Annotated in this window: 115 protein-coding genes, 3 tRNA genes and 7 pseudogenes (2 of these 125 running past the window's edge); 49 read left to right on the forward strand and 76 right to left on the reverse strand. The window is 55.0% G+C overall.

Annotation, left to right across the window (positions count from 1 at the left end; translation table 11 throughout):
* The 3 genes from FEM41_RS20360 to znuA form a co-directional block, all read right to left on the reverse strand.
* Positions 1-265, reverse strand: the 5' end (the start) of a protein-coding gene (locus tag FEM41_RS20360; RefSeq protein ID WP_241666537.1) for a glycosyltransferase family protein. 929 nt of this gene lie to the left of the window's left edge; the window shows 265 of its 1,194 coding nt (coding positions 1-265); the start codon lies at positions 263-265; its stop codon lies off the left edge, out of view.
* A gap of 434 nt (positions 266-699) precedes the next feature.
* Positions 700-2,025, reverse strand: coding sequence for a murein DD-endopeptidase MepM (mepM, locus tag FEM41_RS20365; protein ID WP_138097995.1), 1,326 nt, complete (start codon positions 2,023-2,025; stop codon positions 700-702).
* Between the two features lie 15 nt (positions 2,026-2,040).
* The gene (znuA, locus tag FEM41_RS20370; RefSeq protein ID WP_138097996.1) at positions 2,041-2,985 is read right to left on the reverse strand and encodes a zinc ABC transporter substrate-binding protein ZnuA; all 945 of its coding nucleotides are present in this window, start codon (positions 2,983-2,985) and stop codon (positions 2,041-2,043) included.
* 78 nt (positions 2,986-3,063) lie between these two features.
* Here znuA and znuC point away from each other — a divergent pair, with 78 nt between their 5' ends.
* Positions 3,064-3,819: a zinc ABC transporter ATP-binding protein ZnuC gene (gene znuC / locus FEM41_RS20375; protein ID WP_138097997.1), complete on the forward strand. Its 756-nt coding sequence runs from the start codon at positions 3,064-3,066 to the stop codon at positions 3,817-3,819.
* The gene (znuB, locus tag FEM41_RS20380; protein ID WP_138097998.1) at positions 3,816-4,601 is read left to right on the forward strand and encodes a zinc ABC transporter permease subunit ZnuB; all 786 of its coding nucleotides are present in this window, start codon (positions 3,816-3,818) and stop codon (positions 4,599-4,601) included. The genes znuC and znuB overlap by 4 nt, the downstream gene beginning before the upstream one ends.
* A gap of 33 nt (positions 4,602-4,634) precedes the next feature.
* On the opposite strand, the gene ruvB is transcribed toward znuB, so the two are convergent.
* The 6 genes from ruvB to aspS all read right to left on the reverse strand — a co-directional run bounded on the left by ruvB (position 4,635) and on the right by aspS (position 9,927).
* Positions 4,635-5,648 carry a Holliday junction branch migration DNA helicase RuvB gene (ruvB, locus tag FEM41_RS20385; RefSeq protein WP_138097999.1) on the reverse strand — a complete coding sequence of 338 codons (1,014 nt, stop codon included), beginning with the start codon at positions 5,646-5,648 and terminating at the stop codon, positions 4,635-4,637.
* Between the two features lie 8 nt (positions 5,649-5,656).
* Positions 5,657-6,268 (reverse strand): Holliday junction branch migration protein RuvA, encoded by a 612-nt coding sequence (ruvA, locus tag FEM41_RS20390; protein ID WP_138098000.1) that lies wholly within the window; start codon positions 6,266-6,268, stop codon positions 5,657-5,659.
* 90 nt (positions 6,269-6,358) lie between these two features.
* On the reverse strand, positions 6,359-6,880 hold the full coding sequence (gene ruvC, locus FEM41_RS20395; protein WP_138098001.1) for a crossover junction endodeoxyribonuclease RuvC: 522 nt from the start codon (positions 6,878-6,880) through the stop codon (positions 6,359-6,361).
* Positions 6,881-6,937: 57 nt separating this feature from the next.
* Positions 6,938-7,687 (reverse strand): YebC/PmpR family DNA-binding transcriptional regulator, encoded by a 750-nt coding sequence (locus FEM41_RS20400; protein ID WP_138098002.1) that lies wholly within the window; start codon positions 7,685-7,687, stop codon positions 6,938-6,940.
* Positions 7,688-7,709: 22 nt separating this feature from the next.
* Complete coding sequence (gene nudB / locus FEM41_RS20405; protein WP_138098003.1) at positions 7,710-8,153, reverse strand: dihydroneopterin triphosphate diphosphatase; 444 nt, start codon at positions 8,151-8,153, stop codon at positions 7,710-7,712.
* A 1-nt stretch (position 8,154) separates the two neighbouring features.
* A complete protein-coding gene (gene aspS / locus FEM41_RS20410) occupies positions 8,155-9,927 on the reverse strand; it encodes an aspartate--tRNA ligase (RefSeq protein WP_138098004.1) in 1,773 nt (590 codons plus the stop codon).
* Between the two features lie 265 nt (positions 9,928-10,192).
* Between aspS and FEM41_RS20415 the strand changes: the two genes are divergently transcribed.
* The 6 genes from FEM41_RS20415 to FEM41_RS20440 all read left to right on the forward strand — a co-directional run bounded on the left by FEM41_RS20415 (position 10,193) and on the right by FEM41_RS20440 (position 14,646).
* The gene (locus FEM41_RS20415; RefSeq protein WP_138098005.1) at positions 10,193-10,759 is read left to right on the forward strand and encodes a hydrolase; all 567 of its coding nucleotides are present in this window, start codon (positions 10,193-10,195) and stop codon (positions 10,757-10,759) included.
* Between the two features lie 9 nt (positions 10,760-10,768).
* A complete protein-coding gene (locus tag FEM41_RS20420) occupies positions 10,769-11,587 on the forward strand; it encodes a DUF72 domain-containing protein (protein ID WP_138098006.1) in 819 nt (272 codons plus the stop codon).
* Between the two features lie 69 nt (positions 11,588-11,656).
* Entirely contained in the window at positions 11,657-12,052 is a 396-nt protein-coding gene (locus tag FEM41_RS20425; protein ID WP_138098007.1) for an MAPEG family protein, read from the forward strand.
* Positions 12,053-12,088: 36 nt separating this feature from the next.
* Positions 12,089-12,832, forward strand: a complete 744-nt coding sequence (gene cmoA, locus FEM41_RS20430) for a carboxy-S-adenosyl-L-methionine synthase CmoA (RefSeq protein WP_138098008.1) — start codon at positions 12,089-12,091, stop codon at positions 12,830-12,832.
* Positions 12,829-13,800 carry a tRNA 5-methoxyuridine(34)/uridine 5-oxyacetic acid(34) synthase CmoB gene (cmoB, locus tag FEM41_RS20435; protein WP_138098009.1) on the forward strand — a complete coding sequence of 324 codons (972 nt, stop codon included), beginning with the start codon at positions 12,829-12,831 and terminating at the stop codon, positions 13,798-13,800. The genes cmoA and cmoB overlap by 4 nt, the downstream gene beginning before the upstream one ends.
* 69 nt (positions 13,801-13,869) lie before the next feature.
* On the forward strand, positions 13,870-14,646 hold the full coding sequence (locus FEM41_RS20440) for a M14 family metallopeptidase (RefSeq protein WP_138098010.1): 777 nt from the start codon (positions 13,870-13,872) through the stop codon (positions 14,644-14,646).
* A 5-nt stretch (positions 14,647-14,651) separates the two neighbouring features.
* On the opposite strand, the gene FEM41_RS20445 is transcribed toward FEM41_RS20440, so the two are convergent.
* A complete protein-coding gene (locus FEM41_RS20445) occupies positions 14,652-15,236 on the reverse strand; it encodes a TetR/AcrR family transcriptional regulator (RefSeq protein WP_138098011.1) in 585 nt (194 codons plus the stop codon).
* A gap of 92 nt (positions 15,237-15,328) precedes the next feature.
* On the opposite strand from FEM41_RS20445, the gene FEM41_RS20450 reads away from it, so the two are divergent.
* Positions 15,329-15,934 carry an NAD(P)H-dependent oxidoreductase gene (locus FEM41_RS20450; protein WP_138098012.1) on the forward strand — a complete coding sequence of 202 codons (606 nt, stop codon included), beginning with the start codon at positions 15,329-15,331 and terminating at the stop codon, positions 15,932-15,934.
* A 195-nt stretch (positions 15,935-16,129) separates the two neighbouring features.
* Positions 16,130-16,453 carry a hypothetical protein gene (locus FEM41_RS20455; RefSeq protein ID WP_138098013.1) on the forward strand — a complete coding sequence of 108 codons (324 nt, stop codon included), beginning with the start codon at positions 16,130-16,132 and terminating at the stop codon, positions 16,451-16,453.
* Positions 16,454-16,762: 309 nt separating this feature from the next.
* On the opposite strand, the gene cutC (FEM41_RS20460) is transcribed toward FEM41_RS20455, so the two are convergent.
* Positions 16,763-17,503 carry a copper homeostasis protein CutC gene (gene cutC, locus FEM41_RS20460; RefSeq protein WP_138098014.1) on the reverse strand — a complete coding sequence of 247 codons (741 nt, stop codon included), beginning with the start codon at positions 17,501-17,503 and terminating at the stop codon, positions 16,763-16,765.
* Positions 17,504-17,563: 60 nt separating this feature from the next.
* On the opposite strand from cutC (FEM41_RS20460), the gene FEM41_RS20465 reads away from it, so the two are divergent.
* Positions 17,564-18,697 carry a MalY/PatB family protein gene (locus FEM41_RS20465; protein WP_138098015.1) on the forward strand — a complete coding sequence of 378 codons (1,134 nt, stop codon included), beginning with the start codon at positions 17,564-17,566 and terminating at the stop codon, positions 18,695-18,697.
* Here FEM41_RS20465 and FEM41_RS20470 read toward each other — a convergent pair.
* Positions 18,694-19,254 carry a VOC family protein gene (locus FEM41_RS20470; RefSeq protein ID WP_138098016.1) on the reverse strand — a complete coding sequence of 187 codons (561 nt, stop codon included), beginning with the start codon at positions 19,252-19,254 and terminating at the stop codon, positions 18,694-18,696. The two genes, FEM41_RS20465 and FEM41_RS20470, sit on opposite strands and share 4 nt — an antisense overlap.
* 188 nt (positions 19,255-19,442) lie before the next feature.
* On the opposite strand from FEM41_RS20470, the gene argS reads away from it, so the two are divergent.
* The 8 genes from argS (at position 19,443) to FEM41_RS20510 (ending at position 29,112) form a co-directional block, all read left to right on the forward strand.
* Positions 19,443-21,179, forward strand: coding sequence for an arginine--tRNA ligase (argS, locus tag FEM41_RS20475; RefSeq protein WP_138098017.1), 1,737 nt, complete (start codon positions 19,443-19,445; stop codon positions 21,177-21,179).
* Positions 21,180-21,299: 120 nt separating this feature from the next.
* On the forward strand, positions 21,300-22,349 hold the full coding sequence (locus tag FEM41_RS20480) for an ABC transporter substrate-binding protein (protein ID WP_138098018.1): 1,050 nt from the start codon (positions 21,300-21,302) through the stop codon (positions 22,347-22,349).
* Positions 22,346-23,344, forward strand: coding sequence for a FecCD family ABC transporter permease (locus tag FEM41_RS20485; protein WP_138098019.1), 999 nt, complete (start codon positions 22,346-22,348; stop codon positions 23,342-23,344). The genes FEM41_RS20480 and FEM41_RS20485 overlap by 4 nt, the downstream gene beginning before the upstream one ends.
* A complete protein-coding gene (locus FEM41_RS20490) occupies positions 23,337-24,113 on the forward strand; it encodes an ABC transporter ATP-binding protein (RefSeq protein ID WP_138098020.1) in 777 nt (258 codons plus the stop codon). The genes FEM41_RS20485 and FEM41_RS20490 overlap by 8 nt, the downstream gene beginning before the upstream one ends.
* Entirely contained in the window at positions 24,106-24,831 is a 726-nt protein-coding gene (locus FEM41_RS20495; RefSeq protein WP_138098021.1) for a substrate-binding domain-containing protein, read from the forward strand. Before FEM41_RS20490 ends, FEM41_RS20495 begins: the two co-directional genes overlap by 8 nt.
* Positions 24,832-25,046: 215 nt before the next feature.
* On the forward strand, positions 25,047-26,216 hold the full coding sequence (locus tag FEM41_RS20500) for a NapC/NirT family cytochrome c (protein ID WP_138098022.1): 1,170 nt from the start codon (positions 25,047-25,049) through the stop codon (positions 26,214-26,216).
* Positions 26,216-28,696, forward strand: coding sequence for a trimethylamine-N-oxide reductase TorA (gene torA, locus FEM41_RS20505; RefSeq protein ID WP_421804494.1), 2,481 nt, complete (start codon positions 26,216-26,218; stop codon positions 28,694-28,696). Before FEM41_RS20500 ends, torA begins: the two co-directional genes overlap by 1 nt.
* A gap of 152 nt (positions 28,697-28,848) precedes the next feature.
* Positions 28,849-29,112: a hypothetical protein gene (locus FEM41_RS20510; protein WP_138098023.1), complete on the forward strand. Its 264-nt coding sequence runs from the start codon at positions 28,849-28,851 to the stop codon at positions 29,110-29,112.
* A gap of 48 nt (positions 29,113-29,160) precedes the next feature.
* Here FEM41_RS20510 and bglB read toward each other — a convergent pair whose 3' ends face one another.
* From bglB to norV, 7 genes are all read right to left on the reverse strand, one after another.
* Complete coding sequence (bglB, locus tag FEM41_RS20515) at positions 29,161-30,300, reverse strand: beta-galactosidase BglB (protein ID WP_138098024.1); 1,140 nt, start codon at positions 30,298-30,300, stop codon at positions 29,161-29,163.
* Between the two features lie 4 nt (positions 30,301-30,304).
* A complete protein-coding gene (locus FEM41_RS20520) occupies positions 30,305-31,894 on the reverse strand; it encodes an MFS transporter (protein ID WP_138098025.1) in 1,590 nt (529 codons plus the stop codon).
* Positions 31,895-31,944: 50 nt separating this feature from the next.
* Positions 31,945-32,154, reverse strand: a complete 210-nt coding sequence (locus FEM41_RS20525; RefSeq protein ID WP_138098026.1) for a hypothetical protein — start codon at positions 32,152-32,154, stop codon at positions 31,945-31,947.
* A gap of 87 nt (positions 32,155-32,241) precedes the next feature.
* Positions 32,242-32,634 carry a hypothetical protein gene (locus tag FEM41_RS20530; RefSeq protein ID WP_138098027.1) on the reverse strand — a complete coding sequence of 131 codons (393 nt, stop codon included), beginning with the start codon at positions 32,632-32,634 and terminating at the stop codon, positions 32,242-32,244.
* Complete coding sequence (locus FEM41_RS20535) at positions 32,615-32,947, reverse strand: hypothetical protein (RefSeq protein WP_138098028.1); 333 nt, start codon at positions 32,945-32,947, stop codon at positions 32,615-32,617. The genes FEM41_RS20530 and FEM41_RS20535 overlap by 20 nt, the downstream gene beginning before the upstream one ends.
* A 240-nt stretch (positions 32,948-33,187) precedes the next feature.
* Entirely contained in the window at positions 33,188-34,315 is a 1,128-nt protein-coding gene (gene norW / locus FEM41_RS20540; protein ID WP_138098029.1) for an NADH:flavorubredoxin reductase NorW, read from the reverse strand.
* Positions 34,312-35,769: an anaerobic nitric oxide reductase flavorubredoxin gene (gene norV / locus FEM41_RS20545; protein ID WP_138098030.1), complete on the reverse strand. Its 1,458-nt coding sequence runs from the start codon at positions 35,767-35,769 to the stop codon at positions 34,312-34,314. Before norV ends, norW begins: the two co-directional genes overlap by 4 nt.
* A gap of 194 nt (positions 35,770-35,963) precedes the next feature.
* On the opposite strand from norV, the gene norR reads away from it, so the two are divergent.
* Positions 35,964-37,490 (forward strand): nitric oxide reductase transcriptional regulator NorR, encoded by a 1,527-nt coding sequence (norR, locus tag FEM41_RS20550; RefSeq protein ID WP_138098031.1) that lies wholly within the window; start codon positions 35,964-35,966, stop codon positions 37,488-37,490.
* Positions 37,491-37,589: 99 nt separating this feature from the next.
* A complete protein-coding gene (gene uspC / locus FEM41_RS20555) occupies positions 37,590-38,012 on the forward strand; it encodes a universal stress protein UspC (protein WP_138098032.1) in 423 nt (140 codons plus the stop codon).
* Here uspC and otsA read toward each other — a convergent pair.
* The 13 genes from otsA to FEM41_RS20620 all read right to left on the reverse strand — a co-directional run bounded on the left by otsA (position 38,009) and on the right by FEM41_RS20620 (position 54,809).
* Complete coding sequence (gene otsA / locus FEM41_RS20560; RefSeq protein ID WP_138098033.1) at positions 38,009-39,439, reverse strand: alpha,alpha-trehalose-phosphate synthase; 1,431 nt, start codon at positions 39,437-39,439, stop codon at positions 38,009-38,011. The genes uspC and otsA overlap by 4 nt on opposite strands.
* The gene (gene otsB, locus FEM41_RS20565) at positions 39,414-40,220 is read right to left on the reverse strand and encodes a trehalose-phosphatase (RefSeq protein ID WP_138098034.1); all 807 of its coding nucleotides are present in this window, start codon (positions 40,218-40,220) and stop codon (positions 39,414-39,416) included. Before otsB ends, otsA begins: the two co-directional genes overlap by 26 nt.
* Positions 40,221-40,494: 274 nt before the next feature.
* On the reverse strand, positions 40,495-41,577 hold the full coding sequence (locus FEM41_RS20570; RefSeq protein WP_138098035.1) for an alcohol dehydrogenase catalytic domain-containing protein: 1,083 nt from the start codon (positions 41,575-41,577) through the stop codon (positions 40,495-40,497).
* 71 nt (positions 41,578-41,648) lie between these two features.
* Positions 41,649-42,635, reverse strand: coding sequence for an ABC transporter permease (locus tag FEM41_RS20575; RefSeq protein ID WP_138098036.1), 987 nt, complete (start codon positions 42,633-42,635; stop codon positions 41,649-41,651).
* Positions 42,632-44,122, reverse strand: a complete 1,491-nt coding sequence (locus FEM41_RS20580; RefSeq protein ID WP_138098037.1) for a sugar ABC transporter ATP-binding protein — start codon at positions 44,120-44,122, stop codon at positions 42,632-42,634. Before FEM41_RS20580 ends, FEM41_RS20575 begins: the two co-directional genes overlap by 4 nt.
* 18 nt (positions 44,123-44,140) lie before the next feature.
* Positions 44,141-45,058 carry an ABC transporter substrate-binding protein gene (locus tag FEM41_RS20585; protein WP_138098038.1) on the reverse strand — a complete coding sequence of 306 codons (918 nt, stop codon included), beginning with the start codon at positions 45,056-45,058 and terminating at the stop codon, positions 44,141-44,143.
* A gap of 277 nt (positions 45,059-45,335) precedes the next feature.
* On the reverse strand, positions 45,336-46,325 hold the full coding sequence (locus FEM41_RS20590) for a LacI family DNA-binding transcriptional regulator (protein WP_138098039.1): 990 nt from the start codon (positions 46,323-46,325) through the stop codon (positions 45,336-45,338).
* Positions 46,326-46,413: 88 nt separating this feature from the next.
* Complete coding sequence (gene araH / locus FEM41_RS20595; RefSeq protein ID WP_138098040.1) at positions 46,414-47,394, reverse strand: L-arabinose ABC transporter permease AraH; 981 nt, start codon at positions 47,392-47,394, stop codon at positions 46,414-46,416.
* 13 nt (positions 47,395-47,407) lie between these two features.
* Positions 47,408-48,919 (reverse strand): L-arabinose ABC transporter ATP-binding protein AraG, encoded by a 1,512-nt coding sequence (araG, locus tag FEM41_RS20600; RefSeq protein WP_138099279.1) that lies wholly within the window; start codon positions 48,917-48,919, stop codon positions 47,408-47,410.
* Positions 48,920-48,935: 16 nt separating this feature from the next.
* Positions 48,936-49,928 (reverse strand): arabinose ABC transporter substrate-binding protein, encoded by a 993-nt coding sequence (locus FEM41_RS20605; protein ID WP_138098041.1) that lies wholly within the window; start codon positions 49,926-49,928, stop codon positions 48,936-48,938.
* Positions 49,929-50,499: 571 nt separating this feature from the next.
* Positions 50,500-51,690, reverse strand: a complete 1,191-nt coding sequence (locus tag FEM41_RS20610) for a glycoside hydrolase family 88 protein (RefSeq protein WP_138098042.1) — start codon at positions 51,688-51,690, stop codon at positions 50,500-50,502.
* Positions 51,691-51,699: 9 nt separating this feature from the next.
* Positions 51,700-52,974: an oligosaccharide MFS transporter gene (locus tag FEM41_RS20615; RefSeq protein ID WP_138098043.1), complete on the reverse strand. Its 1,275-nt coding sequence runs from the start codon at positions 52,972-52,974 to the stop codon at positions 51,700-51,702.
* A complete protein-coding gene (locus FEM41_RS20620) occupies positions 52,971-54,809 on the reverse strand; it encodes a DUF2264 domain-containing protein (protein WP_196240467.1) in 1,839 nt (612 codons plus the stop codon). Before FEM41_RS20620 ends, FEM41_RS20615 begins: the two co-directional genes overlap by 4 nt.
* A 229-nt stretch (positions 54,810-55,038) precedes the next feature.
* On the opposite strand from FEM41_RS20620, the gene FEM41_RS20625 reads away from it, so the two are divergent.
* The 19 genes and pseudogenes from FEM41_RS20625 (at position 55,039) to FEM41_RS20715 (ending at position 71,666) form a co-directional block, all read left to right on the forward strand.
* Positions 55,039-55,881, forward strand: a complete 843-nt coding sequence (locus FEM41_RS20625) for a helix-turn-helix domain-containing protein (protein ID WP_138098044.1) — start codon at positions 55,039-55,041, stop codon at positions 55,879-55,881.
* A gap of 415 nt (positions 55,882-56,296) precedes the next feature.
* Positions 56,297-56,770, forward strand: coding sequence for a ferritin-like domain-containing protein (locus FEM41_RS20630; RefSeq protein WP_168198837.1), 474 nt, complete (start codon positions 56,297-56,299; stop codon positions 56,768-56,770).
* A gap of 206 nt (positions 56,771-56,976) precedes the next feature.
* Positions 56,977-57,570, forward strand: a pseudogene (locus tag FEM41_RS20635) (TetR/AcrR family transcriptional regulator).
* Between the two features lie 12 nt (positions 57,571-57,582).
* Entirely contained in the window at positions 57,583-58,374 is a 792-nt protein-coding gene (locus FEM41_RS20640) for a winged helix-turn-helix domain-containing protein (RefSeq protein WP_138098046.1), read from the forward strand.
* The gene (locus FEM41_RS20645; RefSeq protein ID WP_138098047.1) at positions 58,374-58,892 is read left to right on the forward strand and encodes a FidL-like protein; all 519 of its coding nucleotides are present in this window, start codon (positions 58,374-58,376) and stop codon (positions 58,890-58,892) included. Before FEM41_RS20640 ends, FEM41_RS20645 begins: the two co-directional genes overlap by 1 nt.
* 388 nt (positions 58,893-59,280) lie before the next feature.
* Complete coding sequence (locus FEM41_RS20650; protein WP_001540796.1) at positions 59,281-59,559, forward strand: BMC domain-containing protein; 279 nt, start codon at positions 59,281-59,283, stop codon at positions 59,557-59,559.
* A 17-nt stretch (positions 59,560-59,576) separates the two neighbouring features.
* Entirely contained in the window at positions 59,577-59,861 is a 285-nt protein-coding gene (locus FEM41_RS20655; RefSeq protein ID WP_138098048.1) for a BMC domain-containing protein, read from the forward strand.
* 14 nt (positions 59,862-59,875) lie between these two features.
* Positions 59,876-60,154, forward strand: a complete 279-nt coding sequence (locus FEM41_RS20660; RefSeq protein WP_138098049.1) for a BMC domain-containing protein — start codon at positions 59,876-59,878, stop codon at positions 60,152-60,154.
* A gap of 53 nt (positions 60,155-60,207) precedes the next feature.
* A complete protein-coding gene (locus tag FEM41_RS20665; protein WP_138098050.1) occupies positions 60,208-61,806 on the forward strand; it encodes an acetaldehyde dehydrogenase (acetylating) in 1,599 nt (532 codons plus the stop codon).
* Positions 61,807-61,831: 25 nt separating this feature from the next.
* Complete coding sequence (locus tag FEM41_RS20670) at positions 61,832-62,089, forward strand: EutN/CcmL family microcompartment protein (protein ID WP_138098051.1); 258 nt, start codon at positions 61,832-61,834, stop codon at positions 62,087-62,089.
* 15 nt (positions 62,090-62,104) lie between these two features.
* Positions 62,105-63,259, forward strand: coding sequence for a 1-propanol dehydrogenase PduQ (locus FEM41_RS20675; RefSeq protein ID WP_138098052.1), 1,155 nt, complete (start codon positions 62,105-62,107; stop codon positions 63,257-63,259).
* A gap of 25 nt (positions 63,260-63,284) precedes the next feature.
* Positions 63,285-66,671, forward strand: a complete 3,387-nt coding sequence (gene cutC / locus FEM41_RS20680; protein WP_138098053.1) for a choline trimethylamine-lyase — start codon at positions 63,285-63,287, stop codon at positions 66,669-66,671.
* Between the two features lie 56 nt (positions 66,672-66,727).
* Positions 66,728-67,675 carry a choline TMA-lyase-activating enzyme gene (cutD, locus tag FEM41_RS20685; RefSeq protein ID WP_138098054.1) on the forward strand — a complete coding sequence of 316 codons (948 nt, stop codon included), beginning with the start codon at positions 66,728-66,730 and terminating at the stop codon, positions 67,673-67,675.
* 12 nt (positions 67,676-67,687) lie between these two features.
* Positions 67,688-68,089, forward strand: coding sequence for a BMC domain-containing protein (locus tag FEM41_RS20690; RefSeq protein WP_138098055.1), 402 nt, complete (start codon positions 67,688-67,690; stop codon positions 68,087-68,089).
* On the forward strand, positions 68,086-68,706 hold the full coding sequence (locus FEM41_RS20695; protein WP_138098056.1) for a phosphate propanoyltransferase: 621 nt from the start codon (positions 68,086-68,088) through the stop codon (positions 68,704-68,706). The genes FEM41_RS20690 and FEM41_RS20695 overlap by 4 nt, the downstream gene beginning before the upstream one ends.
* A 12-nt stretch (positions 68,707-68,718) precedes the next feature.
* Positions 68,719-69,387: a hypothetical protein gene (locus FEM41_RS20700; RefSeq protein WP_138098057.1), complete on the forward strand. Its 669-nt coding sequence runs from the start codon at positions 68,719-68,721 to the stop codon at positions 69,385-69,387.
* Positions 69,388-69,417: 30 nt separating this feature from the next.
* A complete protein-coding gene (locus FEM41_RS20705) occupies positions 69,418-69,828 on the forward strand; it encodes a DMT family transporter (protein WP_138098058.1) in 411 nt (136 codons plus the stop codon).
* Positions 69,829-69,845: 17 nt separating this feature from the next.
* Positions 69,846-70,175, forward strand: coding sequence for a DMT family transporter (locus tag FEM41_RS20710; RefSeq protein WP_138098059.1), 330 nt, complete (start codon positions 69,846-69,848; stop codon positions 70,173-70,175).
* A gap of 147 nt (positions 70,176-70,322) precedes the next feature.
* Positions 70,323-71,666, forward strand: a complete 1,344-nt coding sequence (locus FEM41_RS20715) for an anaerobic C4-dicarboxylate transporter (protein ID WP_138098060.1) — start codon at positions 70,323-70,325, stop codon at positions 71,664-71,666.
* 4 nt (positions 71,667-71,670) lie between these two features.
* Here the strand turns inward: FEM41_RS20715 and FEM41_RS20720 are convergent, their stop codons facing one another.
* The 3 genes from FEM41_RS20720 to azuC form a co-directional block, all read right to left on the reverse strand.
* A complete protein-coding gene (locus FEM41_RS20720) occupies positions 71,671-71,925 on the reverse strand; it encodes a DUF2766 family protein (protein WP_138098061.1) in 255 nt (84 codons plus the stop codon).
* A 61-nt stretch (positions 71,926-71,986) separates the two neighbouring features.
* Positions 71,987-72,844: a D-amino-acid transaminase gene (locus FEM41_RS20725; RefSeq protein ID WP_138098062.1), complete on the reverse strand. Its 858-nt coding sequence runs from the start codon at positions 72,842-72,844 to the stop codon at positions 71,987-71,989.
* A gap of 149 nt (positions 72,845-72,993) precedes the next feature.
* Positions 72,994-73,077, reverse strand: a complete 84-nt coding sequence (azuC, locus tag FEM41_RS20730) for a stress response protein AzuC (protein WP_014229869.1) — start codon at positions 73,075-73,077, stop codon at positions 72,994-72,996.
* A gap of 205 nt (positions 73,078-73,282) precedes the next feature.
* Between azuC and FEM41_RS20735 the strand changes: the two genes are divergently transcribed.
* Positions 73,283-74,707, forward strand: coding sequence for an MFS transporter (locus FEM41_RS20735; RefSeq protein ID WP_196240468.1), 1,425 nt, complete (start codon positions 73,283-73,285; stop codon positions 74,705-74,707).
* A gap of 43 nt (positions 74,708-74,750) precedes the next feature.
* Here the strand turns inward: FEM41_RS20735 and FEM41_RS20740 are convergent, their stop codons facing one another.
* Both FEM41_RS20740 and FEM41_RS20745 read right to left on the reverse strand, forming a co-directional pair.
* Positions 74,751-75,389, reverse strand: a complete 639-nt coding sequence (locus tag FEM41_RS20740; protein ID WP_138098063.1) for an RpiB/LacA/LacB family sugar-phosphate isomerase — start codon at positions 75,387-75,389, stop codon at positions 74,751-74,753.
* A 230-nt stretch (positions 75,390-75,619) separates the two neighbouring features.
* On the reverse strand, positions 75,620-75,859 hold the full coding sequence (locus FEM41_RS20745) for a YecH family metal-binding protein (protein ID WP_138098064.1): 240 nt from the start codon (positions 75,857-75,859) through the stop codon (positions 75,620-75,622).
* 207 nt (positions 75,860-76,066) lie between these two features.
* On the opposite strand from FEM41_RS20745, the gene tyrP reads away from it, so the two are divergent.
* The 3 genes from tyrP to FEM41_RS20765 all read left to right on the forward strand — a co-directional run bounded on the left by tyrP (position 76,067) and on the right by FEM41_RS20765 (position 79,550).
* Entirely contained in the window at positions 76,067-77,278 is a 1,212-nt protein-coding gene (gene tyrP, locus FEM41_RS20750; protein ID WP_138098065.1) for a tyrosine transporter TyrP, read from the forward strand.
* Between the two features lie 505 nt (positions 77,279-77,783).
* Positions 77,784-78,929 carry a porin gene (locus tag FEM41_RS20760; protein ID WP_138098067.1) on the forward strand — a complete coding sequence of 382 codons (1,146 nt, stop codon included), beginning with the start codon at positions 77,784-77,786 and terminating at the stop codon, positions 78,927-78,929.
* A 390-nt stretch (positions 78,930-79,319) separates the two neighbouring features.
* Entirely contained in the window at positions 79,320-79,550 is a 231-nt protein-coding gene (locus tag FEM41_RS20765) for a hypothetical protein (RefSeq protein ID WP_138098068.1), read from the forward strand.
* Between the two features lie 311 nt (positions 79,551-79,861).
* Here FEM41_RS20765 and FEM41_RS25090 read toward each other — a convergent pair whose 3' ends face one another.
* The 3 genes and pseudogenes from FEM41_RS25090 to FEM41_RS20780 all read right to left on the reverse strand — a co-directional run.
* Positions 79,862-80,071 (reverse strand): hypothetical protein, encoded by a 210-nt coding sequence (locus FEM41_RS25090; RefSeq protein ID WP_138098069.1) that lies wholly within the window; start codon positions 80,069-80,071, stop codon positions 79,862-79,864.
* 187 nt (positions 80,072-80,258) lie between these two features.
* Entirely contained in the window at positions 80,259-80,510 is a 252-nt protein-coding gene (locus tag FEM41_RS20775; RefSeq protein ID WP_138098070.1) for a hypothetical protein, read from the reverse strand.
* A gap of 430 nt (positions 80,511-80,940) precedes the next feature.
* A pseudogene (locus tag FEM41_RS20780) lies at positions 80,941-81,102 on the reverse strand (integrase core domain-containing protein); the annotation flags it as partial.
* Positions 81,103-81,177: 75 nt separating this feature from the next.
* Between FEM41_RS20780 and FEM41_RS20785 the strand changes: the two are divergent.
* Positions 81,178-82,355, forward strand: a protein-coding gene (locus FEM41_RS20785) for an IS3 family transposase (protein WP_138098071.1) whose coding sequence is annotated in 2 segments (ribosomal slippage) — positions 81,178-81,439 and positions 81,439-82,355 — 1,179 coding nt in all. Because the reading frame shifts where the segments join, the coding sequence is not laid out codon by codon here.
* Between the two features lie 227 nt (positions 82,356-82,582).
* Here the strand turns inward: FEM41_RS20785 and FEM41_RS20790 are convergent.
* Genes FEM41_RS20790 through FEM41_RS20815 form a run of 6 tightly spaced genes read right to left on the reverse strand, consistent with a single transcriptional unit; the run spans position 82,583 to position 88,532 of the window.
* Positions 82,583-83,872, reverse strand: a complete 1,290-nt coding sequence (locus FEM41_RS20790) for an anaerobic sulfatase maturase (RefSeq protein WP_138098072.1) — start codon at positions 83,870-83,872, stop codon at positions 82,583-82,585.
* 14 nt (positions 83,873-83,886) lie between these two features.
* Positions 83,887-84,213 (reverse strand): DUF202 domain-containing protein, encoded by a 327-nt coding sequence (locus FEM41_RS20795; RefSeq protein ID WP_138098073.1) that lies wholly within the window; start codon positions 84,211-84,213, stop codon positions 83,887-83,889.
* 2 nt (positions 84,214-84,215) lie between these two features.
* On the reverse strand, positions 84,216-84,560 hold the full coding sequence (locus FEM41_RS20800) for a YidH family protein (RefSeq protein WP_138098074.1): 345 nt from the start codon (positions 84,558-84,560) through the stop codon (positions 84,216-84,218).
* Positions 84,557-85,282 carry a GntR family transcriptional regulator gene (locus FEM41_RS20805; RefSeq protein WP_138098075.1) on the reverse strand — a complete coding sequence of 242 codons (726 nt, stop codon included), beginning with the start codon at positions 85,280-85,282 and terminating at the stop codon, positions 84,557-84,559. The genes FEM41_RS20800 and FEM41_RS20805 overlap by 4 nt, the downstream gene beginning before the upstream one ends.
* A 53-nt stretch (positions 85,283-85,335) precedes the next feature.
* Entirely contained in the window at positions 85,336-87,081 is a 1,746-nt protein-coding gene (locus FEM41_RS20810) for a sulfatase (protein ID WP_138098076.1), read from the reverse strand.
* Between the two features lie 32 nt (positions 87,082-87,113).
* Positions 87,114-88,532, reverse strand: coding sequence for a PTS transporter subunit EIIC (locus tag FEM41_RS20815; RefSeq protein WP_138098077.1), 1,419 nt, complete (start codon positions 88,530-88,532; stop codon positions 87,114-87,116).
* Positions 88,533-88,672: 140 nt separating this feature from the next.
* On the opposite strand from FEM41_RS20815, the pseudogene FEM41_RS20820 reads away from it, so the two are divergent.
* Positions 88,673-88,883: pseudogene (locus tag FEM41_RS20820) on the forward strand (IS3 family transposase); the annotation flags it as partial.
* A gap of 64 nt (positions 88,884-88,947) precedes the next feature.
* Here FEM41_RS20820 and FEM41_RS20825 read toward each other — a convergent pair.
* Complete coding sequence (locus tag FEM41_RS20825) at positions 88,948-89,700, reverse strand: DeoR/GlpR family DNA-binding transcription regulator (protein WP_138098078.1); 753 nt, start codon at positions 89,698-89,700, stop codon at positions 88,948-88,950.
* Positions 89,701-89,780: 80 nt separating this feature from the next.
* Here FEM41_RS20825 and FEM41_RS20830 point away from each other — a divergent pair, with 80 nt between their 5' ends.
* Together FEM41_RS20830 and FEM41_RS20835 are read left to right on the forward strand one after the other, a co-directional pair.
* Entirely contained in the window at positions 89,781-90,377 is a 597-nt protein-coding gene (locus FEM41_RS20830; protein ID WP_138098079.1) for an NUDIX domain-containing protein, read from the forward strand.
* Positions 90,374-90,751 carry an NUDIX hydrolase gene (locus FEM41_RS20835; protein ID WP_138098080.1) on the forward strand — a complete coding sequence of 126 codons (378 nt, stop codon included), beginning with the start codon at positions 90,374-90,376 and terminating at the stop codon, positions 90,749-90,751. Before FEM41_RS20830 ends, FEM41_RS20835 begins: the two co-directional genes overlap by 4 nt.
* Before the next feature lie 343 nt (positions 90,752-91,094).
* On the opposite strand, the gene brnQ is transcribed toward FEM41_RS20835, so the two are convergent.
* The 9 genes from brnQ to FEM41_RS20880 all read right to left on the reverse strand — a co-directional run bounded on the left by brnQ (position 91,095) and on the right by FEM41_RS20880 (position 104,467).
* Positions 91,095-92,393 (reverse strand): branched-chain amino acid transport system II carrier protein, encoded by a 1,299-nt coding sequence (gene brnQ / locus FEM41_RS20840; protein ID WP_168198838.1) that lies wholly within the window; start codon positions 92,391-92,393, stop codon positions 91,095-91,097.
* 515 nt (positions 92,394-92,908) lie between these two features.
* Positions 92,909-94,021 (reverse strand): fimbrial protein, encoded by a 1,113-nt coding sequence (locus tag FEM41_RS20845; RefSeq protein WP_138098082.1) that lies wholly within the window; start codon positions 94,019-94,021, stop codon positions 92,909-92,911.
* A gap of 21 nt (positions 94,022-94,042) precedes the next feature.
* Entirely contained in the window at positions 94,043-96,568 is a 2,526-nt protein-coding gene (locus FEM41_RS20850; RefSeq protein ID WP_241666539.1) for a fimbria/pilus outer membrane usher protein, read from the reverse strand.
* Between the two features lie 47 nt (positions 96,569-96,615).
* Positions 96,616-97,302, reverse strand: a complete 687-nt coding sequence (locus tag FEM41_RS20855; RefSeq protein ID WP_196240469.1) for a fimbrial biogenesis chaperone — start codon at positions 97,300-97,302, stop codon at positions 96,616-96,618.
* A 56-nt stretch (positions 97,303-97,358) separates the two neighbouring features.
* On the reverse strand, positions 97,359-97,949 hold the full coding sequence (locus FEM41_RS20860; RefSeq protein ID WP_138098083.1) for a fimbrial protein: 591 nt from the start codon (positions 97,947-97,949) through the stop codon (positions 97,359-97,361).
* A 1,512-nt stretch (positions 97,950-99,461) separates the two neighbouring features.
* The gene (locus FEM41_RS20865; RefSeq protein ID WP_138098084.1) at positions 99,462-100,229 is read right to left on the reverse strand and encodes an ABC transporter ATP-binding protein; all 768 of its coding nucleotides are present in this window, start codon (positions 100,227-100,229) and stop codon (positions 99,462-99,464) included.
* Entirely contained in the window at positions 100,226-101,284 is a 1,059-nt protein-coding gene (locus tag FEM41_RS20870; protein ID WP_138098085.1) for a FecCD family ABC transporter permease, read from the reverse strand. The genes FEM41_RS20865 and FEM41_RS20870 overlap by 4 nt, the downstream gene beginning before the upstream one ends.
* Positions 101,285-101,301: 17 nt before the next feature.
* Positions 101,302-102,291, reverse strand: coding sequence for an ABC transporter substrate-binding protein (locus FEM41_RS20875; RefSeq protein WP_138099284.1), 990 nt, complete (start codon positions 102,289-102,291; stop codon positions 101,302-101,304).
* Between the two features lie 10 nt (positions 102,292-102,301).
* Positions 102,302-104,467, reverse strand: a complete 2,166-nt coding sequence (locus FEM41_RS20880; RefSeq protein ID WP_138098086.1) for a TonB-dependent receptor — start codon at positions 104,465-104,467, stop codon at positions 102,302-102,304.
* Between the two features lie 212 nt (positions 104,468-104,679).
* Here FEM41_RS20880 and FEM41_RS20885 point away from each other — a divergent pair.
* Positions 104,680-104,895: pseudogene (locus FEM41_RS20885) on the forward strand (ISL3 family transposase); the annotation flags it as partial.
* Here FEM41_RS20885 and FEM41_RS20890 read toward each other — a convergent pair.
* From FEM41_RS20890 to pgsA, 20 genes and pseudogenes are all read right to left on the reverse strand, one after another.
* Positions 104,862-105,242: a TIGR03757 family integrating conjugative element protein gene (locus tag FEM41_RS20890; protein WP_138098087.1), complete on the reverse strand. Its 381-nt coding sequence runs from the start codon at positions 105,240-105,242 to the stop codon at positions 104,862-104,864. The pseudogene FEM41_RS20885 and the gene FEM41_RS20890 overlap by 34 nt on opposite strands.
* A 232-nt stretch (positions 105,243-105,474) precedes the next feature.
* Positions 105,475-106,059, reverse strand: a complete 585-nt coding sequence (locus tag FEM41_RS20895; RefSeq protein ID WP_138098088.1) for a hypothetical protein — start codon at positions 106,057-106,059, stop codon at positions 105,475-105,477.
* Positions 106,060-106,283: 224 nt separating this feature from the next.
* Positions 106,284-106,751, reverse strand: coding sequence for a hypothetical protein (locus FEM41_RS20900; RefSeq protein ID WP_138098089.1), 468 nt, complete (start codon positions 106,749-106,751; stop codon positions 106,284-106,286).
* On the reverse strand, positions 106,748-107,110 hold the full coding sequence (locus FEM41_RS20905; RefSeq protein WP_138098090.1) for a tlde1 domain-containing protein: 363 nt from the start codon (positions 107,108-107,110) through the stop codon (positions 106,748-106,750). The genes FEM41_RS20900 and FEM41_RS20905 overlap by 4 nt, the downstream gene beginning before the upstream one ends.
* Before the next feature lie 12 nt (positions 107,111-107,122).
* Entirely contained in the window at positions 107,123-107,614 is a 492-nt protein-coding gene (tssD, locus tag FEM41_RS20910) for a type VI secretion system tube protein TssD (protein ID WP_138098091.1), read from the reverse strand.
* Between the two features lie 158 nt (positions 107,615-107,772).
* Positions 107,773-108,162, reverse strand: a complete 390-nt coding sequence (locus FEM41_RS20915; protein WP_138098092.1) for an acetyltransferase — start codon at positions 108,160-108,162, stop codon at positions 107,773-107,775.
* Positions 108,159-108,926: pseudogene (locus tag FEM41_RS20920) on the reverse strand (conjugative transfer ATPase); the annotation flags it as partial. The gene FEM41_RS20915 and the pseudogene FEM41_RS20920, both read right to left, overlap by 4 nt.
* A 13-nt stretch (positions 108,927-108,939) precedes the next feature.
* Positions 108,940-109,173 (reverse strand): annotated as a pseudogene (locus tag FEM41_RS20925) (RAQPRD family integrative conjugative element protein); the annotation flags it as partial.
* A gap of 226 nt (positions 109,174-109,399) precedes the next feature.
* Positions 109,400-109,564: a hypothetical protein gene (locus FEM41_RS24655; protein ID WP_168198839.1), complete on the reverse strand. Its 165-nt coding sequence runs from the start codon at positions 109,562-109,564 to the stop codon at positions 109,400-109,402.
* Positions 109,565-109,598: 34 nt separating this feature from the next.
* Positions 109,599-109,754: a hypothetical protein gene (locus FEM41_RS24660; protein WP_168198840.1), complete on the reverse strand. Its 156-nt coding sequence runs from the start codon at positions 109,752-109,754 to the stop codon at positions 109,599-109,601.
* Positions 109,755-109,787: 33 nt separating this feature from the next.
* On the reverse strand, positions 109,788-109,952 hold the full coding sequence (locus tag FEM41_RS24665) for a hypothetical protein (protein ID WP_168198841.1): 165 nt from the start codon (positions 109,950-109,952) through the stop codon (positions 109,788-109,790).
* Positions 109,953-109,986: 34 nt separating this feature from the next.
* Positions 109,987-110,142 carry a hypothetical protein gene (locus FEM41_RS24670; RefSeq protein ID WP_168198842.1) on the reverse strand — a complete coding sequence of 52 codons (156 nt, stop codon included), beginning with the start codon at positions 110,140-110,142 and terminating at the stop codon, positions 109,987-109,989.
* A 13-nt stretch (positions 110,143-110,155) separates the two neighbouring features.
* Entirely contained in the window at positions 110,156-110,890 is a 735-nt protein-coding gene (locus tag FEM41_RS20930) for a hypothetical protein (RefSeq protein ID WP_138098094.1), read from the reverse strand.
* The gene (locus FEM41_RS20935) at positions 110,871-111,839 is read right to left on the reverse strand and encodes a radical SAM protein (RefSeq protein ID WP_168198843.1); all 969 of its coding nucleotides are present in this window, start codon (positions 111,837-111,839) and stop codon (positions 110,871-110,873) included. The genes FEM41_RS20930 and FEM41_RS20935 overlap by 20 nt, the downstream gene beginning before the upstream one ends.
* A 195-nt stretch (positions 111,840-112,034) precedes the next feature.
* The gene (locus tag FEM41_RS20940) at positions 112,035-112,799 is read right to left on the reverse strand and encodes a TIGR03747 family integrating conjugative element membrane protein (protein ID WP_138098096.1); all 765 of its coding nucleotides are present in this window, start codon (positions 112,797-112,799) and stop codon (positions 112,035-112,037) included.
* A gap of 24 nt (positions 112,800-112,823) precedes the next feature.
* A pseudogene (locus tag FEM41_RS20945) lies at positions 112,824-113,486 on the reverse strand (ParA family protein); the annotation flags it as partial.
* A gap of 119 nt (positions 113,487-113,605) precedes the next feature.
* Positions 113,606-113,691: transfer RNA gene (locus FEM41_RS20950), tRNA-Leu, on the reverse strand.
* Positions 113,692-113,703: 12 nt separating this feature from the next.
* Positions 113,704-113,777: transfer RNA gene (locus FEM41_RS20955), tRNA-Cys, on the reverse strand.
* Positions 113,778-113,817: 40 nt separating this feature from the next.
* Positions 113,818-113,893: transfer RNA gene (locus FEM41_RS20960), tRNA-Gly, on the reverse strand.
* A gap of 156 nt (positions 113,894-114,049) precedes the next feature.
* On the reverse strand, positions 114,050-114,492 hold the 3' portion of the coding sequence (gene pgsA, locus FEM41_RS20965) for a CDP-diacylglycerol--glycerol-3-phosphate 3-phosphatidyltransferase (protein ID WP_138098097.1). Its footprint extends 106 nt past the window's final position; 443 of the gene's 549 nt are visible here — the last part of the coding sequence; its start codon lies off the right edge, out of view — the gene reads right to left on this strand; the stop codon is at positions 114,050-114,052.

The raw sequence follows: 114,492 nt of genomic DNA on the forward strand, positions 1-114,492 counted from the left end.
CGACCAGACGATGGATATCGTGACCTAAAGAACTGGGCCGATATTTACCATCCTGCATTTTCCGGTAACCAGGCAACGTGACAGAATCCATCCCTTCCGGAAAATGAAAAATGCCGGACTCGCGGATGCCGTTAATCAACAAAATTTCTGTTGAAGGTCGACGTTTCAGTACTGCATTCGCCAGTAGCATATTACGTCTGATATGCCCCAGTCCCATCGTATCATGGGAATAAAAGGCAAGCCGCGCGGGACGATAGCCACACATAATAACTTAACTCCTTCCATGTCTTACATGCCTGGTCATGATTCATAGTACAGGCAACAATGAAGATAGCTCTGCCAGAGTCCTTTAACTATATTTTTTAACTAGCACTGAATTCTTAACTGATTATTAAGTGTTATCATAAATGTACTGATATCAGCTACTGTTTTTTCTAATTTAGTGCCTCATTGAAATGCAATAATAAGCAAATGCCGATCGAAAAAATAAAAATAAAGACTATATCCTGAGAAAATACCGAATTCAGTGTCCGCCGACAGCTTGTCTCTTTTTATCTGTAGTGAATAAGCAGATATTTTCTGACATAGAGGCTCTTCAGGCTATTGCTTTACAGGAACGCTCGCCACCTCCCCGGTAGGTGATTTAGGGGGCAATAAAAAGCCGGTCATGAAGACCGGCTTTCGGATAAACAGGATAAATCAGTCGAAGCGCAACTGCGGCGTGACCTCTTTGACCTGCGCCATAAAGGTGCTGCGATCTTTACCCACTAACCCTTCGGTACGCGGCAGTTTCGCCGTGAGCGGGTTAACGGCCTGGTTGTTGATCCACACTTCATAGTGCAGGTGCGGCCCGGTAGAGCGCCCGGTATTCCCGGACAGCGCGATACGATCGCCACGCTTCACCTTCTGGCCCGACTTCACCAGCAGTTTCTTAAGGTGCATATAGCGGGTGGTGTAAGAGCGGCCGTGACGCAGAGCGACATAATAGCCTGCCGCGCCGCTACGCTTAGCCACCACCACTTCACCGTCGCCAACGGCCATTACCGGCGTGCCCTGCGGCATGGCGAAATCCACCCCACGGTGCGGCGCGATCCGACCGGTAACCGGGTTCACACGACGCGGATTAAAGTTTGAGGAGACACGGAACTGACGTGTGGTCGGGAAGCGCAGGAAGCCTTTTGCCAGCCCGGAGCCGTTACGGTCATAGAATTTACCGTCCTCAGCGCGAATGCTGTAGTAATCCTTGCCGCCGCTGCGCAGGCGTACGCCCACCAGTTGGCTCTGCTCTCGCTTGCCGTCGAACATTTCGCGAGACATCAGCACGGCAAACTCATCACCTTTCTTGAGCTTACGGAAGTCAATCTGCCACTGCATTGATTTGATAATCGCATTGATCTCGCTGCTGGTAAGACCGGCGGAACGAGCGCTGGAGACGAAACTACCACCCACGGTGCCCTTCATCACGTTATTGACCCAATCCCCTTTCTGGGTTTCGCGCGACATTTTGAAGCCATTGCCGCTACGCTCATAGGTCCGGGTTTCGCGCCGCGAGACTTCCCAGGTCAGACTCTGGAGATTACCGTCGGCGGTCAGAGTCCAGGAGAGCTGTTGACCAATTTTCAGACCACGCAGCTCCCGGTCCACCTGGGCCAGGCGACTAATCTCGCCCATATCGATGCCGTACTGGTTCAGAATGCTGCTGAGGGTATCACCGGTGGAGACAACATATTCATGGAGTCCCTGATCGGAGGCAACCTTATCGTCCAGCTCATCCTGAGGAATCGCTTCTTCCTCTTGTGGCGTAGCGGTATCGATAGGTTCACTGGCTTCCGGAAGCAGAGAACGGATGTCATCCTTACCCAGCTCGATGCTTCTGACGATCGGCGAGGAGGACTCCTGGTGGTAAACATAGGGTCGCCATACGGCGACCGCTAATGTGACGACTGTCAGCGACCCCAGCATCACGCGGTGAGGTCGCGGTAGATTGTTAAATGCCAGGGCGACAGCGCGGGCTATCTGTTGCACGTATTCACTTCCTCGTTAATCCCCTTTCAGGCAGGCGGTGTACTGGCCCGCAAGCCCGGTAAGAAACTGCATGTAGCTCTCCTTACCGAGTTGTACGGCAGTGCCAAGAGGATCAAGCGTACCCATGCGCACCCGCGTTCCTCTGGCAACGGCTTCTATGACCGCCGGCCTGAATTGTGGCTCAGCAAAGACGCATTCCGCCTTGTGCTCAACCAACTGTGTTCTGATTTGATGTAAACGCTGCGCACCAGGTTGGATTTCAGGGTTGACGGTAAAATGCCCAAGCGGCGTTAACCCATAATGTTTTTCGAAGTAGCCGTAGGCATCATGAAAAACGTAATATCCCTTACCTTTAACTGGTGACAGCTCGTTTGCTACCTGCTTATCTGTCCGGGCTAAATTTGCCTCAAAACGCTGCAGGTTGGCATCAAGTTCGTCGCGTTTTTCCGGCATAAGTTCCACTAATTTTTTATGGATTGCAACCGCTGAAAGCCGCGCTATCTCTGGGGATAACCAGATATGCAGATTGTTCTCACCATGATGGTGATCTCCGTCACGTTTTTCCGCGTGGTGGTCATCACTGCCATGGTCATGATCGTGGTCGTGGTCGCCCTTCATGAGTAACGGTTTCACTTCAGAAAGCTGAGAGAGCGCCAGGCGATTTTGTTCCGCCCTACGCGCCACAGGCTTCTGCATAAAGGCTTCCATCTCCGGGCCGACCCATACCACTAAGTCCGCGTCTTGTATACGTTTTACATCGGATGGCCGCAGTGCGTAATCGTGTTCGGAAGCGCCATCAGGCAGTAGAACCTGGGTATCGGTGACGCCATCAGCAATAGCTGAAGCGATAAACCCGAGGGGTTTTATGGAGGTCACGACATCGGCTTTCGCCACGTTGACCGCACCGAACCACAGCGCCAGCGCGCCGCTGGCGCAAAGAAGCGTCTTTTTATGTAACATAATACGAATTCTCATCTTTGATAGCGCAGGAGGTGTGATATTATAACATTCGCGAACTTCTGCAATAGCTGAATTGTCATGACTAATCTTGTATCACTGGAAAACGTCTCCGTCTCCTTCGGCGCCCGCCAGGTGCTGGCGGGGATTTCACTCGATCTGCGCCCCGGGCGCATTTTGACGCTGCTTGGCCCAAACGGCGCCGGGAAATCGACTCTGGTGCGTATCGTACTCGGCCTGATAGCAGCAGATGAGGGTACTATCAAGCGCAGCCCGACGCTGCGTATTGGCTATGTCCCGCAAAAATTACACCTGGACGCTACCCTCCCCCTGACCGTCGGGCGTTTTATGCGGCTGCGTCCCGGCGTGAAAAAACGCGATATCCTGCCTGCGCTGATGCGCGTCAACGCCGCCCACCTGGCAGATGCGCCGATGCAAAAGCTCTCCGGCGGCGAAACCCAACGCGTTCTGCTGGCCCGCGCCCTGCTCAATGAGCCCCAGTTACTGGTGCTGGATGAACCCACCCAGGGGGTGGATGTCAACGGCCAACTGGCACTCTACGATCTGATTGACCAGATTCGCCACGAGCTGGATTGCGGCGTACTTATGGTCTCTCACGACCTGCATCTGGTGATGGCCAAAACCGACGAGGTACTGTGCCTGAATCACCATATCTGCTGTTCCGGCACGCCAGAGGTGGTATCAACCCATCCGGAGTTTATCTCGATGTTCGGGCCGCGCGGCGCCGAGCAGATTGGCATCTACCGCCACCATCACAACCATCGCCACGACCTCCGTGGGCACATTATCCTGCGCAAAGGCAACGATCGCTCATGATAGAACTGTTATTGCCCGGCTGGCTGGCCGGGATTCTGCTGGCCTGTGCCGCCGGTCCGCTCGGATCCTTTGTAGTATGGCGCCGAATGTCTTACTTCGGGGATACCCTCGCCCACGCCTCACTGTTAGGGGTGGCCTTTGGGCTGCTGCTCAATGTGAATCCGTTTTATGCGGTGATTGCCGTAACGCTTCTGCTGGCCCTGGGGCTGGTGTGGCTTGAAAAGCGTCCCCAACTGGCGGTGGACACGCTACTCGGCATTATGGCTCACAGCGCGCTGTCGCTTGGCCTGGTGGTGGTCAGCCTGATGTCCAACGTGCGGGTGGATCTGATGGCCTATCTGTTTGGGGATCTACTGGCGGTAACGCCTCAGGATCTGGTCGCCATCGCCATTGGCGTGGCGGTGGTGGTCGCGGTGCTGTGCTGGCAGTGGCGCAATCTGCTATCGATGACCATCAGCCAGGAGCTGGCTTTTGTGGATGGCGTGAAGCTGCAGCGCGTGAAACTGCTGTTGATGCTGGTCACCGCGCTGACCATCGGAGTGGCGATGAAGTTTGTCGGCGCGCTGATCATCACCTCACTGCTGATTATTCCCGCCGCCACGGCACGCCGCTTTGCTCGCACGCCGGAGCAAATGGCGGGGGTGGCGGTCGGCGTCGGTATGCTGGCAGTCACCATGGGAATGGCCTTCTCCGCCAGCTATGACACGCCAGCGGGGCCGTCAGTGGTGCTGGCTGCGGCGGCGCTGTTTATTCTCAGCATGCTGCGCCGCCAGCCCGTCTGAATCCCTGTCCCCCTCTCCCGAGCCGGGAGAGGGTTAATCTGAGGATGGCGGCGCAATGCCGAAGTGATTCCAGGCGCGGGGTGTGGCCATACGGCCACGCGGCGTACGCTGTAAAAAACCCTGCTGAATCAGGAATGGCTCCAGCACATCTTCAATGGTTTCCCGCTCTTCACCAATGGCCGCCGCCAGGTTATCCAGCCCCACCGGCCCGCCAAGAAACTTATCCAGCAGCGCCAGCAGCAGCTTTCGATCCATGTAGTCGAACCCTTCGGCATCAACGTTCAGCATATCCAGCGCCTGATTGGCCACCTCACCATTAATGGTGCCGTTATGGCGCACCTCGGCGAAATCACGCACCCGGCGCAGCAGCCGGTTGGCAATTCGCGGCGTACCGCGCGAGCGTCTGGCCACCTCCAGCGCCCCTTCTTCGCTCAGCTCCAGCCCCAGGCATTCGGCACTGCGCGCCACAATGTTTTGCAGATCCGCCACCTGGTAGAATTCCAGACGCTGCACAATGCCGAAGCGGTCGCGCAGCGGCGACGTCAGTGACCCTGCACGAGTGGTGGCCCCCACCAGAGTAAAGGGCGGCAAATCGATTTTGATTGAGCGCGCCGCAGGCCCTTCGCCGATCATAATATCGAGCTGGTAATCCTCCATCGCCGGATAGAGGACTTCCTCAACCACCGGCGACAAACGGTGGATCTCGTCGATAAACAGCACATCATGGGGCTCAAGATTGGTCAGCATCGCCGCCAGGTCACCGGCCTTTTCCAGCACCGGGCCAGAGGTGGTGCGCAGATTCACGCCCATCTCGTTGGCGACGATATTCGCAAGCGTCGTTTTACCCAGCCCCGGCGGCCCAAAAATCAGCAGATGATCGAGCGCGTCGCCGCGGAGCTTCGCCGCCTGGATGAAGATCTCCATCTGGGAACTGACCTGGGGTTGCCCCACATATTCGGCCAGCATTTTCGGGCGAATCGCCCGATCGGCGGCAACCTCTTCCACCGGCAATGGGCCCGGCGATACCAGGCGGTCTGCTTCAATCATCCTCTACCTCACAGCGCCGCGCGTAGCGCTTCGCGTATTAGCGTTTCAGTATCGGTGCCGCTGGCGGCTACTTTGCTCACCATCCGGCTCGCTTCCTGAGGCTTATAACCCAGTGCCACCAGCGCGGCAACGGCTTCCGCCTCATAGTCGTCCGTTACCGGTCCCGCAGGCGCCGTCAGTTCCAGATCGGCCGCTGGCGTAAAGAGATCGCCATGCAATCCCTTGAAGCGGTCCTTCATCTCGACCACCAGACGTTCGGCGGTCTTTTTGCCGATACCCGGCAGTTTCACCAGCGAAGCGGGCTCTTCACGCTCCACCGCATTGACGAACTGCTGGGCCGACATACCGGAAAGGATCGCCAGCGCCAGCTTGGGCCCCACGCCGTTCACCTTAATCAGTTCCCGAAACAGCGTGCGCTCCTGCTTATTATTAAAACCGAACAGCAACTGGGCGTCTTCACGCACCACAAAGTGGGTAAACACCACCGCTTCTTTGCCCGCCTCCGGCAGTTCATAGAAGCAGGTCATCGGCATATGCACTTCATAACCCACGCCGCCCGCTTCCAGTAATACCAGCGGTGGCTGTTTCTCCAGGACAATGCCTCTGAGTCTACCTATCACATTTCGCTCCTGCGTTAAGGGCCGTTACAGTGGGGTCTATCATATAAAAAAGGCTGGATAGGTATCCAGCCTTATCTGTGCTTGCATGCGCTAACGCAGCCTGCCCCGCGCCAGGGTCAGGCGCGAATTGCCGATCTGCTGCACGTTCTGGCTCATATGGCAGTGAGTAATGGCAATCGCCAGCGCATCCGCGGCATCCGCCTGAGGATTAGCCGGCAGCCGCAGCAGATTACGCACCATGTGCTGAACCTGACTCTTTTCCGCGCCGCCGTTACCCACCACGGTCTGCTTAACCTGACGGGCCGCATATTCGAACACCGGCAGATCCTGATTCACCGCCGCCACAATAGCCACGCCGCGCGCCTGACCCAGCTTAAGGGCCGAGTCGGCATTTTTCGCCATAAAGACCTGCTCAATGGCGAAGAAATCGGGCTGAAACTGGGTAATCAGCTCGCTGACGCCCGCATAGATCAGCTTCAGACGCGAGGGCAGATCCTCCACTCGGGTGCGGATACAACCGCTGCCCAGATAGCTGAGCTGGCGGCCGGTCTGGCGAATCACGCCATAGCCGGTGATGCGCGACCCCGGATCGATGCCGAGAATGATGGCCATCACGCCTCTCTGGTTAAAGCATAAGAAGTTCGGGCTGCCTGGCGGCAGCCCGAAACATTACAGCGTTGCCGCAACTTCGTCGGAGATTTCACCGTTGTGGTAAACCTCCTGAACGTCGTCGCAATCTTCCAGCATATCGATCAGGCGCAACAGTTTGGGCGCGGTTTCGGCATCCATATCCGCTTTGGTGGACGGAATCATCGACACTTCGGCCGCAGACGGCTTCAGGCCAGCGGCTTCCAGCGCGTCACGAACGGCACCCAGCTCTTCCCATGCGGTGTACACGTCGATGGCGCCATCGTCATAGCTCACCACGTCTTCCGCACCGGCTTCCAGAGCAGCTTCCATCACGGTGTCTTCGTCCATGGCCGCTTCGGCGTCAAACGAAATCACCCCTTTCTTGCTGAACAGATAGGCCACGGAGCCATCGGTGCCCAGGTTGCCGCCGCTCTTACTGAAGGCGTGACGCACTTCGGAAACGGTGCGGTTACGGTTGTCGCTCAGACACTCGACCATCACGGCGGTACCGCCGGGGCCGTAGCCTTCATAGATGATGGTTTCCATGTTAGCGTCGTCATCGCCGCCCACGCCGCGCTGGATGGCGCGATTCAGGGTGTCGCGCGTCATGTTGTTGGAGAGCGCTTTATCAATGGCCGCACGCAGACGCGGGTTAGAAGCCGGATCGCCGCCGCCCAGACGTGCCGCAGTGACCAGCTCGCGAATAATTTTAGTGAAAATCTTGCCGCGCTTGGCATCCTGCGCCGCTTTACGATGCTTCGTGTTGGCCCATTTACTATGACCTGCCATATCTATCTCCAGATTCGCCTGTTCAGGCGCAATTAATCACAAACTCTTCAATCGCCTGCCGGTTACTCCAGGAGCGGGTCAGTGCCGCGGCTTCTCTGGCGTCCACCCATTGATAGTCCAGGTGTTCGCTGATAACCACGTCCCGTTCATGGGGCAGCGCCAGCGAAAACCAGGACTCGGTGTTACGCAGGGTTCCCGGCGCATAGCGATGACGTAAATACTCAAAAATTTCAAATTCCACCCGGCGCTGATGGTCGACCAGGTTCAGGCGCTCGCCTTCGATATCGATGGCGACTTCTTCCTGGACTTCACGCAGCGCGGCCTGCCGCGCGCTCTCATCCGCCTCCAGGCTGCCGGTCACCGACTGCCAGAAGGCGGGATTATCGCGACGCTGCAACATCAGCACCCGCCCGGTGTCCTGCGCGTAAATCACTACCAGTACCGATACGGGACGCTTCCAAGCCATCTCAGTCGCTCTCTGCCTTTTTCGCAACCAGAATGCCCAACTCTTCCAGCGACGCCGGATTAGCGAAGCTCGGCGCTTCGGTCATCAGACAGGCCGCCGCAGTCGTTTTCGGGAAGGCGATGACATCACGAATATTATCGGTGCCGGTCAGCAGCATCACCAGGCGATCGAGGCCGAAGGCCAGACCGGCGTGCGGCGGCGTACCGAATTTCAGGGCGTCCAGCAGGAAGCCGAACTTGGCGCGCTGCTCGGTTTCGTCAATGCCCAGAATGCGGAATACCGTCTGCTGCATGGCGCCGCTGTGAATACGCACAGAGCCGCCGCCCACTTCATAGCCGTTGATTACCATGTCGTAAGCGTTAGCGATGGTCCCTTCCGGCTGAGCTTCCAGCTGTTCCGGCGTCACGTCGCGCGGTGAGGTGAACGGATGGTGCATCGCCGCCAGACCGCCTTCCCCATCTTCTTCGAACATCGGGAAGTCGATAACCCACAGCGGCGCCCAGGCGTTTTCGTCGGTCAGTTTCAGATCTTTACCGGTCTTCAGACGCAGTGCGCCCATGGCGTCGGCCACAACGCGAGACTTATCGGCACCGAAGAAGATGATGTCGCCATCACGAGCGCCGGTGCGCTCAAGAATCGCTTCAACGATCTCTGCACTCAGGAACTTGGCTACCGGGCTGGTCACCCCTTCCAGGCCCTGGCTGCGTTCGTTGACTTTCATCCAGGCCAGCCCTTTGGCGCCGTAGATCTCAACGAATTTCGCGTATTCATCAATCTGCTTACGGCTGAGCTGCGCCCCGCCAGGCACCCGCAGCGCGGCAACGCGCCCTTTCGGATCGTTGGCCGGGCCTGAGAAAACTTTAAATTCAACCGAAGTCATCAGATCGGCCACGTCCACCAGCTCCATCGGGTTACGCAGATCGGGCTTATCGGATCCGTAGCGGCGATCCGCTTCGGCAAAGGTCATGATCGGGAACTGGCCCAGATCCACGCCTTTCACCTCCAGCCACAGCTGGCGGATCATCTTTTCCATCAGCTCACGCACCTGAGGCGCGGTCAGAAAAGAGGTTTCGACATCGATCTGGGTAAATTCCGGCTGACGATCGGCGCGCAGGTCTTCATCACGGAAGCACTTAACGATCTGGTAGTAGCGATCGAAGCCGGACATCATCAGCAACTGCTTGAACAGCTGAGGGGACTGCGGCAGCGCATAAAACTTACCTTTATGCACGCGGCTCGGTACCAGGTAGTCACGGGCCCCTTCCGGCGTGGCCTTGGTCAGCATCGGGGTTTCGATATCCAGGAAGCCGTTATCGTCCATAAAGCGACGCACGAAGCTGGTGATACGAGCGCGGGTCTTCAGGCGCTGGGCCATCTCCGGACGGCGCAGATCGAGGTAGCGATACTTCAGACGCGCCTCTTCCGTGTTGGCCTGATTAGAGTCCAACGGCAGCGGCTCGGAGCGGTTGATAATGGTCAGTTCGGTCGCAAACACTTCGACTTCGCCGGTCGCCATATCGCGATTGAGGTTTTTCTCGTCGCGGGCACGTACGGTGCCGGTAATCTGGATGCAGAACTCATTACGCAGTTCGGAAGCCAGCTTGAACGCTTCATCGCGATCCGGATCGAAGAAGACCTGTACGATGCCTTCACGGTCGCGCATGTCAATAAAAATCAGACTACCGAGATCGCGACGGCGGTTAACCCAACCACAGAGCGTTACCTGCTGCCCCACATGGGACAACCGCAGCTGTCCACAATATTCTGTACGCATGAGATTTCCTTTAACTTCGCCGCAGGGGCTGATTGCCTGCCGGGCAGACATCACGGTGCGGCGCTTGTCGACTGTCACAACTGAATGAAAAAGGCGGCTATTATACTGGATATTGCGCGCCGAGATAAGCCCGATACCGTCCGGGCGAGCGTTTGCTGTGCGCCCGCCCCGTCATTCTCACAAAAATTAACAAAATTAGTATAAGACCAGAGCCCGGGTTATCGCTATGGTAAGCAACGCTATCAATCAGTTAACCGGAGTGACTATGTCCGAATTCAATCCGCAAACGACCGCCCTGGTCGTCATCGATCTTCAGCAGGGGATCCTGCCTTTCGCCGGCGGCCCATGGAGCGCCGATGAGGTGGTCAGTCGCGCCGGGCGCATGGCCCAGGCCTTCCGCGCCAAGGGAGCACCGGTGGTGCTGGTCCGCGTCGGCTGGTCAGCGGACGGAGCCGAAGCACTGAAGCAGCCGGTCGATATGCCCGCAGGCGCCGGGCCGTTACCGGATAACTGGTGGGACTATGCCCCGGCTCTCGGCAAGGCCGACGGCGATATTGAGGTGACCAAGCGCCAGTGGGGCGCTTTCTACGGCACCGATCTCGAACTGCAGTTGCGTCGGCGCGGTATCGATACCATTGTACTGTGCGGCATATCCACCAATATTGGCGTGGAATCCACCGCCCGCAATGCCTGGGAGCTGGGCTTTAATCTGATTCTGGTCGAAGACGCCTGCAGCGCGGCAAGCCAGGAACAGCATGAAGGCAGCTTTAGCCATATCTTCCCGCGTATCGGCCGGGTACGCCGCACTGCGGATATCCTGGCGGCGCTGTAGCCATAGCTTATGATTTACATCGGTCTGCCCCAGTGGTCGCACCCTAAATGGGTGCGGCTTGGCATCCAAAATCTTGAGGATTATGCCCGCCACTTTAACTGCGTGGAGGGTAACACCACGCTCTACGCCCTGCCCGGGGCGGAGATTGTGGCGCGCTGGCGGGCGATGACCGGCGATGATTTCCGCTTCTGTTTTAAATTTCCGGCCACCATTTCACACCAGGCGGGGCTACGTCAGTGCGACGCCCTGGTCAGTGAATTTTTCAACCGCATGGCGCCGCTGGAAGCGCGTATCGGCCAGTACTGGCTCCAGTTGCCCGCCGTTTTTGGCCCGGATAATCTGGCGACCCTGTGGCAATTTCTGGATGCCCTGCCGCAGGGTTTCAGTTATGGGGTAGAGGTGCGTCATCCGCAATTTTTCGCCAAAGGTCCACAGGAGCAGGCGTTGAATCGCGGGCTTCACCAGCGTGGCGTTAATCGGGCGATCCTCGACAGTCGTCCGGTACACGCCGCCATGCCCCACAGCGAAGCGGTGCGTAAAGCCCAGCGTAAAAAGCCGCGGGTGCCGGTCCATGCCCTGAGAACCGCTGACAAACCGCTGGTGCGCTTTATCGGCGGCGACAATCTGGAGCAAAACCAGCAACTGTTTCAGCCCTGGTTGGATAAGCTGGCCCACTGGCAGCAGGAGAGTACGCCATTCCTGTTTCTGCATACGCCGGATATCGCCCAGGCGCCGGAACTGGTGCACCGGTTGTGGCCCTTGCTACGCCAGCGTTTTCCGGCCATTGGCGAAGCCCCGGCCATCCCGCAACAGGAATCGCTATTCTGATGCTGGCGGCCTCAGCTCTCGGTCGGTATGATAGCCGGCGCCATCGATTAAGCCTTTCAGGGAGTTTTTATGGTATGCGCGCTCTATGCCGTGCTGGGTGCATTGCTGCTAATTAAATTTTCCTTCGACGTCGTGCGACTGCGTGGCCTGTACCATGTCTCCTACGGCGACGGCGGATTTACCGAATTACAAAGCGCCATCCGCATTCACGGCAACGCAGTGGAGTACATTCCTGTTGCCCTGCTACTGCTGCTGTTGATGGAGATGAACGGCGCCGAGGTCTGGATGATCCATATCTGCGGCCTGATGACCATCGCCGGACGTCTGATGCACTATTATGGTTTTCACCACCGCCTGGTGCGCTGGCGTCGTTCCGGTATGGGCGCCACCTGGTGCGCCCTGCTGCTGATGGTGGCCGCCAACCTCTGGTATATGCCGTGGGAGTTGGTTTTCAGCGTGCGTTAACGCACAATACGCCTTTGTTTTTCCCGGATTTAAACTATGCCTGACCGCGATACGCTGTTTTCCGCCCCCATCGACAAGCTCGGGGACTGGACTTTTGATGAACGCGTCGCTGAAGTATTCCCCGATATGATTCAGCGTTCCGTTCCCGGTTATTCCAATATTATTTCGATGATTGGCATGCTGGCGGAGCGTTTCGTTCAGCCCGGCACCCGCGTCTACGACCTGGGCTGTTCGCTGGGCGCCGCCACCCTGTCGATACGCCGCAATATCCAGCACGACGGCTGTGAAATCATCGCCGTGGATAACTCTCCAGCCATGGTGGAACGCTGTCGCCGCCATATCGATGCCTTCCGCGCCAGCACGCCGGTGGAGGTCAGGGAAGCGGACATCCGCGCTATCGACATCTCAAATGCCTCGCTGGTGGTACTCAACTTTACCCTGCAGTTTCTCAACCCGGAAGACAGGGAGAGCCTGCTGGCTAAAATCTGGCGCGGACTGCGCCCTGGCGGCGCGCTGGTGCTGTCGGAAAAGTTCAGTTTTGAAGACGCCAGCGTCGGCGAACTGCTGTTCAACATGCACCACGATTTTAAGCGCGCCAACGGCTACAGCGAGCTGGAGATCAGCCAGAAGCGCAGCATGCTGGAAAATGTAATGCTGACCGATTCGGTAGAGGCGCACAAAGCCCGCCTGAAGCGCGCTGGCTTCGAACACGCCGAACTCTGGTTTCAGTGCTTTAACTTCGGCTCGCTGGTGGCGCTAAAATCCCAGGAGGCCGCGTGATCGACTTCGGCCCCTTTTACAGCCAGATAGCCAGCGGCCCGCTGGCCCCATGGCTGGAAACTTTGCCCGCCCAAATCGGTGCCTGGCAGCGCGAATCGCTGCATGGCCAGTTCAGCCAGTGGCTGAAAGCGGTGGACGGGCTTCCCGCCCTGCGCCCCGATCGTCTGGATCTGTTGCACAGCGTCACCGCCCGAAGCGCACAGCCGCTTAGCGACGGCCAGAAGCTGGGCATTGAGCGCCTGCTGCGCAACCTGATGCCCTGGCGTAAAGGTCCCTTCTCGCTGTACGGCGTCGATATCGATACCGAATGGCGTTCCGACTGGAAGTGGCAGCGGGTTTTGCCCCACCTGAGCGATCTCAGCGGCCGTACCGTGCTCGACGTGGGCTGCGGTAGCGGCTACCACCTGTGGCGTATGATCGGCGCCGGGGCGCACCTGGCGGTGGGCATCGATCCCACCCAACTGTTTCTGTGTCAGTTCGAAGCGGTGCGTAAACTGCTGGGTAACGACCAGCGCGCTCACCTGCTGCCTCTGGGCATTGAGCAGATGCCGACCCTCAACGCCTTCGATACCGTATTCTCCATGGGCGTGCTCTACCACCGCCGTTCCCCCCTCGACCATCTGTGGCAGTTGAAAAATCAGCTAGTCAGCGAAGGCGAACTGGTGCTGGAAACCCTGGTGGTGGAAGGCGACGAAAATCAGGTACTGGTGCCCGGCGAACGCTATGCCGCCATGCGCAACGTCTGGTTTATTCCATCAGCGCGGGCGGTCAAACTGTGGCTGGAAAAATGCGGATTTGTGGATGTGCGCATCGCCGATCAAAGCATCACCACCACCGAAGAGCAACGCGCAACCGACTGGATGCGTACTGAATCGCTGGCCGATTTCCTCGATCCTCAGGACTCCACCAGAACCCGCGAAGGCTATCCGGCGCCGATGCGTGCCCTGCTTATCGCCCGTAAGCCCTGATTCGCTCAACCCCGTTCCCCATTCCAGGCTACGCTTGCATTCAGGCGTGATCTGGAATTGGGGGGGAAGATGGAAAGCATCTGTTACCGCTGGCCACTGGCGGCCATTCATGGCTATAGCAACGATATCGACCGGTTGGAAAGCCTGCTGGCGGTGCAATATCAGCGCTGGGGCATGGAAGAGCGAGAGCTCGGCAGCGTGGGAGACGGCATGATCGTCCTCTGGCAATCCATCGCCGCCGACAGCCACCTGCCGCATCTGCTGATTATGGCCGGGCTGCACGGCGATGCCCCCGCAGGTAGTTGGGCCATTCTTAACTTTCTGCAACACAACTCGCCGCTGCTGCTGGACAAGGTCCGACTCTCTTTTATGCCACTGGTGAATCTTTACGGCTTGCGTACCGGGATGAAGTCCAATCGCTACGGTTTCGATCCGGCCAGCGGATTCAGCGGCGACGCCCCTACGGCCGAAGGGGAGATCCTGCACGCTCATGCCCGCTTGTTGACCCAGGCGGCCCGGGATGGGGTGCTCTGGTGTACTGAAGACCCCCAGGCCCGGGTTGCCTGGCTGTGCGTCTCTGACCCTGAACGGACGCCGGCCCTGGCCCTGCGCGATGAACTGATCCAGACCTTCGAACCCTGCGACGGGCCCAGCCCGGAAGGGGATACCTGCCGCAACGGCCTGGCGCCGCTGCCTGATAACGGCGATATTCTTCACTGGCTGAGCCAGGAAACCCGCTGCTCCGCCGCCCGCGCCGTCACGCCCGGCCAGGCCGCGCTGGAACAGCGAATCTTTGCCCATCACGGTTTAATCGGGGCATTTATCGCCTCCACCCTGGCGCCCTGAGCGGGCTATTTCCGAAATCGTTCAACCTGGGACCGTATCAGGGTGGCCAGCTCGGCTTTGGCGTCAGCGGCCGTTATCTCTTCTCCTGTGGCCGCATATGACACTGCATCGGCGACGCCGACCAGCGCCCACATGGCGGCATCGGGCAGGGTTCCACTGCCGATAAAGGGCGCCAGCAGGCGTCGGCATTTATCGATAAAAATCCTGACATACTGGCGGCGTAGCTGCTCCAGCTCCGGCGAACCGGCTAGTGCCGCGATCACATCAGGGATTTCGCGCCCCTGGGTATCGACGCAATCGATATAACAGTCGGCAATCGCCCGGCTGATGGGCTCCAGCGCCTGTTCGCATTCAGCGATCGCCTTATCCATCAGCGCGGTCTGACGCTCATCAAAGGCCTTATATAATTCCGCCAGCAGACCGGTACGCGAACCGAAATGGTCGTAGACCACCGGTTTGGTTACGCCTGCCCGCTCCGCCAGCCTTCCCAGAGTTAATGCCTCCGTCCCCTCTTCCCGAATCAGACGCCACGCCTCTTCCATCAGTTGCTGGAAGCGGGCCTCCCGGGTCAGACGCTTTTTTTTATTCATACCAGTGCTTGACGCCTTTATATACTAAAAGTAAGTTACTAATGGTAAGTTAGCTCCATCCCGACAACTTCCCTCTCTCCAGGAGGCTTAAAATGCACGCACTGATTGTTACCGCACACCCGCATCCGGACTCATTGACCCACAGCATAGCAGCCGGGGTAGCCCGGGGCATCACCGAATCCGGCCCCCACCGAGCGGAGATCGCCAATCTGGCTCAGGAAGGCTTTCGCCCTGAATTCACCCGGGAAGATTTTGCCGCATTTAACGCCGCTGGCGCACTGCCGGAGGACGTACGGGCGGAGCAGACCAGAATTGACAGCGCAGACGCCCTGGTCCTGGTCTTTCCGGTTTACTGGTGGTCGATGCCTGCGCTGATGAAAGGTTGGATCGATCGCGTTTTTTCCGCCGGATGGGCTTATGAGGAGACAGCAGATGGCCGGTTGATTAAAAAACTCAGGCACCTGCCGGTTCACCTTGTGGCGATTGGCGCCGCCAATATGAAAACCTGGGAAAAACACCGCTACCAGGAGGCCATGAAAGTGCAGATAGAAGAAGGGATCTTTAACTACTGCGGTGCCCCGGTGATGAGCTCATCTCTGCTGCTGTCGCCCGAATACCCGGACACCAATGTGATGCTGCAGGATGCGCATCGGCTGGGTCAAAAAACGTTCAACACCCAACAGCCTGTCGCGGTCTAACCTGGTGTTCATCCTGGCGTCACGCAATATTGCGTGGCGTCTGTCTGACAGCCAAAAAATAAATATAAGAAAAACCTCATGCAATGACCAAGCCGGGAGAATTAGCGCCAAATATCACCTCTTTTTCTGGTTGACCTGTTCAGCACGAAAAATATAACATCCTGCCACTGACTGATTACCGGCAACCGGGGCAGAATGAATATACCCAAGGCTAAATTTTTACAACAGTCCTGGCTGAGAAACAAAGCAAGCGTTGAGAAACAGGCCCACAACGAGGCCATTCTGGTCAGAGGCGTACTGACCAATACTTTGCGCAACCCCCAAACCCACAAGCAGGGAACTTTTTCGCAATTCTTTGATGTTGCAGAATACCCTTTGTTGGGGCGAGGCGCTTATCCCGAACATATTTCGACATTACAAAAAGAGTTCGAAGCAGCCGGATACGAGATTATCCTTGAACAACGTAATAACGGGTTTACCATTTCTATAGACTGGCGTAACGCCGGTATCAGTGAGTAATTAAATAGCAGGCGTTAACATTCCGATAGCAATAATTCCCTGTGGCCAGAATATCCCCTTTTGCGAACGGTATAGTGCCGGGCAACATCGTCAACCCAGCATCCTCCCATCAGGCTGTGCACTGCAGACAGGCCAGAATGTGACGAAGGTTACAAAACAGACTATGGTTACCCTGTGGCGGCAGACAAGCGAAACCTGACCCCATAAAGAAAAAAAGCCCCGGGAAAAGGCCGGGGCGTGGTACATGCAAACATCACATTGGGCGACATGATGCGCGGTAAAAACCGGTTGTGCGCTATGGGCGACGTGCTACTCCACCGCGCAAAGCGCTGCTTTCATTGCCGCCACCGCATCGGCATCCACGCAGTAGCGACTGTACTCATCGGCCATTGCATCGGAAGACATCGAAACGCCCTCTTTGCGATAACGCATCGGGGAAGCCCCCCGACAACCTGCCGAACTATGCACCTCTTCAATCCCCGCGGATACAAAGTGCGGGAGGTTGCTCAGACGCACGCCGGAACCGGCCATAATGATTGGAGCACCGGATCGGTCTTTTAGTTCCCTGATTAATGAAAGTCCTTCTAATGCGCTCTGCTTCTGTCCCGAAGTCAGAATCCGCGCCACCCCCAAATCACGCAGTTGATCCTGCGCGATCCAGGGGTCGCGGCACATATCAAAAGCGCGGTGAAAGGTGACCGCCATACCCCGGGCCTGCGCCATCACCTTTTCCATTCGCGGCCGGTCCACTTCGCCATCCTCATTCAAAATGCCGACAACCAGCCCCGGGTAGCCCAGCTCCCGCAGATATGCGATATCGTCCAGCATGGTACTGAACTCCCCGGCGCTGTAGCAGAAATCGCCCCCCCGTGGCCGGATTATCGGATGCACCGGAATGGAAACCCGCTGGCGCACCCCAAGCAGGGTTCCGGCAGAGGGCGTCAGCCCCCCCTCTGCCGGCGCCGCGCACAACTCAATGCGGTCGGCCCCCGCCTGTTCGGCGATCACGGCGCAGTCCATTCCGTAGCAACATATCTCAAGCACAGCCATTCAATGATTCCTTCTGTTACGCTAGTCTGAAGCTTCATGTTCAGGGCACGGAAATTTATCATGACATTCAATTTCGACGAAGTGATCGACCGGCGTCACAGCGACAGCCTGAAGTGGAATAAATACGACCAGAACATCCTTCCCATGTGGGTCGCAGATACTGACTTTCGCTCCCCGCCCTGCATCACCGAAGCGCTACAGCGCCGTGTGGCCCATGGCGTCTTTGGCTACGGCGACTGGCCCCACGCCCTTGCGGATACTGCCATCGACCATTTCTGGCGCAGCTACGGCTGGCGGGTGGAAAAAGAGTGGCTGGTGTTTCTGCCCGGCATCGTCTGTGGGCTGAATCTGTGCGTGCGCAGTTTCGCAGGGGGCGGCTCCCTGGCGCCGGACCCCATCTATCCGCCGTTTCGCAAGGCGGCCATGCTTGCCGGTTGTTCACAGCTTAATGCGCCTGTCATCCAGCGCGATGGGCGCCCTTATCTTGACCTGGCATCGCTGGAACCCCAGCTCACCGGGCGCGAAAAACTGCTGATGCTATGCAATCCCCAGAATCCGGGCGGCACGGTATGGCGCAGGGAAGAGCTGGAACAGCACCTGGCCTTCGCGCAACGCCACGATATGATTGTCTGCTCCGATGAAATCCACTGCGAATTACTGCTGGAGCCCGGCGCGCGTCATATCCCTTTCGCGACGCTCGGCGAAGACGCCGCCCAGCGCAGCATCACCCTGGTTTCGCCTTCCAAGACCTACAACATCGCCGGACTGGGCGCTTCGCTGGCGATTATCCCCAACCCCGAACTGCGGCGCCGCTTCTGCGCCACCCGGGAAGGCATAGTCCCGTCGGTGGACGTACTGGCGCTGACGGCCGCCGAAGCGGCCTGGCGCGACGGTGAACCCTGGCGCGCGGAATTGCTGAACGTGCTAAGAGCCAATCGAGATGCTCTTTGCCGGGCCATCAACGCCCTGCCTGGCCTTAGCGTGACGCCGCCGGAAGCCACCTATCTGGCCTGGGTAGACGCCAGTGCGTTAGGTGAAGAATCCCCGGTCAACTTCTTTCGCCGTGCCGGACTGGGCTTTTCGCCCGGCGCCGACTTTGGCAATCCTGCGTTTGTACGCATCAACTTCGGCTGTACCCGCGCCACCCTGGATGAAGCCATTAACCGACTCAACCAGGCACTGAAAGAACGCTAGCCCTGTTCGCTGGCGACTACGATTTCCAGCGGCCAGGGATGGAATTTTAGCGTCACCTGGCCGTCGGTCACCGCCAGGGTAGGATTCGGCAGGCGTTCACCGTCGCCAGTTGGCGCGCTGGTCTTCAGCGAAATGTCCGGCTGGCTGAGGCCGTCGTCGGACATCAGAGCCAGCGCCCGAGCGTTGAGAGTGTCGGGAGAGCCCGGCAGCACAATTTCAATATGTTCCCACCCTTCATGCGGATAGCGCTTCTCGCCGGGCCAGGGCAGTTCGATAATCGTAAAACGCCAGTGGCCCACGCACAGCGGCTCCGCCAGCCGGAACAGACAGATGGGCCGCCCTTTAATGTGCTTTTCGCTAAACAGGGTTCCGCACTGCTCAAGCCCTGCCCGCCAGCGCTCCGCGGTGGTATTCTGATGGCAACGCAGTGAGATATGGTCGGCATCCAATGGCGCCAGTTCGAGCCCCATCCGCTGCGCCAGCGCCATTATCGCCTGTTCAAAACGCGGCAGATCGGCCACGATATCCTGTAATGCTTCAACCTGTTGCCAGTTCATCCGGCTCCTCCTGCCCGTGATAGAAAAGCCGCTAATCTACCCGCTTTCGTGTCTACAGACCAGCGCGCCGCAAGCCGCGCGGGTACTGACGCCCGCTGCGAAATGCAGTATACTTGCCCCCTTATTTTATCCATGCTTCATGCGCCGTCCCGCCCCGACCGGTCGGCGCTAAAATTTAAGGTAACCCGGTGAATATTCAGGCACTTCTCTCAGATAAAGTCAGTCAGGCTCTGATTGCCGCAGGCGCGGACGCAGCGTGCGAACCGCAGGTTCGTCAATCCGCTAAAGCCCAGTTCGGCGACTATCAGGCCAATGGCGTTATGGCGATCGCTAAAAAACTGGGCATGGCCCCGCGACAGTTAGCTGAGCTGGTGGTGAATCATCTGGATCTTTCCGGTATTGCTGCAAAGGTTGAGATCGCCGGTCCCGGCTTTATCAATATCTTCCTCGACCCCGCTTTTCTGGCGACTCAGATCGACAGCGCCGTTGCCAGCCCGCGCGCAGGCGTAGCGCAGGTGGAACAGCCCCAGACCATCGTGGTGGACTATTCCGCCCCGAACGTGGCCAAAGAGATGCACGTGGGCCACGTACGTTCCACCATCATCGGCGACGCTTCAGTACGCACCCTGGAATTCCTGGGCCATAAAGTGATTCGCGCCAACCACGTCGGCGACTGGGGCACCCAGTTCGGGATGCTGATCGCCTTCCTTGAGAAAAAGCAGAATGAAGCCAACGCCGATATGGCGCTTGCAGATCTGGAAGCTTTCTATCGCGAAGCCAAAAAAACCTACGACGAAGATGAAGCCTTCGCCGAACGCGCCCGCAGCTATGTAGTGAAACTGCAGGGCGGCGACGAGTACTGCCGCCAGATGTGGCGCAAGCTGGTCGATATCACTATGACCCAGAACCAGAAAACCTACCAACGTCTGAACGTGACTCTGACCCGGGACGACGTTATGGGCGAAAGTCTTTACAACCCAATGCTGTCCGGCATTGTGGCGGATCTGAAAGCCAAAGGGCTGGCGGTGGAAAGCGAAGGCGCTACCGTGGTCTTCCTGGATGAGTACAAGAATAAAGAAGGCGAACCGATGGGGGTCATCATCCAGAAGAAGGATGGCGGCTATCTCTACACCACTACCGATATCGCCTGCGCTAAATACCGCTACGAGACGCTGCACGCCGATCGCGTGCTCTACTATATTGATTCGCGCCAGCACCAGCACCTGATGCAGGCCTGGACCATCGTACGCAAAGCAGGCTACGTGCCGGAATCCGTGCCGCTGGAGCACCATATGTTCGGCATGATGCTGGGCAAAGACGGCAAGCCGTTCAAAACCCGTACCGGTGGCACCATTAAACTTTCCGATCTGCTGGACGAAGCGCTGGAACGCGCCCGTCGCCTGGTAGCGGAAAAGAACCCGGATATGCCAGCGGACGAGCTGGAAAAACTGGCCAACGCGGTGGGTATCGGCGCTGTAAAATATGCCGACCTTTCCAAGAGCCGCACCACCGACTACATCTTCGACTGGGACAATATGCTGGCCTTCGAAGGTAACACCGCGCCTTATATGCAGTACGCGTATACCCGCGTGCTGTCGGTATTCCGCAAGGGCAACGTGGATGAAAGCAGCCTGGTCGCCACGCCGGTGAGCATCACCGATCCGCGTGAAGCCGCGCTGGCCGCGCGTCTGCTGCAGTTCGAAGAGACCCTGGCCGTGGTGGCCCGCGACGGCACGCCGCACGTGATGTGCGCATACCTCTATGACGTAGCAGGCCTGTTCTCTGGCTTCTATGAGCACTGCCCAATTCTCAGCGCCGAAAGCGACAGCCTGCGTCAGAGCCGCCTGAAACTGGCGCTGTTGACCTCCAGAGTGCTGAAACTGGGTCTGGACACCCTGGGCATCGAAACCGTCGAACGCATGTAATCCCGTCAGGGGGCGCAATGCCCCCTGATTCCTTTCTTCCCCCTCCTTGATCTGAATAATGGTTTCTTGCCAGCCATCGTTATATCATTTTATATATAGCGACTTTTTTTCGGATCTCCCATGTTCAAACGACTCTCCAGCCTGCTGCTGGCTTTGCTCTTTATTTCCGGCCCGGCGCTGGCCCAACGCCAGGTTATCGATCAGCTTAACCGAACCGTCACTCTGCCGGACCGCATCGATCGCGCCGTGGTGCTACAGCATCAGACCCTGAATTTGCTGGTGCAGCTTAACGCCCTGCCCCAGGTGGTGGGCGTGCTCAGCAGCTGGCAGAAACAGCTCGGCCCCCGTTATCTGCGGCTGGCGCCGCAACTGGCAAAGATGCCAATGCCCGGCGATCTGACCTCGGTCAATATCGAAAGCCTGCTCGCCCTACGGCCTCAGGTGGTATTTGTCGCCAACTACGCGCCGCCCGCCATGATTAGCCAGATTGAGCGTGCCGGTATTCCGGTGGTCGCCGTCTCGTTACGCCACGAGGATGCCGCCCAGGCCAGGAAGATAAATCCGCAATTAAAGGATGAAGAACGCGCCTACAACCTGGGGCTGCAGGAAGGGATTCGCCTGATCGGTAAAGTGATGAACCGCCAGGCCGGGGCGGAAAGCCTGATTCACGACACTTTTGACCAGCGCGCGCTGGTGGCCACACGGCTGCGCGACCTGCCGCAAAGCGAGCGCCAGCGAGTCTATATCGCCAACCCTAATCTGACTACCTACGGCGCCGGAAAATATACCGGCCTGATGATTCAACACGCCGGTGCCGTTAACGTGACCGCCCGGGAGGTCACCGGCTATCGGCAGGTCTCCATTGAGGATGTAATGCGCTGGAATCCTCAGGTCATCTTCGTTCAGGAGCGCTACCCGCAGGTCGTGGCGCAGATCCTGCACTCTCCTCAGTGGCAGTCCATCGATGCGGTAAAACAGCACCGCGTCTGGCTAATGCCCGAATACGCCAAAGCCTGGGGCTACCCGATGCCGGAAGCAATGGCGCTGGGCGAGCTGTGGATGGCGAGCAAGCTCTATCCTCAGCGCTTTAAGGATATCGACATCAATCAGCGAGTTGACGCCTGGTATCACCGCTACTACCGTACCGCCTGGTCGCAGGAAGCCGAGTGAAACAGGGCGCGCTCATCCTCATTCTGGCCGCGTGCGCCCTGCTCTCGCTCGGCATTGGCCGCTATCCGGTGTCGCCTGAACATTGCCTGCTGATTCTGCTGGAGCCCCTGACCGGGTACCACCCGGCCATCAGCGTTCCGGAACGTCAGGTGATAATGGTGGTAAGAGTGCCACGTATTCTGCTGGCCATGGGCGCGGGGGCCGCCCTGGCGCTATGCGGCGCGGCGCTTCAGGGGGTTTTTCGCAACCCACTGGTCGATCCCCATATTATCGGCGTTTCTTCCGGCGCGGCCTTTGGCGGCACCCTGGCGATTCTGCTTAGCCTGCCGGTAGCCGGCCTTCTGCTCTCCTCGTTTCTGTTCGGCATGCTGGCGCTGCTGCTGATCTTTATACTGACCAGCACCATCGCCAGACGCAATGTCCTGTCGCTGGTGCTGGCGGGGGTGATCCTGAGCGGCTTCTTTTCGGCCTGCATCAGCCTGCTGCAGTATCTGGCCGATACCGAAGAGAAGCTACCCGACATTATCTTCTGGCTGATGGGCAGCTTTGCCACGGCGGACAGCCAGAAGCTATGGACTCTGCTGGTGCCGCTGTTGCTGGCAGGCTCGACGCTGCTGGCCCTGCGCTGGCGCATTAATCTGCTGTCGCTGGGCGAGGAAGACGCCGCCTCCCTGGGGATTAACGTCGAAGCCACCCGCTGGTGGGTGTTGACCCTGTGCGCGCTGATTGTCGCGGCCCAGGTGGCGGTCAGCGGCAGCATCGGCTGGGTCGGACTGGTGATCCCCCATATTGCTCGCCTGCTGGTGGGCCCGGACCACCGTAGACTGCTTCCCGCCTCCGCCACCCTGGGCGCGCTCTATATGATCGGCATTGACACGCTGGCTCGCACCCTCAGCGCCAGTGAAATCCCACTGGGGATTCTGACCGCCCTTATCGGCGCGCCGCTGTTCGCCATACTGTTGCGCCGTGCGCAGCTAAGGGGCTGGCATGGCTGAATCTTTACTGCTGGCCCGGGGGTTAAGTTACCGCTGGCCGGGGCAGGCGCCGCTATTTCAGGCGCTCAATCTGCAACTGAAACGCGGCGAAGTGCTGGCGCTGCTCGGCCCTAACGGCTGCGGTAAAAGTACCCTGATGCGGCTATTGCTAGGTACCCTGGGGCTACAGCAGGGTACAGTGGAGCGGCACGCTGAAACAGGCTTTGTGCCCCAGACCTTCACTCCCCCCTTCGACTACCAGGCTCGTGATATTGTGCTGATGGGCCGGGCGCGCCATATCAGTCTGTTCCGCGCGCCGTCGCGCCGCGACCAGCAGCTGGCAGAGGAAGCCATGACGGCGCTGGAGATCCAGGATCTCGCCGCACGCACCTTCGGCACCCTTTCCGGCGGCCAGCGCCAGCGGGTGCTGATCGCCCGGGCTCTGGCCAGCGCCAGTGACATCATTATTCTGGATGAACCGACATCCGCACTGGATCTGCACCATCAGGATCGGGTTCTGACCCTAATCCGTCGGCTGGCGGAGCAACGCAATATGGCAGTGATGTTCTCCACCCATCAACCGGCGCACGCCTGCGCGGTGGCCGACAACACGTTATTGCTGGGTCACGAAGGGCAACACCGGCTGGGGGCCTGCGACGAGGTATTAACCTCCGGGCGCCTGTCTGCGCTGTTTCAGCTACCTATAGAAAGGATCAACCTGGAGATAAACGGCCAGCGGCACAGTACCCTGGTCCCCCTCTACCACCGCCAGCGAAAAGAACATGACTGAACTGACTATTTACGCCGCCGGTAGCCTGCGCCACGCCTTTAATGCCCTACTGCCACTGGCCCGTCGTGCGACTGGCTGTGCCGTTAAGGTCGAGTTCGGCCCGGCCGGTCTGCTGCGTCGCCGCATCGAGCTGGGGGAACGCCCTGCGCTTTTCGCCTCTGCCAACCTTGATCACCCTCGTTATCTCCAGAATGTGGGCCTGGTCCGGGAAGTCTATCCCTTCGCCACCAACCGGCTGTGCGTCACGGTGCGCAATACTCCGGAACTGACCGAACCGCCGCTGCTGGAGGTGCTGTGCGATCCCCGCTGGCGGGTAGCCACGTCCACCCCAGGCGACGATCCCGGCGGCGATTATGCCCTGCAACTATTTGACCGGGTAGAGCAGCAGCGCCCCGGCAAGGGCGCTGCGCTGGCTCAACGCGCCCGGGCACTGGTGGGCGGCGCCCGCTGTCAGCCGCTACCGCCGGGCCGTATGGCGGCAGAGTATCTGCTGAATGAAGGGCTGGCAGATCTCTTTCCTGGCTACGCCAGCCACGCCGCGGCACTCTCTGCCTTCACGAATTTAGCGGTCAGAATGCTGCCCCCGGCGCTGACTGTAACCGCCCGCTATGGCTGCGGCCTGCTCAGCGGGCATCCGGATGCCCGCGCGCTGTTGCAGGTCATACTGAGTGCCGAAGGGCAAACCTGCCTGCGGGCCCACGGCTTCGGCGGCCTGTAACCTCCCTGACGCCACGCCCTCGCCCCGTAAACGGCATCAAAACGTTCTGTCTGCCCCCCGCCACTTTTGCGCGATATCAACGAAGTAGCAATTATTTTACTCCCTTCGGGTTAATAGCTCGGGAATTACTTATAATTCATGCGGTAATACTATCGCCATTGATAAAAAGTGAAATTTTACCTTGTTATTTCTTTTATTCTTTTAAGGGATCTTCTATGAGCAAATCATCCCCCCGCTCCCGGCGGCGCCTGGCCTGGCTCTGGTTAGTGCTGGTCGGCGTAGTGCTGGGCGCAGTCCTGCTGGCCGGTGGCGCCACGGTTATGCATAAAACCAGCGACACCGAATTCTGCGTCTCCTGCCACTCAATGCAGCAGCCGCTGGCCGAGTATCAGGGCAGCGTTCACTTCCAGAACCCGAAAGGCATTCGTGCCGAATGTGCCGACTGCCACGTACCTCACAAACCGATGGACTATCTGACTACCAAAGTGATGGCCCTGAAGGACGTCTGGGGCGAGATGACCGGCAAGATCGATACGCCAGAGAAATACGAAGCCCACAAACTGGCGATGGCCCAGAGCGTTTGGGATACCCTGAAGAAAAACGACTCCGCCACCTGCCGTTCGTGCCACAGCTATGAGGCCATGGACGTGCTGGCCCAGCGCCCTGAAGCGCGTCAGGAACATCCGGTCGCCATTAAGAAAGGCGAAACCTGCATCGACTGCCATAAGGGCGTCGCCCATATTCTGCCGGATATGAGCCAGCTTTCCGCCGCCGGCGCCAGCGAACTTTCCGCCGCCGCTGCCAAAACGCCGGATAACGCTCGCGAGCTGTGGTCCATCGCCACCCAGCCCTTCTGGTTGAGCGCCGACAGCAAACAGCACAATGCCGGGAACCTGATGCCGGGAACCAAAATTAAAGTGATCAAGCGTGAAAATGCGATGATCCTGGCCGAAGTGAGCGGCTGGCAGCAGGATGGCGTTAACGAAGTATTCTACGAAGCCGCCGGTAAACGCATTCTGAGCGTGCTGCTGGGTGAAGAGGCCCGCACCAAAGTGAAACGCCTGAGCGAAATGACCGATCCGGAAACTCATCTGCTGTGGCATCGCACCGCACTTGAGGTCTGGCTGCCCGCCAGCCAGCTGATTGATAACCAGCAGAAGATCTGGGATTACGCTGCATCCATGATGTCCGCTAACTGCACCGGCTGTCACGGTCTGACCGCCCTCGATCGCTTTAACGCCAATCAGTGGATTGGGGTGATCAAAGGGATGGCGCCGCGTACCTCCCTGAATCAGGAGCAGCTGCGGGTGCTGACCCGCTACGTTCAGCAACATGCCAGCGATATGCCGTCAACCGCTCAGGGCGAAGTCAAGGAGGCTCAATAATGAAAACTCAACCTGAAGCTATGCAGATAACCCGTCGTCGCTTTCTGACCGGCGCCGCTGCCCTGGGGGGCGTTTCACTGCTGGGTAGCCTGTGGCCGCGATCGGCGCTGGCCGAAGCTATCAGCCAGGCGCTGCCGCAGTTTGTGGCGTTGCGTCAGGCGCAGAAAGGCATTCTGACCGGCGCCCACTGGGGCGCTTTTGAGGCCATCGTTCGGGATGGCAAAATGGTGGAAACCCGCCCGGTACAGGACGATCCCTTCCCTAACGAGCTGATTAGCATGGCCCCCCACCAGGTCCATGCCCCCAACCGGGTAAAATACCCGATGGTGCGTAAAAGCTGGCTTGAAGGCGGCGCCCAGAACTGTCGCCCGGAACTTCGCGGCTGCGACGAGTGGGTGCGGGTGAGCTGGGATAAGGCGCTGACCCTGGTCAGCAACGAAATTCGCCGCCTGCAGCAGGAGCACGGTCCACAGTCGATCCACGCCGGATCCTACGGCTGGAAAAGCGTCGGGATGCTGCACAACAGTCGTACTCTGCTGCAGCGCCTGATGAATCTGGCGGGCGGCTTTCTGGGCTACGCGGGGGACTACTCCACTGGCGCCGCTCAGGTGATCATGTCCCACGTGGTAGGCTCCATGGAGGTCTACGAACAGCAAACCGCCTGGCCGGATCTGCTGGAAAACTGCCAACTGGTGGTACTCTGGGGCTGTAATCCGATGATTACGCTTAAGAACAGCTGGAACATCCCGGATCACGTGGGGCCAGCGGGCTTTGAAGCGCTGAAGAAAAAAGGCGTGCGGGTGATCAGTATCGATCCGGTGAAGAGCGACAGCACCGACTATCTGAACGCCGAATGGGTCGCTCCGCGCCCCTACACCGACAGCGCCATGCTGGTGGGGATCGCCCATACCCTGATGGCCGAAAAGCTGCACAACCCCGATTTTCTGAAGACCTACACCGTTGGCTTCGATAAGTTTGCCGCCTACCTGAACGGCGAACAGGACGGCGTGGTGAAAGATGCCGACTGGGCCGCCGCCATCTGCGGCGTGGAAGCCGATGCTTTGCGCCAGCTTGCCCGGGATATGGCAAAGAGCCGCACCATGATCATGGGCGGCTGGGGCATTCAGCGTCAGCACCACGGCGAACAGCCGCACTGGCTGCTGGTGACCGTGGCGGCCATGCTGGGGCAGGTTGGCCTGCCCGGCGGCGGTTTCGGCTTCAGCTACCACTACTCTTCCGGCGGCAGTCCGACGGCGCGCGGCGGAATACTCGCCGGGATCTCGGCTGGAGACGCGCCTAAAAATAGCCCGACGCCCATTCCGGTAGCGCGCATCGCCGAATGTCTGGCGAGTCCTGGCAAAACCATCGACTTTAACGGCGCTAAAGTCACCTACCCTGATGTGAAGATGGTCTATGTAGCCGGGGGCAACACCTTCCATCAGCACCAGGACACCAACGCGCTGATCAAAGCCTGGCAGCACCCGGAAACCATCGTGGTGAACGAACCTTACTGGACCGCGACCGCGAAGTACGCCGATATCGTGCTTCCGGCCACCACCAGCTATGAGCGTAACGATCTGGAGATGGGCGGCGACTATTCGCAGCTCTATGTCTTCCCGATGCACCAGTGCGTACCGCCGCAGCATGAGTCGCGCAACGATTTCGATATCTTCGCCGGGCTGGCGGCCAAACTGGGCGTGCAGGAAGCCTTTACCGAAGGCAAAGACGAAATGCAGTGGCTCAAGGGGATGTACGACGATATGAAAGCCCAGGCCCGTAATGCCCGGGTGGCGCTGCCGCCGTTCGACATGTTCTGGGCATCGAACAACTACATCCGCTTCCCGGTCCCGGAAGAGAACAAAAAGTGGGTACGCTTTGCCGACTTCCGGGAAAATCCACTGCTTAACCCGCTGGGCACCCCTTCCGGTAAGATTGAAATCTACTCCGAAGCAGTCGCCAAAATGGGCTATACCGACTGCCCCGGCCTGCCGGGCTGGCTGCCTCCTCATGAATGGTATCAGGGGCCGGAAGCGAGCAAGTATCCGCTATCGCTTAACACCGCGCACCCAATCAACCGCCTGCACTCGCAGCTCGACAATACGCCGCTGCGTAAAAAATATGCGGTGGCGGATCGCGAAGCCGTCTGGATCCACCCGCAGGATGCCAAAGCGCGCGGCATCGGCGATGGCGAACTGGTGCGGGCCTTTAACGATCGCGGTCAGATTCTGGTAGGCGCCGTGGTGACCGAACGGGTACGCCCGGGCGTGGTGCGTATCAGCGAGGGGGCCTGGTTCGATCCGGCGGATCCGCGCCAGGAGGGGTCACTGTGTAAGAACGGCAACGTCAACTGCCTGACCTTCGATATCGGATCGAGCAGCCTGGCTCAGGGCAACTGTGGCCAGATGGCCCAACTGGAGATCGAAAAATATCAGGGACCGATACTGAATAATACCGCCCACGCGGTACCGGCCGGCGCCTGATAACAGGTCGCGCGGATAACAGTAAGCCCCGGTCATACCATGGCCGGGGCTTTTTCGTACTCGTCAGATATTGTCCAGTCGGCTTCGGCGTTATTGTGCATCCTGCTAAGACGTTACTCCGTTAACTTCTCCGTTGAGGATAATCACACAAGATGAAATACGTACAAAACACCGCTATCGTTATGGCCGCCGTTGCCGTCATCCTGACCATGGCGGGTTATGTTTTTTCGTCACCGTTATACTCGACCAACGGCCTCTGCCTGGCGGATGGCGGGCTTAACAGCGTGTCGGATATCTGCCCGCTGCATCGCATTGCCGCAACACCCGTGGTGACCCCGGATAGCAAAATGACGGCCAAAGCCATCATCGGGTTAAATGCGGATGTGATTCCCCACGCCTTTGGCGCCCTCTCCTGATTCCTGCTGCGCGGCCCCAAATCTCTTTGGGGCCGCGCATCATCCCTTTTACAAATAAGTTCGCAGAAACTCCGACAGACAGAGGATCGCCATCGCCTGGCCATAGGGCATGGAGGTCAGCGGAATATTGCGATAGAAGTCGAGACTGCTGCCCATGCCGGTGCCAAACGAGACCTGCAGCAGCTCGCCATCCGGCGAAATATTGGCGATCACGCCCTGAATCGCCTTTTCCGCCACCGGGGCATACGCCTTATCGATATAGCGCTTACGCACCGCCTTCAGAATGCCGTAGGCAAAGCCCGCAGTGGCGGAAGCCTCAAGGTAGGAGTTGGGATCGTCCAGCAGCGTGTGCCACAGACCGCTCTTATCCTGACACTGCGCCAGCGCCGCCACCTGGCTTTCCAGCACCTGAATCAGATAGCGGCGCACCGCGTTATTTTCTGGCAGATCCACCAGCTCCAGAAAATCCGGGATCACCATGGTCAACCAGCTATTGCCGCGGGCCCAGCGCGCCCGCGCAAAGTTGTGGTTACCTTCAAAACTCCAGCCGTGGAACCAGAGCCCTGTTTCCCTGTCCATCAGATACTGAACGTGCATCAGGAACTGATAGGTCGCCTCCTCCACATACTCCGGGCGATTGAGCAACTTGCCGATCTTAACCAGCGGCAGTACCGTCATCATCAGGGTGTCGTCCCACATCTGCTGGTGGTTCTCTTCCGCCAGCGTAATATGCTGCATACCGCCGTGTTCGGTGCGCGGCATCTCAGACATCGCCCACTCAGCCCAGCTATCCAGCCAGGGCAGCAGCGTCTGATCGCCAGTCTCTTCATAGCGGTACGCCAGGGTCAGAAACGGCGCCATGGTATTGACGTTTTTGGTGGTGGCTCCCTCAGCGAAGCGGTCGGCGAACCATCGGTCCACGATATCGCGCATTTTGGCATCGCCGGTCTGGTGATAATACTGCCAGATGCCGTACAGCCCTACGCCGTGAGTCCACTCCCAACCGGCCCAGCCTTTGGTATCGATCACCCGACCATCATCCAGACGCAGCAGGAACTCCCCGGTTTCGTCGTGAATATTCACCAGATTGTCCGTCACCTTATGGATCAGGCTTTTCAGCTCGTCGCGAGCGATAAAACGGGCCGGCTGGCGCAGCAGCGGACTGTGTTTTACAGGATAAACAATCATCAACTTAACCTCTGTTTAACGTCGAATTTATGGGCGTCGCCGCTGCATTATTCAGCTTCGGTGCCGCAGGTTTATTGCGGTTCAGGTAACCAATATTGTTATTGCCCCACAGAGCGTCGTAGGGGAGCCCCGCCAGCATTTCGACGGTAGCGCGCGCTTGCGGTGTAACATTTTCCGGTGTGGTACGGCCCGCGATGCGCATTTTCTCAGTCTCTTCACGCAGGATGCTGTGGGTTTTCAGGTCGAGCTTAAAGCGCAGGGAGATCAGGAAGCCTATCGCCAGTACCGCAATGGTGCCCACACTCAGAACCATCAGGATGGTATGGCTCACCGCTGGCGGCTGGGTACTTTGACCGGAAACAAAACCAGAAAGCTGCATCACAATGCCCACCAGCATCACGGCACCGGCCTGGGAGGCTTTACGGGTCAGGGTCATAATGCCGGCGAAGATCCCTTCGCGACGTTGACCGGTGATCACCTCATCCACGTCGGCGATATAGGTATAGGTGTTCCAGGGTACATAGTTGATGCCGCCGCGGCCCAGGCCCGCCAGAGCGGAAACCAGTACCAGCAGCGAGAAGATATCGCTCATACCGGCATACCACAGCACCGCATAAGAGAGCGAACTCAGACCAAACAGCACCACCACCATGCGATACGAGGGAGCCGGTCCGAAGCGGATACAGAGCGGGATCATGGCGATAACCGACACAAACTGCATGATAGCCATGGTGCCCAGCAGATTAGAGGCCACGGTGGCGCTCTGCATCAGTACGAAGACCACATAGTAGGTGAAGACCGCGTTAAACACGTCCTGGGCGATATAACCACCGAGATACATCCCCAGATGCTGGCGAAAAATGCGGATACGTAACGTGGAACTCAGTTCGGTCGTCAGACGCTTCAGGGTCTGGCGCAGCGTCAGCCCTTTTTTCTCTTCCTCGGCGCGCAACTGCGCCTCTGTCCACTCTTCCCTGGGTCGTTCCCAGGTATAGAACCAGACCAGCGTCAGGACAATGGCGCAAATGGTAGAGAAAACCAGGCTTGCATAGAAGAAGGAGACGGCATTATCCTTGCCAAACAGACTCAGCAGTACGCCCGGCAGGAAGGCGGCAAGAATGGCCGACAGCTGGGCCAGGGCAATACGGGCACCGGAAAATTTGGTCTTCTGTTTGAAGTCATCGGTCATCTCTGGCACCAGGGTTTCATAGGGCACCAGGATCATGGTGTAGACCACATCGAACACCAGGTAGGTCAGCAGATAATACCAGTAGTTCATCTCCCCGACCCACATCAGGCTGTAGCTAAAGACGCAGGGAATACCGAGCAGAATAAAGAATTTGCGGCGCCCAAAGCGCTTACCCAACCAGGTGGAGCCAAAGTTATCGGTCAGAAAGCCCATCAATGGGCTGACCACCGCGTCCAGCACGCGCGCCATGGCGAATATAAAGGTCGCCTCTATCGGCGACAAACCACAGAAGGTGGTATAGAAATAGAGTAGCCATGCAGCGGTAAGCGCGGTGGTTCCGGCACCGAGGAAGTCACCAGAACCGTAGGCGAGGTAGTTAACCAGTCCAATCTTTCTTGTTTTCATTGCCATCACCCTTCACTGTTTTTTGTCGTCAACCGACATGAGGGAATCCCTTACCCTGCTAAAGTACCGGCGATTTCCGCGATCAAACCTTTCTGTTTTTGCCAGCCGCGCAGCCACGCTGGCAAAAATGCAAAGAGTGCCACCATCGGCTTCACTGATTTATAAAACAGTGGTTTGCTTTTATCAAAATCGGTGTTTTGAAATGGGGGAAAGGCCAGGGAATGGCGGGAAAAATAAGACAAAAACCGGGGGAACATCACGCTATACTGCAGACGTAAAAAAGCCCCGGGTAATGGGGCAAACGGATGGGCGAACCAGAAAAAGCCCTGCCGAAGTGAAAAGCGCTATCACGCTCGGGTCGACTTTAAATTCGCCCATTGAGTGAAATAACGCTCCGCGGTACTAATACTTTGTTCAGCCATATCGCGTGATACCATGACATCGGTAATATGATAATCCGCTTTATTTCTGGCCTCTCGCATCTGCTTAAGGCTATATCCCAGCCCCTGTAAATCGCGTTTCCGAAAAGGCTCGCCTTTGCACTCGGCAGGCGTAATCATATAGCCGATAAGATTACCGTGATGATTGCAGGTATATTCAGGAACACAGTTCAGACTTTGCATCGCCTCATGGAACATCGCGTAATATGCCCTTGATATGGCACTTCTTAGCGACGCTTCATCATCCTGTATGCACAACTGCCTGGCGATATAAAGGAAATCACGACTGTTTATCGCCATAGAGCCTCCCTTTACGCCAGATCGCCGGTGAAGAGAAGTAAGCAATCAACTCACAGTCGTCTAACGCAGACTCATCACAGACCGCCTCAGCCAGAGAAAAATTCATATCCGCCACTGTTGCCGGATCCTTATTAAAAACCTCAACAACATAGCACGGACAATCACCCCGACTTATCTCAGCGAAGTCAGTCTGTGCCGAATATTCTCTGGTCACTCTGGAGACTATCTTCATTAACAACTGGAATTGCCCCCGGGTACAACAACCCACCGGTACACGAGCATCACCAAAGGTTATTTCCTGATGTTCCACCATGCTTTTTTTCTCCTTCCCTGATAATCCATTACCGCCACGCGTTGCCAGCGAAATCCTATCCAGGCGGCGATAAAATCGTCAATCGCTATCCTGGATTAAAATCGCGTTGTGGAAGGCATATCGCAACCTGCTGTGCCCTGATGTAAAAAAGCCCCGACCAGCGGGGCAAACGGACTAACGAACCGGAAAGGCTCCGGCTAAAGGCATACCGCGCATCCTGCGCGGGAGAGGTTAAGGTTATTACAGCTCTCTGAGCAGTGCGAAGGCCTGAGGTACCTGCCCTTCACTGACCACAAAAGCACACAGCTTCTGGGCCTGGTCGAAACCTTTGGCGATCAGCCCTTCCGGCCCTGTAGAAATCTGCCAGTTAAGGTCGTTTCGCCGTGTTTCCCCCGCCAGCTGTAAGGGCAGTTCCGGGGTTTTGATTTTCACCAGCATCGCTGGCAGCTTCAGGCTGGCATTCTGACCGAGTAGATTTTTCGCCAGGGTCATGGCGCCCAGCAGTATTGGTTGCAGAAATGGCATCAGGCGGCCATTGATTTCGGCACAGTCACCCAGCGCATAGATATGCTCCCGGGAGGTACGCAGCCCGTCGTCCACCACAATCCCCTGATTCACCGTCAGACCGGCGCGTCGCGCCAGATCGCTGTTAGCATGCAGACCAATAGCGGAAATCGCTTCATCCACTTCCAGTACCCTGCCGCTGGCCAGGCGAACTTCCAGCCCGGTTGCGCCGCGCTCAAGCATCAATAGTTGCTGACCGGTAAGAATCTCAATCCCCATGGCGCTGAGCTTATGCTGCAGACGCCCGCTCACTTCCGGCGGCAGTAGCGAAGCCAGCAGGCTGGGGCTGTTATCAACCACGGTCACCTGCTTACCGGCGCGGCAGAAATCCATCGCCAGTTCACAGCCAATCAAACCACCACCAAGAATCATGACCCGACGGGCATCTATCAGCCGCGACTCACAGGCGCGGTACTCCTGCTGGCTGTTAAGGGTCAGCAACAGCTCCCGCCCCTCGACTGGCGGCAGACGCGCCGACGAGCCGGTGGCCAGCACCAGGCTGTCGTAGTGCCACTGCTGACCGTTGCCTTTAACCACCCGGTTATCGGCATCGATATCCGTAACCCAGGTGTCCGGCACCAGCCGCAGGTTAAACTGTTCGGCGAATTCTCCTGCGCGCTGACGGGTCATTTCGTCCGCCCGCTGCCCCTGACTCATCACATGGCTGAGATCGGGCTTGTTGTACTCATCGATGCTGTCAGCGGCAATCAGGGTCAGCGGCACCCCGGCATCGAGCTTACGGATACTTTTGACCAGTTGTCGGGCCGCGAAGCCCGACCCGATAATGACGATACCCTGACTCATTTTGCCTCCGAAGCCAGTACATCGAAAACATCTTTACCCAGCGAACATTCGGGGCACAGGAAGTTATCCGGCACCTCGCTCCAGGGCGTGCCCGGCTCAACGCCCTGCATCGGTTCGCCCTGCTCGGGATCGTAGATCCACTGGCAGACGCTGCACTGCATACGCGGCCCCAGGTCGGCGCAACCGACACTTGCCGACTGCTCCGGCTCGCTGCTGGCGCTTTCCGCCGTCGGGACGCTGGCGGTCTGAGGCAGCGGAGACAAGGCCCACTGGCGGGCGATTTCCCGGCCGTGCTCGCGGCACAGCGCCAGCGCGTCGACGTCCGGGCGCCATTTGGCCTTCAGGCTCAGGGACATTTCAAAACCGGCATCCTGCAAACGGGTAGAGAGCCGGTCCACCGCACCGCCGCTCCAGCCGTGGGAACCAAAGGCGCTGGCGCGTTTGTTACGGAAACGAAGACCGGTCATCTCTTCTACCAGACCCGCGATTTTCGGCATCATCACGTTGTTCATGGTCGAGGTGCCCGCCAGTACCCCTTTAGAGCGGAAGACATTGGTCAAAATTTCGTTTTTGTCGTGACGCGCCACGTTGAAGATTTTCACCGCCACGCGTGGATCCACTTCGTTAATTCCCTGTGCGATAGCGTCGGCCATCATGCGGGTATTGTTGGACATAGTGTCGTAGAAGATGGTGATGCGATCTTCCTGGTAGTCTGCCGCCCACTTCAGATACAACTCAACGATCTGGGTCGGATTATCGCGCCATACCACGCCGTGAGAGGTGGCAATCATATCTACCGGCAGGTTAAAGCCGAGGATTTCAGTAATTTTCGGCGTCACCAAGCGGCTGAACGGCGTCAGGATGTTGGCGTAGTAGCGCTGGCACTGCTCAAACAGCTCAGCCTGGTCTACTTCGTCGTTGAACAGGTGTTCGTCACAGTAGTGCTGACCGAAGGCGTCGTTGCTGAACAGCACTGCATCGCCGGTCATGTAGGTCATCATGCTGTCCGGCCAGTGCAGCATCGGGGTTTCAACGAAGATTAGCTGTTTGCCATTACCGATATCCAGAGTATCGCCGGTTTTCACTACATTGAAGTTCCACTCCGGGTGATGATGATGGCCGGTAATGGAATCCACGCCGTTGGCGGTACAGTAGATCGGCGTATTGGGGATAGCGGCCATCAGCTCAGAGAGCGCACCCGCGTGATCCTCTTCGGCGTGGTTAATAATGATATAATCGATCTTCTCAAGGTCGATTTCCGCGCGCAGGTTCTGCACGAATTCACGGCTAAATTTGTGGTCAACGGTGTCGATAAGGACGTTTTTTTCTTCGCGGATCAGGTAGCTGTTGTAGCTGCTGCCTTTCAGGGTTTTGTATTCGGTGCCGTGAAAATCACGCACTTCCCAGTCACGCTGCCCGACCCAGTGGATGTTGTTCTTAACGTGAATAGCCATTGTTAACCTCGATCAATGATGTACTGACAAATAAGTGTGTTGTCTGTCATATATCAGGATCCGTGCCAACTTTTTAATTTATTGATTTATGAAGATAATTTATTTTTAGACAATTTTTTGATTGTCATAGTGACTATACCTATAATTGTCATATTGACATCCAATACAGTCATAATGACGACAAGGGACAATCGATGAGCCTCTCCGTTAATCTACTGGCGAAAATCGCTATTGAGCTCCAGAACGGCATCAGTCAGGAAAACCGCTTCCAGCGGCTGATTAGCACCCTGCGTGAAGTGCTGGACTGCGACGCCTGCGCCCTGCTGCGCTACGAGCAGCAACAGTTCCGGCCACTGGCCATCGACGGCCTCTCTCCCGACGTATTGGGGAGACGCTTTGCCCTGGAAGCACATCCACGCCTGGAGGCTATCGCCCGCGCCGGGGATGTGGTGCGCTTCCCGGCGGACAGCACACTGCCCGATCCTTACGACGGACTGATCCCGGACCAGGAGGTACTGAAAGTGCACGCCTGCGTGGGGTTGCCGCTGTTCGCCAGCCAGACGCTGATCGGCGCCCTGACCATGGACGGCATGAACCCGACCCAGTTCGACACCTTTAGCGATGAGGAGCTGCGGCTTATCGCCGTACTGGCGGCCGGCGCCCTGAATAACGCCCTGTTGATTGAACAACTGGAAAACCACGATGTTCTGCCCGCGCCCCATCAGGGAAGCAAAGCCCCGGATAGCGAGATGATCGGCCTGTCACCGGGCATGATGCAGCTTAAGAAAGAGATTGAGATTGTCGCCCCTTCCGATCTCAACGTACTGATTAGCGGCGAAACTGGCACCGGGAAGGAACTGGTGGCCCGCGCCATCCACCGGGCTTCGACGCGTGCGGAAAAGCCGCTGGTCTATCTGAACTGCGCCGCGCTGCCGGAAAGCGTGGCGGAAAGCGAACTGTTCGGCCACGTGAAAGGCGCCTTCACCGGCGCTATCAGCAATCGCAGCGGTAAATTCGAAATGGCCCACGAGGGCACGCTGTTTCTGGATGAGATCGGCGAGCTTTCTTTGCCATTGCAGGCCAAACTGCTGCGGGTGCTGCAGTACGGCGATATCCAGCGGGTGGGAGACGATCGCAGCCTGCGGGTCGATGTACGGGTCCTGGCCGCCACCAATCGCGACCTTAAGCAGGAGGTGTTGGACGGCAACTTCCGCGCCGATCTGTTCCACCGCCTGAGTGTATTCCCGGTGTCGGTCCCGGCGCTGCGCGAGCGCGGCGACGATATCGCCCTGCTGGCTGGTTTTTTCTGCGAGCAGAGCCGCCAGCGTCTGGGTCTGACCCAGGTAGTGCTGAGCCAGGGAGCGCTTCAGCGCCTGCTGCACTACGGCTGGCCTGGCAATATCCGCGAACTGGAACATGCGATTTATCGCGCCATCGTACTGGCCAGAGCCACCGGCTCCGGCAGCGAGGTGGTGCTGGAGCCCGGCCATTTCGCGCTTAACGACCCGTCTCATTCCCCGACTTCTCTGGCACCGGTTGTCAGCATCCAAGAGCCTGCGCCCCTGGGGCTGTCGCTGCGCGATGCCACCGACGACTTCCAGCGTCGCGCTGTGCGCCAGGCCCTGACGCACAGCCACGGCAACTGGGCAGCCGCGGCCAGAGAGCTCGATGTCAATGTCGCCAACCTGCACCGGTTAGCTAAGCGGCTGGGAATTAAATAACGGTGAACATTTTATGCCAGATAGCCCATTCCCCCTGTTATTCCGCCGAAAATAGACCAGACTTTAAGGAGTGAAGCGACGCGTAAGGCAGGAGGCATTATGAGCTGGCGTCATCTTCTGGTCGCCGTGGCGGCGACCCCGGAAAGCGATCGACTGGTGGAAAAAGCGGTCGAACTGGCGCGCCCGTCGGGGGCGCAGATTACGCTGTTAACGGTCACGGCGGATCCGGAACTCTATAATCAGATGGCGGCGCCAATGCTCGGTAGCCTGCGGGAACTGCTGCGCGAAGAGAGCCAGATGTTTCTGGATGGATTATGCCAACGAGCGGGGTATCCCATTGCGAAGACGCTTATCGCCAGCGGCGAACTCAGCGAATATCTGCGCCATCTGTGTCAGCACAGCGATATCGATCTTATTATCTACGGCAACCATAATCAGAATCTCTTCGGCAAGGCGCTCTGTTCGGCCCGTTCGGTGGTGGCGACCAGCTGCGTGGATGTGCTGCTGGTCGCGCTGAACTAGCGTTTAACCCCCGCCATCGCCGTGATGGCGTCCGGTCGCCGTATCCGTAGCTGACTACGGGGAATAACCGCCTTTAGGTCCCGCACAAAACTGCGCTGCCAGTGGTTGATATCATTAGACTTCACCACTTCCAGCATCTCGCCGTGGCGCGCCAGGCGTTCGGCCAGCGGCATGGTTAGCGCCCGGTGCATCGCGCTGGCGACATCGTCCCTGTCGTAAGGATTGACGATTAGCGCCGAGGTTAACTCCTGAGCGGCGCCGGCAAACTCAGAGAGCACCAGCACCCCGGGGTTTTCCGGATCCTGCGCCGCGACGTACTCCTTAGCCACCAGGTTCATACCGTCGCGCAGCGGCGTCACCAGCCCCACATCGGCGTGGCGGAACACCTTCATCAACAGACGTCGTTCAAAGTGCTGGTTCAGGTAATAGAGCGGCGTCCAGCCCAGTTGTCCGTACTTGCCGTTAATCCGCCCAGCCTCGGTCTCCAGTTGGTGACGAATATCCTGATAGGCCTGAACATCGCCGCGCGAGGTGGGCGCTATCTGGGTATAGCGGATATTGCCCCGGTGCTGCGGGTAGTTTTCCAGCAGCGCCTCAAAGGCCTGGAAGCGTTCCGGCAATCCTTTGGAGTAGTCCAGACGCTCTACCGAAAAGATATTGCGGATGTTACCCAGCTCCTGCTTAAGCTCCACCAGCCTGGGCGGCAGCGGTTCCGCCGCCTGTTCGGCGATCTCATCCGGCTCAATGCCGATGGGATAAACCGCAGTACGGAACGAGCGGCCCCAGGCGCTGTGCTGATGCGAGCCAACATGAGTCAGCCGGGTCTGGCTGGCGACGCTTTCAAGGAACGCCAGCCGGTCCCCTTCGGTCTGAAAGCCCAGCAGATCGTAATCACACATACGCTGTAGCAGTTCGGTATGGGGCGGCAGCGCGTTAAAGATCTCCGGCGTCGGGAAAGGTATATGCAAAAAGAAGCCGATGCGGTTGTCCACGCCGCGCTGGCGCAGTTCGCTGGCGAAAGGCAGCAGATGGTAGTCATGCACCCACAGGGTATCATCGGGCTCCACCAGCGGACGCAGCTTTTCCGCCAGGATGCCGTTAACCTCCAGGTAGCCCTGCCAGGCCTCACGCTGAAACTTGACCAGATCGAGCCGGTAGTGGAATGCGGGCCACAGTACTGCATTGGAAAACTGACAGTAATACTGTTCGTAATGCTGCTCGCTCAGATGAAACGAGGCCCAGGTAATATTACCGCTGGTCTCCTGCTGTAGCGGCGCCTCTTCATCGCCGGTTTCACCACTCCAGCCAAACCAGAGACCTCCCGATGATTTCAACGCACCGAGAATGCCTACAGCCAGCCCGCCAGCGCTGCACTTTCTGTCATCCGGCGTTGCGATACGGTTAGAGACTACGACTAAACGACTCATGACCTGACCTCCTCATGGTGAAATTATCGTTTTGCTGCCCGTTCTGGCTGACAACCTGCGCCAGCCAGCGATGCACCTCGCCCACGCCGGACAGACGAAGCTGCGCCCGGGTTTCTCCCTCCCCGACTTTAATACTTATCCCATGCAGCCGGTTGACGACATCGAACCCGCTTTCATCGGTTAAATCATCGCCAACAAACAGCGGTCTGCGGCCGTTAAACGGCGATTCGCTCATAAAGGCCTCGATAGCCGCGCCTTTATTGACCGCCTGCGCTTTAATCTCTACCACACACTTGCCGGGCTGAAGCACCAGCGCCGGATGCTGAGCCACTACCCCCTGGGCCAGCGCCATCACGGCTGCGGCATGCTGAGGCGCCTGGCGATAGTGCAGCGCAAAAGCCGCGCCTTTGTTTTCAAGCCAGGTATCCTCAAGGGGGGAAAGCCCGTGGGTCAGGCTTTCCTGTAGTCTCGCGACCAGTGCGGGTGCGAGTTCGAAACGGTGGGTCTTACCATGGATATCACGGCGTTCTGCGCCATGCACGCCCGCCAGCGGTAAACGCAGCGGAGCAGCCAGCTCATCCAGCTCGACTATGGAGCGCCCTGAAATCAATGCCACAGCCCCCTGTGTCAATTCTGCCAACTGCCCCAACAGCTGGCGAACTGGCTCCGGAATAAAGACCTGCTCCGGGCGCGGCTGAATCTCTGCCAGGGTACCGTCTAAATCGAAGAAAAAGCCGAAATGGCCAGGAATGAGGGGCGGTACAGATGAATCGTCAGTCACCTTCTGTCTCCTCCTTATGTGATATGGATGATAAGCCAAGCGTTACCTTTGATTATCATTCAACCATGTAAGTATAGACAGCATGGCAAAGCTCGCCATAATTGATTATAGCCTCAGGGCGCGGTGTGTCTGACGTTACGCTTTCAAATAAAAGAAAATCCCCGCCGGAAAGGGCCAGGGATTGATAACTTTTCGCTATGGTTCAGTCCCTGCGTCGCGCAGGGCTGCCGGGCGCGGCGTCACGTCCGGCCCCATATTCCATCATTGACTCCGTTTAAGGCACCAGCAGTACTTTGATGGATTCGCCGCTGGCCGCCATGGCAAATCCCTGCTCCCACTGTTCCAGCGGCAGGGTATGGGTGACCACCCCTTCGGCCGTAAACAGCTTGCGGGCAAAAAAGTTGATCACCGTTTCATAGCAATGGGGACCAAGGTGCGAACCGCGCACTTCCAGCTCTTTACGATCCCCGATGATCGACCAGTCCACCGTGGTCTCTTCGCCAAAAACGCTGAATTCCACATAGCGCCCGAGCTTGCGGATCATCTGCAGCCCCTGCTTTACCCCTGCCGGGTTACCGGTCGCTTCGATATACACATCGCAGCCGTAGCCGTCGGTCAGTTGCTTCACTTTACTGATGGCATCCTCTTCCAGCGGGTTAATCACCAGATCGGCCCCCAGCTTACGTGCCAGCTCCAGCCGTGCCGGTACCGTATCCAGTACGATAAACAGTTTAGGGTTTTTCAGGCGCGTTGCCTGGATCATCCCCAGCCCCAGCGGTCCGGCGCCAGCCAGCACCACCACATCATTAAATTCGATGGTGGCGCGGTTTACCGCATGCACCGCGCAGGCGAAAGGTTCGATCAGCGCGCACTCCTCGTGGGTCAGACTGTCGGGGATACGGTGCACCCGGCTGTTGGGCTTAAAGATCATGTAATCCGCCATACCGCCATCGGCGTCTTCGCGCTGGAAGCCGTAGATGTCGTGCTTTTCGCACATCCAGTATTTGCCATCCTGACAGAAGCGGCACTTGTTGCAGGGCACGATCTGCTCGGCGATCACCCGCTCCCCCACTTTGACGTTAAAGTGTTCCAGCGCTCCGGGACCGTAACCCACCACGGTGCCATAGAATTCATGTCCCACCACCACCGGCGTTTTGACCCAGGCGGGCTGGCTGTCGCTGCCCCAGTACATGGGCGCGCCGTGGTGGCAGTGCACATCGGACGCGCAGATGCCGCAGGCGCCCACCTTAACCAACAGTTCGTTGGAACCCGGCTCCGGCAGCGGCGCCCGCTCCAGGCGATAATCTTTCGGGCCATGATTCACCAGACGTTTAATCTCTTTGGGTAAGTTTTGCATGGTTGCTCTCTCCGGGAATGTTAACGTTAACATTTATCGATAAAAAGTAGGGGCGCGCACGCCCCGGTTATTTAGCGTCGCTTCATCGAGCTCATCCAGATAGCGGCAAGGATGATGGCACCTTTAATCACATTCTGAACGTAGGGGGAGACTCCCATCAGATTGAGGCCGTTATTGAGTACCCCCAGCATCATCGCCCCGACCAGGGTACCGATAATCGCTCCCCTGCCCCCGGCGATGGCGGCACCGCCCAGCACCACGGCGGCGATGGCGTCCAGTTCGAAACCTTCACCGGCGTTGGGTTGTCCGCTCATCAGGCGCGAGCTGAGCACCAGTCCGGCCAGCGCCGCGGTAAAACCGCTAATCACGTAAACCAGCAGCCGCACTCGCGGTACCTGAATACCGCTCAGGCGCGCCGCCTCGACGTTACCGCCCACCGAATAGAGATGGCGACCAAAGGGCATATGATTAAGGACTAACCAGGCCAGCAGATAGACCAGCAGCATCACCAGAATCGGTACCTGGATCCCAAACAGCGTGCCGCGCCCCAGCCAGGAGAAGGCGTCCGGCAGACCAGAAATCGGGTAGCCGCCGGTGTAAATCAGCCCCAGGCCGCGGGCGATGCCCATGGTCGCCAGGGTGACGATAATCGGCGGCATCCGCAGCCAGGCGATACAGCTGCCGTTAATGGCGCCAAAAGCGGCGCCCACCGCCAGACCGGCCAGCATCGCCAGCGGCACCGGCACGCCAGCCACCATCAGCCCGGCGGCAACGGTGCCGGAAAGCGCCATCACCGGCCCCACCGACAGATCGATACCGCCGCTCAGAATGGCGCAGGTCATCCCCACGGCGATAATGGCGTTGATCGACACCTGGCGCGCCACGTTGGTCAGGTTATTGGCGGTCAGAAAGTTATCGTTAATAAAGATCATCAGCACAAACAGCACAATAAAGCCGATGAACGGCAGAAATGCCGGATGATGAAGGCAGCGGTCCAGCCGACTGCGCGTCGCAGGCCGCGTTCCCTGAACGCCCTGAGACTGTGGAAGCGTACTCATGATGCATTCCCCGTAGCCTGTAACATAATGGTGCCGGCATCGATCTCCGGCCCGCTCAGCTCTGCAGCGACTTCACCGCCGCGAAATACCAGTACCCGATCGCATACCCCAATCACCTCCGGCAGTTCCGATGAGATCATGATGATGGCGATCCCCTTGCGGGTAAGCTGACGCATCAGCTGGTAGATTTCAGCCTTGGCCCCCACGTCGATTCCGCGGGTCGGCTCATCGAAAATCAGCACCCGACAGTCGTGATTCAGCCAGCGGGCGATCACCACCTTCTGCTGATTGCCGCCGCTCAGGGTATTCACTTCGGTATCGGCATCCGGCGTGCGCACCCCGACCCGCTCAATCAGTTTTGCCACCTGCGAGCGGTCCTCTGCGCCGTGTACAAACCAGCGCAGCCAGCGGGCGTTTTTGTTCAGGGTGATATTGCGCGCCACGCTGAATGACAGCACCAGACCGCCGGTTTTACGGCTTTCCGGCAGCAGACCTATGCCCTGGGCCAGCGCGTCAGCCGGGCTGCGCAGCCGAATCTCCCGGCCGTTAAGCCGCACCGTTTTACGCCAGCAGGGGCGCGCGCCAATGAGTGCTTCGACAGTTTCTGTGCGCCCGGAGCCCACCAGACCGGCAAAGCCGAGAATTTCGCCAGGATGTAGCTGAAATTCGATGGGCCGGGCTCCGCGACCGGGCTGGAGCGAGGCTTCCAGCAGCGTGGTCGCGGTATCTACCGGATGATCCTTCGGCGGAAAGGTCTGCTCCACGCGCCGCCCGACCATCATCTCCACCAGCCGGGCGCTGTCAGTCTCCGGGGTGGTCACCGTGCCGATATAACCGCCGTCCCGCAGTACCGTGACCGCGTCACAAACGCTGAAAATCTCCTCCAGATGGTGGGAAATAAACACCATTCCCACTCCCATCAGTTGCAGATCGCGCATCACGCTAAACAGGTGTTCCGCCTCGCCGGGGGTCAGTGTGGCGGTGGGTTCGTCCAGCACCAGAATACGCGCCTCCAGCGCCAGCGCCTTGGCGATTTCGACGAACTGCTGCTGGGCTACGCTCAGACTTTCGACCGGCACGCCGGGATCGATAGCGATACCCAACCTCTTAAAGATGGCGGCGGTACGGGTTCGCATCGCCCGCCGGTCCAGAAGCCCCAGTGGGGTGCGCAGTTCGCGATTCAGGAAGATATTCTCCACCGTGTTCAGCTCGGGAATCAGCGAAAACTCCTGAAAGATAATGCCGACCCCGGCATCGATGGCATCGCGGTAGCTGCGAAAGCGCTGGACCCGGCCATCGATGCGGATCTCGCCGCCGTCGGGCTGGTAGATGCCGCACAGCACCTTCATCAGGGTCGATTTCCCGGCGCCGTTCTCTCCCAGCAGGGCGTGGATCTCCCCCGCTTTCAGGGTGAAGTGAATATCATCCAGCGCCCGTACCCCGGGGAAGGATTTATGGATGCCGGTCAGTTGCAGTAACGGTTCCATCAGCACTCTCCCGCCGCTTTACCAGCTGAAATCTTTGCCGTTATCTTTGGTAATTAATTTCACGTCCAGCGGCACGGTTTTCGGTACCTGGCTGCCCCAGTGCTTCGCCAGCGCCACGCCGATACCCAGCCGCACCATATCGCGCGGGTACTGCGCCGACGTGGCGATAAACGGTGAGTTGGGTTTCATAATCTCCTTGATGGCTTCCGGATGACCGTCCACGCTCACCAGTTTGATGCTGGCGCCGTTAGCCTGGATGGCCGACAGCGCGCCAAGGGCGCCGACGTCGTTGACGCTAAACAGACCGGCGAGATCCGGATTGCCCTGCAGCATGTTTTCAGTCACGGTCATCGCGGTGTCGCGTTCCTGACGCCCGTTCTGTTTGGTCACGATCTCAATATCGGGATACTTCTTCATCGCCGCTTCAAAACCTTTTACCCGCTCAAGAATCGGCACTACCGGAATCCCGTCGAGAATGGCGACTTTGCCCTTACCGCCCAGCGCTTTAGCCAGATATTCCCCGGACTTAAAGCCTGCATCGTAGTTTTTGGAACCGACAAAGGCGTCGATGGGCCCCTGAGCCTGAGCGTCGATGGCGATCACCACCACTCCAGCCTTCTTCGCTTCATTAACGGCCGATTCCACGCCCACGGAATCTGCGGGATTGATCAGCAAAATGTCGATTTTCTTTTGCAGCATATCTTCGATGTCGTTGATCTGTTTGGAGACATCGTGGCGGGCATCGGCGGTAATCACCTGGGCGTTAATCTCCCCCGCCGCCTGGTCCAGCGCTTCTTTCATGGTGACAAAGTAGGCGTTGTTCATCTCCTGAAACGACATGCCGATGGTCAGCGGCTTTGCCATGGCTACAGTGGAAAAGCCAAACAGGGCCGCTGCGGCACAAAGCGCGCCGATGCGTTGCATGATGTGAGTCATAGGGTGCTCCCGGTATTGTAGGGTCTATCGTTGTTATGAGAGGCGCACGCCAAAAATGTTAACGTCAACATTTAAAATGAGATCGTTAACAGCACATTGAATGGCTATCTGCCGCTCTGTTATTACTGCCTGTCTGTATATCGATCAAAAGTTAAGCACAGGTGAAGATAACGTCAACATCTCGAATGCACGAAAACATGAAACCCCGAAGTGCGTCACAATTTATTAACACACTCTGTGACGCGCTAAGAGAGAAAGGGAACAATAAGTTGATTTTTCAGACGTTTTTCAGAAAGCCATTAATCATGACCCGGGCCTCGAACGGCTGACGTTCAATCGCGGCAAACATATTTTCGGAAACCAGCTTCGCCCACTGGTTATTGTCGTGCCAGATATGGGGAATGAGCACCCGGTAGTCCTCGGCGCAGGGCACTTCGTCGATAGAGATAAATCCCAGGTCCTGAAAATCCCAGCGCAGCGCCACGTGCACCGCCGCCAGGGTGATCATACCATTCAGCCCAACGATGCAGTCGTAGTGCTCGTTGACCGTGGAAAACCAGGATTGCAGCATCGCTTTGGCGTTTTCGTAGCGGTAGTCGCTGTAGAAGTAGCGGACGTTCACCTCCGGACCCAGACCGCTGCGGATCCCGGCAATGCGGTGCTGGGTAATGTGCGAATGCTCATTGCCGCCCACCACCAGAATATTGCGATACCCCTTGCGGTTCACCGCCTCGGCCACCAGCTCGCCGGCACGGCTGTTGTTCAGAAACACCGCCGGGAGCCGACTGTCGAACTGGCGATCCAACTGAATCAGCGGGGTACCCGAATTGAGTACCACGTCGATATGACTGGTGTCGTAGCGCTCGGAATCCTCCACCACCGACAGCACAATCCCCGCCGCCTTGTAGCTGACCAGAGTACTCAGCGCCCGGGCTTCGGTCTGGCGGTTGCCGTTGGTGGTAAAGATCATCACCGAATAGCCGCGGGCATCCGCCAGCCGACACAACGCCTTGATGATATGGGCATAGACCATGTTGAAGGTATCGTCAGTGACCACACCGATAATCCGGCTGCGGCTGGACTTAATGCTGCGGGCAAAAGCGTTGGGCACGTAGTTGAGCTGACGCGCCGCCGCCAGAATGCGCTCCCGGGTTTCCGGGCGCACCTTCTCCGGGGCGGTAAAGGTGCGTGACACGGTAATGTTGGTGACGCCAGCCAGCCTGGCGATATCTTTGATGGTGGCCGCTTTCGGCGCTTTTCCGGTCATTCAGTGACTGCCCGCAGGGGAAAGATTCACCCATAGTAGCAGCTTTTAGCGCCAGTGTTGACGGTAACACTGGCGCCAGATTGAACGATCAGGCCTGACTTCTGAGCTTCTGCTTATAGCGGTCGAAGATCACCGCCAGCAGCAGAATCAGACCGCGCACCACGTACTGCGAAAACGGCGAAATGTTCAGCAGGTTCATGGCGTTCTCCACGGTGCCCAGAATCAGCACCCCGGCGATCACCCAGGAGATCTTGCCCACGCCCCCTTTCAGCGACACCCCGCCCAGCACGCAGGCGGAGATGACAATCAGCTCGAAGCCAATGGAGGTCATCGGCTGGCCGCTGGTCATACGCGAAGCAAGAATAATGCCCGCCGCCGCCGATACCAGACCAGAAAGCACAAAGATAATGATACGGGTACGCACCACCGGTACTCCGGAAAGCCGCGCCGCCTCTTCATTACCGCCAATCGCCAGGGTATTACGGCCAAAGGTGGTCTTGTTAAGCAGAAAACCGAAGATGACCATACAGCCTGCGGTCAGCCAGATAGGCGCAGGCAGCCCCAGCCAGTTGGCATAGCCCAGGGTAAAGAAGCGCTCGTCCTCAACGCCCACCGCTTTACCGTCGGAAATGATATAGGCCAGCCCGCGCACGATCTGCATCATGGCAAGGGTGGCGATAAGCGCGTTGATCTTAAGCCAGGCGATCACCAGGCCATTAATCAACCCGCTCACCGCTCCCAGTGCCAGCCCGGCCAGCACCCCAATCCACAGACTTTCGGTCATATTGATGACCACGGCGGTCGTGACCCCGGCACAGGCGATCACCGACGCTACCGACAGATCGAAATCGCCGGAAGCCAGGCAGAACAGCATGCCGCAGGCCACCATCCCGGAAAGAGATACCGCAAGCCCCAGCCCTTTCATATTCACGAAGGTGGCGAAGTTGGGCACAAAGATAGCGCAGGCCAGAAACAGCAGCGCAAAGACCACCAGCATGCCGTACTGTTCCCAGATACGGCCCGGTGAAAATGACGACCCGGAAGCGCCAGATGTGGTTAATAGTGACATCGAATTTCCCCCTTTACGCGGCGCGGCCAGATTTCGGCATCGCCAGAGCCAGCACCTGCTGCTCGTCGGCCTGACCATGTAAACACTCCCCGGTAACCTGCCCTTCGCACATCACCACAATGCGATCGGCCAGCCCCAGCACTTCCGGCAGATCGCTGGAGGCGAACAGCACCGCCACCCCCTGCTCCGCCAGCGCGTAGATGACGTTGTAGATCTCATGCTTCGCTCCAACGTCAATGCCGCGGGTCGGCTCATCCAGCAGGATCACCTTCATACTTTCCGACAGCCAGCGGCCCAGTATCGCTTTCTGCTGGTTGCCGCCTGACAGGTTCATCACCAGTTGATGCGCCCCCGGCGTGCGAATATTGAGCGACTGAATATGATGCCGGGCGTTCTGCGCTTCCCAGCGGTTATCGATAAGGCAGCCCGCGTTGATATGACGCCGTCGGGCGCTGATATTGATATTCTCCTGTACCGAGTGCACCGCGATAATGCCGTCGGCCTTGCGGTCTTCCGGGCACAGCATCATGCCAGCGCGAATCGCAGCGCCGGGATCGCGCAGGTTAACCGGCTCGCCATCGATCCAGATTTGCCCTTCCTGGAGGCGGGTGGCGCCAAACAGCCCCTTCATCAGTTCGCTGCGCCCGGCCCCCACCAGCCCGAACAGGCCGACGATTTCACCGCCCCGCACCGACAGACTCACCGGCCCGCGCACGCCGGGTGCCTTGATACCTTCCAGCCGCAGCCGTTCGTCGCCGTGGTCGCGCGGATGCCAGCCGTAGATATCGGCAATCTCGCGCCCCACCATGGCCTGTACCAGTCGGTCGTGATCGACCTCCTGCATATCGGTAAAGGTACGTATATAGCGGCCATCCTTAAACACCGTGATGGCATCGCTCAGGGCGAAGATCTCCTCCATGCGGTGTGAGACGTAAATAATCACCCGCCCTTCGTCACGCAGCTCACGGATAACCCGGAACAGCTGTTCGATCTCCCTGGCCGACAGCGAACTGGTGGGTTCATCGAAGGCGATAATCCGGGCATCTCGCGCCAGCGCCCGGGCTATTTCCACCATTTGCCACTGGCCCAGCGACAGGTATTTCAGCGGGGTACGGGGATCGATATCCATCCCCAGCCGGGTTAACTGGCGTCTGGCCTCATCGTTCAGACGCCGGTTGTTCACCAGCCCCCCGCGCTGGGGCAGTTGCCCCAGGCTGATGTTTTCCGCCACCGTCATTTCCGGCACCAGGTGCAGCTCCTGGTAGATAATGGCGATACCCGCCTCCAGCGCGGCGGCGGGTCGGTCAAAGCGCCGCTCTTCCCCGCCAATGACCAGAGTGCCGCTTTCGGGTTGATAGTTGCCGCTCAGAATCTTGAGCAGCGTCGATTTTCCGGCGCCGTTTTCCCCCATCAGGGCATGGACCTGCCCGGCATGACACTCAAAGCTGATATCGCTCAGGGCGGTCACGCCGGGAAACACTTTTCCGATACCGCGAAACGCGAGGCCGGGTTGTTGCTGTATCATCATTACTCCTCAGCCCTTACTTCGTGGCCGCCAGCCCTTTCTTCGCCAGCTCCTCTTTGAAGTTGTCGCGGGTGATCAGCACCACGTCGGACACCTCGGTAAACTTCGGCGGCTCGGCATCTTTGGTGACCCAGTTGTAGAGCATTTCGCTGGTTTTATAGCCGTGAACGTCCGGGCTAGGCAGCAGCGAACCGTAGAACCCGGTGGGCTTCGACTTCGACAGTTCGCTTACCGCATCCACGCCGTTGATACCAATACCGATCACATCCGCCGCCTTAAAGCCCTGGCCTTCGGTGGCGCGAATGCCCCCCAGTACCGTGCTATCGTTCATGCCGATGACCAGCCAGTGTTTTACCTGAGGATGCTGAACCAGTAGCGAGTTTCCGGCATCCAGCGCGCCGGGAATATCATTGGATTTGGTGGGCACCTGATAGATTTGATCCGCCGGGAAGCCTGCCGCTTTCAGCGCGTCCATGGAGCCGGTAGTGCGGCGGCGCGCGGTATCCAGCTCGTTGGCGGTAATCGCCATGACGCCGGTCTGTTTCACATCCCAGCCGCGTTTTTGCATCTCTTTGTACAGCTCCTGCCCCTGACGCTCACCGATTTTGGTGGCCGCCATCATCACCAGCGGTACGCTTTCCATCGGCTTGCCGCCGGCAGAGACAAACTGGTCATCCACGGCGATCACTTTCATATCGTAACTGCGGGCCCGGGCCATGATGGCGGCGCCCAGCTTGGGATCCGGGGTACAGATCACAAAGCCTTTCGCGCCATTGGCCGCCAGGCTGTCGATGGCATTCAGCGTCTTTTCCCCGTCCGGCACGGCGATCTTAATCACCTCGAAGCCCAGATCTTTGCCTGCTTTGTCGGCAAAACGCCATTCGGTCTGGAACCACGGTTCTTCCGGCTGCTTCACCAGGAAGCCCAGCTTGAGGTTTTCGGCCAGGGCAGACTGTGACATGACGGCGGCCAGGCCAATGGCCGCCAGCGCTTTGGTCAATTTACGCATAATGAACTCCATCCAACTTTCAGGTCGTTATTGTTAGTCGGGTTACGGCATAAAAACCCTGATGTTGCGAGATTGTGATGCAGCCATAAGTTGTAGCGGGAAAAGCGTCATTCAGAGGAGAGCAAAATCACAGCGCAGAATTTCAGTGATTGTGTACATAAATTCAGCGAGTTCAGGCATAAAGCGAGGGGCTATTTCGTGATCCAGGCGAGGTTTTATTGATCGGGAGGGGGTTCAGGTTCTTCGGCAGTAAACATCGCCCTGATGCTTTGTTTCAGAAGAAAAGCGGCAGAATATGATGATGCGGAGGGCTGTTCCGTTCACTTTTCGTGACTGCTTCTCTGTTGATTCACAGCCGGTGAACGGGCCAGGGGGGCTCAGTCGCCCTGGTCCGTTCACTGGCTCCGAAACTGACATATAAAAAATAAACTCAAAGTGAACGGAGCCTTCGCCAGCGTGACATATTCCGCCTGAACACAGCACCACTGCAATAATATTTCCTGTCGATGAAACAAGGGGGAGAATGGCAAACTGCGATGGCGCTCTCCCCCCAAATGGGGAATAAGGAAAATTACCAGTACGAGTACCAGCTCTGCCGCAGACGAATCAGCGCCTCCAGCCAGAAATAGTCCCCCCAGCTACAGCATTCATCCACCCCTTTGCCGCTCGACATATGGTAAACCGAATGCTTAAGCAGCCCTTCACAGGCTTCATCGTCCCGGGAAAGATAGTGCCGGGTCAGGGATTCCATCATCCGCAGCGCCATCTCCTCGTAGGCCGGACGCAGCGGATCCAGCGTAGGCAGCGCCTTTACCAGCTCCAGCAGACCGCACACCGCAATGGCCGCCGCGGAACTATCGCGCACGGCGTCGGTGCCGAGCAGCGCCAGGTCCCAGTGGCAGACATCATCTTCCGGCAACCGGTTCAGGAAGTAATGCGCCAGACTACGCGACAGATCAACGTAGTCGCGCTCGCCGGTGTGGTTCCAGCTCAGCAGGAAACCGTAGATGCCCCAGGCCTGGCCCCGGGACCAGCAGGAGTTGTCGCTGAATCCCTGATGGGTGTTGCCAAAGCGCGGCTCGCCGCTATTCACGTCCATGTAGTACGTGTGATACGTCGAGGCGTCCGGTCGCACCACATAGCGTGCCGCCTGTTGCGCATGGGCTCGCGCCGCCTCCCGATAGCGGGCATCGCCGGTCTGCTGGCTGGCCCAGTAAAGCAGCGGCAGGTTCATGTTGCAGTCGATAATCATCCGCCCCTGCTGTTCGGGATCGCGCAGATCGCCCCAGGCCTGGATTATCTTCGCCACCGGGTTGTAGCGCTCCATCAGCGCATCCGCCGCCTGCAGCGCCGCCTGGCGGGCCGCCTCGTTGCCGGTCAGTTGCCAGGCGCTGACGCAGGAGAGCGAATAGAGGAAGCCCAGATCGTGCGTGGCGGTGTCAATTCGCTGTTCAATACGGCGATAGAACGACGGCAGATAGCGCTCCGCCGCTGCGCGGTAGCGCGCTTCACCGGTCAGTTCCCAGGCCAGCCATAATTGCCCGACCCAGAAACTGGTCGTCCACTCCACATTTTCGGTACGCGGCCAGCGCCCGTCCTGGCAGGCTTCGCCGGGAAACTTATCGCCAAAGGCCGCCAGATTGCTATCGAACTGGCGGGTAGCGCGCGCCAGCGCGTCTTCCAGCAAAGTTTTCAGCGCGGGTCTGTCAACCTGATGCAGTTCAACGGGGCGCAGGGGCTCGGTAACGACAGAACGGATCATAACGTCTCCTCATTGGGAAGGTTGGCCGGGAGTAGACACCACCGCTGGGGGCGCCTGGCGCACGGGCGCGCGCCGCTCTCCGGAAAGCGTAAAGACAGAAACCAGGGTAAACAGCAGCGCACAGGCGCCCATCAGCAGATAGGTGTGCTCGAAGCCAATGCGGTCGTAGAGATAACCCGCCGGCGGCGCCACCACCACCGAGCCGACGTAAATCATCGCCTGATAGCCCAGCAGATACATGGTGGCATTCACTTTTTTGTCGAAATGGGCGGCGATATATTTGAACACCGAGATCAGCAGCAGCGAGATCTCCAGACCGTACAGCGGCTTGATAATGGAGATCACCAGCGGATCTTCGGTCAGACCGCAGGCGATAAGCCTGGCCCCGACCACGCAGCCGCAGATAATCAGCCCGGCTTTGGCGCCATAGCGGTTTACCAGTAGCGGAATAAACATCATCATCACAAATTCGGTGCCGGACTGAACGGTGCTGAGATAGCCGAACCAGGCGTTGCCCTGCTCCCGGGTGTCGAAGAACGAGACGAAATAGCGCGGAAACTGCTGTTCGGCCACAAACATCATCCAGGCGACGCCCGCCACGTAAAGGCTGAACATCCAGAACTTGCGGTTACGCAACAGCGCCACCACATCGCCGGGCATAATCTTGTCTTTGGCGATCACATCGTTGTCGCGCAGCAGATCGTCTCCCAGCTTGAGACTGACCAGCATCAGTAACATCAACACCGAGGTGGCGCTACTCAGCAGGAAGTTCGCCAGCGGCGTCAGGTTAAACAGCAGGCCGGAAAATGACGCCGCCAGCGCCCAGCCCAGCGAGCCCCACATCCGGATACGCCCGAACTCCAGACCATACAGGCGACTAAAGCGATCGGCGTAGGATTCCGCCGCCGCCACCCCGGCGTACCAGCCCAGGCTGAGCCAGAAGGCGCCGACAAACATGCCGATGGTGGTGTGGTTCAACAGCAGCGGTTGATAGACCCACACAAAGAACGGCGCCATCAGAGCCGAGATAATGCAGACAAAATAGAGCAGCCACTTGCTCATGCCGATTTTGTCCATGATGTAGCCATAAACCGGCTTGAGGATGACGGCGAACAGGCCGTTCACCGCAAATACGCTGCCGATGGTCATGCTGTCCAGCCCTACTTTCTGGCTGAGCCACAGCGCGTAGAGCCCAAAGCTGGATGACCAGGTAAAGAAGTAGAGAAAAATAAAGCTGCTCATTCTGAGCTGGGCGCTGCGGGTCGGTGTTGATGAAGCCGTCATAATGTTCTCCCTGTGGCGACAAGCCGAAATGCGGTTTGCCGCTCGCCGTGACAAATCACAATTTGCTGCCCTTCCCGCTGCAGGCGGGGCGGCTCCTGTCCGGTAACATCGCTATCCCCGGCCCACACCGCACAGCACAGCAGGTGCTCACCGGCTGACAGTTCGCCGCGCAGCACCGGAATGGCGCAGCGCTCCGGCCACATCAGATTGCTGTTGGGCGGCGTCATAACCACTTCACCGCAGCGCGCTGGCGTACCGATATCCAGAATGCCGCTCCGGCTTTCTCCGCTGTGTAGCCAGCAAGCCCCCGGTTCTACGCGAGTATTCACCTGCTGGCCGGGCAGGCTAAAGCCGCCCTCCGCGCTTTCCAGCGGCCGATCGCTAAAGAGGTGATGGACCCGCACCTGCCATTCGCCCAGCGCCAGCTGCCAGCTGTCGATCTGCACCTCTGGCCACGGCCGCCAGCGGCTGTAAATGATGCCATCCCAGGTTTCGACCCGCTCGCAGTCGCGGCGACCGCGCCAGTAAGCGTCCCCTTCGCTAAGCAGCATCATGGAGTCGACGGCGGCGTGAGGTAGCCCGAAGCGCCCGCGCTCCAGGGTGAAGCCAAAACGGCTGGAGTAGGCAAATTTGCAGTATTTGGCTTCGGTGTTGACGTAGTTATTTAGCTCCAGTTGTCCGGCGGTCGCCATCCACAGATGGCGTCCCTGGCGCACCAGCACCTGATCGGCCTGGGGAATGCTGTGCTGCGCCGCTAAAGGCGGCAGCGGCAACTCTGGCGCCTGCCAGAAGGGGTGTGATTCCTCAAGCGCCAGCACCAGCAGGGTTTTTAGCGCCCAGTAAGGAGAGCCCGGCGCGTTATAATCTTCGGCCATCACCAGGTTTGGGTAGCAGTAGCCCACCGACAGCACGCCATCGCGATCGAAAATCGGCTGGCGCATCCACCAGCGCAGATGGCGCAACACCAGTCCTTTAATCACGCCGGGCGCGAAGGGCTCCAGCCCGGTAAAGGCGCAGGCGCTCCAGAAAGCGCCCTGCGCGAAGCGGTAGGTCAGGCTGCGGCCAAACGGAATGGCAGCGCCCTCTTCATCGAAAAAGTGAATAAAGTCACGGGCGAAACGGGTGGCGCGCTGACGCAGCAGGGCACAGCGTTCAGGGTCGATATCCGCCATCAGTCGAGCGTAGAGCAGGCCGTAGAAGTGAAAACCCATGGCAATGTAGTAGTCGCGCGGGCGCCCAGGACCGTCGCTGTACCACCCTTCCCCCAGCCAGTAAGCCTCCATACTGGCGAAATGGCGCTCCACCACGGTCATATCGAAGGGCAACCCGGCTGCGCGAAACCCGACCTGAACCAGAATCGGAAAGAAGTGCCAGTTGTTGTCGGGAATTTCCGCCTGTTCGCTCTGCTTCAACCAACGCCACAACCGCTGGCGTTCGACTTCGCTAAAGTGGGCCAGCAGCGGCTGCGGCGCGATAGCCAACAGCAGACCAAAGGCGGCCATCTCCACCACCCGCTGGTCAAAGGGACCGATATCACCCCAATAGCCGGAATGCCCGGGCGTGACCCCGGCCTTGATGGTGGCGATGTAATCCATCAGTCTGGCGGGCGTCTCGCCCCCTGCCAGTAGCGGCGCCATTCCCCACAGCAGCCGGGAAAACGCCTCGATGCCGCCAATATCGTGCCCGTAATGGGCGCAGCTATTTCCCAGGTCGAGGCGGGCGCGGTTGCTATCAAGCCACGGCTCAGCCGCTGCCAGTAAGCTTCTGGCCAGACAACTCACCTCTTCGCGATTATTTAACGTCAACCCGGCACTATTCATATTTTCAGGATGCACAGATCCCTCCCGTCGTACGCGACAGTCATTAAGATGAATCACTCATGGAATGATGGCCGGCGCCTGCCATCAGGGCTGGGGCAGAGTATCGGCATTTTCGAAAAGGGGGGTGTTACCCGGCTCACAAAAATGAACCATTATTTCAATTTAGTGCGGCGTTTTTATCGTTAAGCGCGATAAATTGCAGAGGGTAGCGGAAAAATTTAATTTTATTGCACTGGCGGCACAAATGGAACAGACTCAGCTTCTTGAACATATTCTGCTTAATCAGCGGACCATCTCTTTTAACCGGATGCGCCATTCCAGCGCTCTCTATTATCACTGGCACCAGTGTCTGGAGATTCTGTGGATTTCTAAAGGCTACGGTATTGTGGTGGTGGATAACCAGCACTATACCGCCCGGCCCGGGCGGCTGTTTATCTTCCCGCCGTTCAGGCTACACAAGGTACAGGTGGATACCAGCGCCAGTAACCCCTATCACCGGACCACCATGCATATCGATCAGAGCGAAGTGCTGGGCGCGATGCGCGACTTTCCCCGCCAGCAGCATCAGTTCTCTTTGCTCTCTTCCAGCGAGGCCCCGGCCCAGATTTGCGATCTGAATGAACGCAGCGCCTTTGTGGAGCAGATTCTGGGGGACTTTGGCGCGCTGGAGCGCGAAGGATCGCACCACACCAGCGACGTGGCCTTTCTGGTCATGCAGATGATGACCTTTTTGCCACCGCGCCCGGAGGCCTGGCGGCCGCGCAACCCGACGGTATCGGCGCGCATTATGGCCTGGGTTGAACGGCACTACAGCGAAAAGTTCAGCCTGGACCGTCTGGCGCAAGAGATAGGTCTGTCGCGCAGCTATACTTCGCGCCTGTTTCGCCAGCAGACCGGCGGTAGTCTGCATGAATATCTGCTCAGCCGAAGAATAAAGCGCGCCTGCGAACTGCTGCGCACCACCGCGCTGCCGGTAGAGGCTATTGCCGCAGCGGTGGGCTTCAGCGACGTGACCTGGTTTATTACCAGCTTTAAAAAGATGATGAACAGCACACCGCTGCAATACCGCAAAAATATCACGCCATGAGAAAAAAACTATTCACGAAAAATTGATCCAGTGCAGTTATAACCCTGTCGTCATCCTGATAAAAAACGAAATTCGTCATTTTCCCGTCAGTAAATCTGAAACACTCCCTCCATTAACATTAATTGCGAATCGCGCTACCAATAATTCAAAAATGGACTGGCGCTTCGGCCACCAAAAGATAATAAACCTGTTGCAAACCAGCTATGACGCAGCTTACAGGCCTGTGCCGATTTGCAATTCCGTATTTGCCACATCTTTCATACAGAAATTTACTCAATAAGACTTTTCCTATCAAAAATTAAGCGCTAGTATTCCCACCAGGAAAATGGACCCATGTTCTGGTGACAGAACACCGCTATATCAGTCCTGATGGCCAGCAATGAAACGGTGCAATACGGAAATAAGGATATTAAACATGTCAGTCGCTGGAATTCACCAGAAACTCAACACCCAGATAGAGCGCGAGTTTCACGCCTCTCACCTCTATATGCGGTTAAGCAGCTGGAGCGCAGAACAGAGCCTGAATGGCCTTTCCTGCTTTTTGCGCAGCCAGGCCCAGGAGTGCATCACCCAAATGATGCAGGTCTTCAATTATATGAAACGGGCCGGTGCCAACCCAATTATCGGCACCGTTGCGCCAGAATCGCTACCCTGTGACTCTCTTGAACATCTGTTCGAACAACTCCATGACGAATTCCAGCGCCGTGACGAAACCCTGAACCAACTGAGCCAGGCCTCCTGGGCCGCCCGGGACTTTACCACTCTGGCGTTTATCACCCAGTTAATGGGTCAGCAACAACTGGATAAGGCGCGCCTGGAAAGCCTGCGCCATGAGATTTTCCAGGCCCTGGCGCAGGGTCAGTGCATCCGCCAGGCCGGGCTGAATTAATATCGGCAACCTGTTTACCTTGTGAGTGGTGTTCGCCCGGTGCTCCCGGGATTTTTTCAGCCCCTGTCCGGGGCTGCTTTTCCCCTTACCCGCTTCCCATCTCCTGCCCAACGAATTGTGAGCTTTCACACAATAACGGATTTCCGGACCTGGCCACGCCCTTTCACATTGATAGCGATCAAGAATAATCATACCGTCTGGTCGGTATGCTTTCGGCCATGAACCGGGAAACTCAACACCGAAAAAAAGATCCTACCCGTCTGTACCGTCGGCTACTGGAAGCGGCGGCGATGATTGCCGGAAGAGATGGCATTGCTGCACTCTCGCTGAACGCCGTAGCGAGTGAAGCCAGCGTCAGCAAGGGGGGGTTATTACACCATTTCCCCAATAAGCAGGCGCTGATTTTCGCTCTGTTTCACCGTCTGTTGGCGATAATGGAACAGGCGATCGTGGAGTTAATGGCCGCCGATAACATCGCTTATGGTCGGTTTACGCGCGCCTACTTACGCTATCTTTCCGATCCCAATCTGACCGACACGCATGAAAGTCGCCAGTTGATGGTGCTGTCGCTGGCGATGCCGGATGAACCAGTGCTACGGCAGTGCTGGCGCGACTAGATATTGAATCATCTGGCGCAAGGCGACGAGCTGGACAACAGCCATATCGGCACCCTGGTTCGTTACAGCGCGGACGGCATCTGGCTATCGGAGTTGACCGAAGGGCGCACGATGAGCGTCAGCCATCGACGATCGCTGGTAAATGATCTGACAAAGATGACGCTTCCCACGTTCAGCATTTAGATTGAGGTCGCGATGCGCTATACCATCAATGCCCGGCTCATTTATGACGCGACGGATGGCACGCTAACCCTGGCGAATAGCGACGCTCCGGGGAGTCAGCTTTCAATCACCGCCAGCGCGCTACTCTGCTTTTTCCTGCATAATACCAGCATCGTCAGCCGCGATGAGGTACTACAAAAAGTCTGGGATGATAACGGGCTAACCTCATCGAACAGTAATCTCAATCAGTATCTGAGTATGCTGCGCAAAACCTTTCGCCATTACGGCATCGATAACATCATTATCAGCGTATCGCGCGGCCATCTTCAGCTAAACCCGGATGTCCACATCCAGATGCCGGCTCCCGCTCCTGCCCCGGCTCTGGAAATACCGCCGCAACCGACCCCGGCCCCCGAACATGCAATAACAGAGGCTATTGATACGCCGCAAACGCACGGTCTGTGCTGGTATCTTGCAGGCACGGGTATGCTAATCATCGCGCTGCTTCTGGTGCTGCTTAGCATGGTTAGCGGTAGTACATTGCTCCCTGTTGCCCTGACTCCAATACACCACAGCCAGTGCGAGCTGTTAGCCAGTGATGTCATGCTGCATTCCGTTTCCGAAACCACCTACGTCAAAAACTTCGATGCCGTGCTCCAGCGCCTGAATCTGAAGTGTAAGCCAGGCGAACGATTTATCTTCGACTACCTCGATCGGCTGGAAACCAACGGTCTTGGCCGCGTATTTATGGCGCATTGCGCAATGAATGAAAATAACCCGTTCAGTTATTGCAATAACTATTTTTACTATTCGTGGAAGCCGTAATGAGACTTGCTCCTCGTTCGTTTTTCGTTCTCTCTACTGCCGTGTTGATTAGCGCCGCCGGATTCAGCGCCTGGCGACACCTTTCTGTAAAAAATAATGGGATGATGAGTTGCTCAGCCAAAGCCATCATGCGTTTTGAGAATATGGAATATGAAAATGTAAACGGTAATGTCCATTTCAATTTCGGCGAAAACGGCAAAGGTTCGATGGTCGTTGAAGGGTATACTGACTCCGCCTCGGGCTGGCTCTATTTGCAGCGCTACGTAAAATTCACCTGGACCAGCAAACTCATCTCCGGCTCCGAACGCAACTACTACATCAGCAAATGGGAATCCAGCGCCTCTTCCATTGACGAGTCGCCGAATGTCATTTTCGACTACTTTATGCGCGAAATGTCCGACAGTCACGATGGTCTGTTCCTTAACGCTCAGAAACTTAACCCGCAAGCGATTCTACTCAGCTCCATTAACTCACCTCTCTATATCTGCACATTGAAGTCCGGTAGCAAACTCGATTGACCATTTTCCTTTTTGCTCCTTCACGCTGAAATCCCATTCCCCGGTTCTGGCGCAAAATATGATCGACTCCGCATTTATCAATCGGCTAAATAACGCCCTTCCGCCCCCAATTTATCCTTTTTTTAACATTCTCTCCAGGCAGACTCAATAACCTTTCCAGCCACCATCTCATTCACAAATAAAAGACAAAAAACCAGAGCAAACCAATAAACCAATGCCTGAAAAGGCGTAAATACCAAAACTAAAAACCAAAAATAACACATACGCAGGATTTAAATTCAATTCCTTCAGCCACCCCCTATAGTGAATCCTGAACGCCGCTTCCGCGTATTAATGCCGTCACGTGGACGGTTTCCCGAATCAAAAATCTGTTCTGGAGGAGATCACGATGGGTGATGCATTAGGGCTTATCGAAACCAAAGGCCTGGTGGCCTGCATTGAAGCGGCGGACGCAATGTGTAAAGCCGCCAACGTTGAACTGATCGGGTATGAAAACGTCGGTTCCGGTCTGGTTACCGCCATGGTGAAAGGCGATGTCGGCGCAGTGAAAGCGGCGGTGGATTCTGGTGTGGAATCGGCGCAGCGCATCGGCGAAGTGGTGACATCGTTAGTGATTGCGCGTCCGCATAACGACATCAACAAAATCGTCATAAAACACAAGGCCTGAGGGCCAGGAGAACGCAAATGGGTGATGCATTAGGTCTGATTGAAACCAAAGGTCTGGTGGCCTGCATTGAAGCGGCGGATGCGATGTGTAAGGCCGCCAACGTTGAGCTAATCGGGTACGAAAACGTCGGTTCAGGGCTGGTCACTGCCATGGTGAAAGGAGATGTCGGCGCGGTGAAAGCGGCAGTGGATTCCGGCGTGGAATCGGCACAGCGCATCGGTGAAGTGGTGACTTCACTGGTCATTGCGCGCCCACATAGCGACATCAACAAAATCGTCGCGCATTACAAAATCGCAGAATAACGGGAGAAGACACGATGAAAGAAGCGCTTGGTCTGATAGAAACCAAAGGCCTGGTGGCCTGTATTGAGGCCGCAGACGCCATGTGCAAAGCCGCCAACGTTGAGCTAATCGGGTATGAAAATGTCGGCTCCGGTCTGGTCACTGCCATGGTGAAGGGCGATGTCGGTGCGGTTAACGCAGCGGTAGATTCCGGCGTAGAAGCGGCGAAACGCATCGGCGAGGTTATCACCTCTCGCGTGATTGCCCGGCCACACAACGACATTGAAAAAATCGCGGCGCAGCATAAGGCGTGACCTGACAGGGCACGCCCCGTCCCCACTCTTTTCGTCTGATGAAGGATAGACTCATGATTGAACTGGACAACGATTTGCATTCCCGGCAGAACGCCCGGGAACAGGTGCGCGACGCCAAAAAGGCTCAGGCGATTCTGGCCACCTTTTCGCAGCAGCAAATCGACGCCATCGTGAAAAACGTGGCCCAGGAAGCCGCTCACCACGCCGAAACGCTGGCGAAAATGGCCGCGGAAGAAACCGGTTTTGGCAACTGGCAGGATAAAGTCCTGAAGAACCGTTTTGCCTCGCTGCGCGTCTACGACACCATCAAAGATCTCAAGACCGTCGGCATTATTCATGACGATCCGCTAAAAAAAGTGATGGATGTGGGCGTGCCGCTGGGCGTGATCTGTGCACTGGTTCCCTCAACCAACCCAACCTCAACCGTTATCTACAAGACGTTGATTGCCCTAAAAGCCGGTAACGCTATTATCTTCTCCCCGCACCCGGGCGCGCGTCAATGTAGCTGGAAAGCGATTGAAATCGTCAAACGCGCGGCTGAAGCGGCGGGTGCGCCGCCAGGCAGCATTGGCGCCATTAGCCAGCTGACGCTGGAAGCGACCTCTGAGCTGATGCACAGCAAAGACGTCTCACTGATTCTGGCGACCGGTGGAGAAGGCATGGTGCGAGCGGCTTATGCTTCCGGCACCCCCACGATTAGCGGTGGCCCGGGGAACGGTCCGGCATTTATCGAACGCAGCGCCGACATTCACCAGGCGGTGAAGGATATCGTCGCCAGTAAAACCTTCGATAATGGGGTGATCTGCGCTTCCGAGCAGTCGATCATCGTCGAACGCTGCATCTACGACGAAGTACACCGCGAGCTGGAATCCCAGGGCGTGTACTTTATGAACGAGCACGAAGCGGCCAAAATGGCGGCGCTACTGCTACGGCCAAACGGCGCCATCAACCCGAAAGCCGTTGGCAAAACCGCGCTGTACCTGAGCCAGATGGCCGGATTCAGCGTTCCGGCAGATACCAAAGTGCTCATTGCACTGCAAACCTCAGTCTCGCTTAAAAACCCCTACTCCCGCGAAAAACTGTGTCCGGTACTCGGCCTGTACGTGGAAGAAGACTGGAAGGCCGCCTGCCAGCGCGTGATGGAGTTACTGGCCAACGAAGGACTGGGCCACACTTTGGTTATCCATACCCGCAACCAGGATGTGATCCGCCAGTTCTGTCTGGAAAAACCGGTTAACCGCATTCTGATCAACACCCCTGCCGCACTGGGTGGAATCGGCGCAACCACTAATCTGTCCCCTGCGTTAACCCTGGGCTGCGGTGCCATCGGCGGCGGCTCCAGCTCCGACAATGTCGGCCCCATGAATCTGCTGAATATCCGTAAAGTCGGATACGGCGTACGCACTCTTGAGGAGTTACATGCACCGGTTAGCCGCCCGGATCCGCAGCTCACCCCGGCCCCCCTGACCGATAACCCGCAGCGTAGCATTCTCGATGACGTGCGTTTCACCGTCTCCAGCGGGGCGCCTACCCACAGCGCGACGGCGGACGACCGCTTCACAACGGCCTCCGCCGCCATCGAAGAGAGCGGCATCACGGAACAAAACGTGGAACGCGTTATCCGCCAGGTACTGAAACGTCTGGGCAATTAACGCAGTGATATAAGGCGATAAAACCATGATTCTCGCAAAGGTAACCGGGCACGTCGTCGCCACGCAGAAATGCGATGAGCTACGCGGCAGCAACCTGTTGCTGATCACCCAATTAGATGACAAGCAGCAGCCAATGAAAGACCGCACCTGGGTTGCCGTCGATAGCGTCGGCGCAGGTATGCACGACATCGTGTTGGCAGAAGAGTATTTCGCACTCAATAAGGATCGCTACAAAGCCATGTCGGTGGTTGCCATTGTCGAGAACCTGTTTCGGGACGCTTAAGGAGTGACTAGCCCAATGAGTGAATTTTTACTGAAACCGCGGATTTGTTTCGGTCAGGACGCCCTCTCGGTGCTGAACGAACTTTCCGCCCGCAGCGTACTGCTGGTGACCGATAAAGCGATGGTCAAATTTGGCCTTGCCGGGCGCGTGACCCAGTTGTTATGTCAGCGCGGTATCGCCTGGCAGGTGTGGGACGATGTGCAGGCGGATCCGGATATCGCCACCGTGGTTCGCGGTATGAAGCTAATGGATAACCATTACCCGGACCTGGTTATCGCGCTCGGCGGCGGTTCGGTTATCGACGCGGCTAAAGCGGTTATTTTCGCCCTGGCGCAAACCTGCCCGCAGGCGCACCGTCCGCGCCCCAGCTTTGTCGCCATCCCCACCACCAGCGGCACCGGTTCGGAAGTCACTGCCTTCTCGGTGGTGAAAGCCAACGAGGAAAAACTGGTGCTGGTGGATGCTTCTCTACTGCCGGATATCGCCATTTTGGATCCAACGCTGGTGGCTTCAGTGCCGCCAGCGATTACCGCCGACACCGGCATGGATGTACTTTGCCACGCCATTGAAGCCTACGTCTCCCGAGCCGCCAGCGACTTTTCCGACGCGCTGGCGGAAAAAGTGGTGCAGCAGGTATTCCGCTATCTGCCGACCTGCTGGCGCAGCGGCGGCGATCTGCAGGCGCGCGAAAAAATGCATAACGCCTCCTGCATGGCAGGTATGGCCTTCACCAACGCGTCGCTGGGCATCACCCACAGCCTGGCTCATGCCCTTGGCGGCGTTTTTCGCGTGCCCCATGGCCGCGCCAACGCCCTGCTGATGGCAGAAGCGGTGGCGTGGAACGCCGACTTCCACGGCCAGTGCGACACCCACGCAGCACAGAAATATAGCCGCCTGGCGCATCTGCTGGATCTGCCCGCCAGCACGCCGCGCCAGGGCGTCGCCAGCCTGCTGGCCGCCATTCAGGCCTTAAAAGACGAAATGAATATGCCCGTCTGCATCAGCGACACCGGCATTGAGCCATTTGAATTCGAACGACGGCTACCGGAGATGGTCGGCCAGGCGCTACGCGACAGCTGTACCCCAACCAACCCACGTGCGCCCGCCCCCAATGCCTTAACCGAGCTTTATCGCCGGGCCTGGTCCGGTAATCCCGTACAGGGCAACTGATAACAAGATTTGGAGAACCTTACCCATGGCACACTACAACTTAACGCCGCGCGTCAAAGTGCTGGCAGACCGTTTACTCTCACAAAACGGCACCCTGTGCAGCGAACACGCCGCGATCCTCAGCGCGCTGGATAGCGATATCGCCGGGCTCCCCGCCGCCGTCAAACCGGCTCGCCGTTTCTATGAATTGATGCGCCAGTTGCCGCTGACCATCAGCGCAGACGAACTGATTGTCGGCAACCAGACCCGTAAACCGCATGGGACGATTTTCCATGACGAAAGCGCAACCCAGCGCCCATCGACTTTCCAGTTCCTCAACCTCAACAGCGATCTGGATTCACCGGACTACAAACTGGTAGTCGAAAAAGGGGTACTGGCGATTAAGCACCAGTTAGAAGAGAAAACCCGCGCGCTCGGCAGCGCGGTCAGCCGCAGCGGCATGGATGAAATCAACGGCTGCCGCGCCGCCGCCTACGCCTGCGACGCCCTGCTGGCGCTGTCGCAAAACCTGGCCACCAGCGCCGAACAGCTGGCCGCCGCGGAAAGCAACACCTACCGTAAAGCCGAACTGTTAGAAAGCGCGGCGATTCTGCACCACGTTCCGGCCCATCCGGCGCGTAATTTCAAGGAAGCCTGCCAGGCGTTCTATCTGTTTCAACTGGCGCTACAGTTGGATAACGGTAGCTACGCGGTCAACCCGGAAGGCGCGGACAAAGCGCTGCTGCCTTACTTCCAGCGCGATATCAGTAGCGGCGCGCTGAATACTCAGCAGGCGTATGAAATCGTCGAATGCCTGTGGTTCAAGCTGGCGGAGCTGAGCGAAGTCCGCGCCGCCTGTGCGGTCGACGGCTATCCGATGCTCGACGCCATGCTGCACGGCGCAAGCTTCAATAACGCCGGGATCAACGAACTCTCTGAGATGTTTATCAGCGCCCAGCGCAACCTCAGCGCGCTGAATCTGCCGGTGCGTCTGTTTAGCGGCCTACAACAGGTCAGCCACGTACCGTTCGCCGCCAGCGCCGACACCCCGGTGATGGAGGGCCTAACGCCGCGCATGCAGCGTCTGCGTAACCACTACCTGACGGTGCGTCCGAGCGTCTCTATCTATCGCGCGCTGGCCTTTACCGAAGTGGTGAAAGCCAATCCGGGGATGCCGACTATTCTGCTGCGGGCGAAAGCCTTTCGCCACGCCTGCGAGACCGCGCCAATTCTGATTCAGGACGACGAGCTGATCGTTGGCCATCCGTGCGGCAAGCCACGCGCGGGCGCCTTCTCGCCGGATATCGCCTGGCGCTGGGTACGCGACGAACTCGACACCATGAGCACCCGCCCGCAGGATCCGTTTGAAATCAGCGAAGCAGATAAAAAGACCATTCGCGAAGAGATCGTGCCGTTCTGGGAAGGCCGTTCGCTGGATGAGATCTGTGAAGCGCAATACCGCGAAGCTGGCGTCTGGGCTTTCAGCGGCGAAACCTTCGTCAGCGACCTCTCCTACCACCAGATTAACGGCGGCGGCGACACCTGCCCGGGCTACGATGTGCTGCTGTTCACCAAAGGGATGAACGGCATTAAAGCCGACGCCGAGGCGCACCTTGCCAGCCTGAGCATGGAGAACCCGGAAGATATCGACCGCATCTACTACTACAAAGCGTCGATTGAAACCTGCGAAGGGGTGATTAACTATGCCCGCCGCATCGCCGCCCGCGCCCGCGAACTGGCCGCCATGGAGCAAAACGCCCAGCGCCGCGCTGAGCTACTGACCATCGCGGAAGTGAACGAAAACGTGCCAGCCAATCCACCGAAAACCCTGCAGGAAGCGCTGCAGAGCATCTGGACCGTCGAATCGCTGTTTGAAATCGAAGAGAACCAGACCGGCCTGTCGCTGGGCCGCGTAGACCAGTACTGCTATCCGATGTTCGAAGCCGACATTCGCGAAGGCCGCCTGACCCACGATTCCGCACTGGAACTGCTGCAGGCGTTCATCATTAAATGCGCCGAACTGATGTGGATGTCGAGCGAACTGGGTGCGAAATACTTCGCCGGTTATCAACCGTTTATCAACCTGACCGTTGGCGGTCAGAAGCGTACCGGCGGCGACGCCTGTAACGACCTGACCTATCTGATTATGGATGCCGTGCGCTTTGTGAAGGTCTATCAGCCTTCACTCGCCTGCCGCATCCACAACCAGTCACCGCAAAAATATATGGAAAAAATTGTCGACGTTGTCAAGGCCGGTATGGGATTCCCGGCCTGTCACTTCGATGATTCCCATATCAAGATGATGCTGCGTAAGGGATTTGATTTTGAAGACGCGCGCGACTACTGCCTGATGGGCTGCGTCGAACCGCAAAAATCCGGACGTATCTATCAGTGGACCTCTACGGGCTACACCCAGTGGCCGATCGCGATCGAGTTCGTCCTGAACCGCGGTCGTATGGTGCTGTTCGATAGCTATCAGGGGCTGGACACCGGCGAACTGTGCGAACTGCGCACCTTTGAAGATTTCGACACGGCGGTGAAAAAACAGATTGCCCATATCGTGCGCCTGTCGGCGATCGGCACCGTTATCAGCCAGCGCGTTCATCGCGACGTTGCGCCGAAGCCGCTGATGTCGCTGCTAGTGGAGGGCTGCATGGAAAGCGGCAAAGATGTCGCCGCCGGTGGCGCGATGGTCAACCACGGGCCGGGGCTCATTTTCTCCGGGCTCGCGACCTACGTCGACTCCATGGCCGCCATTCACAAGCTGGTGTATCAGGATAAGAAATATACCCTTGAGCAGATCCGCGATGCGTTGCTGGCTAACTTTGAAGGTTTTGAAGCGCTGCGCCGTGACTGCCTGAACGCGCCGAAATACGGTAACGACGATAACTATGTCGACCAGTACGCGCTGGATATTACCGAATGGACCGAGAAAGAGTGCCGGAAGTACAAGATGCTCTACTCGACCCTCAGCCACGGCACCCTGTCTATTTCCAATAACACGCCGATTGGCGAGCTAACCAACGCCACGCCGAATGGCCGCCTGGCGTGGATGCCGCTCTCCGACGGAATCAGCCCGACTCAGGGCGCGGATAAGCAGGGGCCGACGGCGATTATTAAGTCGGTCAGCAAGATGAACGTCGAAACCATGAATATCGGCATGGTACATAACTTTAAGTTCCTCAAAGGGTTGCTGGATACCCCGGAAGGCCGCCACGGCTTGATTACGCTGCTGCGCACCGCCTCCATTCTCGGCAACGGCCAGATGCAGTTCAGTTACGTCGATAACGAAGTGCTGAAGAAGGCGCAGCAGGAGCCGGAGAAATACCGCGACCTGATTGTTCGCGTTGCCGGTTACAGCGCCTATTTCGTCGAACTGTGCAAAGAAGTTCAGGATGAAATTATCAGCCGTACTGTCATCGAGAAATTCTGATAGCGGTATTAACGTTGTAGGACAGGGATGTCCATAATATTTTTCTGGAGGTACGCGTGAGCGACAATAAAGAATTAACCGGGCGTATATTCAACATTCAGAAATATTCAATCTATGATGGCGATGGTATCCGTACACTGGTTTTTTTCAAAGGCTGCAATATACGCTGTCCCTGGTGTTCTAATCCAGAAGGACTTTCCAGCCAGTTCCAGGTCATGTTTTCTAATGATAAATGCATTAATTGCGGCGCCTGTATCGACGTCTGCCCTGTTGGTATTCACTATCGCACTCAGAAAAATGGTGAAGTGAAGCATTTCATCAATCGGGAAAAGGAGTGTATCGGCTGCCGAAAGTGTCAGGACATTTGCACCCAGGGCGCACTGGATATTGTCGGTAAAGACGTCACCGTCAGTGAACTGATGGAGATCATTATGCAGGACTATGATTTCTATATCTCTTCCGGTGGCGGCGTAACCATTGGCGGCGGAGAAATGAGCCTGCAGACTGATTTTGCTGTCGCCCTGTTTAGCGAATGCAAAAAAATGATGATTAATACCGCCGTCGAGACCCAGGGCACAACGTCACTGGAAAATTATCAAAAGTTAGCGCCGGTCACCGACACTTTTCTGTTCGATATTAAGCAAATTAATAGTCAACACCATAAGACCATGTTCGGCATCGGTAATGAAAGCATTCGTCGTAACCTTGAATGGCTGGTGGATTCCGGCGTCAGTGTCATTATTCGGATGCCGTTAATTCGCGGGTATAACGACTCATGGGAGGCGATTACCGGCACTATTGATTATGTACAAAAATTATCCCGGCGCGGCAACATCCGCCGTATTGATATATTGCCCTATCACCAACTCGGTCGGAAAAAATATGAACGACTGGATCTGCCCTATCCCATTACCGGGGATCCATCTTACCTTCCGGAGGAATTAGAACAGCTGGAAAAATTCTTCCGGACATTTGATTTTGATATCCGTTTAGTTCGCCATTGACAGGAGCTGACAATGAAAAGTTTAGGCGTAATTGAAACTCAAGGATTCGTCGCCGCCATTCAGGCCGTTGACGCCGCCTGTAAAGCCGCAAGCGTTGTCTGCATTGGCTATCGCAAAGTGGGGGCGGGACTGGTCAGCGTTTACTTCGAAGGCGAGATCAGCGCCATTCACACCGCTATTGCTCGCGGTTGTGCCGTCACCGGTATCAACCACCCCGTTAATTCGCTGGTTATCGCACGCCCGGAACCTGCCGTTATCGATACCCTGAGCACCATAAAAGGACGCCCGACGACAGCGGCCCGTTCACCAGCCGCAGCGGCAGACGTTGCGGTGGAACCAAAGTCGGTGCAGGTACCGATAACACAGGCGGAGGAAGGTAAGAGCACCGCATTGAAGAAAGGGAAAAAGGCATGATCGACTCCCTGCTACAGCAAAGAATTTTCGCCCAACTGGCGGCTGTGAAGCGCGATATTCCGGTGGGGATCTCCAACCGTCACGTCCACCTGGCCCAACAGGATGTTGAATCGCTGTTCGGCAAGGGCTATGCCCTGACGCCGCTTAAGCCCCTGCGTCAGCCGGGACAATTCGCCGCTCAGGAGTGTGTCACCGTAGTCGGGCCGAAAGGTTCGCTGACCCGAGTGCGGGTGCTCGGCCCCACCCGCCCGATATCGCAGTTGGAGATCTCCCGCGCCGACGCCTTTACCCTTGGGATTAAAGCCCCACTACGTGAGTCCGGCCAACTGGATAATGCGGGTAGCGCACTGCTCATTGGCCCCGAAGGTCACATTGAGCTGCGTTCGCAAGTGATCTGCGCCTGGCGGCATATCCATATGTCTCCCCAGGACGCCAACCAGTTTCATGTTCGCAACGGCCAGAAGGTGAGCGTGCGTAGCTGCGGCGAACGCCAGCTGACCTTTGATGAAGTGGTGGTGCGCGTGCGCGACGATTTCGCGCTGGAATTTCATATCGACACCGAAGAGGCCAATGCAGCCGGGTTAAAAAACGGCGCACTGGTTACGTTGATGGGGTAACGGAGAGACGCCATGACCGACGAACAGATGGAGCATCTGGTAACGCGAATTATCCAACGGCTACAGCCGCCGGTATTGGTGATGGTCACCGCCGCCGCTGGCTATCGGCAGACCATCCGTCAGCGTCTGTCGGTCTGCGGGCAGACGCTGCATTTCATCCTGGATGATGACATAACAGACAGCGCTGAATGGCAGAGTCTGGGGAAAGTTCTGCCAGCCGGTCTGTGGCGGGAAACGCTGCCGCCGGAACCGTATCGGGCGCTACTGCTGCCCTTTCTTGACTATCCACTGGCGGCGGCGTTGATCAACGGTACGCTGAGCAGCCCGATCGCCCGGCGTCTGCACGAAACCCTGCTCAACGGTACCCCCGTACTGGCGCTGCGTTACCACTGCGATCCCGACAGCGAATTAAATCAACTACGTGGCGCGGCGGCCGATTCCGCCTATGCCGGACACATGCGGGCAACGCTCGCCCGACTGGCCGAATGCGGCGTTACGCTGTGCTCCATGAACGAACTACTGGAACAACTGATATCGCGCCAGGAAGCCCCTGCCGGGGCCAGCGGCCCGCGCCGGTATCTCACGGTCACTGACATTGTGAATAATCCGACGCTCGCCACCATTCCCGGCTCGCTGCTGACCGATGCCGCCAGCGATTTTGTAAAAAACAGAAAGATATAACCTTACCTTAACTATACCCGGAGCTTAAATATGTCATCTAAAACAAAATGTTGGTTGTGGATGCTGCTGGTCATCCTTTCGGAAACCTCAGCAACATCGACGCTTAAAATGTTCGGCAGCAGCGAAGGTGTCACTCGTATGTTACTGCTTGGGCTGCTGATTATTCTTTACTGCACCTGTTACTACTCACTGTCCCGGGCTGTAAAGGATATCCCCGTCGGTCTGGCCTATGCGACCTGGTCCGGTACCGGTATCCTGGTGGTTTCAACGCTCGGCATGGCGTTCTATGGACAGCATCCGGACACCGCCGCCATCATCGGTATGGCCATTATCGCCAGTGGCATCGTCATTATGAACCTGTTTTCAAAAATGGGCAGTGAAGATGAAGAAGCGACGCCCGCTGCGCCGCCGATCTCTGCGAACAAGAAAATCGCCAACTAACAGGGAAGGAATACGCTATGTTTAATCTCGGATTTTTATGGCTGGCGCTGTCGATTGGCTCGGAAATTACGGGCACCTCCATGATCAAAAAGACCAACGGCTTTAGCAAACTGGCCCCTTCTGTGCTAGTAGTTTGCGCCTATGCCCTGTGCTATTTCGCGCTCACCCGCGCGATGAATACCATTCCGGTTGGCGTCGCCTATTCGCTCTGGTGCGGCTTCGGCATCGTCGGCGTCACTCTGTGTTCAATGATTCTTTATAAGCAAAAACCCGATCTGGCGGCAATCATCGCTATGGCATTGATCATCAGCGGCGGCGTGATCATGAACGTGTTCTCCACCATGTAAGGACGCCCGTAAAATAAGGCGTGTGCCAGTTCCACGCCTTTGTCCTGACTATCTCAGCGTATAACCCGAAGCATCTCTCAAACAATAACCACTTTTTTTGTAATGATGAGTTCAGCTATTTCTGACTAATCATACAAGGATATGTTTATGCTGGTTGCGGAATTTATCGTCATTATACTCTGTTTGCTGGTCGGCACCCGCTATGGCGGGATGGGGCTGGGGCTGATTAGCGGTATCGGCCTGTTTATTCTCTGTTTTGTCTTCGGGTTACAGCCGGGAAAACCGCCGGTAGATGTGATGCTCACCATTCTGGCGGTGATCGGCTGCGCCGCCACGCTGCAAAGCGCAGGCGGGCTGAATGTGATGATGCAGTTTGCCGAACGCCTGCTACGTCGCCATCCCCAACACATTACCCTGCTGGCGCCGCTGACCACCTGGACCCTCACCTTTCTGTGCGGCACCGGCCACGTGGTCTACACCATGTTCCCGATTATCTCTGACATCGCGCTGCGGCGCGGCATCCGCCCGGAGCGACCGATGGCGGTGGCTTCCGTCGCTTCGCAGATGGCGATTACCGCGTCGCCGGTATCGGTGGCGGTGGTGTCGCTGGTTTCGATTCTGGCGGCCGCTCACGGCATTGGCGAACATCTGGGCATTCTGCAAATCCTGGCAGTCTCGGTGCCCGCTTCGCTGTGCGGCGTGCTGGTAGCCGCCCTGTGGAGCCTGCGACGCGGTAAAGATCTCAACGACGATCCGGCATTTCAGGAACGCATTAAGGATCCGATTCAGCGTGAGTATATCTATGGCGGCAGCGAAACCCTGATGGACCAGCGTTTTCCGCCAGCGGCATACCGGGCCACCGCGCTGTTTTTCATCGCAATTCTGGTGGTGGTGATGTTGGGCGCCCTGCCGCAGCTACGCCCCGCATTTGAGGTCAAAGGCGCCCTGCGTCCGCTGTCGATGAACCTGACCATCCAGATGATGATGCTGATAGCCGGCGCCGCCATCCTGATTCTGTGCAAAGTCCGCCCGGGTACCATTGCCGAAGGCGCGGTATTTAAGGCCGGGATGGTGGCGATCTTCTCGGTGTTCGGCGTGGCATGGATGAGCGATACCTTTTTTCAGGCCCATCTGGAAACGCTGAAAATGGCGCTGGAAGGGGTAGTGCGCGATCATCCATGGAGCTATGCGCTGGTGCTGTTTCTGGTGTCGAAACTGGTGAACAGCCAGGCGGCGGCGCTGACGGCCGTAGCGCCGATGGGGCTGATGCTGGGGGTGGAACCGAAGATGCTGCTGGCCTTTTTTCCGGCGGCCTACGGCTACTTTATTCTGCCCACTTACCCGAGCGATCTGGCCTGTATTGGCTTCGATCGCTCAGGTACTACCCGCATCGGTCGGTTTATCCTCAACCACAGCTTTATTATGCCGGGGCTGATTGGCGTGAGCAGCGCCTGCCTGACCAGCTGGCTGCTGGTACAGACCTTCTGGTAACGCCTTAGTGGGTCTCTTCTTTTTCGCCTTTGAATCGAAGTTCGATCAGGGCGATAGCTTTCTGGATAGCGCGGCGGGTCACCGGATCGGATGCCGCTGCGTTATCGGAAAAGTCGATGGATTTAAGCTGACCGGCCATCTTATCGCGTACTTCCACCGGGGCGATAACGTCAATGACATCAAGGATCTGCTTAATAACCAACTGGCAGGCAACCACGTCAGAGACCAGTTCCTCTTCGCGGCTCAGGGATTGGGACATACTTCACTCCTTCATTCACGGAAGCGACAGTCTACCTGTCCCGGGCCCTGAAGGGTACCGTTCAGGCCATTTGTTCACGCAGCGCCGCAATATAGCGCTCGCGCAGCCGTCGGGTGAAGGGCCCCGGGGCGCCATCGCCGATAGCGACGCCGTCGATGGCCACCACCGGCCACACCAGGCTGGTGGCCGAACTGATAAAGACCTCGCTGGCCTCCCGCGCTTCCGTCGGGGTAAAGGGCCTTTCTACATGTTCGATGCCCAACTCCTGCGCCAGTTTCAGCAGCGTTCCCCGGGTAATGCCGTGCAGAATGTCGTTGCCCAGCGGCCGGGTGACCAGCCGGTTATCGGGCGTGACGATAAACACATTGCTGGAAGCCCCTTCGGTAATAAACCCCTGCTCCACCAGCAGTGCGTCATCCGCCCCCTGGCGCCGCGCCTCCTGTTTCGCCATGCAGGCCGCCAGCAGCCCTACGCTTTTAATATCGCGCCGTCCCCAACGGATATCCGGACAGGTGATCGCCCGAATGCCCTGTATCCCCTGAGGGACATTGACGATCTCCCGGGCCTGAGTGAACAGCACCAGCGTCGGCTCAGTCCCTTCCGGGCAGAGAAAAGTGCGATCGCCGCTGTCGCCGCGGGTGAGCTGAAGATAGATTGCCCCTTCATCGAGCTGATTACGTTGAATCAATTCCTGATGCAGCGCCCGCAGCGCCTCGCCATCCCAGGGGCAGGCAAGGGACAGCGACGCGCAGGAGCGGCGCAGGCGGGCCATATGGCCATCGAAATCCACCAGTTTCCCGTCGATCACCGCCGTCACTTCATAAATGGCATCGGCAAACAGAAAACCGCGATCGAAAACCGACACCTTTGCTTCCTGTTCCGGCAGCCAGCTGCCGTTAATCCAGACCGTACGAGACATAACTCCTCCATGCGGATGTGAAAAGCGGAGCATCGCTCCGCTGGCCCTGGTTCCAGCATAGCCTGGTCGTCAGACGCCGCCAAAAGCAAAACGCCCGCGACCACTGAAGGTCACGGGCGTCGGGGAGATTAACCCAGGCTGGCGTATTATCAGAACATCGCGCCAGGCGGTACGTCTTTAAAGGTTTTGCAGTAGTTCTCAAACATGCTTTTCAGGATTTTGCGCAGTTTCATCGTTATAGCTCCTGGTTTTATGTGTGCAGATGATGCTCGCGATGGGTCTATAATATGACCACCGTCACAAAAATCAATAGTTTTGTGACGCAAATCACATAAAAAACTCCGGTTTTTAACGCCCGTTCCCCGCAACCCCTTGCAAAATCTGGCCTGGGCTGGTTAGCTGACCTTAAATTTTTAAAACACGGTTTTAATCAATCCCATGCCTGTGTCTGATAATTCCGCTTCCGGCAAACGCGGTCTTTCCCCTGCGGCTCTGCTGGTGGCGGGCGCTTTCTTTATGGAGTTCCTTGACGGCACCGTGATCGCCACGGCCCTGCCGGATATGGCGCGCAGTTTCGGCGTCAGCCCCGTCGATCTCAATATTGGAATCAGCGCCTACCTGCTGACGCTGGCGGTACTGATTCCGGCCAGCGGCTGGATTGCCGATCGCTATGGCGCCCGTCCGGTGTTCACTCTGGCGTTAGGGATTTTCACGCTGGCATCGGTGCTGTGCGGTCTGGCGACCAGTATGGAGCTGTTCGTCGCCATGCGGGTGCTCCAGGGGGCCGGCGGCGCACTGATGGTGCCGGTGGGACGTCTGGCGATACTGCGCACCACGCCCAAACCCCAGTTGATTGCCGCTATCGCCACCCTCACCTGGCCTGCGCTGGTAGCGCCAATTATCGGCCCGCCGCTGGGAGGATTTATTACCAGCTACGCCAGCTGGCGTTGGATCTTCTTTATTAATCTGCCCCTGGGGCTGGCAGCAATGTGGCTCGCCTGGCGTCTGATTCCGGATATCCGCGATGAGGCCCGTCGACCTTTCGATCTACCCGGTTTCGCCGCTACCGCTATCGCCATGGTAGCCCTGGTCAGCGGTATGGAGATGCTGGGCGCCGAACAGCGTAATGGCCCCCTCAGCCTGGTGATGCTGGGGCTGGGCGCTGGGGCGCTGGGGCTTGCCCTGCTCCGCTTTCGCCGCACCCTGTACCCGATGATTCGGCTTGATGCCATGGCGGTGCCGACGTTTAGCGTAACGATGTACGGCGGATCGCTGTTTCGCTGCACCATCAGCGCCGTGCCCTTTCTGCTGCCGCTGCTGTTTCAGGTCGGCTTCGGGATGGATCCCTTCCACGCAGGGCTGCTGGTGCTGGCGGTGTTTGCCGGTAATCTGGCAATGAAGCCCGGTACTACCTGGCTTATCCGCCGCTGGGGCTTTAAAAAACTGCTGATTGGCAACGGGCTGCTTAATGTGCTGGCACTACTGGCCTGTGCCCTGCTGACGCCGGACACCGCGCTGTGGCTAACGCTGGTGATTCTGTTTCTGGGCGGGATGTTTCGTTCGATGCAGTTTACCGGCATCAGCACCCTGGCATTTGCCGATGTGCCGCCGAATGCCATGAGTTATGCCAATACGCTGTTCAGTACCGCCACTCAACTGGCCGCCGGTCTGGGAGTCACACTGGGCGCTATCGGTATCCGACTTGGGGAGCAGTTGGCGCCGCTAACGGGACTGAGCGCGTCACCGGGCATCAGCTTTCGCTACGCCTTTGTCTTTCTGGCTCTGCTGACGCTGATTGGCCTGGTCGATCTGTTTCGTCTGGCGCCGGATGCCGGCAGTAGTGTTTCGCAGAAAGGGAAGTAATACGGAAAGGCGATGGCGCGGGCATAAGCCCGCGCACTGGCAATTAGCCGAGGATCTCACGCACGAAGGCTTCGATCTCTTTGTTCTGGCCGTTTTCGAAGAAGCATTTCTGGAAACGCTCGCCGGAAACGGCGGTCTTCACCAGTTCTGGATCGATGGCGCGCAGAGTATCGAGATAGTTCTCTTTCACCACCGCGGCTTTCACCTGATTCAAAATGCCTGCGTTACGCACCTGCGGCTCTTTACGCTCCGGCGGATAACCTTCGCCGTTGCGGCCGGTAAAGGCTTTTTCGAAGATGAAGCGCACGTTCAACTCGGCGCCCCAGCCGAAGCCCTTGGCGAACGGCAGCGAAAGCGCATTACCATTGTTGATCTGGGCGAACAGAAAAGCGTCCGCCGGATCGATACAGTAACCGCAGACCACGCCCGGGTGGATATTCAGGGACATCAGCGCCCCCTGCCCGGTGCCGCAGCCGGTCACCACGAAGTCCACCGCCTTAGAGTTGAGCAGAATACTGGCCATAATGCCCAGATGGATGTAGGTCAGGTGGTGATCCTGCTCGTCGCACATACCGACGTTATAGACCGGGTAAGATTTCTCACCGGCAACGGCCTGTAATTCGTTGAGGATAATGGCATTCTTAGCTGCCTGACTGTTTTCCATCATCAACGCGATTTTCATTCTTTAGTCTCCTGAACGGCATGGTCATGAATGGCTTACGGGTTTTTATCCACCATACCTTCACATAAATACACTTTCAAATAAAATGAAAAAACGTTTTAAAAAGTAGAATTCAACTCACAAATTTACCCGGGATCGAGCGAAGGCGCAGGACGCAATGGGGACAGGGTATCGTTGGGCTAACCATCGTGAAATGTCACAACGGAACCGGCGCCGCAGCGCCGGGGAATTTAGTGGCGGCAGATCTTATCCTGATGGGTGGTAAATCCTTCTCCAGTCGGAATGAACTTGCCGCGCTGTTCCAGCAGCGCTACCAGTTCGGGAGCTGACATGCCGCTGCACGAACAGGTATGAAAACAGGCGGACTCGCCAAAGCGCGCCACAATGGCCGCCGCCAGGCTTTCCCGGGTATAGCGCTCGCCGGACTCCAGCATCATATTAAGCACTTCATGGCCATGAATGGATGACATCGTTGTTCCTCGCTTCTGTCAAATGGCGGCATGATAGCGGGTAGCCTGAGCGATGGCTTTGCGCTGCAACAGGTTTTCCCCTGACCGTACCACAGCCTGTCGTAAAGATATCAATACACATATTGTAACCACAGTTTGACGATAATCGGCAATTCCCGTAATCTGCGCAGCACTCTGTGGTATCTGCGATAATTTCTGGAACAAAAAGTGAAAAATAAGACTGTCGGCAGTATTTTCATCGTAGCCGGCACCACGATTGGCGCCGGAATGCTGGCAATGCCTCTTGCCGCTTCCGGTGTAGGGTTCGGGGTCACCGCACTCCTGCTATTCGCGCTCTGGGCGCTGATGAGTTATACCGCGCTACTGCTGGTGGAAGTGTGGCAACACGAATCACCGGACGAAGGGCTGGCAACCCTGGCCCACCGCTATCTGGGGCGCCCCGGCCAGTGGCTGGCAGGATGCAGTATGCTGTTTCTGATGTACGCTCTGACCGCCGCCTATATCAGCGGCGCCGGTGAGCTGCTGGCCGACAGCCTGAATCAGTGGCTGTCACTGAGTCTTTCCCCAACCGTTGGCGTACTGCTGTTTACCCTGGTGGCGGGTGGTATTGTCTGTACCGGTACCCACGCGGTGGACTTTTTCACCCGCTGGCTGTTCAGTGCCAAACTGCTACTGCTGGTGGTGATGCTGGCGTTGATGATGCCCCATATTCATCGGGTAAATCTGCTGACCCTGCCGCTGGAACAGGGGCTGGCGCTGTCGGCGATTCCGGTTATTTTTACCTCTTTCGGTTTTCACGGTAGCGTGCCCAGTATCGTACGCTATATGGGTGGCGATACTCGCCGCCTGCGCTGGATCTTTATTATCGGCAGCGCCATTCCGCTGGTCGCCTATCTGTTCTGGCAACTGGCCACGCTGGGCGCCATCAGCGGTACCACCTTTACCCGTATTGCCGCCAGCCACGCCGGACTGAACGGCCTGCTGCAGGCAGTACGCGAAGTGGTAAGTTCGCCCCATGTTGAACTCACGCTGCATCTGTTTGCCGATCTGGCGCTGGCTACTTCATTCCTGGGCGTGGCGCTGGGGTTGTTCGACTATCTGGCCGATCTGTTTCAGCGGCGCCGCAATGTCGTGGGACGATTGCAGACCGGCGTAATGACCTTTGCGCCGCCGCTGGCTTTTGCCCTGTTCTACCCACGCGGCTTCGTGATGGCGCTGGGTTATGCCGGTATCGCCCTGTCGGCGCTGGCACTGTTGCTACCCACACTGCTGGTGTGGCAAAGCCGACGCCGCCACCCTGAAAGCGGCTGGCAGGCCCCCGGCGGCACGCCGCTGCTGGGGCTGGTGTTTCTGTGCGGCATCGCCATTATCCTGATTCAGCTGGCGATTGCCGCAGGCGCACTTCCCTCTCCGGGCTAATAGTTTCAGCGCAATAAAAAAGCAGCTCAGGCTGCTTTCAGGTTGATGACAAAGAGGGAAAAAACGGGGTTTTTCCCTCTTTGTGTTTATCAGCCGAAAATCAACGAATTGATTTTCTTTGTTTGTTTTTCTGGTGATTCTGGCCAAACGCGTTCGGCCTGGGGTCAGTCATCAGTCTCAAAGCAGCTCAGGCTACTTTTTGTTTTACGCCTCATATTTATCCTTACCATTTGCAATAAATAATCATTAATAAAACCCCACAGTGACATTATGGTTAGTGAATGAGTTTTATGTGGATATTAACAATTTGTGCACTTTAGCGCTTCACTGATTATCCCTAAAGGGATTTTGTGCATAATAGTCTACAGTGGCTGAAAATTGCCTGTGAATATTTATTAGCGACATTTAATTATTTATTACCAACAAAATTGACGATGGTTTGTCAATTATGGTAAACATTGCTCGTTATTTATCGTTCTTTTAAAAAATAGTCGCGGAGTTTATTTTGTCTTTCACCAGAAAATTAACCTGTCCACTGCTGGCTGGTGGTGCAGTTTTATGCCTGTTGTGCCAAACGGCCAACGCCGAAGTTACCGTGCTGGAAAAAAATACCTTCAGCAATGCGTTACTGGCTCCCCTGAGTCTGCAGGTAGGGGGAAGTATCCGCCCCGAATTTATCTGGAATAACGGCAATGAACCCGGCTACTACAAAAACGGCCACGATGGCGGCACCCGTTTCCGCTTTACCGCCGACTATGCCCTGAGCGACCGTACCTCTATTGTCGGTTACTACGAATGGGGTGTGGATATCGCCCACGTGCTGGGCTGGGACAGTCACTACGACCATGAAGGCGACCGCGACTACCAGCGTCAGCTGTATGCCGGTATTAAGGACTATGTTTACGGAACCCTGACCTTCGGCCACCAGTATGGCGTCTATTACGATACCATCGGAGTTAAGAGCGACGTCTGGGATAACGACGGCCACGCCAGCGCCAACTGGATCGGCATCGACGGCGACTACGACGGCGGCGAACGCCCGAAAAATACCGTTAAATACACCAACACCTTTGGCGATCTTACGCTCTACGCTGACTATCTGCTGCCTCAGGATGAGACCGACGCCGGTGAGAACCTGCGCTATCGCCGTAATCACGGCGGCGGTATCGGCTTCGACTATCAACTGCAGAAAGATCTGGTCTTCAGCGCCGCCTGGAACCAGACCCGGGCCACCATTAAAGGGCCGGACAACGATAAGCGTACCTATAACCAGCAGTATTCCGGCACCGCGCTGACCTGGCAGCCGGGTAACTGGTATATGGTGGGCACCGCCACTTATTACAATAACTATGTGCCTTCGAAGAAACAGCAGAGCACCCGCCGCTACTTTGCCGGCGACGGTTACGGTCTGGAAAGCTTTGTCGGCTACACTTTCCCCATCGACAAGCCGTTCCTGGAGTCCATTCAGCCTTACGTCGCCGCCGACACGCTGCGCCTGAAGGGGGACGAAAATTACCACGCTAACCACGTCTATCTGGGGATGTACACTACCATTGGCCACGGTTTCTCGTTCTGGCTGGAACGAACGCTTGCGTCCAGTAGCGACAATGAGCAGGACACCACCTGGCTGTCCATCTACTACGACTTCTGATATCAGACGGGCGCGCCTTTGGGGGCGCCCTTTTTCCTGGCTGGCAAATGATAAAATTGATGTTCATCAATTCCGCATCATTTCCTTTAACAAGGGTATTTGATTTCGGCAACCATTTACCAGACGTCAGGCTTATTTAATTAATCCGTCCCTCTGACCTTCCTTCCCTAAAACAACCAAAACTAAGCTTCTTCTGATAACCACATTACAAATATCTACGAAAATACGTAAATCAATAAAACAATTGTTGACAAAGAAACGCGCTATCTATAATTTTTAGACTAAGAATTTTCCTATCAAACCGCTCGATGGGAAATGAGTCTTTAAGGAAGGAGCGGTTTCAGAAGGGCTACAAGGTTGTTGGCCCCTAAATAGAAAGGAAGCGTATCGATGATTCGTACTCATCTCGTTAAACCTGCCCTGTTTCTGCTGCTGGTTTTGGGCTTTATCTGCCTGCTAATTAATGAAGTTCATACCTGGCACTGTTGGCATGACCGCTTCTATACCCGGGACAGCATTCAACAGCCGCTGATTTTCGACATCGCCAGCGACACGCCACTCCCCGCACGTGCCAGGACACAGCATCTGGCGAATGTGGCTCCGCATCGGGCGGTGTGGTGATCCTTCGGCCTGGTGCAGTTTCTGCCCGATCCCTGCGACGTACCGAACGGCTTAATACAGGCTACAGACGGGGGAAACAGCGTCCGGGTTGCAAGCCGGATTATCTCCTGAGGCTGGTTTTCGGTAAAGTCACCGTAAGTATCCAAATCCCGGATGAAGGAAGCGCACACCGGGGCCGGGGCATACAGAAAACCGCTACCGTAAAGGACATGCCCGGGAGCGGCAACGTGATAAAATGACCAAATCGGTCAGAACGTCGGGGCAACCAGGCCGGCAGTATACTCATTCACCTTACGAGCCATTTCTGCCGCTTATTTTCCCTGCCAGCCAGAGACACCCGGCGCCGTCAATGACAGCACTCCGGTCTGTATCTCCAGTCGATCCATAAAATCGATAGCGCTCTGTTCAGACCATTGTGGATACTTCCAGCCAGAGGAATCGCCACCATGTTGCGACAGCCCCTCCACCCAAAAAGGAGAAACCACGTGCTGATGTACATCGATACGTTCGCATCCTGACATAACTTCTCTCCGATAAAATAAATCGCTAAAGAATCCGCAGCATAGCTCAGAAAATAGAATATTTTTAATAGACTGGCGTTACTCGCCAGATAGTTCGTTTGCGGACTGACGCGTCAGGTTGAAGCGGGGATGACTGCAATAGCTGATTGCTGTTAGCCGCCCATCAGGCGGCTAATTTTCTGGCGTGTTAATAGTGATATTTTTTTTCCAGCGCGCTAATAAGGCCACTGACATTCAAACCTGCGCTGCTGAGTTTGTTTAACTGCGCTTCTGTATTAGCGCCAATAGATGACCCCATGCTGATGCCTAATGCGGTTGCTTTTTCCGCATTGCCAGGAAACATGGAGCAAAAGCTATTTATATAGTAGTCAGTAATCATGTCCTGGATAGCCCCTCCACCGCTGACGGCACAGGTTTCAGATAAATCAAGCGTTCTCATACTTCCCTCTGCATTCTATAATGGCAAGAGCACATCATCTGTCATTTATTTTTCATTATCAAGTTATTCCTGACAGTTATCGTTTTAAATTATTACATTAATATTTTTAATTAGCATAATTTCAGGAGTTAACATGAATAATATAACCCCGAAGACAGATGACATCGAAAAATCGCCCATCGCTTTACGATCGAGAAGCATTTTTTAAATATCTTCTTCAGCCAACGGGTATATCATGTTAGTGACCCGTTCGCCGTCCCTTCCCTCAACAATAGCATATTTTGATTACCACTCCCTTCCATAATATGTTTAAGTGAATTTTTACCTTGAAACAAAGGAGAAAATCATGACATTATGTGAAAAACTAATCGGTGTCTGGCAATTATTTCCTTATGTTGAGGTGACCTGCCCCAAATATTCGATACAATCATCAGTTAGTAATATCTGTTTTGTTACTGCCTAATTTCTCATTTCGCCACCGTGCAGCAAACTCCGATGGCGTCTGATAATTCAGTGCTGAATGTGGACCACACTCATTATAATCCTACCGCCAGTTGTTAATGATTTTCCTGACATGAGCGATATCGCTGAACTGTAGTGGCATAGTTAATTTGGCCATCTGAACAGAGGTGATATCATCGCCTCATAGCCAAAAACAGGTGACATTATGACCGGACGTAGCAGACGCAATTTTAGCCCCGAGTTTCGCCTCGAAGCGGCCCAGCTGGTACTCGATCAACATTACACCGTTGCCGCTGCTGCTGCCACGGCAATGAATGTCGGTAAATCCACGATGGATAAGTGGGTCCGCCAGTTGAAAGAAGAGCGAGCGGGAAAATCCCCCGTGGCTTCACCAATGACACCCGGGCAGATTGAAATACGCGAACTGAAGAAAAGACTTCAACGTGTTGAAATGGAGCGGGATATATTAAAAAAGGCTACCGCGCTCTTGATGTCAGACTCCCTGAACAGTTCTCATTAATTGAGAAACTCAGGGCGCGGTTTCCTGTTGCCGTTGTGTGCAATGTGTTTGGGGTTCATCGCAGCAGCTATAAATCCTGGCGACAGCCAAAGAAGCCTGATGCCACACGGGTGGCGTTACTCAGTCTTGTTCGTGAAAGCTATCGCGAGAGTAATGGCTCCGCAGGCGCACGTAATATTGCCACGATGGTCACAAACAAAGGCATAAAACCGAGTCGCGGGCGGGCAACAAAGCTAATGAAAGAACTTAATCTCATCAGCTGTCAGCAGCCCGGCCATCGATATAATAAGGCATCTAAGGAGCACGTAGAGATCCCCAATCATCTGGAACGCCAGTTTGCAGTAACAGAGCCTAATCAGGTCTGGTGCGGCGATGTGACTTATATATGGGCAGGTAAACGCCAGGCTTATTTAGCCGTTGTGCTTGATCTGTTTTCCCGGAAACCGGTTGGTTGGGCGATGTCATTTTTCCCGGACTCTGTACTGACAGCAAAAGCGCTGTCCATGGCCTGGGAAGCGCGGGGAAAGCCCGCTAATTTGCTGTATCACTCGGATCAAGGTAGCCACCATACCAGCAGGAATTTCAGACAGTTACTGTGGAGATATCAGATAAAGCAAAGCCTGAGTCGTCGGGGGAATTGCTGGGATAACAGCCCGATGGAACGCTTTTTTAGAAGCCTGAAAACAGAGTGGGTACCGGATAATGGATACGCTAATTTTAGCGAAGCCAGCACAGCGATAGCGAACTACATCACGGGATATTACAGCCAGCTCAGACCTCATCAATATAACGGTGGTCTGACGCCGAATGAATCAGAACGATTGTTCTGGAAAAACTCTAAAGCCGTGGCCAGTTTTTGTTGACCACTACAGAGGAACTGAATTCGGTTCTGAGGGAGACAACTCTTATGTCTCTATCACCCATTTCTTTGACCGCGATGTAGGGCCTCTATTAACTTCCGTTTATTTGCTAAGTACGTTCAAAAATCCGGATGGCTGCTATATGCTTTCCGTACTTATAAAATTTCACTATCTAGCTGAGTAACTGCCATATAATATTACTGACACCGACGGTCACTGCTATTCCACTTTTATTTCCCACAGCATTTTTTATATTTTTTACCACTACCACAACGGCAGGCTGAATTTCGCCCCTTTGATGAAATCGGGGTTATTTCCTGAGCCAGTATCTGCATGATACTCTCCGCCGGATAACCTGCTGCCAGTATGTCCCGCATAACTTCCATTTCCCTGGTAATGTGCCGGAAAAAATGCTTATAGCCGGCGCAAAGGTAGTTATGTCCCGGATGCCCCGAGGGAGAAACGGCAAAACGATGTTTTGGGCAACCACCGTGGCAGACGGGCCGATATTCACAGCGCCGACAATCGGGCGTCAGGGTGTCACGTTTTGCCAGGCCGAAGGCCATTGCCTGTTCGCTGTTGTTCAGCTCACGTAGCGACTGCTGATGAATGTTGCCCAGCCGATGTTCCGGATAGACGAAATGATCACAGTTATACAAATCCCCGTTGGACTCCAGGGCGAACGCGTGGCCACAGGTTTCTGAATGAACGCATAACACCGGAGGTTGGCCAGTCCATGTCGCTAGTGCCACATCAAACATCTGTACCGACACTCGCCCGACATCCCGTCGTACCCAGATATCAAAAATCTGACTGAGAAATTCACCATACTGCCAGGAAGGCACGCTCCAGGGAGCCAGGGTTGCGGCACTTTCTCCGGGCAATACCAGATTAAGCGTGGCGGAATCGGAGGTGCTGATTCGCTCAACCAGCGGAATAAACTGAATATGCCGGGAGCCAGCCCCCAGCAGGAATTCATAGACTTCTCTGGCCTGGCCTGCGTTATGTTTTCCCACTACGGTAAGCGTGTTGAACGCCACATTATGGGATTTCAACAGCGACAATGCCGCCATTACCCGTTGATGCGTTCCGGCTCCTGAACGTGTCACCCGGTATGTATCATGAAGATGCTGTGGCCCATCTACCGACAGGCCAATCAGAAAATTATGTGCGGCAAAAAAAGCGGCCCACTCTGAATTCATCAGTATGCCGTTGGTCTGCAACGCATGTTGGATCCGCTTTCCGTTAGCATACTTTTCACACAGCGCCACTGCTCGCCGAAAAAACGGCAGACCTATCATGGTCGGCTCCCCGCCCTGCCAGGCAAACAAGACATGGTCCCCTTGCTGCGCTTCAATATGCTGGCGGATATACTGTTCCAGCGTATCATCTGTCATGCGCCAGTTTTGCTGACGCTCCGGATATAACGCCTCTTTTTCCAGATAGAAACAATAACTACAGTCGATGTTACAGACAGAACCCGTGGGTTTTGCCATAACATGACAACCGTTCATTGTCATGGAAAGCTCCTCTTTCAGAACAGGCTGCTCAGGCTGTGTAAAGTGACAGCCATGGCGTTTATTCCCAGAGCCATGCAGAAAAGGCGCTTCTGCGCGATAGCCTGAGATGATGTTAATTCCGTCTCACGGACCATAACCCATTGACGGCGCAGTGATACCAGCACCAGGGCCATAGCGAATAGCGTTGAAAATGTTCCCAGTACCGCCAGTATGACATCCCCGTTGCTGAAACCCGAGCGGACCGTCACCAGTGCCAGTATCAGAGATGAAAAGGAGGTACGATGCCAGGACAACGCTGTCCGTTCTGGCTGTAATCCGGGATCCCGACTCCTGAGCGCCATATTCACAAGGCCACCAGGATAACCAGAGTCAGCATAACCCCGACTGACAGACCGGAGCTCAGCCAGAGCAACGCTTTCGGAAATGGCAGGGCGGCATCATGCCGCATTGCACGCTCATTTGCCGCCCAACGACGGTAAGCGTAATACGACAGGCCAGCGGCCGTCAGGCCAGGAAGTGTCACCAGTACACTGCGAAACAACAGCGGTGTCAGATCGGGCGTCAGTTGGTCTATCCCGATGGCGGCAGCCATAAACGCCAGCGCAGTTCGGATCCATGCCAGGAATGTACGTTCATTCGCCAGCGTAAAGCGATAATCCGGCGACTTTCCCTGTTTCCTCCACGTCATCGGCTGTTCTCGACAATATACTGATAGTAATGCGCCATATGTTTGGCAATGGTGTACTCGACCAGTTCACCACGATCATTGAATCCCTTGCGTGTTTTGATAAGCAGGGGTACTGCAGGATCGATGCTCAGAATGCGGCAGTCTTCCTCATCTGGCAGACCTGCCGTAATGATATCCTGGTAGGCATCTATATTTTCATTTCGCTCTTCAAACGCGCTATAGAGCCCTTTTTCCACGTCGTCCAATGTCAGTGTGCCAAGCCGGGGAGTCAACCAGATGTAATTCACCTGCGCCGGAGCGTCATTTTCCCGGCAAATGATACGCGTCAGGTACTGGAGTGGCGCCCTGCCCTTTACCCCAAACAGGGCGGCGATCGATTCCGGCGGTTGAACAAACTTAATCGCCAGGTTTTTACGTGTGATCGGGGCCTGCTGCTGCCCATCCACCAGGCTGATACGCGTTTTTATCCCCTGTTTTTCGGAAGTACTGATAACCATCGTTCCGATGCCAGCCTGACGTTTTACAAACCCCTTTGCCACCAGCTCGGCCAGCGCTCGACGGGCAGTAATACGGCTGACTCCAAACCGTTCTTCAAACTCCGCTTCAGTTGGCAGAACATCATTCTTTTTATACTCACCGCTTTTCAGCTTATTCAGCAAGATGTCATACAGTTGGGCATACAGTGGTTTGGCCCCCCTGGTGTAATCAAGCTCTTGTTTCATAGCAAAAACTGTCCTTAACCTGGTACACCCAGTCGTAGCCGGGGTGTACTACATTAATTTAGCCGCATCTCTAAAGCCATTTTGTAGAACACAGCCTGATGCTGTTCAGCGGGAACTTCATCCAGAACAAACTGCCACAGATCATCCCGGCTCCAGGCCGATGTTTCAGACGCCTGCAATCGGCTCACGACATCACCCTGCCCACTATTTTCCAGATGCTGTTGCAGACACAACAGCCCATAACGAACATCAGGCGCACTATCACTGAACTCAGGAACCAGGGAGGGATCAAGTCCAAGAAGAGGCGTTTGCGGATCCGTCAATCCATAGCGATCCCACAATTCTTCCGGAGCATCACTGGCCCGCATTCCCTGCTCCATTGAAGCCAGAAGCCGTTTTGCCACACTCATATCGCGACACTGACACTCCTGCTTTGCAGAACTCACCAAATCGTATAACCGATGACCGAAACGGTCTGCAACACGCGTCATAACAGATTCAGCCGGAATTTTCATCACCGGGCAGCCTTTGGTAAAACTGAAACCAGGATGAAGAGTCAGCCCCTGTAGCTCACCAGGAGTGAACCTGCGATTAATACGGGTAGGCATCAGCGTATATTCGTACAGTTCATCGATATCACGCTCGACGGGGGCGCGCATATACACATAGCGCCCGTCGGTAATATTGATATGGCAACCATGGTAGCCAAACAGGGCATATTCACGCACCTGAGTGTCACTGGCAATAGCTGGTTTCAGTGAAACACCCTGCATATCCGCGGGCTTGTCCAGTCCGAAGAAGTCCAACAGAGTGGCCGGGATATCGATGGTCTGCGCCAGAGCATCCCGGGACTCTCCTGCGCCGCCACACTCAGGGTGCCAGATGAAAAAGGGGATACAGGCCACTTCATTATATAGCGGCATGATATTTTTCCCCCACCAGTCATGCTCGCCAAGAAGAAAGCCATGGTCGGTGTTGACGATAAGCATCGTATCCTTCCACAGATCGTACTTATCCATATAATCGAGCACCCTGCCCACATACTCATCCACCATCGTCAGCAGAGCTTTGTAGTATTTCTGAATAACGCTTTTGCGCGCATCATCTTCTGTGACGAAGTAGTAAGGCGGCCAGCCATCAAAAGTAGCGGGATCGTCAATACCATACATTTTCAGATACTTTTCAGGTACAAAGAAAGGTTCGTGAGGATCAAAACACTCCAGTTGCAGGAACCAGTTATCGGCAGCCTGGTTGGTGTGAATAAACTCAAGGCCGCTGTTAATGGTGCGTGCCAGATGATGGTCTTCCTCATTTTGCATGAACTGCACGTTAATCTGGTGCTGTGTACGGCTGGTGATACGGCGCTGTTTGATTTCCTCCGGCTCCCCGGACTCATACCGATATTCTGGTTTATCAACCACACCCTTCCATGCATCCCCTTCCTGACCACGAATGAACTCATAGGTGTTATAACGGGAATGGTAGGTTGCGCCACCGTCGCGCCAGTAATGCTTATGGTCTGTGACAAGGTGAGTATGGATCCCGTGTTTTTTCAGGATCTCCGGCATGGAATCATCAAACGGCTCCAGCGGCGACCAGGAGCGATGCAGAAAATTGTAACGTCCGGTATGAATTTCACGCCGGGCTGGCATGCAGGGCATACTGCCGACATAAAAATTGTTAAAGCGAACGGTTTTCTTTTTCAGCCGTTGAAAATTGGGCGTGATGGTCTCATCACAGCCGTAAGCCGACAACATATGCTTATTGAGTGAATCGAACATCAGCATAATGGCTTTCATACTTTGTCTCCGTTATTCCGGTTAATACTGACTCAGACCACCACCGTTTTTTTACCATAACCGCGGATCTTTCCGGTGGCATAAGTCAGTACAAAAGCGGCCAGGCACCCAACAAGCCAGGCAAGGATATACTGCAGGTATTTTCCGTCTGCAATAAGCGGAAGCGCTGATAACCCGGCAGCCCCAACTCCATTAGTCGTGACGCCCAGCAGCACAATCATCATTCCGCCAAAACCAGCGCCAATAGAGCCTGTAATAAAGGCAAAACCTGCGGGAATGTTAACCCCGAAGATAGTGGGCTCACCCACCGCAAGAATGGATGTCGGAATAGCTCCCCGGGCGATTTTCTTCATCACAGGATCGCGGGTCAGTAACAGTACAGCGGTCGCGGCCCCAACCATCCCGGCGTTAGACATAATCTGAATGGCAAATAATGGCGCATGCCCGGTAACGTTGATCATTTCCAGATGTATCGGAAACAGACCATGGTGCAGACCCAGTGAGATCAGAAACGGGAATAAAGCTGCCAGTACAAAACCTGCGGCAACTCCGCCAGTGGTCAGCAGTCCATTCATAGCGTGTAGAATGGCGTCTGACAGAATTCCTGCAACCGGCATAATAGCGAAAAGTAATATTGCAGCCATGATGGTCAGTACAATAGTTGGCGTCATCACCACGTCCAGAACGTCGGGAATGAAGCGGCGCACCTGTTTCTCAAGCCAGCACATTAGCCAGACCGCAAAGATGACACCGATCAATCCTCCCTGCCCGGGGAGTAATCCCAGTTGAGGCAACTGAGGGGCGATAGTAACGGCTCCCAGAAGCCCGCCCATTACCAGTGTCCCATCAAATTCTTTGGCTGAAGTCACCCCGGTATAGATAGCCAGAAAACTGAACAGCGCTTTCGACACCAGCCCGAGAAACTCACTGATACCTAACAGGTGGCGTTGTTCCAGCACCACCTGTGCTGGTGATAAATCCCCAACAGCCGCTACCTGATGGGTCAGCGCAAAAGAAGCCGCAGAATTAACCAGGACATTATTGATACCCATCAAAATCCCGGCGGCAATCAACGGTGGCAGAATAGGTACAAATATATTGGCGATATGCTTCAGGACTTTTTTGACGGGAGTTTGCTTTTTGGCCTTCTCTCGCGCCATTTTGGCTTTCTGCTCAACGTCACTGACAGAAGTGTCAACGGCGGAGTCTTTCATCAACTCATTGATAAGAGAGGCCACTTTCGATGACTTTCCGGGACCGACAATGACCTGCAGGGTATCATCCTCAACCACGCCTAAAACGCCATCAATCGCTTTCAGTGCCTGCATATCGACTTTCGAGATATCGGCAATCGTCATACGCACACGCGTCATACAGTTCGTTACGTGGAGCAGATTTCCCGATCCACCGCAGTGCTTCACAATAGTGTCAGCAACAAGGTTATTGTTCATTCGGATGTCCTGTGTTGTTATCTCCACTATTGTTATAACAATATAATGATATCATTAATGTGAGTGTAATCATACTCATCAGATCTGCATCGAGTCAGGAGCTCCATTGGGACAAATCCCGATGCTTACCATCAGTTAGCATGCGCCAGAGAATGAATCGATGTGGAAAATACTGGGATAATCGCCCGATAGAGCGATTCTTCAGGGGCCTAAATAATGAGTGGGGCCAGTAACAGGTACATAGCTTCAGTGATGCTGCCCATGCAATAACAGACTATATCGTTGGATATGACAACGCACTCAGGTCACACGAATATAACGGCGGCCCCCCACGAATCGGAAAATCGATAATGGAAAAACGCTAACGCGGTGGCCAATTTTAGTTAAACGGAGTGAAAATGGTCGCGCAAAACCGCTAGTCCATCACCGACACCCCGTTGCGATGTAGCGCCGCTATCAGCGGTTCCCCCAATACCCCTTCTACAATCAACGTACTGGCAAGGCTCAGATCGCCAATCGCAAAAGCGGAGGCAGCATCGATTTTTTCATGGGACGCCATGACGATAGTTTCGGAAGCTCTTTCGCTCAGTAACCGCTTTACGCCCGCCTCTTCATAACTGCCGGTGGTAAATCCGGCGCCGTGGTGCACGCCCGTTACCCCCATAAAAAAGAGATCGGCATTAATTCTGGCCGCGGCTTCGGCCATGGTCATGCCGGTCGTCACGACCGAGTGTTTAAACAGCGTACCGCCAAGCAGAATGACCTCGATGGCCGGATAATCAATCAGCCCAACGGCAATGCCGGGGCTATGGGTTACCACGGTAAAAGGCATATCCTGCGGCAGCAGTTTGATCATTTCGCTGGTGGTAGTACCGCCGTCGATGATCACTACCTGGCCCGGGTTGATCAATGCAGCCCCCTTGCGGGCGATGCTCCTTTTTGCGTCTGTTTGCACGCTTTTTCTTACTTCGTAAGGCGCAATAGCGGCAGAAACCGGCAACGCGCCGCCGTGCACGCGCTGTAACAATCCAGCGGAGGCTAACTCCCTTAAATCCCGACGAATCGAGTCCTCAGAGACCTTAAACAACTGGCTTAGTGCCGTGGAATGTACCTGCTTGTCTCTGTCCAGTATCTCCAGGATGCGCTGTTTTCTTTGGCTGGCTAACATTATTTCACCTGCATGTTTATCCTTGATCGTTCACGATTATGCATGATAGCGTATCCGCTGTCATCATCAGGAGAGAACGAATGAACACTACCGGGTCGCCCATCAGGAATATCCGCTGCGAATTGCTTTCCAACGACTGGTATACCCTGAATAAATATACCTTTGAACTGCGCAGAAGAGACGGCAGCTGGCAGCAGCAAAGCCGCGAAGCCTACGACCGGGGAAATGGGGCCGTCGTTCTGCTCTACAACCGTAGTAAGCAGACCGTGGTTTTGACCCGTCAGTTCAGAATGCCGGTTTATCTTAACGGACATCCCGGATTTTTAATTGAGGCGGCGGCGGGTTTACTGGATAACGCCTCGCCGCAGGAACGCATTATTGCTGAAGCGCAGGAAGAGACCGGATTCCGCATTACCCAAATTGAACACATTTTTAGCGCCTTTATGAGCCCAGGCTCAGTGACCGAAAAGCTGTGGTTCTTTATCGCCGAATATACCGATGATAACCGCACCGGTAACGGCGGCGGCCTGGCGGAAGAAGGCGAAGATATCGAAGTGCTGGAGTGGCCTTTTCAGCGCGCGCTTGAAGCCATCGCCAGCGGTGAAATTATGGATGCCAAAACCATCATGCTGCTTCAGTACCTGGCGCTGAATCACTTCCAGGAGCATAAAAAATGACCAGCAAGCTGATACTGATAGCCGGGCCGGTACGAAGCGGAACCCACGGCGACGAAAAGCGGATCCATGAAAATCTTTCGCGTATGGAGCAGGCCGCACTGGCTGTCTACCAGAAAGGGCATATACCGATGATTGGCGAATGGCTGGCCTTCCCGCTTGCCAGTGCCGCTGGCTCGAAAAAAATTGGCGATGAAATCAGTGAATCTTTCCTTTACCCCGTCGCCCATCGGCTCATTACCCGCTGTGATGCGGTATTCCGCATTGAGGGCGAATCTAATGGCGCCGACAACGATGTGCGTATTGCCACGGAGTTAGGGCTGGCGGTTTATCACTGTCTGGAGGCGATTCCTGATAACGGGGTAACACCACAGTAGCAGGAATAACGTGGCCGGCCTTCATCAGGAGACAGTCTGTCAGACCGTCTCCTGAAATGAAGAAAAGCTGTAAAAAGCAGGCTATCCGAATATTAATCTGGTGCTAAAGTCATCGGAAACGGCTGTATTTGAAGGTTCGTTTGCGATCAATCAAGTACTCTACTCTTTTTATCCAGTAGGCATTCCCCATATGGTCACCAGGACTGCCCCCCCCGGTAGACTCCCCTGCCCTATAGTTGGGCTGCCCCGGCATCCAGATGTTATCCCGCCAGCGCCAGTCGCGACCGTGTTGTGATGCTATCTTTGGTCGTTGTTACTGAATTCATAATGTCTTGCGACCTTATTAACGGGAGGTGATAGCAACTTTTCTTGAGGTTTTGTCTTTTAGCAGTAGCAATAGCGCTACCAGCGCTGTCGGCAGGACCCAGCCCAGCGATACGCTGGTGAACGGTAGCTTATCAATCAGGTTAACCGTAAAACCCAGAGGTTTGAGAACGGCAGCATAGGCGCTGAACGCAATGCTTACCCATACCGGGAGCGCGATCGAGTGAGCCGGCCAGCGCAGGACGGTCAACAGAATAAGTGTCGTGCAGGCAGGACAAATTACTGACAGAGCAGGAACGGAAATCCCGATAAGGCGGGTCAGGCCGATATTAGCAATCAGGAACGACGCGACAACCACTACAGGCAGTAAAATCTTATAACTGATACCTGACATTTCACTGAACAATGTTGCTGTTGCCGACGTCAGGCCGACCGCCGTCACAGTGCAGGCCAGATAAATCAGCACGGCCATGAAGATGGTGCCGCCCACGCCCATATTCTCCACGATGAAAGCTCTCAATATCTGCGCTCCATTCTGAAAGTTCCCCATCTGGCCGAAGCCAGCACCAATCTTCATCAGACACAGATAGATGGCGACAAGCCCGATACCCGCGAACAGCACAGTGGTTCTGGTATAGAACCTGATGTCCTCACGTTCAGTCACGCCTTTGACCTTCATGCTGTTGACGACAATCATGCCGAAGGTCAGTGCGGAGAGTGTATCCATGGTCAGATAACCGTTCATGAAACCATTGGAGAAGGCTTTCACGGATTCATCAGAAGTCGCAGTCAACAACGGCGCTACATGTGAGCGGGTGGCGAAAATGGCCAGGCACAGCAGACACAGTAGCTTCAGTGGAGCCAGTACATAACCAATGGTTTTCAGCAGGCGGCCCGGATACAGGCCCAGAAACCACACAACAGCAAAGAAAACGCCGCTGTAGATGCACAGATGCAGCGGAGTGTCGTCCAGAAAATTCACCACCCCCATTTCATAGGACACTGAAGCGGTACGAGGGCTGGCAAAGAACACGCCGAGGAATAAATAAAAACTGGAAGCCAACACCGCCCCCCAAAACTTCCCCATCGGCGCGCAAACTTCCAGCGGATGGCCATTCTTTTCAGCCAGAACAATGACGGCCAGCATTGGAAGAAGCACACCAGAAATATTAAACCCGATCGAAGCAATTAAATAATATTCGTTGGTCATCCGACCAACGATTGGCGGATAGATAATGTTACCAGCACCGAGAAACAATGCCAGGGTCATAAAACCCAAAGCAATAACGTCTCTGGTAGGAAGAATTTGCTTTCGCATACTGTAAGCCTTATCAGCATGCCTGTGTGCAGTTATCATCATTCATTAACTACGTTCTAACAGGCAATTAACCAAAAGAGGGATTTATTAAATTAATAAACAAATAACGCCTGACTATCCCTGCCTGTACGCCTGTTAATTAAAAAAACGCCTTACTCATTAATTACCACAAACAACCACAATACTGAAGATAAAATTCGTTCGGCAATGTCATAATATGCATTAACATTCATACTTACATGAAATTAAAGACCAGACCCAAAACATTCCAGCAACACTCTTGCATCTTTAAGTCCATATAAATAGACCAGGAGAAGAGTCAGGGTCAGAAGGCCACATTAGCCTGAAGCACGCCGTTGATCGGTATGTCATACAGGCCTGGCATGAAGACCGGAGCATCAAACCAATGAACCGGTCCCCGGGAAGTAAATGTAGACAAGATTTTTACGCCGTGCCGGATCAGGGCCATATCGGCAGAGCCCGGCACCCGACAGGAGAATTGCGTGATATTGCCGCTAATTATAGATAATGTTGAACGTGGCCATACTGTCCGCCCGCCCGGCTGACACACCTGAATCTGTCTGGATATACCGGGCCTGGAACTCCATATCCATGGCCTGCCCGGTAGAAGTAGCCTGCGCAACGACCGGTAGCGAATCTGGCTGAGCATTCAGGGGTACCCGTTGGCCTGTCGGAACCTGAAGGTTACCGCCATACATAAGGGCGATACCGACTCCACTGGCGCTTCCTTCCTGCCGGATTAGTGCCAGTGCATCAGGATCCGACGCCGTTGCATTACCAAAAAATCCTACTCTGACGGATGCGTTATTCTCACAGAGAAGATGAATCCTGAAATTTTTCGTCTCGCCAGCGTAACTCCCCACACCTTTAAACTCACTGCGACTGACTTTTCCCATATCAACCTGGATCGACGAATCACCGGAAGTGACCGCACAGCTTCCGTATTTAACCGTAAGGCTCGACAGATAAATCTGTGGCGCCCCCTCAACTTCCCGGGCGTTGTCGGCATTATCACCGACCCGCATTGAAGCGCTACCGACCAGCATTTGACCTACTGTCGAGGGCTGATTGCCATCATGCAAAGGAGAGCCACTGGACGGAATCTTGAAAAACACCACGTAGGGCTGCATTCTGAATCCTGTTGCGGATTTCATGTCCGGATTATCGTTCGTCGAACAAAGACTGCGTTGTTTATTACTGGCTTCGGTGGCGCGGTAATCACCACTGCAGTATTCAGGCTCCCGGAATCCCAGGGCAAAGCCAAGTCCCTGGGTTCCTTCCATCTGGTATATCGGCGTGCTGACACCGGAAAAAATCGTTGTCGTCAAACCAGAAGGTTTCGCATTAATCTGAAAGCCGATCTCCTTATAGTTCCAGGAAGTATCAGCCTCATTCTGCTTACTACAGCTAAACACTTGGTTATCTGATACAGGCATCTGAGCAGAAACTGGCGTTCCATCACCGGCGCCGGGAAGAAAGTTAACATCATGTACCTGCACAACAAGCTGACTATTACTGCGGCACTGTTCCTGGGCGGCCTGAGAGGCACTGCTATACAATACTGCCAGCATGGCCAGTAGATTAAGAATCTTTATCACATTATTCATTGTATGAACCTGTCGGGAGAATTACAGACACTCTGCCTCTGTCGTTTTTACCGCCGCTTTCTGGTCCAGGATGGCTCGAATATCGAAGTTGGCCTTACAGGCTACACTGCCGTTTTTGTCACGCCACTGTACATGAATGCCGCCCTGTTCGGGGACGCCGCTTAAGTAAAGCAGGCCTTTGTCTGCCACGACGGCATCAGTATGATTTCCTGCTCCGGTAAGGGAGGCTGTAGCACCGAAAGGGACATCCTGCCCGTGATAGCGCAGAGTAAACAGCACCCTATGCCCCAGGTGAGTGGCGAAATCAGCCAGTGTCACGGCCCCACTATCCGGCACCACGTGTTGCTCTCCCAGCTCAACATCAATATCGCTGCCTAACGTTTCCGTATCCAGTTCAATGGCATTTTTTCGGTAAGCAGTCAGTGATGGCACGATCGCATACCCCCGGCTGTCGGTAATGACATGTGAGGCATTGCGGACTTCCACGTTTGCCGCCCCGGGAACTCGAACCAGCGCAAAAGCATCCCCCAGCGGCTGACTTAACGTAATGCCATATGGATGAGCCACTATTCCCCCTGCAAGCCCATAGGTCAGGCGTTTGCTGTATTTATCCTGACTGTATCCCGCACTGACATCGCCCTTACTGCCGTGATAGTCCAGTCCCATCCCAAAGTTGGTGTTGCTGCCTTCGCTGTCATGGCCAAGAAGTACGTTATAATTCATACTGTTATCATCAGATAACGCGCCATACAACGTCGCCTGCTGCGACGTTTTCTTACCCGGTGCGATATTCAGGCTGTAATTAACGGCAAGCGTGCTGTCTGGTTGCCAAAGGCTGAAGGGAATATTGATATTAAAGGTGACATTGCGATCGGCGCGGCCATAACGCGATGAATCTATGTAATAGTACCCGACGCCCCATGAGATGCTTTTATAGTTTCCATAATAGCCCATGTGGACCGTACGCTCCTGACCCGGAACGCGCCAGTAATCCTGAAGATAAGCGGAAACGCTCAAACTGCCGAAAGAGCCCATTGACTGAGAAACGGCCAGCTCTGAACGGCTACGGCGCCGGGTATCCTGCAGACTGTCTCTCTGATTCGCTTCATCAAAAGTGTAGAAACTCTGCGAAGAGTAACGGTAGCTGGCGAGGCTGAAAGAAGTACCTGCATCAGCAAAATCTTTCTGATACTGGACGCGCACAGATGAACCACGAGTACGACGGTTTCCCGGTGTAATGGCGCTGGCCCAGGTGGCATCTATGCCCAGCGAACCGAACTCACCAAATCCTCTTCCGAGCCCCAGCGCAACGGCACGATAATCTGAAGCCAGTTGTACTCCACCGTACAATGTTAAATCCAGAGGCATGCCATAAGACAGCGTCGACTGGACAAATAATGGTGTACGCACATCATCGTTACCGGCATAGTGATAGCGCCCGACATTAATGCTGTATCTTACTCCCCCCCTGCGCAGCATAAAGGGAACAGCGGAATAAGGCTGGGTAAATTTACGTACGGTACCATTGCTTTCCTGGATGGACACTTCCAGATCGCCGCTTTGTGCCGTGGGAAAAAGATCCTTTATTTCAAAAGCTCCGGGCGCAACATACGTTTCATAGATCACATAACCATGTTGGAATATCGTCACACGGGCGTTAGTGTGTGCAACACCCCGAATGACAGGAGCAAATCCACGTTGACTTTCCGGTAACATATTATCGTCAGACGACAGCTGAATCCCCCGATAATGAATGCTGTCGAAGATATCACCGTCAGTATAGGAATCGCCCATCCTGAGTTTACTGTTCAGCTGTCGAATATCCCGCTGAAGCCAGGTGCTTTGCGAATCCCAGTGCCCTGACTTATCGTAACGCCAGGTACTGATATTACGCAGACGCCAGGCGCCAATGTTCATGCCATTACGCAAATTCAGATAATCAGAATGTAACTCTGTACCCTGAGCTCGAATACTGGAGCCACTCAGGCTGTAGTTAATAAATGCCGCCGGTAATCCGTCATCCCACAGAGAAGGATCAACATAACCATGCAATCGGGTTTTCATTGCAGCCTGAGGAATACTGATATCCAGACGCTGCTGTGAAAAATCGAAACGGGCAGTGGCATCCGGAATAAAATCACCCAACCGGGTTATCGTTTCCCCATCACGCAACTTCTTAAACGACGAAAAAGCGCGGATATTAACGCCCATATCCGCCAGTTGACGTTGTGTAAGAACAGGCACCAGCCCTGCCTGGTCCGCAACGAAGTCGATGTCTCTTTCATCAATCAGTCGTTGATTAAGAAATATACTGACCTTATAAGTACCAGGCTGCTGTCCCCCCTCGCGTGAAAAATAACTGAGATCCACCTCACTCTGTCGCTGCGAAGAGAGTTCCAGAGCGGCAGGGTCAAAATAGTCGGTTGCCAGTACCATACGCGGCTGCCATATGAATAATAACAAACCAGGAGTACCGATAACCCATGAGGGTAAATAAAAGAAATAAGGACGACGTCTTCCCTGACGGTGTTTTTGTTTAAACATCATCACTGTACTTATATTTTAAGAAAGCTGAATCAGGCGGACATAGCGGGTTATATGACCTGCCTGGCTACCTCTGTGACGCCACCAAAATCATTAATTGCCTGCCAGGAAACCGTGCTACCGCCGCTTAGCCCCCACTGACTATCACCTTTTGGAGGTATCATTCCTGGATTCTTTATCTCATGCCCACCGATACTCACTTTATAAAAGGAGACAAAATAAGGGGTGGGATTATGGGCAATCAACTGGTTCCCCTGGCGGCGGAAAGTCACTTTTTTATAAGCCTCTAACGGATTGCCATCCAGCCCTGACGGGCGATAGAAGAGCTTGAATTTTGACTTAATGTTAACCTGTAGCTGGTTGCCGCCATCAGGATTACTGGGCGCAATAGACTTAATATCCAGCCAGAATACAGACTCTCGATCTTCAGGTAATGGGGCGCCGGTATAACTAATCCGCAACACGCTGGATTTTTCCGGATCCAGGCGAAAGAGAGGTGGCGTGACGATAAAAGGCACTGGCCGTTTATCCCCGGATACCGCACTTTCCAGCCAGCTCTGAATGAGATAGGGTGCGGATGAGTCCTGATTATTGATCGAAATGGAAGCTTCCTTTTTTCCTTCCTGATAAATAACGCGAGTCCCCCCCATAACCACACCAGCGCGTGAAAAGGGACTCAGTAACAGCAATATAGCGACCGACAGTACAGTGCTGATTTTTGATGAGAATATTTTCATAATAAGGATTCCGGCATCAAAAGGAAGGTACTGGCGGGATATTCCCCGCCAGAAAATCAGTTATAAACCATCACGAAGTTAGATACGGCATTCGCGTGACCTACGCTAATAGGTTGTCCGTCAGCACGATAGTCTGCGTAGAAAGTCAGGGTGGCTTCTCCCCCATCTTCACTCTGAGTGACATTCATGGCTTCAGAGACGGAGCCAATCTTGATTGATGAGCTCCGATCTTCTTCATACAGCTTCACTCCGACACCGGTCGCGCCGCCGGTAACAGCCAGCAGAGAACCGTCTGCAGCATCTTTTTCACCATCGAAAAGTACCGCAACAGTGCTCACGGATTCCGGGCAGTTTTCCACTCTAATCTGGAAAGGTGTCTGAGTGGACTCTTTGTTATCCGGGAAATAGGATGCCGCCCATTTACCTAAATCTACTGTCTGACTTTTTGACCCTGGAGTAATATCACAAGACACATCCGTAATTTCACCGATAAAATTTACAACTCCCCCGGTTCCCTGAGTACCAGCTTCAGAGCCTGGATTAACATTCATAGGAGAAATTTCAGACGCCACGGAGAAAGTCGTGCCAGAGATCATCAGGCTACTGCCTACAAATACAGCAAGAAGCGTTTTTTTTACGTTGAACATATAATTTCCAATATAGTGAGGGAAGCCCTCTCTACAACAATTACAAGACAGTCCCTTAACCTAATAATCCATTATCAAACATCCCTGGGTTTTCCATAAACAATAAGGAAGCCTTTTAACCACAAGGTCAAAATACGGGTGAACAAAGCTTCCTGAAGCAGAATATCGGCACCGGGATAATATATATGCGTTAAAACTTAACCGAACGTTCCAAAACCCCAAAACCATGCAACAAATAAATAACAACTTACCATTAAAAACAATCACGCACAAAAGATGTGCGTGAGATAAATCTTATACTATAAGAATAAAGATAACAATCCCGGTAACATACCCGCAAGGAAAACACCAAAGTCATATAAACCACATAAAAATAAAAAAACAGACTTTAATGGAGATGGAAAAAGAAGAACCCAAAACAAAAACTCAAATAAAACAAAAAGTGCAATATCATTCACTACACCCCATGGAAGGAACCCATATATCAATAAGAGACAGGTTTCTTTCATTGGCCGAGGATGACCTCTTCTCACTTCACAAACAGAAAACCCCGCAAACAAATATCATTCATAACAGCAAACCATAAAGCAACATTTTTAACATTAAATTGTCATTAAACCATTTTCCTCACGAAACAGTCTCTTATATAACTTCATCACTATTCTTTCTGTCGTCCTTATTCTCAGGCGATCGTTCTGTTTGCTCCGGCTATATCTGGCTAAACTCAGTGAGACAAAGCATACCTGAACAACCATACAACAAATGGTTCACAAGATTTTCTGTGCCGGTCAATATCTGCAAGCAACTAAAGGTTCAAAAAAATTAAGGAAAATGACCAATACAATAACCAGCGCCTATCCTTCAATACGCCACCATGCCGCTCAGCCATAGCATCCGACCGTACCCGTCACAGCCACGCGGCAGCTTAACCCCGCATGCGGGGTAAGCCAGCGATCGTCATGGCTTCCAACGAACATTAGCGTTTGTATACTCAATTGATGTGGATTTATTCAGGTGATAACGGATACCCGAGGTTCATATGCAGCCGGGAAGTTTGCAAACATTAGAGAGCCTGAGAAATTCAAAGAAAGTTATCTACCGCGTAGGGCGGCCCCCACCACGAATTTATAATCACTGACTAAACCATCGACCAGATCAATACAGAGCGTTACCCTGAAACGCACGCCCACTAACCATCTCCTGCCTGCTGGCGCAACGCTGTATCCCGTGCCACGTCAGTGGTACCGTAGACACGTCCCGGCCGTCAAACCCTACGGCAGGAACCTTTCAGATCCTCAGTTCTCACTGAATCGCCTGACAGCGTGCTCCCCGGAGCTCAGGAAAACTGCAACCAGCCACTAAAATCATGTAGCTGCTGTTGAACTCCCCTGTTCATAGTAAGGGGTTATAGTGAAACGATGTCTATAAATCATACTGTTAAGGCGGTCTATATGTTGCAGTACATTCTTTTCCATTGATCTTTCCCGGAGGCTTAAAACCACTTCAACCCGACTATTTTTCGATTACACCATCCACAATCACAAGCGCTTTTCCCTGCGAACAACGTTCTACCCTCCCGCGCACGCCGTACACCTGCGCAAAGCTTTCTGCGCTAATCACCGTTTGCGGGTCTCCGCTGTCAATAAGCCTACCCTCTTTCAGCATGATGACCTGGGTAGCATGCCGCAGCGCGATATTGATATCATGAACCACCACCAGCGTGACCATATCGCGTATCCGTGTTTCGCGGGACACCACGTCCATCACGTGAAACTGATAGTTGAGATCCAGTGCGCTCAGCGGCTCATCAAGCAATAGCAGAGAAGGGCGGCAAATAAGCGACTGCGCGAGTCCCACCAGCTGTTTCTGACCACCGGACAGTCTATCGAGATAGTTCATTGCCAGATGGGCGATGCCTAACTCTTCGAGCAGAGCTATCGCCCGCGCCTGGTTTCGCTCTGCGCCAGAGGCGCGCTGGGCGACAATCACCGACTCCAGCACCTGCAGATGCACGCCCTGCGGCAGCGACTGCGGCAGAAATACGACTTTTTCAGCCCGTCGGGCAAGCGGCAGCGATAACAGATTCACCTCGTCCAGCCAGGCTTCGCCACTGGCGCGATTTAACCCTGCCAGCGCGCGCAGTAGCGTTGATTTACCGCAGCCGTTGGGGCCTAACAGTACAGTGACCTCGCCGCGTGACAACGTAGAAATCGTCAGATTATCAATAATCTTTCGTTTGCCGTAACCGGCGCACAGTGCATTAATCGACAGCCCGCTCATGACATATTCCCCCGATGGCGCATCACAGTGCTCAAAAAGAACGGCACACCTACCAGCGAGGTAACGATCCCTACCGGTAAAATTACGCCGGGGATAATGTTCTTCGATGCCACTGAAGCCAGCGACAGTACCAACCCACCAGTGAGTATGCTTCCGGGCAAATAAAAGCGATGATCTTCCCCCAGCAGCAGGCGGGCAATATGCGGTGCGACCAGACCGATAAAGCCAACTGGCCCGACAAAAGCAACAGAAAGGGCTGCCAGCAGGCTGATGCGCAGCAGTGATCCCAGGCGTAAACGACGAACATCAATACCAAAGCTCATCGCCCGCTCTTCACCAAGACGTAGCGCGGTAAGCTGCCAGGCACGACGCAGTGACCAGGGTAAAACCATCGCCATCGCCGCAGTCAGCACCGCCAGTTTCTCCCATGAGGCGCGGGCAAGGCTTCCCATCGTCCAGAACACCAGGCCCTGCAAGGTATCTTCATCGGCGACAAACTGCATGATGGAAACCAGCGCGTTGAAGGTAAAGACCAGCGCAATGCCAAACAGCAAAATGCCCGACGTCGGCATGCATGTCCAGCGGGTCAGGCTGTCGAGCAACAGAGCGGAAAAAAGCGCAAAAAGAAAAGCATTAGCCGGAATAAACCCGCTTTCCGGGACGCCGGGAATACCGATACCCAGCACAATCGCCAGCGCCGCACCAAAGGCCGCCGCTGAGGAAACGCCGAGTGTAAACGGGCTGGCCAGTGGGTTGTTCAGGATGGTTTGCATCTCAGCTCCGGCTAACCCCAGCGCCATTCCTACCAGTAATGCCATCAGTGCATAGGGTAAACGGATATCCCAAACGATAACCCGTATGCCAGTAGCTGCCTGGGCCGGATGCAGCAAGGTTTGCACCAGTGAATGTATAGGGAGCCCCGAAGGACCGAGCGTAAAATCAAGCAGCAGCGAAGCGATAATAGTGATAAAAATAACCGTCAGTATCGCCAGCCGCTGGCGATACAGCTGTCGGTAGTGATTTTCTACCGACAACGTACTTTCCATAACAGTCATGGTTTTCTCACTCTCGGTTAGCGTGGTGGATTGAGCACATCACCCACCTGCGCATCACTTAACGTCAGGCCAAAGAACTGTTGATAAAACTCACGTGTCTCTTTACGCATATCCACATCGGCAAAGCGGCCGGGATAGAGCATTTTCGCCAGCCACAGAAATTGCAGCGCCTCTTCACTGGTTTCGCGACACCACCAGAACATCCCTTTCGGATTGACGTACACGTGATGATGAATGACTGCGTCCACGCTTGCCCACTGCGGAGAGCTCAAAATGGCATCAGCATCGCGCTTGTTCATCGCGACAATAACCGCCGGGTTGGCTGTGACAATTTTCTCCAGCGCCACTTCACCTGAGCGGTTTTGTTTATTCCCACCAAACCAGTTTTCGGCAATATTTTTCCCACCAGCCAGATCGATCCAGTCCTGGTTGAGCGATGGCCTGCCAGTGGTGGTCAGCGGATTTCCCATACTGTGATAGAGCGACACGCGCTGTGAAGCGGGAAGATCTTTGAGGCGTCCGGTCACCAGGGCAATGTTGCGGTCAAAATAGCGTTGATAGTCGAGCGCTTTTCGCTGCGCATCTGGCCCCAGCAACACCGCTGTTCGCTGTACGCGTTGGGTCAACGCCCGCAGAGAGTTCGCTTCGAACGCCAGCACCTGCACTCCTGCCTGTTTCAGTAAATCCTGCCGGGGTACCACCATATTTTGCGGCACAAAAAGCATGTCGACCCCAAGCGCGATAATCTGTTCAGGGTTGATTTCATGTCCGCTGTTTACGCTTACCACCGCCACATCCTCAATGCGCGGCAGACTCTGGCGAAAAAGGGGGATCTTTTTGGCAACCATCGACGTTCCGACGATGTTATCGCCATACCCCAACATGGCGATGATGGTGTTTTGCGCCGGCCATGGCGAAGCGATACGCACCTCCTTGTGCCTATTTTCTGCATGCAGGCTGGCCGCCAGCAGTAACGCCAGTAGCGATAATAAACGAGAAAATTTCATCATTTATCCGTTAGAAATCAAAGGTGACGGAAGCACGCACTTCACGACCGCTGCCGATAAACGCACTCGGGGAACCGTTATCGCCATCGGTACCCGACGGGAAGATTGAAGCCCAGTAATGTTTATCAAACACGTTGTTTACCACCACGCGGAAGGTGGCTGGTACGTTGCTCACTTTGGTTGTGTAACGCATTCCCAGATCCCAGGTGGTGTAGCTGCTGGCATAAGACGTATTCGTGTCATTTGCCGCGCGTTTTCCCGTATAGTGGACGTTGGCACTATAGACCCATTCCGGCATGGACGGCAGGCTGTATTCCGCCAGCAGGTTAACCTGCACTTTCGGCACGCCCACAACCTGTTTATTGCTGGTTGATGAATTCGCCGTATCTTTCAGTTTCGGGTTGAGGAAGGTAACGCCGCTGTAAATATTCAGCCCCTGCCAGACATTACCGGCAGCGGTTAATTCGAGGCCGTTGTTAACCTGATTCCCCTGCTCTTTATAGACGTTATCCGTATCGAGATAGGCAAACGGGCGCTCCAGGCGGAACAGCGCCGCGCCCAGGTTCATCCCGCCGACGTCGGATTTCAGCCCCACTTCATACTGTTTGCTACGATACGGATCGAGCGTTTGACCAGCATTTTTTACGTTGTCGTCCATAGGGGCAGTGCCGCCCTGCTCCAACGAATCGGCGTAGCTGACATAGGCCATCGTGTCAGGGGTGATTTTGTACATCAGCGCCACGTTCGGGCTTAACCCATTTTCATCAACCTGACTGGTTTGATTGCCGTGCTTGTCGTAATTTTTAGTCTGCAGCCAGCTCTGGCTCAGGTAGAACATTGCCGACCATTGTGGCGAAAAAGTCACCGTATCGCCAAGCGTAATGCTCTGCTGAGTATTTACGCTGGAGCGATAGCGCGGCCCGCCGGTGCGGATTTTGCCATCGCCCTGCTCATCTATCGCATCCGGGTGATACATATTCGTGGTACCCCAGCTATAGCTGGAAGCCGCCCCCTTCGCACTATAAAGCGACCAGACATAACCCGTGGTTGAAAGCGACAGATCATGGCCGACAGAGCCGGTATCAATATGGCCATTCAGCCCGGCAGTATTGCTCAACACGCGGAAACGACCGGCAGCGGTGGAATCCTTCATCGAGCGCGATATATCGCCCTGATTATTGAGTATTTTACTGGAAACACTGCGCATCGCGCGGTCGGCCTGCTGCCAGCCCACGCCAGCGTTCATAGACCAGTCGTCGTTAAAGTAGTGGATCAGGCGGGTGCTGATGGTATCGGTAGTCAGGTCGTTACCCGCTGTACTGAGCGCCAGATTTTTATCCTTCGGATTCGGCGCAGACAGCAGTTTGACGTTCGGGCCATAGCTAAAGCTGCCGACATAGCCTTTCTGGATAAATTCATAATGGCTGGCGTCGAGCTGTAGCTGAGTTCCCGGCTGAATATTCCAGTCGAGCGCAACTGAAACGAGTTTGCGACGTAGCGTGCTACCATCAACATTGCCTTCGCCTTCCTGATCGAGCAGGTTCACGCGATAGCCAAACCGTTTGTCCTCATCAAAATGACCGCCCAGATCGGCATGGCCGGTAAACGCACTGCGGCTTTGATAGCCCAGCGTCACTTTGCGCAGCGTCTCTTCGGTTGGACGCTTCGCCACGAAGTTAAACTGCCCGGCCGGGCTCGCCGGGCCGTACAACGCACCGGTCAGGCTATTAAGCACATCCATACGTTCAAGCATTTCCACTGGAAACGCGGTGGTCGAAACGATGTTCAGCCCGTCAAGACGACTGTTAGCCACCACGCTTCCCTGCATACCACGGCTTTGTGGACGCCCTACATCCATCCCGCCACGCGCCTGCATTTGCGTACTGGGAGAGTATTTCAGCATTTCGCTAACGCTTTGCGCCTGCTGATTTTCAATCATTTCTCTGGTGACGGTGGTGCTGGAATAAGGCGTTTCGACCCAGGATTTCGTGCCAAGCGGACCGACATCAATATCATTAGTTTTGAACCCTGCACCAGCAGCAGAATCCATGGTGTCAGTGGCGGTATTACCAGTGACAATCATTTCATCTTCAGAAGTGGACGCGGCATACGTATGGAGAGATGCCAAAGACACTAATACTGGCAAAAGCGTAGCGAAAGATATTTGAGTTTTCATGTATCACATGATCGCTATATAAAAAATTATATTACGATCAATATGCAGGCAAAATCATGATCGAGATCACACATGAATATAAGCTATTTATAATTCAGACTATCACAGGCATTACAGGAGCATATCCGAATGGCCACCTTCCCGTGGTGATTTCGCTATTATGGATCCAGTTCGCTTCCACGTACGGCGATATGGCGCGTACGGAACCGCTATTCGCGCTTTCATGGCTGAAAATCAGCACTGTTGATGCTGTCAGGAAACAACTCGAACGGAGCTGGAATGTCGTTGACAGCATTATGACTCGCGCGGTTAAGCGAGATCTTGCACGAATAAAAAAGCCTTTAGCAGCCCGGTATATGAATGTGGACGAAGTCGCCTTTAAGAAAGGACATCGTTATATAACAGCGATCTCCGAGCGTGACGGGCGGGTACCGTAGACCACATCCCGATCGTCAAACACCACGGCAGGAACCTTTCGGATACCCAGTTCCCAGGCGCGGCCCACCTGGCGGTATGAGGTAATCAGTTGTTGCTGTCGCTGCTGCCACTGCGGGGATGTCATAACCTGTCTGGCCTGTGCCGCCGCCAGCTCAGAATCGGCCGATAGTTGGCCAAACATCTCTGTCTGCAACCGCTCCGGGCCATCCAGCAGCACAACCGGGATATCCGGTGGAAGATTTTCAGGAAGATGCTGGCTGTCGGTATAAAGCACCGAGCCCGCCAGCACCGTCACCGGCAGAAGCGCCGGCAGAAGGATGAAGTTACGTCGTTTCATTGGGAGACTCCGTCAGAATGTATCGCCTGACAGCGTGCTCCCCGGCTTTCAGGAAAGCTGCAATAAACTAAAAATCCGTGGCTAAAAATTAATTCGGCAAGGCTGTCGCAGTTGATATCGCCCCGATGCCCGCTCAATCTGGAGGGCATCGGTCATCATCGGGGAGCAGGTCGATGTGATGAAGTTAATTCCGTAGAAAAGGCTACCCATCCGGTAGCCTCGGTAGTGATATTTAGTTGGATGTAACCTGGCTAATAAGCACGCCTTTAACACTTTTATTTTCAACATAATACTGAAGACAATTCATCTGAATAAAATCACCATAGCTTTGAGTATCAGTACAGTATTGAATAGTATTGCTACCTTGCTCGTCTTCGGACATTAATGCGAAATTTTCTGATGATGCCCCCAGTAAAGAAATCCCCTTAACCCTGACGCTTAAATCATTGCTATAAGGAGAACAACCTTTTTGCTGTCCATCTCTGGCAATCGCTATAGAGGTTAAATCTCCTTGCCCCATCTCATTATCAGAGATAAACCAGTAGTTAACATCTCTGGATGCAAGGCAAAGCCATGACGCCCTATCGTCCTGGTTAACCACTACGTCTGTGGCTTTTGCAATATCTGCAAGACGGCTAAATTCCATTACAAAGATGTCACTGCTAATAATCACATCGGGCACTAAATTTTTATTGGCATCGTGGCTAATAACAGATGAATCATCGTGGTAATAGCTGGCTCCAAAACCCTCCATCTGCATAGCCATCGCAACAGGAGAGACCATAGCAGCAAGCACAAAAAATAGGAGACGCTTCATTTCACTCTCAACTCCCTGTCACCGCTTGCCCAGATGCTCTTTCTGACGCTGAGAGGAGCGATCATACAACCTTCGGATGAGTCCAGTGGATGCTTCTCGTTCTCACCATGAATCCACCCTTCCTGTGAATCAGAATAAACAATATTATCATCCAGATAGTACGCGAACTTTTAGCATGTCTGAAGAAAACCCGGCACCAGCCCGGGCTTATTCTTGTACCAGGGTTACTTCGTTGGGCCCTGTGCCATCTCCAGCCTGTACTCGTCAATAATATACTGCATTGTTCCGAGACATTCCGCTGCCGCTGGGCCAGCCCTTTTAAGTGTCGGTTCCGCCTTCGCAAAATAGGCCTCAACCTGCATCGGCGTAAAATGGGCCATAGCGGGTATGCTGCATATCACTGACATGCCGAAACGTTGTTGTAGGCGATCTGTTCTCTTTTCTAGCGGTGTGGTGGCGTTAATGACAGCTACAGGGTCTTTAATCAACGCCATGCTGATAGCGGTAGTCAGTTCTTCCACTTGTTTAGCGTCAAGGATATCGCCGATACTATCAATCTTCTCTGGCAGCGCCTGGATCGTTTTCTGGTCTGCCTGTTCTACCTGTCGAAGGTAAGCATTCCATTCGCTTGACGGCGCCATACAAGATGTCGATACAATACAGGCGACCAGAACAACGGCACGCCCGATCACCTGACCACCTCCAGAGTGGTATCTGTTGACTGGATTATTTTTCTGCGAATGTTTGGCCCCATGATTATGCAGCCTTCAGAAGCAAAACCAGGTACCGCTGGTGGTCTTTTTTCGCCATGAATACGGAACAGGGAACGCCCGAACCCCTCGCCTGAAACCTGAGTCAGGGTGATGGTCATCGGCCCCTTTGAATTTGTATAGCCACCAATGCGCCATGTTCCGCGAGGAATTGGCCCCATGCCTCTAACGTGCTGGCGGTCAGGGTTGTTTTGATTCGTCAAACTTCCCGAATAACCTTTACCTATTAATTTACCGTTGTGCCATAACTCGCCAGTACTCTGAGAGTATTTCCATGCCATATGCCACGCTCCCTATGCTGCGCTACGCCCTTTCCAGGAATCAGAATGGATAATATTACCGTCCAAATATTTCCAGGTGATTTTCTTGTACATCATTTCTAGTACTTCAAGATGTTCCTGGCGTTCGTAGGTAGGATCTTTAACATCTTCCATAATAGGCACAACACAGGTAATACGGGCGTTCTCAAGAAGCACGTTAAAATATTCCTCTTCCTGTCCGGCATTATTAATTCGATAAAATTTAAGCTCTGCTGATTTTAAAAGCTTTCCTGAACTAACGAATTGATAAAGATAGGGGCTGGATGAGTCCAGCGCTTTGGTGAGGATAAAAGGCGCATGTTCACGTGTCGCCGTTATCTTGCCGGACAGATCATCCGTAGGAAGTGATACATCGTGAGCCAGCGCAGTTATTTCTATGCTACCTTCGCGTTGCTGTATTTCTACAGAGCCTTTGACGGGGTTTCCGGCATCGTCCTTTAACCATAAATAAACAGGTATAGCCATTCAATGAACTCCTTTTTCGTACCAGAGAGGATAATTATCGCCCTCCGTTCCTTTACAGATGAAACATCATTTGAGACTTTATTGACATAAATCAACTGAAAGCCCACCGGAATTACGGACAGGGGCCTTCAGCCCGACGTATGGTTATGCATCGATTATCAATGTACCACCACGCCATGCAACCACAGCACCAGATAAACCATATCCGCCGTATCCGTCACCGTGATATACCAGCGAGGATGCTCATATTCCTCCGCATCCGGCCAACTTTCCTGGCCGCTGACAGTGATCAGTATATTCACTGCCCTGCGTAGCCGCCCTTCCACCGTCACGGCCGCGCAACTGCTTAATCCGACGCGATGGGGATGGCAGGTGATGGTGGTGGCGCCTGGCAGGCGCCGACGGATTTGTGCGTTCAGCCGTTGCAGATTCTCCCGGGTGGTGGCCGACACCCGGGGCTCGCCCTGCGGCGGCAGGGTGAACACGTTACCGTCAGGCAGAACCGGTACCGCTTCCGTCTGAGGCGCCGGATACTTCAGCGTCATCATGCAGCCTCCTGCTCAACGCTCAGGCCGCGCAGCCTGTCCAGCTTACGGGCCACCCGGACTGCCGCTTCCAGCTCACTGCAGTGATGCTCCCGCATCAGCGCCCGGCGCTCCGCCTTCTCATCCTTCTCCGTCATACCCAGCGCCAGATACAGACTCGGCGGTACCGCCCGGAACAGCGCCTCGATGCGTTTGGCCAGCACCACCCCTTCCGTATAGCAGCCGGACAGTTTACGGGCCGACAGCAGCACTGCCTCCTGCTCCGGCGTCAGTGCCCGGAACCGGCTGATATCCTTCACCTCCTCCGGCGGCATGGTGAGACAAATCCACCACTCCGCCATGTTCAGCATCTTCTCGGCAATATCCGGGTAGTCCTTCAGGTTCTGGGTGGCCAGCCACAGCCAGGCGCCCAGCTTACGCCACATCTTGACCACCCTGGTCATGTACGGCGACAGTAGCGGGTTGACCGTCACGATGTGCGCCTCATCCACGGCAAATACGATATCGCGGCCAAGATACTGGTCGCGCTCCGCGATGTTGTTAATCATGTTGGTCATCGAGACCATGGTCAGCGCCATCTGCGCTTCATAGCCCTCACGGGCCAGGTGCCCCAGATCAATCAGCGTCACATCCGCTTCCGGCCACAGCTCGCCTTCACGGTTAAACAGCTCCGCCTCAAAGCTGCCGGACTGGGTGAACATGCCCAGCGCCTCCGCCATCTCTGCGGCTTTCGCCCGGCGTTGCGCGTTACGGACGGTGCCGCCTTCCTCCCCTTCACCGGCGGCGATAGTCAAAGAAGAAGCGCCCACGCTCTGCCGGATCGGCCTGAGTTGCGGCCACGCGCGCTCGCTCCAGCGAGGCCTGCATCTGATCCAACTGACGCAGGACTGAGGCCAGTTCGTCTTTCTCGGCAACCCGGGTTGACGTTGATACGGATAAAGCGGCCAGTAACAGCAGGCTGATGATGCCCGGAATACGGGCACCAGGGCGCCAGGCCGGACGGGATGAATTCATACACACCTCCACAGGAGTTAAAAAGGTGCGTACAGGATGTGCAGGACAGGAGGGACAGTCAGCGATAAACTCTTTTTGCGATTATGAAAATTTAAAGAAAGAAGAAATGCTTTTATTAGTAACTATCACTCATGATTATCATGAAGTTTTGAACATGAATAATAACAGGAGGGATAACATCCCTCCTGTTATTAATAAAGTTAATTTAGGATATACTCACTCACTATTATGAAACAATGACCCCCCATTTCCCCCACACGACTGCTGGGCTCTCAATGGGAGGCAACTCCTCTAACTCATTGATCATTTCATTTAAAAACAAACCATCGTCCAATAATTCCGGTTTATCACACTGGTTCGTTATTTCATTACATTTTTTTTCCGCATCCATTTTTTTGCTCCTTTTGAAAGGTGATCACTCATTATTATGAAACAATAGCCCCCCACTTTCCCCACAAAACAGCCGGACTCTCAATGGGGGGCAACTCCTCTAACTCATTGATCATTTCATTTAAAAACAAACCATCGTCCAATAATTCCGGTTTATCACACTGGTTCGTTACATTTTTTTCCGCATCCATTTTTTGCTCCTTTTGAAAGGTGATCACTCATTATTATGAAACAATAGCCCCCCACTTTCCCCACAAAACAGCCGGACTCTCAATGGGGGGCAACTCCTCTAACTCATTGATCATTTCATTTAAAAACAAACCATCGTCCAATAATTCCGGTTTATCACACTGGTTCGTTATTTCATTACATTTTTTTTCCGCGTCCATCTTTTCACTCCTTTTGAAATGCAGTCACTCTCTATTATGGAACCAAAAAACCCCACCTTCCCCATAGGCATGAAGGGCTTTCAACTGGAGGAATTTCTTCCAGGTCCGAAATCTCCTTTTCAAAAACAGAGGCGCTGTCAAATACATCATCATCATCATCGAGTAAGGCAACTTGTTTAGCTTGTTTCATAAAAACTCCTTAACTACATTTCAGATATATAGCCAAATAATAATAACAACCACACTATGGAAATAACAACCATTATTGCTACCTCCAACACCTTTATAAACGCATTTGTTTTCCTACTTAGATTCACCTTCAGAATCATACTATTCATTAATATATTATAACCATCATTTTTTATAATAGGGAGCGGTATCAAGTTAGATAATGTCATAAACAGCACTGGAGGAATTAAATAATTAAGTTCTTTTGCAAATACAGCAACCCCCCAACAAATAAAGATATTAATCAATATACCAGAATAACATACACACGCCCCTCTAAATCTTGACAGGATATATACATCTGACGTATCAACCTTTATCATTGGAAAAATAAGAAAAAAACTAACCCTAATTTTCCCAGATACACCACCAAAAAAACGCAATACAGAAATATGTGCAATCTCATGAAAAACAACATTCCCCATAAGAAACAAAAAAGCAAGGCAGGCCTGCAAATTTGAATGTGGAACATCATAATTTATACTCATTAATTGTATTAACATATATATTGAAAGAAATATCAAAAGCAAGAAAACAATATCACTATAACCAAATCTAATGACTCTTGCAGTGATATCATAATTTCTCCTTGAGAAATAAAACTTCCGCTTATAGTAAAATGTATTATTACTACAATCTTTGATATAACAATCTCCATTCTTATTTTCAAGAATGATAAATTTACCGAAATTAAAAAGAAGATCCGCCATACACCCCCCTTTTCGATAATAAAAAACCAATTCTTTCATCTATATACTTTTTTGTTTTAATAACATTACTCGGAGAAAACAACAAACCACACAACTCACAAACATTCACAACTTTACTTGGTATTTTTATATCCGTATTCTCTTTAACCCATAAAACAAAATCACCCATGCATTCATTTCTCAATAAATACAATGCAGAATTATTCTTTAATTTATAAAGAGCCGAGTGTAAATTTATATCATAAAAATTCCCAACGTTCAGAACAGAGTCAAATATAGTTTGAGAACAACATGGATATATATTCCCATCATAGGAAACAACAAAGCTTGAACCATAATGACATCGTGTTTTCCCAGGAGTGACTTTCCTATCAAAATCATCAAGGGAGAAAGTTTTACTTGCTCCGCCTACCGGCAAACAAGGTATAATATTCACAGGAATATTATTTAAATCTTCAGCCATTTTGTCTATCAGGTCACCAATTTTTTCATTTTTTATTTTAACCAGTGACACATCACAATTGAGACCTATCTCATTGCACGCCTTCAGGACATTATTAACACACTCCGTCTCAACATACTTACTATGATAATTATCATGGCTTACTGTTAACTTAACAACACCATTTTCCTTTAGTTCACTTAACCTATCAAGAGCTTTATTATAGCTCGCTGCCCAATAGCCATTAGTGATGGTTCTTACTCGTTTACCACAATCTTTTGCAAGAGCACACAAATCTAATAATTTCCTATACTCTAAAAATGGCTCCCCTCCGGTGAAAGATACATCTGTAATACAAGAAATTTCTTTTGACTCAATAACATACTTTCTAATTCTATTGATGTCCAGGCGTTCTACACTTTCTGGATTAGATTCAAAGCAACACATCGCACAAGACGCATTACATTTTTTGTGTAAAACAAAAACCATGTTTTTATATATACACATATTATAATCCCTTATGTATTTCCTAAGTTTCATCTTAATATGCATGTGGGAACTACGTAAAAAAATGATCCTGATCACTTTTTATACAATAAATGTTCAAATAACCATCACCCCTGACTCGCCAGTAACCGTTGTTACGGGGCTTGTCTGCTGACGGGAGCGCACAAAAGCAAGTTTTGTACGCCCCCGGCCAGCTTACAGGTACTTTTTAAATGACGCGGTGGTCACCGTAATCGCCGTTCCCAGCAAAATCGCAGCCGGCAGCAATAGCAGGTTGGGATACACTGCCGTTGGCCAGGAGAGGTACAACATCACCGGCACCACCACTGCTGGCCTCACCATTTTTTTGGCATGGTGATAAACAAACGAACTCTCATAACCGGCACCATAACGAGGCAGATCGCGCCGCCCCAGCCCCTCGACCAGCGCTACCAGCACCGCCATGGCAAACAACGGCAGTGACAGCGCCAGAATCGTCACCCGGATCAGGGTGATTATCGTGACCCACACCGTGGCCATCAGATATTCATGCAGATACCCGGCGAGCCATCCGCTCCAGCCACTCAACTGGCGGGTCAGTTCATTATCACTGCCCATCTGCAGTGCATACTGCTGCTGTATCCAGTCCGTGACACCGCTGTTCACAAACAGCCACTGATATGCTGTCGTCATCCAGTTGACGACCGTCACCGAGGGGGTTGACAACAGCAGGCTGCGGGTGAACTCCGTGGACAACCAGCCCAGCTCAGTATTCATCACTGCTTCACTGTGCGCCGCGCCGGCTTCCGGCCAGAAAAAGGCGATCCCGATATACTCCATAAGCAGGCTCAGCATCAGAGACCCCAGCAGCATACCGAACAGCGCCCACAGCCAGCCCCAGAGCAGGTTATACAGCAGGCCATGCGCTTTCTCTCTCTCCTGCCGGGCCGGCGTCCGGGTATCCCGTTGTGGCTCAGCCATGATCGCCTCCATTCAGTCCAGCTTCCGACTATTCAGTGCCGAACTGTCATATTTTTTCTGGCTGATAATGTTGGAAAGACTTTCCATCGCTTCACGATCGAGAAGCGTATTTTCAATGCAGTTAATAAGAATCGAGATATCCGGCAGATGAATACCGTAGATTTCATAGGTTTTCAGGCGGGTGAACATATGGAGGGAGCCACGAATAAACTCGCGAACGTCAGGAAGAATAGGCTTCACTATTCCCATCACATTGCCAGTTGATGACAATATCGACAGTTCGGTCATGACGCCTGTAGCCCCTTTGGAGTCCACAATAATGAGGTCGTAGCGGGAAAATGAAGGATTCTGAAGAATATTTCTCAGTCGCAGGCGCCCATCAGCAGCATGTAGCATTGCGGTGGGCAACAATTCATCGGGGTCGTTGGAGTAGACAATATCAAGGTTATTGATTGACGCTCGTGAAATCGCCTGCAGCGGGTCCGGGACCATCTGCATCAACAATTCATAAAGGCCAAACGGTGCCTCTTCGCTCAAAGAGAAGATACTGCTGGCCGTAGGCTGGGACCAGTCTGCATCAATCAGGAGGGTTTTCAGGCCTGCATCTGCACAGAAATCGGCCGGGTAAGCAGCAAAGGTTGACTTACCTTCACCACCTTTCGGAGATATAACGGGGAGTATTTTCATTCTGCACACTCATAAAAGTGTGCATAGAGCTAGCTATTGATGATAGATAATGCAGGAAAACCACCCGAAGGTGGTTTTGCACGACACTGCTTTTCATTGATTTTATTCGTGTTTCCCGCTGGTACCCGGAGCGGGACTTGAACCCGCACAGCCAAAGGCCGAGGGATTTTAAATCCCTTGTGTCTACCGATTCCACCATCCGGGCTCGGGGAAAAAGTGGAGGCGCGTTCCGGAGTCGAACCGGACTAGGCGGATTTGCAATCCGCTACATAACCGCTTTGTTAACGCGCCAAATACTGCTGTACCCGCCTGAGTGGCTGATACTGAAAACTGGAGCGGGAAACGAGACTCGAACTCGCGACCCCAACCTTGGCAAGGTTGTGCTCTACCAACTGAGCTATTCCCGCATTATCAGGCAATCAACGTTGGTTAATTACTTGATTTTGCTATCGTCTGGCGAACCCTGCCGCCGTTCGATGCGTTGCATTCTACTTACCTCACGCGATGAGTCAACGAAATTTTCCCTCCCGCTGACTCGTTTGCTGATTTTTACAGCGGATAGATCACCCTTCAAGCAAATCGCCGCGCGCAGCGTTTAAATACTGGAACATTGACCAGAATGTCAGCAGCGCCGCGACGAAAAACAGCGTGATGCCCGCGTACTCTATCCAGATGTTTGGCCGCCACAGCATACCGATCAGCGCCAACATTTGCGCCGTGGTCTTGAACTTGCCGATCCAGGAAACGGCGACGCTGCTACGTTTGCCGATCTCCGCCATCCATTCACGCAACGCAGAGATAATAATCTCACGGGCGATCATGGTAGCCGCCGGTAACGTGACCCACCAGCTGTGGTAGTGCTCCGCCACCAGCACCAGGGCTATCGCCACCAGCACTTTATCGGCAACCGGGTCAAGGAAGGCGCCGAAGCGGGTGCTCTGGTTCCAGCGTCGCGCCAGGAAGCCATCGAACCAGTCGGTGACCGCCGCCAGGCAGAAGATAAACG

This window comes from Jejubacter calystegiae, assembly GCF_005671395.1.
Lineage (GTDB): Bacteria > Pseudomonadota > Gammaproteobacteria > Enterobacterales > Enterobacteriaceae > Jejubacter > Jejubacter calystegiae.

Coding starts and splice junctions, on each gene's coding strand:
- znuA (WP_138097996.1), bottom strand. CDS start 2,985: ATGTTACATAAAAAGACGCTTCTTTGCGCCAGCGGCGCGCTGGCGCTG.
- znuC (WP_138097997.1), top strand. CDS start 3,064: ATGACTAATCTTGTATCACTGGAAAACGTCTCCGTCTCCTTCGGCGCC.
- znuB (WP_138097998.1), top strand. CDS start 3,816: ATGATAGAACTGTTATTGCCCGGCTGGCTGGCCGGGATTCTGCTGGCC.
- ruvB (WP_138097999.1), bottom strand. CDS start 5,648: ATGATTGAAGCAGACCGCCTGGTATCGCCGGGCCCATTGCCGGTGGAA.
- ruvC (WP_138098001.1), bottom strand. CDS start 6,880: ATGGCCATCATTCTCGGCATCGATCCGGGGTCGCGCATCACCGGCTAT.
- FEM41_RS20400 (WP_138098002.1), bottom strand. CDS start 7,687: ATGGCAGGTCATAGTAAATGGGCCAACACGAAGCATCGTAAAGCGGCG.
- nudB (WP_138098003.1), bottom strand. CDS start 8,153: ATGGCTTGGAAGCGTCCCGTATCGGTACTGGTAGTGATTTACGCGCAG.
- aspS (WP_138098004.1), bottom strand. CDS start 9,927: ATGCGTACAGAATATTGTGGACAGCTGCGGTTGTCCCATGTGGGGCAG.
- FEM41_RS20415 (WP_138098005.1), top strand. CDS start 10,193: ATGTCCGAATTCAATCCGCAAACGACCGCCCTGGTCGTCATCGATCTT.
- FEM41_RS20420 (WP_138098006.1), top strand. CDS start 10,769: ATGATTTACATCGGTCTGCCCCAGTGGTCGCACCCTAAATGGGTGCGG.
- FEM41_RS20425 (WP_138098007.1), top strand. CDS start 11,657: ATGGTATGCGCGCTCTATGCCGTGCTGGGTGCATTGCTGCTAATTAAA.
- cmoA (WP_138098008.1), top strand. CDS start 12,089: ATGCCTGACCGCGATACGCTGTTTTCCGCCCCCATCGACAAGCTCGGG.
- FEM41_RS20440 (WP_138098010.1), top strand. CDS start 13,870: ATGGAAAGCATCTGTTACCGCTGGCCACTGGCGGCCATTCATGGCTAT.
- FEM41_RS20445 (WP_138098011.1), bottom strand. CDS start 15,236: ATGAATAAAAAAAAGCGTCTGACCCGGGAGGCCCGCTTCCAGCAACTG.
- FEM41_RS20450 (WP_138098012.1), top strand. CDS start 15,329: ATGCACGCACTGATTGTTACCGCACACCCGCATCCGGACTCATTGACC.
- FEM41_RS20455 (WP_138098013.1), top strand. CDS start 16,130: ATGAATATACCCAAGGCTAAATTTTTACAACAGTCCTGGCTGAGAAAC.
- cutC (WP_138098014.1), bottom strand. CDS start 17,503: ATGGCTGTGCTTGAGATATGTTGCTACGGAATGGACTGCGCCGTGATC.
- FEM41_RS20465 (WP_138098015.1), top strand. CDS start 17,564: ATGACATTCAATTTCGACGAAGTGATCGACCGGCGTCACAGCGACAGC.
- FEM41_RS20470 (WP_138098016.1), bottom strand. CDS start 19,254: ATGAACTGGCAACAGGTTGAAGCATTACAGGATATCGTGGCCGATCTG.
- FEM41_RS20480 (WP_138098018.1), top strand. CDS start 21,300: ATGTTCAAACGACTCTCCAGCCTGCTGCTGGCTTTGCTCTTTATTTCC.
- FEM41_RS20490 (WP_138098020.1), top strand. CDS start 23,337: ATGGCTGAATCTTTACTGCTGGCCCGGGGGTTAAGTTACCGCTGGCCG.
- FEM41_RS20495 (WP_138098021.1), top strand. CDS start 24,106: ATGACTGAACTGACTATTTACGCCGCCGGTAGCCTGCGCCACGCCTTT.
- FEM41_RS20500 (WP_138098022.1), top strand. CDS start 25,047: ATGAGCAAATCATCCCCCCGCTCCCGGCGGCGCCTGGCCTGGCTCTGG.
- torA (WP_421804494.1), top strand. CDS start 26,216: ATGAAAACTCAACCTGAAGCTATGCAGATAACCCGTCGTCGCTTTCTG.
- FEM41_RS20510 (WP_138098023.1), top strand. CDS start 28,849: ATGAAATACGTACAAAACACCGCTATCGTTATGGCCGCCGTTGCCGTC.
- bglB (WP_138098024.1), bottom strand. CDS start 30,300: ATGATTGTTTATCCTGTAAAACACAGTCCGCTGCTGCGCCAGCCGGCC.
- FEM41_RS20520 (WP_138098025.1), bottom strand. CDS start 31,894: ATGAAAACAAGAAAGATTGGACTGGTTAACTACCTCGCCTACGGTTCT.
- FEM41_RS20530 (WP_138098027.1), bottom strand. CDS start 32,634: ATGGCGATAAACAGTCGTGATTTCCTTTATATCGCCAGGCAGTTGTGC.
- FEM41_RS20535 (WP_138098028.1), bottom strand. CDS start 32,947: ATGGTGGAACATCAGGAAATAACCTTTGGTGATGCTCGTGTACCGGTG.
- norW (WP_138098029.1), bottom strand. CDS start 34,315: ATGAGTCAGGGTATCGTCATTATCGGGTCGGGCTTCGCGGCCCGACAA.
- norV (WP_138098030.1), bottom strand. CDS start 35,769: ATGGCTATTCACGTTAAGAACAACATCCACTGGGTCGGGCAGCGTGAC.
- norR (WP_138098031.1), top strand. CDS start 35,964: ATGAGCCTCTCCGTTAATCTACTGGCGAAAATCGCTATTGAGCTCCAG.
- uspC (WP_138098032.1), top strand. CDS start 37,590: ATGAGCTGGCGTCATCTTCTGGTCGCCGTGGCGGCGACCCCGGAAAGC.
- otsA (WP_138098033.1), bottom strand. CDS start 39,439: ATGAGTCGTTTAGTCGTAGTCTCTAACCGTATCGCAACGCCGGATGAC.
- FEM41_RS20570 (WP_138098035.1), bottom strand. CDS start 41,577: ATGCAAAACTTACCCAAAGAGATTAAACGTCTGGTGAATCATGGCCCG.
- FEM41_RS20575 (WP_138098036.1), bottom strand. CDS start 42,635: ATGAGTACGCTTCCACAGTCTCAGGGCGTTCAGGGAACGCGGCCTGCG.
- FEM41_RS20580 (WP_138098037.1), bottom strand. CDS start 44,122: ATGGAACCGTTACTGCAACTGACCGGCATCCATAAATCCTTCCCCGGG.
- FEM41_RS20585 (WP_138098038.1), bottom strand. CDS start 45,058: ATGACTCACATCATGCAACGCATCGGCGCGCTTTGTGCCGCAGCGGCC.
- FEM41_RS20590 (WP_138098039.1), bottom strand. CDS start 46,325: ATGACCGGAAAAGCGCCGAAAGCGGCCACCATCAAAGATATCGCCAGG.
- araH (WP_138098040.1), bottom strand. CDS start 47,394: ATGTCACTATTAACCACATCTGGCGCTTCCGGGTCGTCATTTTCACCG.
- araG (WP_138099279.1), bottom strand. CDS start 48,919: ATGATACAGCAACAACCCGGCCTCGCGTTTCGCGGTATCGGAAAAGTG.
- FEM41_RS20605 (WP_138098041.1), bottom strand. CDS start 49,928: ATGCGTAAATTGACCAAAGCGCTGGCGGCCATTGGCCTGGCCGCCGTC.
- FEM41_RS20610 (WP_138098042.1), bottom strand. CDS start 51,690: ATGATCCGTTCTGTCGTTACCGAGCCCCTGCGCCCCGTTGAACTGCAT.
- FEM41_RS20615 (WP_138098043.1), bottom strand. CDS start 52,974: ATGACGGCTTCATCAACACCGACCCGCAGCGCCCAGCTCAGAATGAGC.
- FEM41_RS20625 (WP_138098044.1), top strand. CDS start 55,039: ATGGAACAGACTCAGCTTCTTGAACATATTCTGCTTAATCAGCGGACC.
- FEM41_RS20630 (WP_168198837.1), top strand. CDS start 56,297: ATGTCAGTCGCTGGAATTCACCAGAAACTCAACACCCAGATAGAGCGC.
- FEM41_RS20640 (WP_138098046.1), top strand. CDS start 57,583: ATGCGCTATACCATCAATGCCCGGCTCATTTATGACGCGACGGATGGC.
- FEM41_RS20645 (WP_138098047.1), top strand. CDS start 58,374: ATGAGACTTGCTCCTCGTTCGTTTTTCGTTCTCTCTACTGCCGTGTTG.
- FEM41_RS20650 (WP_001540796.1), top strand. CDS start 59,281: ATGGGTGATGCATTAGGGCTTATCGAAACCAAAGGCCTGGTGGCCTGC.
- FEM41_RS20655 (WP_138098048.1), top strand. CDS start 59,577: ATGGGTGATGCATTAGGTCTGATTGAAACCAAAGGTCTGGTGGCCTGC.
- FEM41_RS20660 (WP_138098049.1), top strand. CDS start 59,876: ATGAAAGAAGCGCTTGGTCTGATAGAAACCAAAGGCCTGGTGGCCTGT.
- FEM41_RS20665 (WP_138098050.1), top strand. CDS start 60,208: ATGATTGAACTGGACAACGATTTGCATTCCCGGCAGAACGCCCGGGAA.
- FEM41_RS20670 (WP_138098051.1), top strand. CDS start 61,832: ATGATTCTCGCAAAGGTAACCGGGCACGTCGTCGCCACGCAGAAATGC.
- FEM41_RS20675 (WP_138098052.1), top strand. CDS start 62,105: ATGAGTGAATTTTTACTGAAACCGCGGATTTGTTTCGGTCAGGACGCC.
- cutC (WP_138098053.1), top strand. CDS start 63,285: ATGGCACACTACAACTTAACGCCGCGCGTCAAAGTGCTGGCAGACCGT.
- FEM41_RS20690 (WP_138098055.1), top strand. CDS start 67,688: ATGAAAAGTTTAGGCGTAATTGAAACTCAAGGATTCGTCGCCGCCATT.
- FEM41_RS20695 (WP_138098056.1), top strand. CDS start 68,086: ATGATCGACTCCCTGCTACAGCAAAGAATTTTCGCCCAACTGGCGGCT.
- FEM41_RS20700 (WP_138098057.1), top strand. CDS start 68,719: ATGACCGACGAACAGATGGAGCATCTGGTAACGCGAATTATCCAACGG.
- FEM41_RS20705 (WP_138098058.1), top strand. CDS start 69,418: ATGTCATCTAAAACAAAATGTTGGTTGTGGATGCTGCTGGTCATCCTT.
- FEM41_RS20710 (WP_138098059.1), top strand. CDS start 69,846: ATGTTTAATCTCGGATTTTTATGGCTGGCGCTGTCGATTGGCTCGGAA.
- FEM41_RS20715 (WP_138098060.1), top strand. CDS start 70,323: ATGCTGGTTGCGGAATTTATCGTCATTATACTCTGTTTGCTGGTCGGC.
- FEM41_RS20720 (WP_138098061.1), bottom strand. CDS start 71,925: ATGTCCCAATCCCTGAGCCGCGAAGAGGAACTGGTCTCTGACGTGGTT.
- FEM41_RS20725 (WP_138098062.1), bottom strand. CDS start 72,844: ATGTCTCGTACGGTCTGGATTAACGGCAGCTGGCTGCCGGAACAGGAA.
- azuC (WP_014229869.1), bottom strand. CDS start 73,077: ATGAAACTGCGCAAAATCCTGAAAAGCATGTTTGAGAACTACTGCAAA.
- FEM41_RS20735 (WP_196240468.1), top strand. CDS start 73,283: ATGCCTGTGTCTGATAATTCCGCTTCCGGCAAACGCGGTCTTTCCCCT.
- FEM41_RS20740 (WP_138098063.1), bottom strand. CDS start 75,389: ATGAAAATCGCGTTGATGATGGAAAACAGTCAGGCAGCTAAGAATGCC.
- FEM41_RS20745 (WP_138098064.1), bottom strand. CDS start 75,859: ATGTCATCCATTCATGGCCATGAAGTGCTTAATATGATGCTGGAGTCC.
- FEM41_RS20765 (WP_138098068.1), top strand. CDS start 79,320: ATGATTCGTACTCATCTCGTTAAACCTGCCCTGTTTCTGCTGCTGGTT.
- FEM41_RS25090 (WP_138098069.1), bottom strand. CDS start 80,071: ATGTCAGGATGCGAACGTATCGATGTACATCAGCACGTGGTTTCTCCT.
- FEM41_RS20775 (WP_138098070.1), bottom strand. CDS start 80,510: ATGAGAACGCTTGATTTATCTGAAACCTGTGCCGTCAGCGGTGGAGGG.
- FEM41_RS20790 (WP_138098072.1), bottom strand. CDS start 83,872: ATGACAATGAACGGTTGTCATGTTATGGCAAAACCCACGGGTTCTGTC.
- FEM41_RS20795 (WP_138098073.1), bottom strand. CDS start 84,213: ATGGCGCTCAGGAGTCGGGATCCCGGATTACAGCCAGAACGGACAGCG.
- FEM41_RS20800 (WP_138098074.1), bottom strand. CDS start 84,560: ATGACGTGGAGGAAACAGGGAAAGTCGCCGGATTATCGCTTTACGCTG.
- FEM41_RS20805 (WP_138098075.1), bottom strand. CDS start 85,282: ATGAAACAAGAGCTTGATTACACCAGGGGGGCCAAACCACTGTATGCC.
- FEM41_RS20810 (WP_138098076.1), bottom strand. CDS start 87,081: ATGAAAGCCATTATGCTGATGTTCGATTCACTCAATAAGCATATGTTG.
- FEM41_RS20815 (WP_138098077.1), bottom strand. CDS start 88,532: ATGAACAATAACCTTGTTGCTGACACTATTGTGAAGCACTGCGGTGGA.
- FEM41_RS20825 (WP_138098078.1), bottom strand. CDS start 89,700: ATGTTAGCCAGCCAAAGAAAACAGCGCATCCTGGAGATACTGGACAGA.
- FEM41_RS20830 (WP_138098079.1), top strand. CDS start 89,781: ATGAACACTACCGGGTCGCCCATCAGGAATATCCGCTGCGAATTGCTT.
- FEM41_RS20835 (WP_138098080.1), top strand. CDS start 90,374: ATGACCAGCAAGCTGATACTGATAGCCGGGCCGGTACGAAGCGGAACC.
- brnQ (WP_168198838.1), bottom strand. CDS start 92,393: ATGCGAAAGCAAATTCTTCCTACCAGAGACGTTATTGCTTTGGGTTTT.
- FEM41_RS20845 (WP_138098082.1), bottom strand. CDS start 94,021: ATGAATAATGTGATAAAGATTCTTAATCTACTGGCCATGCTGGCAGTA.
- FEM41_RS20850 (WP_241666539.1), bottom strand. CDS start 96,568: ATGATGTTTAAACAAAAACACCGTCAGGGAAGACGTCGTCCTTATTTC.
- FEM41_RS20855 (WP_196240469.1), bottom strand. CDS start 97,302: ATGAAAATATTCTCATCAAAAATCAGCACTGTACTGTCGGTCGCTATA.
- FEM41_RS20860 (WP_138098083.1), bottom strand. CDS start 97,949: ATGTTCAACGTAAAAAAAACGCTTCTTGCTGTATTTGTAGGCAGTAGC.
- FEM41_RS20865 (WP_138098084.1), bottom strand. CDS start 100,229: ATGAGCGGGCTGTCGATTAATGCACTGTGCGCCGGTTACGGCAAACGA.
- FEM41_RS20870 (WP_138098085.1), bottom strand. CDS start 101,284: ATGACTGTTATGGAAAGTACGTTGTCGGTAGAAAATCACTACCGACAG.
- FEM41_RS20875 (WP_138099284.1), bottom strand. CDS start 102,291: ATGAAATTTTCTCGTTTATTATCGCTACTGGCGTTACTGCTGGCGGCC.
- FEM41_RS20880 (WP_138098086.1), bottom strand. CDS start 104,467: ATGAAAACTCAAATATCTTTCGCTACGCTTTTGCCAGTATTAGTGTCT.
- FEM41_RS20890 (WP_138098087.1), bottom strand. CDS start 105,242: ATGAAACGACGTAACTTCATCCTTCTGCCGGCGCTTCTGCCGGTGACG.
- FEM41_RS20895 (WP_138098088.1), bottom strand. CDS start 106,059: ATGAAGCGTCTCCTATTTTTTGTGCTTGCTGCTATGGTCTCTCCTGTT.
- FEM41_RS20905 (WP_138098090.1), bottom strand. CDS start 107,110: ATGGCATGGAAATACTCTCAGAGTACTGGCGAGTTATGGCACAACGGT.
- tssD (WP_138098091.1), bottom strand. CDS start 107,614: ATGGCTATACCTGTTTATTTATGGTTAAAGGACGATGCCGGAAACCCC.
- FEM41_RS20915 (WP_138098092.1), bottom strand. CDS start 108,162: ATGATGACGCTGAAGTATCCGGCGCCTCAGACGGAAGCGGTACCGGTT.
- FEM41_RS24655 (WP_168198839.1), bottom strand. CDS start 109,564: ATGGATGCGGAAAAAAAATGTAATGAAATAACGAACCAGTGTGATAAA.
- FEM41_RS24660 (WP_168198840.1), bottom strand. CDS start 109,754: ATGGATGCGGAAAAAAATGTAACGAACCAGTGTGATAAACCGGAATTA.
- FEM41_RS24665 (WP_168198841.1), bottom strand. CDS start 109,952: ATGGACGCGGAAAAAAAATGTAATGAAATAACGAACCAGTGTGATAAA.
- FEM41_RS24670 (WP_168198842.1), bottom strand. CDS start 110,142: ATGAAACAAGCTAAACAAGTTGCCTTACTCGATGATGATGATGATGTA.
- FEM41_RS20930 (WP_138098094.1), bottom strand. CDS start 110,890: ATGGCGGATCTTCTTTTTAATTTCGGTAAATTTATCATTCTTGAAAAT.
- FEM41_RS20935 (WP_168198843.1), bottom strand. CDS start 111,839: ATGTGTATATATAAAAACATGGTTTTTGTTTTACACAAAAAATGTAAT.
- FEM41_RS20940 (WP_138098096.1), bottom strand. CDS start 112,799: ATGGCTGAGCCACAACGGGATACCCGGACGCCGGCCCGGCAGGAGAGA.